General features: G+C 72.4%; 107 protein-coding genes and 4 pseudogenes (1 of these 111 running past the window's edge). 54 read left to right on the top strand and 57 right to left on the bottom strand.

Annotated features, from left to right (window positions below):
- Positions 1-15: 15 nt before the first annotated feature.
- Positions 16-2,106, bottom strand: a complete 2,091-nt coding sequence (locus AC3CH1_RS11425) for a HelD family protein (RefSeq protein ID WP_488462792.1) — start codon at positions 2,104-2,106, stop codon at positions 16-18.
- Between the two features lie 375 nt (positions 2,107-2,481).
- Between AC3CH1_RS11425 and AC3CH1_RS11420 the strand changes: the two genes are divergently transcribed.
- Positions 2,482-2,673: a hypothetical protein gene (locus tag AC3CH1_RS11420; RefSeq protein ID WP_488462791.1), complete on the top strand. Its 192-nt coding sequence runs from the start codon at positions 2,482-2,484 to the stop codon at positions 2,671-2,673.
- Between the two features lie 21 nt (positions 2,674-2,694).
- Here AC3CH1_RS11420 and AC3CH1_RS11415 read toward each other — a convergent pair whose 3' ends face one another.
- The 4 genes from AC3CH1_RS11415 to AC3CH1_RS11400 all read right to left on the bottom strand — a co-directional run bounded on the left by AC3CH1_RS11415 (position 2,695) and on the right by AC3CH1_RS11400 (position 8,201).
- Positions 2,695-4,338: a DNA repair helicase XPB gene (locus AC3CH1_RS11415; RefSeq protein WP_488462790.1), complete on the bottom strand. Its 1,644-nt coding sequence runs from the start codon at positions 4,336-4,338 to the stop codon at positions 2,695-2,697.
- 90 nt (positions 4,339-4,428) lie between these two features.
- Positions 4,429-5,202, bottom strand: coding sequence for a YqjF family protein (locus AC3CH1_RS11410; RefSeq protein WP_488462789.1), 774 nt, complete (start codon positions 5,200-5,202; stop codon positions 4,429-4,431).
- A 74-nt stretch (positions 5,203-5,276) separates the two neighbouring features.
- Complete coding sequence (locus AC3CH1_RS11405; RefSeq protein WP_488462788.1) at positions 5,277-5,405, bottom strand: hypothetical protein; 129 nt, start codon at positions 5,403-5,405, stop codon at positions 5,277-5,279.
- A 321-nt stretch (positions 5,406-5,726) separates the two neighbouring features.
- The gene (locus AC3CH1_RS11400) at positions 5,727-8,201 is read right to left on the bottom strand and encodes a helicase-associated domain-containing protein (protein WP_488462787.1); all 2,475 of its coding nucleotides are present in this window, start codon (positions 8,199-8,201) and stop codon (positions 5,727-5,729) included.
- A 54-nt stretch (positions 8,202-8,255) separates the two neighbouring features.
- Here AC3CH1_RS11400 and AC3CH1_RS11395 point away from each other — a divergent pair, with 54 nt between their 5' ends.
- Positions 8,256-9,647: a hypothetical protein gene (locus AC3CH1_RS11395; RefSeq protein ID WP_488462786.1), complete on the top strand. Its 1,392-nt coding sequence runs from the start codon at positions 8,256-8,258 to the stop codon at positions 9,645-9,647.
- 127 nt (positions 9,648-9,774) lie between these two features.
- On the opposite strand, the gene AC3CH1_RS11390 is transcribed toward AC3CH1_RS11395, so the two are convergent.
- From AC3CH1_RS11390 to AC3CH1_RS11375, 4 genes are read right to left on the bottom strand one after another with little or no spacing between them, the layout of a single operon-like run.
- Positions 9,775-10,755: an ABC transporter substrate-binding protein gene (locus AC3CH1_RS11390; RefSeq protein ID WP_488462785.1), complete on the bottom strand. Its 981-nt coding sequence runs from the start codon at positions 10,753-10,755 to the stop codon at positions 9,775-9,777.
- A 1-nt stretch (position 10,756) separates the two neighbouring features.
- Positions 10,757-11,629: an ABC transporter ATP-binding protein gene (locus tag AC3CH1_RS11385; protein ID WP_488462784.1), complete on the bottom strand. Its 873-nt coding sequence runs from the start codon at positions 11,627-11,629 to the stop codon at positions 10,757-10,759.
- Positions 11,626-12,723: a FecCD family ABC transporter permease gene (locus AC3CH1_RS11380; RefSeq protein WP_488462783.1), complete on the bottom strand. Its 1,098-nt coding sequence runs from the start codon at positions 12,721-12,723 to the stop codon at positions 11,626-11,628. Before AC3CH1_RS11380 ends, AC3CH1_RS11385 begins: the two co-directional genes overlap by 4 nt.
- Entirely contained in the window at positions 12,720-13,760 is a 1,041-nt protein-coding gene (locus AC3CH1_RS11375) for a FecCD family ABC transporter permease (protein WP_488462782.1), read from the bottom strand. The genes AC3CH1_RS11380 and AC3CH1_RS11375 overlap by 4 nt, the downstream gene beginning before the upstream one ends.
- Before the next feature lie 166 nt (positions 13,761-13,926).
- Here AC3CH1_RS11375 and AC3CH1_RS11370 point away from each other — a divergent pair, with 166 nt between their 5' ends.
- Positions 13,927-14,610 carry an HAD family hydrolase gene (locus AC3CH1_RS11370; RefSeq protein ID WP_488462781.1) on the top strand — a complete coding sequence of 228 codons (684 nt, stop codon included), beginning with the start codon at positions 13,927-13,929 and terminating at the stop codon, positions 14,608-14,610.
- Positions 14,611-14,641: 31 nt separating this feature from the next.
- On the opposite strand, the gene AC3CH1_RS11365 is transcribed toward AC3CH1_RS11370, so the two are convergent.
- On the bottom strand, positions 14,642-14,881 hold the full coding sequence (locus AC3CH1_RS11365) for a hypothetical protein (protein ID WP_215107772.1): 240 nt from the start codon (positions 14,879-14,881) through the stop codon (positions 14,642-14,644).
- 176 nt (positions 14,882-15,057) lie between these two features.
- On the opposite strand from AC3CH1_RS11365, the gene AC3CH1_RS11360 reads away from it, so the two are divergent.
- Positions 15,058-15,441, top strand: coding sequence for a cold-shock protein (locus AC3CH1_RS11360; RefSeq protein WP_361875710.1), 384 nt, complete (start codon positions 15,058-15,060; stop codon positions 15,439-15,441).
- A gap of 46 nt (positions 15,442-15,487) precedes the next feature.
- On the opposite strand, the gene AC3CH1_RS11355 is transcribed toward AC3CH1_RS11360, so the two are convergent.
- Genes AC3CH1_RS11355 through AC3CH1_RS11335 form a run of 5 tightly spaced genes read right to left on the bottom strand, consistent with a single transcriptional unit; the run spans position 15,488 to position 19,691 of the window.
- Positions 15,488-16,111, bottom strand: a complete 624-nt coding sequence (locus AC3CH1_RS11355; RefSeq protein ID WP_488462780.1) for a hypothetical protein — start codon at positions 16,109-16,111, stop codon at positions 15,488-15,490.
- Positions 16,112-16,138: 27 nt separating this feature from the next.
- Positions 16,139-16,999: a 1,4-dihydroxy-6-naphtoate synthase gene (locus tag AC3CH1_RS11350; protein WP_488462779.1), complete on the bottom strand. Its 861-nt coding sequence runs from the start codon at positions 16,997-16,999 to the stop codon at positions 16,139-16,141.
- Positions 16,989-17,696: a futalosine hydrolase gene (locus tag AC3CH1_RS11345; RefSeq protein ID WP_488462778.1), complete on the bottom strand. Its 708-nt coding sequence runs from the start codon at positions 17,694-17,696 to the stop codon at positions 16,989-16,991. The genes AC3CH1_RS11350 and AC3CH1_RS11345 overlap by 11 nt, the downstream gene beginning before the upstream one ends.
- Before the next feature lie 54 nt (positions 17,697-17,750).
- Positions 17,751-18,227 carry a DUF2771 domain-containing protein gene (locus AC3CH1_RS11340; RefSeq protein WP_488462777.1) on the bottom strand — a complete coding sequence of 159 codons (477 nt, stop codon included), beginning with the start codon at positions 18,225-18,227 and terminating at the stop codon, positions 17,751-17,753.
- A gap of 27 nt (positions 18,228-18,254) precedes the next feature.
- Positions 18,255-19,691 carry an MFS transporter gene (locus AC3CH1_RS11335; protein WP_488462776.1) on the bottom strand — a complete coding sequence of 479 codons (1,437 nt, stop codon included), beginning with the start codon at positions 19,689-19,691 and terminating at the stop codon, positions 18,255-18,257.
- Between the two features lie 416 nt (positions 19,692-20,107).
- Between AC3CH1_RS11335 and AC3CH1_RS11330 the strand changes: the two genes are divergently transcribed.
- From AC3CH1_RS11330 to AC3CH1_RS11320, 3 genes are all read left to right on the top strand, one after another.
- Entirely contained in the window at positions 20,108-21,040 is a 933-nt protein-coding gene (locus AC3CH1_RS11330) for a DUF3027 domain-containing protein (RefSeq protein WP_488462775.1), read from the top strand.
- Positions 21,041-21,531: 491 nt separating this feature from the next.
- Positions 21,532-24,738, top strand: a complete 3,207-nt coding sequence (locus tag AC3CH1_RS11325; RefSeq protein ID WP_488463476.1) for a sacsin N-terminal ATP-binding-like domain-containing protein — start codon at positions 21,532-21,534, stop codon at positions 24,736-24,738.
- A gap of 258 nt (positions 24,739-24,996) precedes the next feature.
- A complete protein-coding gene (locus AC3CH1_RS11320; RefSeq protein WP_488462774.1) occupies positions 24,997-25,875 on the top strand; it encodes a calcium-binding protein in 879 nt (292 codons plus the stop codon).
- Positions 25,876-25,962: 87 nt separating this feature from the next.
- On the opposite strand, the gene AC3CH1_RS11315 is transcribed toward AC3CH1_RS11320, so the two are convergent.
- A complete protein-coding gene (locus tag AC3CH1_RS11315) occupies positions 25,963-28,554 on the bottom strand; it encodes an HAD-IC family P-type ATPase (RefSeq protein WP_488462773.1) in 2,592 nt (863 codons plus the stop codon).
- Positions 28,555-28,743: 189 nt separating this feature from the next.
- Positions 28,744-29,082, bottom strand: a complete 339-nt coding sequence (locus AC3CH1_RS11310) for a DUF2530 domain-containing protein (protein WP_488462772.1) — start codon at positions 29,080-29,082, stop codon at positions 28,744-28,746.
- Between the two features lie 214 nt (positions 29,083-29,296).
- Between AC3CH1_RS11310 and AC3CH1_RS11305 the strand changes: the two genes are divergently transcribed.
- Positions 29,297-30,751: an NCS2 family permease gene (locus AC3CH1_RS11305; RefSeq protein ID WP_488462771.1), complete on the top strand. Its 1,455-nt coding sequence runs from the start codon at positions 29,297-29,299 to the stop codon at positions 30,749-30,751.
- An 84-nt stretch (positions 30,752-30,835) separates the two neighbouring features.
- Here AC3CH1_RS11305 and AC3CH1_RS11300 read toward each other — a convergent pair whose 3' ends face one another.
- Positions 30,836-31,054 carry a hypothetical protein gene (locus AC3CH1_RS11300; protein WP_488462770.1) on the bottom strand — a complete coding sequence of 73 codons (219 nt, stop codon included), beginning with the start codon at positions 31,052-31,054 and terminating at the stop codon, positions 30,836-30,838.
- 134 nt (positions 31,055-31,188) lie between these two features.
- Between AC3CH1_RS11300 and AC3CH1_RS11295 the strand changes: the two genes are divergently transcribed.
- Both AC3CH1_RS11295 and AC3CH1_RS11290 read left to right on the top strand, forming a co-directional pair.
- Complete coding sequence (locus tag AC3CH1_RS11295; RefSeq protein WP_007452526.1) at positions 31,189-31,629, top strand: MarR family winged helix-turn-helix transcriptional regulator; 441 nt, start codon at positions 31,189-31,191, stop codon at positions 31,627-31,629.
- A gap of 135 nt (positions 31,630-31,764) precedes the next feature.
- Positions 31,765-33,099, top strand: coding sequence for an MFS transporter (locus AC3CH1_RS11290; protein ID WP_488462769.1), 1,335 nt, complete (start codon positions 31,765-31,767; stop codon positions 33,097-33,099).
- Positions 33,100-33,173: 74 nt separating this feature from the next.
- Here AC3CH1_RS11290 and AC3CH1_RS11285 read toward each other — a convergent pair whose 3' ends face one another.
- Positions 33,174-33,758 carry a Uma2 family endonuclease gene (locus tag AC3CH1_RS11285; protein ID WP_488462768.1) on the bottom strand — a complete coding sequence of 195 codons (585 nt, stop codon included), beginning with the start codon at positions 33,756-33,758 and terminating at the stop codon, positions 33,174-33,176.
- Positions 33,759-33,859: 101 nt separating this feature from the next.
- Here AC3CH1_RS11285 and thpR point away from each other — a divergent pair, with 101 nt between their 5' ends.
- Positions 33,860-34,456: an RNA 2',3'-cyclic phosphodiesterase gene (thpR, locus tag AC3CH1_RS11280; protein ID WP_488462767.1), complete on the top strand. Its 597-nt coding sequence runs from the start codon at positions 33,860-33,862 to the stop codon at positions 34,454-34,456.
- Between the two features lie 203 nt (positions 34,457-34,659).
- A complete protein-coding gene (locus AC3CH1_RS11275; protein ID WP_488462766.1) occupies positions 34,660-35,649 on the top strand; it encodes an aldo/keto reductase in 990 nt (329 codons plus the stop codon).
- 91 nt (positions 35,650-35,740) lie between these two features.
- Here the strand turns inward: AC3CH1_RS11275 and AC3CH1_RS11270 are convergent, their stop codons facing one another.
- Positions 35,741-35,983: a DUF6411 family protein gene (locus AC3CH1_RS11270; RefSeq protein WP_488462765.1), complete on the bottom strand. Its 243-nt coding sequence runs from the start codon at positions 35,981-35,983 to the stop codon at positions 35,741-35,743.
- 265 nt (positions 35,984-36,248) lie between these two features.
- Here AC3CH1_RS11270 and AC3CH1_RS11265 point away from each other — a divergent pair, with 265 nt between their 5' ends.
- Positions 36,249-36,755, top strand: a complete 507-nt coding sequence (locus tag AC3CH1_RS11265) for a hypothetical protein (RefSeq protein WP_488462764.1) — start codon at positions 36,249-36,251, stop codon at positions 36,753-36,755.
- Here the strand turns inward: AC3CH1_RS11265 and AC3CH1_RS11260 are convergent.
- The 3 genes from AC3CH1_RS11260 to AC3CH1_RS11250 are packed head-to-tail and all read right to left on the bottom strand — an operon-like array spanning position 36,749 to position 40,330.
- Complete coding sequence (locus AC3CH1_RS11260; protein WP_488462763.1) at positions 36,749-37,585, bottom strand: phosphatase PAP2 family protein; 837 nt, start codon at positions 37,583-37,585, stop codon at positions 36,749-36,751. The two genes, AC3CH1_RS11265 and AC3CH1_RS11260, sit on opposite strands and share 7 nt — an antisense overlap.
- A 1-nt stretch (position 37,586) precedes the next feature.
- Entirely contained in the window at positions 37,587-38,540 is a 954-nt protein-coding gene (locus AC3CH1_RS11255; RefSeq protein ID WP_488462762.1) for a YihY/virulence factor BrkB family protein, read from the bottom strand.
- Positions 38,540-40,330 carry a bifunctional phosphatase PAP2/diacylglycerol kinase family protein gene (locus AC3CH1_RS11250; protein ID WP_488463475.1) on the bottom strand — a complete coding sequence of 597 codons (1,791 nt, stop codon included), beginning with the start codon at positions 40,328-40,330 and terminating at the stop codon, positions 38,540-38,542. The genes AC3CH1_RS11255 and AC3CH1_RS11250 overlap by 1 nt, the downstream gene beginning before the upstream one ends.
- A 204-nt stretch (positions 40,331-40,534) precedes the next feature.
- Between AC3CH1_RS11250 and AC3CH1_RS11245 the strand changes: the two genes are divergently transcribed.
- Positions 40,535-40,708 (top strand): CsbD family protein, encoded by a 174-nt coding sequence (locus AC3CH1_RS11245; protein ID WP_488462761.1) that lies wholly within the window; start codon positions 40,535-40,537, stop codon positions 40,706-40,708.
- 116 nt (positions 40,709-40,824) lie between these two features.
- Here AC3CH1_RS11245 and pip read toward each other — a convergent pair whose 3' ends face one another.
- Positions 40,825-41,799 (bottom strand): prolyl aminopeptidase, encoded by a 975-nt coding sequence (pip, locus tag AC3CH1_RS11240; protein WP_488463474.1) that lies wholly within the window; start codon positions 41,797-41,799, stop codon positions 40,825-40,827.
- Between the two features lie 100 nt (positions 41,800-41,899).
- On the opposite strand from pip, the gene AC3CH1_RS11235 reads away from it, so the two are divergent.
- The gene (locus tag AC3CH1_RS11235) at positions 41,900-42,355 is read left to right on the top strand and encodes a VOC family protein (RefSeq protein ID WP_488462760.1); all 456 of its coding nucleotides are present in this window, start codon (positions 41,900-41,902) and stop codon (positions 42,353-42,355) included.
- Positions 42,356-42,365: 10 nt separating this feature from the next.
- Positions 42,366-42,857, top strand: coding sequence for a hypothetical protein (locus tag AC3CH1_RS11230; RefSeq protein WP_488462759.1), 492 nt, complete (start codon positions 42,366-42,368; stop codon positions 42,855-42,857).
- A gap of 52 nt (positions 42,858-42,909) precedes the next feature.
- Here AC3CH1_RS11230 and AC3CH1_RS11225 read toward each other — a convergent pair whose 3' ends face one another.
- The 3 genes from AC3CH1_RS11225 to AC3CH1_RS11215 all read right to left on the bottom strand — a co-directional run bounded on the left by AC3CH1_RS11225 (position 42,910) and on the right by AC3CH1_RS11215 (position 46,711).
- Positions 42,910-45,012: a serine/threonine-protein kinase gene (locus AC3CH1_RS11225; RefSeq protein ID WP_488462758.1), complete on the bottom strand. Its 2,103-nt coding sequence runs from the start codon at positions 45,010-45,012 to the stop codon at positions 42,910-42,912.
- 113 nt (positions 45,013-45,125) lie between these two features.
- A complete protein-coding gene (locus AC3CH1_RS11220) occupies positions 45,126-45,938 on the bottom strand; it encodes an SDR family oxidoreductase (RefSeq protein WP_488462757.1) in 813 nt (270 codons plus the stop codon).
- 155 nt (positions 45,939-46,093) lie between these two features.
- Positions 46,094-46,711: a TetR/AcrR family transcriptional regulator gene (locus AC3CH1_RS11215; RefSeq protein ID WP_488462756.1), complete on the bottom strand. Its 618-nt coding sequence runs from the start codon at positions 46,709-46,711 to the stop codon at positions 46,094-46,096.
- A 36-nt stretch (positions 46,712-46,747) separates the two neighbouring features.
- Here AC3CH1_RS11215 and AC3CH1_RS11210 point away from each other — a divergent pair, with 36 nt between their 5' ends.
- The gene (locus AC3CH1_RS11210) at positions 46,748-47,569 is read left to right on the top strand and encodes an alpha/beta fold hydrolase (protein WP_488462755.1); all 822 of its coding nucleotides are present in this window, start codon (positions 46,748-46,750) and stop codon (positions 47,567-47,569) included.
- A gap of 198 nt (positions 47,570-47,767) precedes the next feature.
- On the opposite strand, the gene AC3CH1_RS11205 is transcribed toward AC3CH1_RS11210, so the two are convergent.
- The 3 genes from AC3CH1_RS11205 to AC3CH1_RS11195 all read right to left on the bottom strand — a co-directional run bounded on the left by AC3CH1_RS11205 (position 47,768) and on the right by AC3CH1_RS11195 (position 51,108).
- Entirely contained in the window at positions 47,768-49,369 is a 1,602-nt protein-coding gene (locus tag AC3CH1_RS11205; RefSeq protein WP_488462754.1) for a helix-turn-helix domain-containing protein, read from the bottom strand.
- A 73-nt stretch (positions 49,370-49,442) separates the two neighbouring features.
- On the bottom strand, positions 49,443-50,264 hold the full coding sequence (locus tag AC3CH1_RS11200) for an SAM-dependent methyltransferase (protein WP_228922935.1): 822 nt from the start codon (positions 50,262-50,264) through the stop codon (positions 49,443-49,445).
- A complete protein-coding gene (locus AC3CH1_RS11195) occupies positions 50,239-51,108 on the bottom strand; it encodes a helix-turn-helix domain-containing protein (RefSeq protein ID WP_488462753.1) in 870 nt (289 codons plus the stop codon). Before AC3CH1_RS11195 ends, AC3CH1_RS11200 begins: the two co-directional genes overlap by 26 nt.
- 438 nt (positions 51,109-51,546) lie before the next feature.
- Between AC3CH1_RS11195 and AC3CH1_RS11190 the strand changes: the two genes are divergently transcribed.
- From AC3CH1_RS11190 to AC3CH1_RS11170, 5 genes are all read left to right on the top strand, one after another.
- A complete protein-coding gene (locus AC3CH1_RS11190) occupies positions 51,547-51,966 on the top strand; it encodes a hypothetical protein (RefSeq protein ID WP_488462752.1) in 420 nt (139 codons plus the stop codon).
- Between the two features lie 331 nt (positions 51,967-52,297).
- Positions 52,298-52,729 (top strand): hypothetical protein, encoded by a 432-nt coding sequence (locus AC3CH1_RS11185; RefSeq protein ID WP_397919384.1) that lies wholly within the window; start codon positions 52,298-52,300, stop codon positions 52,727-52,729.
- Positions 52,726-54,546 (top strand): alpha/beta hydrolase, encoded by a 1,821-nt coding sequence (locus AC3CH1_RS11180; protein ID WP_488462751.1) that lies wholly within the window; start codon positions 52,726-52,728, stop codon positions 54,544-54,546. The genes AC3CH1_RS11185 and AC3CH1_RS11180 overlap by 4 nt, the downstream gene beginning before the upstream one ends.
- Positions 54,543-55,133 carry a hypothetical protein gene (locus tag AC3CH1_RS11175; protein ID WP_488462750.1) on the top strand — a complete coding sequence of 197 codons (591 nt, stop codon included), beginning with the start codon at positions 54,543-54,545 and terminating at the stop codon, positions 55,131-55,133. Before AC3CH1_RS11180 ends, AC3CH1_RS11175 begins: the two co-directional genes overlap by 4 nt.
- 178 nt (positions 55,134-55,311) lie before the next feature.
- The gene (locus tag AC3CH1_RS11170) at positions 55,312-55,932 is read left to right on the top strand and encodes a DUF1707 SHOCT-like domain-containing protein (protein WP_488462749.1); all 621 of its coding nucleotides are present in this window, start codon (positions 55,312-55,314) and stop codon (positions 55,930-55,932) included.
- Between the two features lie 39 nt (positions 55,933-55,971).
- Here the strand turns inward: AC3CH1_RS11170 and AC3CH1_RS11165 are convergent, their stop codons facing one another.
- From AC3CH1_RS11165 to AC3CH1_RS11155, 3 genes are read right to left on the bottom strand one after another with little or no spacing between them, the layout of a single operon-like run.
- On the bottom strand, positions 55,972-56,199 hold the full coding sequence (locus AC3CH1_RS11165; protein WP_488462748.1) for a hypothetical protein: 228 nt from the start codon (positions 56,197-56,199) through the stop codon (positions 55,972-55,974).
- Between the two features lie 37 nt (positions 56,200-56,236).
- Entirely contained in the window at positions 56,237-56,416 is a 180-nt protein-coding gene (locus AC3CH1_RS11160; protein WP_488462747.1) for a DUF397 domain-containing protein, read from the bottom strand.
- On the bottom strand, positions 56,413-57,219 hold the full coding sequence (locus AC3CH1_RS11155) for a helix-turn-helix domain-containing protein (protein WP_488462746.1): 807 nt from the start codon (positions 57,217-57,219) through the stop codon (positions 56,413-56,415). The genes AC3CH1_RS11160 and AC3CH1_RS11155 overlap by 4 nt, the downstream gene beginning before the upstream one ends.
- A gap of 81 nt (positions 57,220-57,300) precedes the next feature.
- Here AC3CH1_RS11155 and AC3CH1_RS11150 point away from each other — a divergent pair, with 81 nt between their 5' ends.
- Positions 57,301-57,726 (top strand): hypothetical protein, encoded by a 426-nt coding sequence (locus tag AC3CH1_RS11150; protein ID WP_360726386.1) that lies wholly within the window; start codon positions 57,301-57,303, stop codon positions 57,724-57,726.
- A gap of 29 nt (positions 57,727-57,755) precedes the next feature.
- Here AC3CH1_RS11150 and AC3CH1_RS11145 read toward each other — a convergent pair whose 3' ends face one another.
- The 5 genes from AC3CH1_RS11145 to AC3CH1_RS11125 all read right to left on the bottom strand — a co-directional run bounded on the left by AC3CH1_RS11145 (position 57,756) and on the right by AC3CH1_RS11125 (position 63,482).
- Positions 57,756-58,439 carry a GmrSD restriction endonuclease domain-containing protein gene (locus tag AC3CH1_RS11145; RefSeq protein ID WP_488463473.1) on the bottom strand — a complete coding sequence of 228 codons (684 nt, stop codon included), beginning with the start codon at positions 58,437-58,439 and terminating at the stop codon, positions 57,756-57,758.
- A 194-nt stretch (positions 58,440-58,633) separates the two neighbouring features.
- A complete protein-coding gene (locus AC3CH1_RS11140) occupies positions 58,634-61,234 on the bottom strand; it encodes a hypothetical protein (protein WP_488462745.1) in 2,601 nt (866 codons plus the stop codon).
- Positions 61,234-61,968 carry an ABC transporter ATP-binding protein gene (locus AC3CH1_RS11135; protein WP_488462744.1) on the bottom strand — a complete coding sequence of 245 codons (735 nt, stop codon included), beginning with the start codon at positions 61,966-61,968 and terminating at the stop codon, positions 61,234-61,236. Before AC3CH1_RS11135 ends, AC3CH1_RS11140 begins: the two co-directional genes overlap by 1 nt.
- Positions 61,969-62,239: 271 nt before the next feature.
- The gene (locus AC3CH1_RS11130) at positions 62,240-63,028 is read right to left on the bottom strand and encodes a hypothetical protein (protein WP_488462743.1); all 789 of its coding nucleotides are present in this window, start codon (positions 63,026-63,028) and stop codon (positions 62,240-62,242) included.
- Positions 63,029-63,308: 280 nt separating this feature from the next.
- Positions 63,309-63,482 (bottom strand): type II toxin-antitoxin system Phd/YefM family antitoxin, encoded by a 174-nt coding sequence (locus AC3CH1_RS11125; RefSeq protein WP_488462742.1) that lies wholly within the window; start codon positions 63,480-63,482, stop codon positions 63,309-63,311.
- A gap of 195 nt (positions 63,483-63,677) precedes the next feature.
- Here AC3CH1_RS11125 and AC3CH1_RS11120 point away from each other — a divergent pair, with 195 nt between their 5' ends.
- Positions 63,678-64,847, top strand: coding sequence for a hypothetical protein (locus AC3CH1_RS11120; RefSeq protein WP_488462741.1), 1,170 nt, complete (start codon positions 63,678-63,680; stop codon positions 64,845-64,847).
- Here the strand turns inward: AC3CH1_RS11120 and AC3CH1_RS11115 are convergent.
- Positions 64,820-65,605, bottom strand: a complete 786-nt coding sequence (locus AC3CH1_RS11115) for an SAM-dependent methyltransferase (RefSeq protein ID WP_488462740.1) — start codon at positions 65,603-65,605, stop codon at positions 64,820-64,822. The genes AC3CH1_RS11120 and AC3CH1_RS11115 overlap by 28 nt on opposite strands.
- A gap of 359 nt (positions 65,606-65,964) precedes the next feature.
- Here AC3CH1_RS11115 and AC3CH1_RS11110 point away from each other — a divergent pair, with 359 nt between their 5' ends.
- Complete coding sequence (locus AC3CH1_RS11110) at positions 65,965-66,867, top strand: CPBP family intramembrane glutamic endopeptidase (protein ID WP_488463472.1); 903 nt, start codon at positions 65,965-65,967, stop codon at positions 66,865-66,867.
- 31 nt (positions 66,868-66,898) lie between these two features.
- On the opposite strand, the pseudogene AC3CH1_RS11105 reads toward AC3CH1_RS11110, so the two are convergent.
- Positions 66,899-67,069, bottom strand: a pseudogene (locus AC3CH1_RS11105) (ABC transporter permease); the annotation flags it as partial.
- Positions 67,070-67,128: 59 nt separating this feature from the next.
- Here AC3CH1_RS11105 and AC3CH1_RS11100 point away from each other — a divergent pair.
- Entirely contained in the window at positions 67,129-67,344 is a 216-nt protein-coding gene (locus AC3CH1_RS11100) for a hypothetical protein (RefSeq protein ID WP_488462739.1), read from the top strand.
- A 174-nt stretch (positions 67,345-67,518) separates the two neighbouring features.
- On the opposite strand, the gene AC3CH1_RS11095 is transcribed toward AC3CH1_RS11100, so the two are convergent.
- The gene (locus AC3CH1_RS11095) at positions 67,519-68,118 is read right to left on the bottom strand and encodes a TetR/AcrR family transcriptional regulator (RefSeq protein WP_488462738.1); all 600 of its coding nucleotides are present in this window, start codon (positions 68,116-68,118) and stop codon (positions 67,519-67,521) included.
- Between the two features lie 414 nt (positions 68,119-68,532).
- Here AC3CH1_RS11095 and AC3CH1_RS11090 point away from each other — a divergent pair, with 414 nt between their 5' ends.
- Positions 68,533-70,830 (top strand): exo-beta-d-1,3/1,6-glucosidase, encoded by a 2,298-nt coding sequence (locus AC3CH1_RS11090; protein WP_488463471.1) that lies wholly within the window; start codon positions 68,533-68,535, stop codon positions 70,828-70,830.
- 70 nt (positions 70,831-70,900) lie between these two features.
- On the opposite strand, the gene AC3CH1_RS11085 is transcribed toward AC3CH1_RS11090, so the two are convergent.
- On the bottom strand, positions 70,901-71,785 hold the full coding sequence (locus tag AC3CH1_RS11085; protein WP_488462737.1) for a hypothetical protein: 885 nt from the start codon (positions 71,783-71,785) through the stop codon (positions 70,901-70,903).
- 364 nt (positions 71,786-72,149) lie between these two features.
- On the opposite strand from AC3CH1_RS11085, the gene AC3CH1_RS11080 reads away from it, so the two are divergent.
- On the top strand, positions 72,150-72,803 hold the full coding sequence (locus AC3CH1_RS11080) for a TetR/AcrR family transcriptional regulator (RefSeq protein WP_488462736.1): 654 nt from the start codon (positions 72,150-72,152) through the stop codon (positions 72,801-72,803).
- Between the two features lie 119 nt (positions 72,804-72,922).
- Here the strand turns inward: AC3CH1_RS11080 and AC3CH1_RS11075 are convergent, their stop codons facing one another.
- Positions 72,923-73,693, bottom strand: coding sequence for a GDSL-type esterase/lipase family protein (locus tag AC3CH1_RS11075; RefSeq protein WP_488462735.1), 771 nt, complete (start codon positions 73,691-73,693; stop codon positions 72,923-72,925).
- Here AC3CH1_RS11075 and AC3CH1_RS11070 point away from each other — a divergent pair.
- Positions 73,692-74,747 carry a YncE family protein gene (locus AC3CH1_RS11070; protein ID WP_488462734.1) on the top strand — a complete coding sequence of 352 codons (1,056 nt, stop codon included), beginning with the start codon at positions 73,692-73,694 and terminating at the stop codon, positions 74,745-74,747. The genes AC3CH1_RS11075 and AC3CH1_RS11070 overlap by 2 nt on opposite strands.
- Before the next feature lie 181 nt (positions 74,748-74,928).
- On the opposite strand, the gene AC3CH1_RS11065 is transcribed toward AC3CH1_RS11070, so the two are convergent.
- Both AC3CH1_RS11065 and AC3CH1_RS11060 read right to left on the bottom strand, forming a co-directional pair.
- Positions 74,929-75,333, bottom strand: a complete 405-nt coding sequence (locus AC3CH1_RS11065) for a PPOX class F420-dependent oxidoreductase (RefSeq protein ID WP_488462733.1) — start codon at positions 75,331-75,333, stop codon at positions 74,929-74,931.
- 31 nt (positions 75,334-75,364) lie between these two features.
- Positions 75,365-76,258, bottom strand: a complete 894-nt coding sequence (locus AC3CH1_RS11060; RefSeq protein WP_488462732.1) for a TetR/AcrR family transcriptional regulator C-terminal domain-containing protein — start codon at positions 76,256-76,258, stop codon at positions 75,365-75,367.
- Positions 76,259-76,385: 127 nt separating this feature from the next.
- Here AC3CH1_RS11060 and AC3CH1_RS11055 point away from each other — a divergent pair, with 127 nt between their 5' ends.
- Genes AC3CH1_RS11055 through AC3CH1_RS11045 form a run of 3 tightly spaced genes read left to right on the top strand, consistent with a single transcriptional unit; the run spans position 76,386 to position 78,865 of the window.
- Positions 76,386-77,444, top strand: coding sequence for an ATP-binding cassette domain-containing protein (locus tag AC3CH1_RS11055; RefSeq protein ID WP_488462731.1), 1,059 nt, complete (start codon positions 76,386-76,388; stop codon positions 77,442-77,444).
- The gene (locus AC3CH1_RS11050; RefSeq protein WP_488462730.1) at positions 77,441-78,283 is read left to right on the top strand and encodes an ABC transporter permease; all 843 of its coding nucleotides are present in this window, start codon (positions 77,441-77,443) and stop codon (positions 78,281-78,283) included. The genes AC3CH1_RS11055 and AC3CH1_RS11050 overlap by 4 nt, the downstream gene beginning before the upstream one ends.
- Positions 78,284-78,340: 57 nt before the next feature.
- On the top strand, positions 78,341-78,865 hold the full coding sequence (locus tag AC3CH1_RS11045) for a GNAT family N-acetyltransferase (protein ID WP_488462729.1): 525 nt from the start codon (positions 78,341-78,343) through the stop codon (positions 78,863-78,865).
- 62 nt (positions 78,866-78,927) lie between these two features.
- Here AC3CH1_RS11045 and AC3CH1_RS11040 read toward each other — a convergent pair.
- Positions 78,928-79,137 (bottom strand): annotated as a pseudogene (locus AC3CH1_RS11040) (methyltransferase domain-containing protein); the annotation flags it as partial.
- A 290-nt stretch (positions 79,138-79,427) separates the two neighbouring features.
- Between AC3CH1_RS11040 and AC3CH1_RS11035 the strand changes: the two are divergent.
- Together AC3CH1_RS11035 and AC3CH1_RS11030 are read left to right on the top strand one after the other, a co-directional pair.
- Positions 79,428-80,006: an HD domain-containing protein gene (locus AC3CH1_RS11035; protein WP_488462728.1), complete on the top strand. Its 579-nt coding sequence runs from the start codon at positions 79,428-79,430 to the stop codon at positions 80,004-80,006.
- Positions 80,007-80,362: 356 nt separating this feature from the next.
- Complete coding sequence (locus tag AC3CH1_RS11030) at positions 80,363-81,463, top strand: MarR family transcriptional regulator (RefSeq protein WP_488462727.1); 1,101 nt, start codon at positions 80,363-80,365, stop codon at positions 81,461-81,463.
- A 69-nt stretch (positions 81,464-81,532) separates the two neighbouring features.
- Here the strand turns inward: AC3CH1_RS11030 and AC3CH1_RS11025 are convergent, their stop codons facing one another.
- On the bottom strand, positions 81,533-82,414 hold the full coding sequence (locus AC3CH1_RS11025) for an NAD(P)-dependent oxidoreductase (protein ID WP_488462726.1): 882 nt from the start codon (positions 82,412-82,414) through the stop codon (positions 81,533-81,535).
- A gap of 360 nt (positions 82,415-82,774) precedes the next feature.
- Here AC3CH1_RS11025 and AC3CH1_RS11020 point away from each other — a divergent pair, with 360 nt between their 5' ends.
- The 13 genes from AC3CH1_RS11020 to AC3CH1_RS10960 all read left to right on the top strand — a co-directional run bounded on the left by AC3CH1_RS11020 (position 82,775) and on the right by AC3CH1_RS10960 (position 91,572).
- On the top strand, positions 82,775-84,163 hold the full coding sequence (locus tag AC3CH1_RS11020; RefSeq protein ID WP_488462725.1) for an eCIS core domain-containing protein: 1,389 nt from the start codon (positions 82,775-82,777) through the stop codon (positions 84,161-84,163).
- A gap of 62 nt (positions 84,164-84,225) precedes the next feature.
- Positions 84,226-84,903, top strand: coding sequence for a class I SAM-dependent methyltransferase (locus AC3CH1_RS11015; protein WP_488462724.1), 678 nt, complete (start codon positions 84,226-84,228; stop codon positions 84,901-84,903).
- 238 nt (positions 84,904-85,141) lie between these two features.
- Positions 85,142-85,465, top strand: a complete 324-nt coding sequence (locus AC3CH1_RS11010) for a gas vesicle protein GvpO (protein ID WP_488462723.1) — start codon at positions 85,142-85,144, stop codon at positions 85,463-85,465.
- 34 nt (positions 85,466-85,499) lie between these two features.
- Positions 85,500-85,988 carry a gas vesicle protein GvpJ gene (gene gvpJ / locus AC3CH1_RS11005; RefSeq protein ID WP_488462722.1) on the top strand — a complete coding sequence of 163 codons (489 nt, stop codon included), beginning with the start codon at positions 85,500-85,502 and terminating at the stop codon, positions 85,986-85,988.
- A 1-nt stretch (position 85,989) separates the two neighbouring features.
- On the top strand, positions 85,990-86,775 hold the full coding sequence (locus AC3CH1_RS11000; RefSeq protein ID WP_488462721.1) for a GvpL/GvpF family gas vesicle protein: 786 nt from the start codon (positions 85,990-85,992) through the stop codon (positions 86,773-86,775).
- 2 nt (positions 86,776-86,777) lie between these two features.
- A complete protein-coding gene (locus tag AC3CH1_RS10995; protein WP_488462720.1) occupies positions 86,778-87,044 on the top strand; it encodes a gas vesicle protein GvpG in 267 nt (88 codons plus the stop codon).
- Entirely contained in the window at positions 87,037-88,044 is a 1,008-nt protein-coding gene (locus AC3CH1_RS10990; RefSeq protein WP_488462719.1) for a histone protein, read from the top strand. The genes AC3CH1_RS10995 and AC3CH1_RS10990 overlap by 8 nt, the downstream gene beginning before the upstream one ends.
- Positions 88,045-88,050: 6 nt before the next feature.
- Positions 88,051-89,250, top strand: a complete 1,200-nt coding sequence (locus tag AC3CH1_RS10985) for an SRPBCC family protein (protein ID WP_488462718.1) — start codon at positions 88,051-88,053, stop codon at positions 89,248-89,250.
- Positions 89,247-89,648, top strand: coding sequence for a gas vesicle protein (locus AC3CH1_RS10980; protein WP_488462717.1), 402 nt, complete (start codon positions 89,247-89,249; stop codon positions 89,646-89,648). The genes AC3CH1_RS10985 and AC3CH1_RS10980 overlap by 4 nt, the downstream gene beginning before the upstream one ends.
- On the top strand, positions 89,645-90,466 hold the full coding sequence (locus AC3CH1_RS10975; RefSeq protein ID WP_488462716.1) for a GvpL/GvpF family gas vesicle protein: 822 nt from the start codon (positions 89,645-89,647) through the stop codon (positions 90,464-90,466). The genes AC3CH1_RS10980 and AC3CH1_RS10975 overlap by 4 nt, the downstream gene beginning before the upstream one ends.
- A gap of 2 nt (positions 90,467-90,468) precedes the next feature.
- Positions 90,469-90,705 (top strand): gas vesicle protein, encoded by a 237-nt coding sequence (locus AC3CH1_RS10970; protein WP_361875487.1) that lies wholly within the window; start codon positions 90,469-90,471, stop codon positions 90,703-90,705.
- On the top strand, positions 90,702-90,998 hold the full coding sequence (locus AC3CH1_RS10965; RefSeq protein WP_488462715.1) for a gas vesicle protein K: 297 nt from the start codon (positions 90,702-90,704) through the stop codon (positions 90,996-90,998). The genes AC3CH1_RS10970 and AC3CH1_RS10965 overlap by 4 nt, the downstream gene beginning before the upstream one ends.
- Positions 90,999-91,104: 106 nt before the next feature.
- The gene (locus AC3CH1_RS10960; RefSeq protein ID WP_488463470.1) at positions 91,105-91,572 is read left to right on the top strand and encodes an Asp23/Gls24 family envelope stress response protein; all 468 of its coding nucleotides are present in this window, start codon (positions 91,105-91,107) and stop codon (positions 91,570-91,572) included.
- 23 nt (positions 91,573-91,595) lie between these two features.
- Here the strand turns inward: AC3CH1_RS10960 and AC3CH1_RS10955 are convergent.
- The 8 genes and pseudogenes from AC3CH1_RS10955 to AC3CH1_RS10920 all read right to left on the bottom strand — a co-directional run bounded on the left by AC3CH1_RS10955 (position 91,596) and on the right by AC3CH1_RS10920 (position 99,047).
- A pseudogene (locus tag AC3CH1_RS10955) lies at positions 91,596-92,207 on the bottom strand (Uma2 family endonuclease).
- Positions 92,208-92,310: 103 nt separating this feature from the next.
- Positions 92,311-93,429, bottom strand: a complete 1,119-nt coding sequence (gene serC / locus AC3CH1_RS10950; RefSeq protein WP_397919468.1) for a phosphoserine transaminase — start codon at positions 93,427-93,429, stop codon at positions 92,311-92,313.
- A 164-nt stretch (positions 93,430-93,593) separates the two neighbouring features.
- The gene (locus AC3CH1_RS10945; protein ID WP_488462714.1) at positions 93,594-94,823 is read right to left on the bottom strand and encodes a cytochrome P450 family protein; all 1,230 of its coding nucleotides are present in this window, start codon (positions 94,821-94,823) and stop codon (positions 93,594-93,596) included.
- A complete protein-coding gene (locus tag AC3CH1_RS10940; protein ID WP_488462713.1) occupies positions 94,820-96,082 on the bottom strand; it encodes a cytochrome P450 in 1,263 nt (420 codons plus the stop codon). The genes AC3CH1_RS10945 and AC3CH1_RS10940 overlap by 4 nt, the downstream gene beginning before the upstream one ends.
- On the bottom strand, positions 96,079-96,723 hold the full coding sequence (locus tag AC3CH1_RS10935; protein ID WP_371625116.1) for a GTP-binding protein: 645 nt from the start codon (positions 96,721-96,723) through the stop codon (positions 96,079-96,081). Before AC3CH1_RS10935 ends, AC3CH1_RS10940 begins: the two co-directional genes overlap by 4 nt.
- Positions 96,704-97,075: a DUF742 domain-containing protein gene (locus AC3CH1_RS10930; protein WP_003967208.1), complete on the bottom strand. Its 372-nt coding sequence runs from the start codon at positions 97,073-97,075 to the stop codon at positions 96,704-96,706. The genes AC3CH1_RS10935 and AC3CH1_RS10930 overlap by 20 nt, the downstream gene beginning before the upstream one ends.
- Positions 97,072-97,491, bottom strand: a complete 420-nt coding sequence (locus tag AC3CH1_RS10925) for a roadblock/LC7 domain-containing protein (RefSeq protein WP_030117604.1) — start codon at positions 97,489-97,491, stop codon at positions 97,072-97,074. Before AC3CH1_RS10925 ends, AC3CH1_RS10930 begins: the two co-directional genes overlap by 4 nt.
- On the bottom strand, positions 97,488-99,047 hold the full coding sequence (locus tag AC3CH1_RS10920; protein ID WP_488462712.1) for a sensor histidine kinase: 1,560 nt from the start codon (positions 99,045-99,047) through the stop codon (positions 97,488-97,490). The genes AC3CH1_RS10925 and AC3CH1_RS10920 overlap by 4 nt, the downstream gene beginning before the upstream one ends.
- Before the next feature lie 293 nt (positions 99,048-99,340).
- Between AC3CH1_RS10920 and AC3CH1_RS10915 the strand changes: the two genes are divergently transcribed.
- Positions 99,341-102,223 carry an FAD-binding and (Fe-S)-binding domain-containing protein gene (locus AC3CH1_RS10915; protein WP_488462711.1) on the top strand — a complete coding sequence of 961 codons (2,883 nt, stop codon included), beginning with the start codon at positions 99,341-99,343 and terminating at the stop codon, positions 102,221-102,223.
- A gap of 15 nt (positions 102,224-102,238) precedes the next feature.
- On the opposite strand, the gene AC3CH1_RS10910 is transcribed toward AC3CH1_RS10915, so the two are convergent.
- Complete coding sequence (locus tag AC3CH1_RS10910) at positions 102,239-103,129, bottom strand: LysR family transcriptional regulator (protein ID WP_488462710.1); 891 nt, start codon at positions 103,127-103,129, stop codon at positions 102,239-102,241.
- Between the two features lie 258 nt (positions 103,130-103,387).
- Here AC3CH1_RS10910 and AC3CH1_RS10905 point away from each other — a divergent pair, with 258 nt between their 5' ends.
- Complete coding sequence (locus AC3CH1_RS10905; protein WP_488462709.1) at positions 103,388-104,347, top strand: EamA family transporter; 960 nt, start codon at positions 103,388-103,390, stop codon at positions 104,345-104,347.
- A gap of 160 nt (positions 104,348-104,507) precedes the next feature.
- Here AC3CH1_RS10905 and AC3CH1_RS10900 read toward each other — a convergent pair.
- Positions 104,508-104,711, bottom strand: a pseudogene (locus AC3CH1_RS10900) (CopG family transcriptional regulator).
- 308 nt (positions 104,712-105,019) lie between these two features.
- On the opposite strand from AC3CH1_RS10900, the gene AC3CH1_RS10895 reads away from it, so the two are divergent.
- The 5 genes from AC3CH1_RS10895 to AC3CH1_RS10875 all read left to right on the top strand — a co-directional run.
- Complete coding sequence (locus AC3CH1_RS10895) at positions 105,020-105,574, top strand: DinB family protein (RefSeq protein ID WP_488462708.1); 555 nt, start codon at positions 105,020-105,022, stop codon at positions 105,572-105,574.
- A 329-nt stretch (positions 105,575-105,903) separates the two neighbouring features.
- Positions 105,904-106,710, top strand: a complete 807-nt coding sequence (locus AC3CH1_RS10890) for a TIGR03084 family metal-binding protein (protein ID WP_488462707.1) — start codon at positions 105,904-105,906, stop codon at positions 106,708-106,710.
- Positions 106,707-108,449: an acyclic terpene utilization AtuA family protein gene (locus AC3CH1_RS10885; protein ID WP_488462706.1), complete on the top strand. Its 1,743-nt coding sequence runs from the start codon at positions 106,707-106,709 to the stop codon at positions 108,447-108,449. The genes AC3CH1_RS10890 and AC3CH1_RS10885 overlap by 4 nt, the downstream gene beginning before the upstream one ends.
- Entirely contained in the window at positions 108,446-110,044 is a 1,599-nt protein-coding gene (locus AC3CH1_RS10880; protein ID WP_488462705.1) for an acyl-CoA carboxylase subunit beta, read from the top strand. Before AC3CH1_RS10885 ends, AC3CH1_RS10880 begins: the two co-directional genes overlap by 4 nt.
- A gap of 7 nt (positions 110,045-110,051) precedes the next feature.
- Positions 110,052-110,905 carry the 5' end (the start) of an acetyl/propionyl/methylcrotonyl-CoA carboxylase subunit alpha gene (locus AC3CH1_RS10875; RefSeq protein WP_488462704.1) on the top strand. The gene runs 1,165 nt beyond the window's last position, so 854 of the gene's 2,019 nt are visible here — the first part of the coding sequence; its start codon is at positions 110,052-110,054; its stop codon lies off the right edge, out of view.

Genomic DNA, 110,905 nt, shown 5'->3' with positions numbered 1-110,905 from the left:
CCCCACCGCAGGTCCTCAGGCCAGCGCCTGCGGCAACGGCGCCGCGTGCAGCACCGTGAGCCCGGAGACCGCACGGGTCAGCGCCACGTACAGCCGCCGCAGCCCGGTCCGCTCGTCCGGCTCGCCGTCGACCACGGCCGCCGGCTCGTCGAGCACCACGTAGTCGTACTCCAGGCCCTTCGCGAGCGACGCGGGCACCAGCGTCAGCCGGGACGCGGCGGTCGTCTCCTCACCCGGGGCGAGATACGCGTGGCCCGCCGCCGTCAGGGCCGCGCCCAGCGCCGTAATCCGGGCGTCGGCGGCGATCAGCCCGATCGACCCCAGGTGGCGCAACGACTCCTCGCAGGCGGCGACGGTGGCCGCGTCCAACCCCTTCGCCGAAGCCACCTCCCGCACGACCAGCGAACCGGGCGACTCACGCACCGACTCCACCGCCGCGAGCCCCGGCGAGATCACGGGCAGCAGCCGGGAGGCGTACGCGATGACCTCGCGCGGCACGCGGAAACCGGCGGTCAGCTCCTCCACCACCGCGTCCGCCTTGCCCAGGTGGAACAGCGCCTCGCTCCAGCTCTCCGTGGACCACGGGGTCGTCCCCTGGGCCAGGTCCCCGAGGACGGTCGCCGAACCGGTCGAGCACCGCCGCCCCACCGCCCGGTACTGCATGGGGGAGAGGTCCTGCGCCTCGTCGAGCACGACATGGCCGAGCGAGTGCGTACGGGCGATGAGGTCGCCCGCCTCGTCGATCAGCACGGCGTCGGCCGCCGACCACTTCGCGGACTTCACACCGCGGGCGGGCTTCACCCACAGCAGCCGCTTCTGCTCGTCCTCGGTCAGCAGGCCCTCCGCGTGGGCGGCCAGGAACTCCGCGTCCGAGAGCAGCCGCAGCACCAGCTTCGCCGGATCCACGGCGGGCCAGACCGCCTTGACGGCCGCCTTCACCGCGGGATTGCGGGCCACGGTGTTCTGCACCCGGTCGTCGGGGGACTCCCCGGCCTCCTCCATCCGTACGAGCACGGCGTGCGCGATCCGCTGCGGCAGCGCCTCGTGCGCCGCCCCGTACCGCATGTCGCGGGCCAGCAGCTCGTCGACCATCTCCTGGACCTCGTACGCGGGCACGCGCCAGCGCCGGGACCCGCGCACCACGACGACGGGCTCGACGGGGGCGGTCACATGGGAGCGGAGGGCCCGCCGCAGCACCTCGGCCATGCGGGCGTCGCCCTTGACGACGGCGGTGGCCGCCTCGTCCTCGCCCCGGACCTCGACGCCGGTGCGCACCAGGTCGTCGACGGTGGCCTGCTTCACCTCCAGCTCGCCCAGGGCGGGGAGGACCTGCTCGATGTAGTGCAGGAACGAACGGTTCGGCCCGATGACGAGGGTGCCGGTGCGGGCGAGCCGCTCGCGGTGCGCGTACAGCAGGTACGCCACCCGGTGCAGGCCCACGGCGGTCTTCCCGGTGCCGGGCCCGCCCTGCACGCAGACGGTCCCGCCGAGGCCGCCGCGGACGATCTCGTCCTGCTCGGGCTGGATGGTGGCGACGATGTCGCGCATCGGGCCGACGCGCGGCCGCTCGATCTCCGCCTGGAGGAGCCGGCTGGTGTGCTCGGCCTCGGCGGGGTCGGTGAGGTGCTCGTCCTCGTACGCGGTCAGCTCGCCCGCGGTGTAGCCGAAGCGGCGGCGGAGCTCCACGTCCCGAGGGTTCGTGCGGGACGCCTGGTAGTAGGGCTGGGAGACCGGCGCACGCCAGTCGATGACCATGGGGTCCCCGACGGCGTCGTGGACGTGCCGGCGCCCGATGTAGAACCGCTCGCCCTCCGCGCCCTCGGCCGGCTCGCCGCCGACGGCGTGGAGGTAGTCGAGGCGGCCGAAGAACAGCGGGGTGTGCGAGAGGTCGGCGAGCGCCTTGACGCGGTCGTCGATCTGGGACTGGAGCACGGCGGCGTTGACCCAGTTCGCGGTGACGTCGCGGATGTCGAGGGCCTGCACGTCCTCGCGCATCCCGCGCAGGGCGGCGCGGGACGCGGCGAGATGGGCGCGTTCGTGTGCCAAGGGGTCGGTGGCGCCGGTGGGATCGGGGGTGGAATCGCTCTCTGCTACGTGCGCGGGCACGGTGTTGCCTCCGGCTCTTCAACGCAGGACGGCGGACCGCGCGCCGATGCCGGCCGGAGCCGGGAGCAGGGCGGTCCGCTCGGAAGGTTGGTTCGCTTGGGTGCCGACCGGTTTCCGTCCGGTCGGCGGCGCTCCCCCGGCTGCCGGCAGCGAGAGGCCGGTACCACGGTGCGGGAGGCGGGCAGACCGGTGATTGTAGTCACGGGGCGGGGCGCGGTCGAAACGGAATACCGGCTTCGCCGGAAGGGCGCGGTACCGGGGGTACCCGTAGGGGACGCCGGGCCCCGGCATGGCACCGCAGGGCTACCCGCGGGGCCCCGGGGTTCCGTCTGCGGACCGACGCGCCCGAACGGGTGACGGGAGCACCATGGATACATGAGCACAGCCACTGTGAACCCACGCAGGACCGGCCCCGCGCACGGCGCGACCGCGGTCACCGGTCACCACCGACCCCACCGCGTCGGCGACGCGGTGCGCGCCGTGAAGGTGTTCGTGACGGCGGCGTTCGGCGTCGTCGTCCTGGGGGAGTACGCGGAGGAGGCGGGCGTCGCCGGCCGGGACCGCTGACCGCCCGCCCTCCCGGGGGCCTCAGTCGTCGGCGAGCAGCTCGTCCGCGTCGACGATGCGGTACGCGTACCCCTGCTCGGCCAGGAACCGCTGGCGGTGCGCAGCGAAGTCCTGGTCGATGGTGTCGCGGGCGACGACCGAGTAGAACCGGGCCTCGTGCCCGTCGGCCTTCGGCCGCAGGACCCGCCCCAGCCGCTGGGCCTCCTCCTGCCGCGACCCGAAGGTCCCGGAGACCTGGATGGCGACGGTTGCCTCGGGCAGGTCGATGGAGAAGTTGGCGACCTTGGACACGACGAGGACGCTGATCTCGCCCTGGCGGAACGCCTCGAAGAGCTTCTCGCGCTGGGCGTTGCTGGTCTCGCCCTTGATCACGGGGGCGTCCAGGTGCTCGCCCAGCTCGTCGAGCTGGTCGATGTACTGGCCGATGACGAGGGTCTGCTCGCCCTGGTGCTTGCGCACCAGCGCCTCGGTCACCTTCCGCTTGGTCGCGGTGGTGGCGCAGAACCGGTACTTCTCCTCCGTCTCGGCGGTCGCGTACGCGAGCCGCTCGGCGTCGGTGAGATTGACCCGGACCTCCACGCAGTCGGCGGGCGCGATGTAGCCCTGCGCCTCGATCTCCTTCCACGGGGCGTCGAACCGCTTCGGCCCGATGAGCGAGAACACGTCGGACTCCCGCCCGTCCTCCCGTACCAGCGTCGCCGTGAGACCCAGCCGCCGCCGGGCCTGGAGGTCGGCGGTGAACTTGAAGACGGGCGCGGGCAGCAGGTGGACCTCGTCGTAGACGACCAGGCCCCAGTCGCGGGAGTCGAACAGCTCCAGGTGCGGGTAGACGCCCTTCCGCCGGGTGGTCAGCACCTGGTAGGTGGCGATGGTGACCGGCCGGATCTCCTTCCGCGTCCCGCTGTACTCGCCGATCTCGTCCTCGGTCAGCGAGGTCCGCTTCACCAGCTCGTGCTTCCACTGCCGGGCGGAGACGGTGTTGGTGACGAGGATCAGGGTGGTGGCCTTGGCCTCCGCCATGGCGCCGGCGCCCACCAGGGTCTTCCCGGCACCGCAAGGCAGCACCACCACGCCCGACCCGCCGTGCCAGAACCCCTCGACGGCCTGCTTCTGGTACGGCCGCAGCGACCAGCCGTTCTCGGCCAGCTCGATCGGATGGGCCTCGCCGTCGACGTACCCCGCGAGGTCCTCGGCGGGCCATCCCAGCTTGAGCAGGGTCTGCTTGACCTGCCCCCGCTCGGAGGGGTGCACGGCCACGGTGTCCGGGTCGATGCGGGCCCCGACCAGCGGCTGAACCTTCTTGGACCGGAGGATCTCCTCCAGCACGGGCCGGTCGGTGCTGGTGAGCACCAGCCCGTGCACCGGGTGCTTGGACAGGGTGAGCCGCCCGTACCGCGCCATCGTCTCGGCGATGTCGACCAGGAGCGCGTGCGGCACGGGGTAGCGGGAGTACTCGACCAGGGCGTCGACGACCTGCTCGGCGTCGTGCCCGGCGGCGCGGGCGTTCCACAGCCCGAGCGGGGTGACCCGGTACGTGTGGATGTGCTCGGGCGCACGCTCCAGCTCCGCGAACGGCGCGATGGCACGACGGCAGGCGTCCGCCCGGTCGTGGTCGACTTCGAGGAGCAGCGTCTTGTCGCTCTGGACGATGAGGGGTCCGGTCACGCGCTTCGGCCCTTTCTGCGGGGTGCGGCCACGGCTGCGGCCAAACGTCCAGTGTGCCGCATCGGGGCGCGGGGCGGGGTGGGCGTGCGGTCAGCCTTCGGCGCGCGGCCTGCGCTGCGGCCCGAAGCGCACCGGGACGCCCGGGGAGTACAGCACGCTCACCGGCTCCCCGGCCGGCGCGGGCAGGCCGCCCGCCGCCACCAGCTCCTCGTCGCACTCCAGGAGCTCCGCCCGGTGCAGCGGCCACCGGGGGTGGGCGTTGGGCAGATGGGCGGCCCGCCCGAGGAACGAGCTGTGCAGGGCCCACCGGGCGGTGAGGAAGTGCTCCAGCGGCGTCGGCTCGTCGATCGCCTCCCCCGCCCGCAGCACGATCCTGCTCCGCGCACCACGAGGACCGGGCCAACGCCGGGTGCTGGTGTACGTGAGGGTGTCGCCGGAGCGCTCGACGCCCATCCGGGACCACACGTACGGCAACCGGAACGCGGCCCGCGCCACGAGCACCGGGATGAGCCGCGAGGCGTCCAACGAGCGGAAGACGACCCCGCGCCGGCCGTGCTCGTCCACGGAGTACAGCCGGACGTTGGTTTCGGGAAACGTCCCCAGGTAGGGGATGCCCGGCAGTCCGAGCCCACCCACCCGATGCATCCGGAACGCCACGAGCCCCACGTAGGTCGCCCCGTCGAACGTGTCCGGCACCGTCCCCGGCGGCAGCAGCGGCGCCACATCCGCCGGATCGACCGCCCAGTGCAGGAACGCCAGGTCCAGCCAGGACTGGGTGAGCAGCGGGGGCATCGGCGCGGGGGGTGGGTCGGGCGACACGGACTCCGGCGGCACCGGCTCAGGGGCGGGGCGGGCTGTGGCCATGCCCGCAGCATCGCAGACCGCGTCATCAGGGACGGCACGGCCGTGCAACCGACGAACCTGTCCGGCGGCGGAGGTTACTCGGTCTCGCCCGGCTGCCGGGTGCGCTTGGCCCGCTGGATGCCGAGTACGGCGAGACCGAGGACGGCGGCCACCGCCACGATCGCCATCACGACCTGCTCGCCGACGGTCAGGGTTGCGATCATCTTCGTCTCCTGGGCAGATCGACTGGCGTGCACGGTGAACATGTCATGCGGGGCGACCCGCGACAAGCCTCGACGTGATCTTCAGAGCTTCCCTTGAGCGCCCGAGCACCGGGCGGCCCGCACGGCTTGCCGCTCAGCCGGGACAGGGCCGGTCGCGGTCCTCCGCGAAGTGGCGCAGCCGGAGGCGCTGGGTGTGGTGCGTGGGCAGGGCGTCCAGCTCGCCCGGTGTCACGAACCGGACCTTCGTGCTCTCCTCGGAGACGGTCAGGGGGCCGCCGGTCGACCCGGGCGGTGAAGCAGACGTCGAACTGCCGCCGGACCTCAGGGCTTCCCGTCCTCCGCCAGCTCCGCCACCCCCGTGATCCGGTGCAGCGGGTACGTGCGGACCTCGTCGGCCGTGTGGTCGTACGCCGTGACGAAGCCGCCCTCCACGCGGACCGGGGCGATCACGCGCTGGCTGGCCGCGCCGTCCGCGTTGACGTAGCCGATCCAGACCGCGGAGCCCGTCATCGCGGCCGCCTGGACGGTGGCCAGGGTCTCGGCGGAGGTGGTGCGGGGGAGGGAGCCGGAAGGCGTGGGGTGCGACGGGTCCTCGGACGTGTCCTTGCGGATCACCGTGGCGGCCGTGTCGCCCGCGCGGATGGCGCGTACCGCCGCACCGAGCAGGGTGTCGTCCGGGACCGGAGGGCCTTCGGGGACCGGGATCGGAGGGGTGCGGGGCGGGGTGCGGCGGGCGCCGGCGCGGGTGATCAGGACGTCGCCCTCGGCGGATTCGGCGGCCGGCGCGTACCCCATGTCGCGCAGGGCCTCCAGGAGGGAGCCGGGGTCGGCCTGGGAGGCCAGGACCGTGGGGGCCAGGCGGCGGAGGCGCAGCCCGGTGGAGCGGCGGTCGGCCAGGATCTCGTTGAGGACCGCCTCGTCGTCGCAGCGTACGTACGCGGACGCCGACCCGATCCGCAGATGGCCGTGGCGGCGGGCCACGTCGTCGATCAGATAGCTCAGCGGCTGCGGAACCGGCGTACGGCTGTGCGCCGCCAGGAAAGCGTGCAGGTCGGTCGCCGCCTGCCCGGCGTCCAGGGCGCGGCGCACCGAACCGGGCGTGAAGCGGTACACCGTCGCCCCGCCCTTGGACTCCACGTCGGCCAGGACCGACAGCGTCTCCGCCAGGGGGCGTTCCAGCGGTCCCGGCGCCACCGCCGTGAGGTCGGCCTGGAGCAGGACGTGGTCCAGGGGCTCGGGGACGAGCGGCGCGAGGAGGGCCGCCGCCGCGTCCGGGCCCTCGTCCAGCAGCGCGCGGGCCTGTGCGGAGAGCGCGCCCCGGCCCGTGATGCCCAGCAGCTCCGCCTCGTTGAGCGTCCACAGGGCGAGGCGGGAGCGGAGGTCCGTCCCCTCCGTCGAGGCCGCGGAAGGGGCCGCGCCGCCGCGCAACGGGCGTTCCCAGCGCAGCCTTCGCAGCAGCGTCTCGGCGTCCGGCGCGGTGCCCGGCGGGAGTTCGGCGAACAGGGCCAGGACCCGGCGGCGTACGTCGGGGGCGGCCGAGCGGTCCAGCTCCGGTCCGAGTGCGGACAGCGCCCGGCCCTTGGCGTCCTGGCCGCCGACCAGGCCCGGGGTCCGGGTGGCGGCGAGCCAGGCGGTGGCGAGGTGCGTCCAGCGGTCCTCGGCGGGCAGGTCGAGCCACTCGTCGGAAGCCGGCGTCGGCGCGTACCGCTCCTCGGGTGCCCCGTCGGAGGCCAACAGGCCTGCCGCGTAGGCAAGTTCGACCCAGAACGCGGCGATCGGCTCGGTCACGTCGAGGGAGTTCGCGGCGCGCTTCAGCTCCCGTACGCTCAGCCCGCCCGCGCGCAGGATCGCGGGGCCGCCGCCGTTCCAGAGCTTCAGCAGCTCCTCGACCGTGGACAGCGCCGTGAACGCCTGCCCGGCCGCCGCCCTGTCCACAGCCTGTGGATCGCGTTCGGCGGCCGCCGCGACGGCCGGGGGGACCGGTTCCGGTACGCGGTGCGCGCGCCCGGCGCGCAGATGCAGGGCCGCCTCGCGCGGCAGGACCACCGTGCGGGTCGAGACCGGCAGCAGCAGGCCCCGGTCGCGCAGCCACTTCACGGGGGGAGTGGGGTTGGGCGTGACCTCCCCGTACGGCGGGCCCCACACCAGCCGGTCCAGGACCGACAGCGCCTCCACCGGGGCCGTGTCCAGCAGTTCCGCCATCCGCGTCCGGTCCGTGAACAGGGCGGCGAGCGCGGCCACCGCGGACACCGGGTCGTGCGTGGCGGGCAGACCGGTCGTCGCCAGGATCTCCTGGAGCCGGCCCGGTGACATCCCGGCCGTCGCCTCGGCGACCGTGGGGCCCAGGCCCGTGGGCGAGGGGTGCTGCGGGGACGGGGCGAGCAGTTCCCGGGCGGTGCGCACCAGCCGCAGCCGGTCGTCCTCGCCCCAGACCAGGGCCTGTTCGCGCAACGTCGAGAGCGCGCCCGGCAGCGCGGCGGTGATCGCCGCCCCCGCATCGTCGCGCTGGTCGCCGTCGTCCAGCCCGTCGCCCGTGAGCAGGGAGAGCAGTGTGTCGTACGGGGCCGGGTCCGGGGCCACCGCCAGTGCCTCGGCGGTCTGGAGTGCGAACCGGTCCAGGTGTTCCAGCGCTCGGACGACGGACGCCCGCGTGCCGGCCCGTGTGGCGAGCTGGGTGATGTCGTTCGGCACCGGGTTGAGGAGGTCGGGGCGGGCACGCAGCAGCCCGGCCAGCGATTCGTCGCCCCGGGCGCGCAGGGCTTCGGCGAGCGTGCGCGGTGGTGTGGTCGTCCCCATCCGTCCCACGGTAGCCGCTGGAACGCTACCGTCGGGGCAGGGCCGGTAGAGGGGATGCACCGCGTGGGGATCGAGAGCGACCAGCTCGTCTACGACTACTTGAGCCGGGTCGGCGACCTGGCCCAGCAGCAACAGCTGTCGTCGGGCGCCCGGATGCGCCTGGTTTCGACACTCCGGGGCGAGATCGACCGGCAGCGCGGCGTGGAGGGTGCGGACTCCCCGGCGACCGTGCGGCGCATCATCGGCAGGCTGGGCAGCCCGGACGAACTGGTCTCCGCGGCGGCGGAGTCGGCCGACGGCACGGTCACGCTGCCCACCGCCGGGACGGGGACGGGGGGCGGCGAGCAGCGGCGGCGGGCCTCGCTTCCCCGGCCCCGGAGCGGACTGCTCCGCAAGGAGCCGAGGGAGCCCAAGGAGCCGAGGAAGCCGAAGGAGCCCGCTCCGGGGGCGGGGGACGGCCGGGCGGAGAAGGCCCTCCGGAAGCCGAAAGCCGGTTTCGGGTGGGGCGCGTCGCGCCGTGATCCCGAGAGCGGCGGCGGTGCTCCGGGCGGTGTTTCCGGCAGCGCGCCCGGCGGTGCCTCCGACCGGGCTTCAGGCGGCCTTTCCGACGGTGCCTCCGACTGGGCTCCCGGCGGTGCTTCCGACCGTGCTTTCGGCGGCGCGTCCGGTGCGCGGTCCGCAGCCGTGCCCCGCCCGGCCGCCGCCCCCGACGACCAGGTAGCAGACGACGAAGGCGTCCCTGCCCCCGCCTGGCCCGACCCCTCCGCCCCGCACATGCTCGGCCAGGACCAGCAGGGGGACGCGGACGCGACCGACTGGTGGCGCCTGGAGCCGGGCCCCTTCGACGAGGGAACCGCCATCCCCGGGTTCTTCGGCGGCATCGAGGCCCCGGAGCTGCTCGGGAGGGGGCCGCGGCCCGCCGAGAAGGACGGGCAGGACGAGAAGGGCGCGGCGGGCGGGGCCGACGAGGTGGACGGGAAGGCCGGGGCGGCAGGCGGGGCCGGGACCACCGCCCGCCGCCGCGCCCTGCGGCTCCTGAAGCTCCGCCGCCGCAAGCCCCCAGTGGTCGCCGCGCCCGAGGCCGCCGCCGTCTCCGGCCTCCGCGGCGGATTCGCCCACCCGCTGCTGCTCCTGGCCGCCGTGCTGCTCGTCGCCGGTGTGGTCACCGGTTCCTGGCTGCCGCTGGCGGGCGGCTGGCTGATCGCGTACAGCTCGCGCACCCTCTCCCGTACGGAGGCGAAGTGGGCGGCGCTCGGCCTGCCGGGCGTGGTGGCGGCCGGGGCCCTCGCATGGGTCTGGGGGCGGATGGAGGGGCGCTGGGGCGAGCCGATCCGGGAGGGCGCGATGCGGGACGTCCTGCTGGACACCTGGCCGGTGGTCGTCCGCCTCGCCGCCCTCGCCTCCGCGCTCTACCTGGTGTGGCGGGCGCGGAGGCGGGCCGGCTGAGCCGGCAGCCCAGGCATGCTCCCGGCGCCGGGCGGGTCCGAGGACCCGCGCGCCGGGCGCGTCCGGGAGGCGGCGTACTTCTGGGAGGGCGGGCCCGGCCCGCCCCGGCGAAGCGCCGGACGAGGGGCTACTTCGTCATGCTGGTCTCGAACTCCTCCAGGATCTTGCCGGCGGCGGTGTAGCCGATGCCCGCGATCCACAGGCGGTCGTCGACCTTGAAGACCTTGTCGTTCTTGGCGGCCTTCAGCCCCTTCCACAGGCCGCTGTTCATCGTCTTCGTCGTCCCGGCCTTGCCCGGGTCGCCGTACGTCGACGTGAAGATGACGTCCGCGTCCGCGAGGTCGATCTTCTCGGGCGACACGTCGTACGAGAACCCGTCCTTCGCCTTGTCGGTGATCGCGGGGCGGCCGGTGCCGATGTCGGCGAGGATCGAGCCGATGTAGTTCTGCTTGCCGTAGATGCGGATCTCGGCGCCCTCGACGAAGCGGACGAAGTTGACGTCCGTCGCGGCGGCCTTCTCCTTGCCGCCGAGCGCCTCCGTCACCTTCGCCACCTGGGTGTCGTACGTGGCGAGGACCTTCTTCGCCTCGGCCTGCTTGCCGAGCGCCTCCGCGTGCACCTGGAAGTTCTCCTTCCAGGCGCTGCCGGTCGCCTCCGTCATCACGGTCGGGGCGATCTTGCTGAGCTCCTCGTAGCGTTCCCCGTCCCGGACCTTGCTGGTGAGGATCAGGTCCGGCTCGAGGGCAGCGACGGACTCCAGGTTCGCGTTGGCGATCTCGCCGACCGGGGTGATGTCCTTCGTCTCGCTCGCGGGGAGGTAGGAGGGGAAGGCGTCCTCGGACGCCGAGTGCGTCGCGCCGACCGGCCGGACGCCGAGGGTGATCGCGGAGTCCAGCTCGCCGGAGTCCAGGACGACGACCCGCTTCGGCGACGCGGGGACGTCGACGTCCCCGTTCGCGGTGGAGACGGTGCGCGTCTTCGCCGGGGAGTCGGAGGAGGAGTCCGCTGCCGGGTCGGAGGAGCCGCACCCGGCGAGGGTGAGCGCGGCGGTCACGGCGAGGGAGCCGGCGACGAGGGTGCGGCGGCGGTCGCGGAGGAGGGGAGTCATGTCACAGACCTTTCTGGGAGGGGGAAACCAGCGGGGACGGGGTCCAGGGGGCACTCGGGACGACGAGCGGCGAACCCGTCACCGGGTCCGGGACGATCACCGCCTCCAGGCCGAAGACCTCGGCGACGAGCTCGGCGGTGACGACGTCCCCGGGCCGGCCCTCGGCGACGATCCGCCCCTCCTTCATGGCGACCAGGCGGTCCGCGTACCGGGCGGCCTGGTTGAGGTCGTGGAGGACGGTGACGACCGTGCGGCCCCGGGTGCCGTCGGCGGCAGGGGACGCCAACTGGCGTACCAGGTCGAGGACCTCCACCTGGTGCGCGATGTCGAGGTACGTCGTCGGCTCGTCGAGCAGCAGCAGGTCCGTCTCCTGGGCCAGCGCCATCGCGATCCACACCCGCTGGCGCTGCCCGCCCGACAGCTCGTCCACCGACCGGTCGGCCAGCGCCGTCACGTCGGTACGGGCCATCGCGTCGGTCACCGCCCGCTCGTCCTCGTCCGACCACTGCTGCCACCAGCTCTGGTGCGGCTGACGGCCCCGCGCGACCAGGTCCGAGACGCTGATCGCCTCGGGCGCGACCGGGGTCTGCGGGAGCAGCCCGATGGACCGGGCGATCTGCTTCGTGGGGAGCCGCGCCAGCTCCGTACCGTCCAGCAGGACCGCCCCGCCGCGCGGCTTCAGCAGTCGGCCGAGCGCCCGCAAGGTGGTCGACTTGCCGCAGGCGTTCGGGCCGACGATGACGGTGACCTGCCCGTCCGGCACGGTGAGGTCCAGCTCGTGGACCACGGTGCGGTCCTCGTACGCGAGGGTCAGGGAGCGTGCGGCGAGCCTGCCGGTCCGCTGCGCCGTGTCGGTCTTCGGGCTCGGGCTCATGCGGTGCCTCCACTGCGGCCGCGGTGACCGCGGATGATCAGCCAGATCAGGTACGGGGCGCCGACCGCCGCCGTGAGGACGCCCACGGGCAGTTCGGTGGGCGAGAACAGCTTGCGGGCGAGCAGGTCGCCGAGGACGACGATCACCGCGCCCAGCAGTGCCGAGGACAGCAGCGGGATCTGCGCGGTCCGGGTCAGCCGGCGGGCGACCTGCGGGGCGAGCAGCGCCACGAAGTCCACCGGGCCCGCCGTGCCCGTCGCCACGGACGCCAGGACCACCCCGAGCGCGACGAGTCCCAGCCGTACGCGCCCCAGGCGCACGCCCAGCGCGATGGCGGTGTCGTCGTCCATCGCGACGGTGCGCTGCGCGCGGGCCGCCCAGGCGATGGCGGGCAGCAGGATCAGCAGCGTCCAGCCGATCGGGGCGGCCTCCGACCAGCCGCGCCCGTTCAGCGAACCGGTCATCCAGATCTGCGCCTGCTGGGCGACCAGGTAGTCGCCCTTGGTCAGGAACAGCTGGGTCACCGACCGCAGCGCGATGGCGAAGCCGATGCCGATGAGCACGAAGCGGGTGGCGTGCAGGCCGCCGCGCCACGCGAAGACGTACACGAGGGCCGCCGCCGCGATGCCGCCGACGATGGAGAGGTAGGGCAGGACGGTGTACGAGGTGATGCCGAAGGTCATCGCACCGACCGTGAGCGCGCTGGCGCCCTGGCTGATGCCGATGATGTCGGGGCTGGCCAGCGGATTGCGGGCCACGGTCTGGATCAGCGCCCCGGCGATCCCGAACGCGGCCCCCACCAGCAGCCCGACGACCATGCGCGGCAACCGCAGCGTGCCCACGACCAGCTCGGCCGACGACGGCTGTCCGAGGATCACCTTCACGACCTCGCCGGGTGCGACGAAGCTCTCGCCGACGCAGAGGTAGACGACGCAGACGGCGGCCAGGAGTACGACGAGGGCGGTCGCGACGACGGACGCCCGCCGGTGCAGCAGGAACCGGCCGCGCGGACCGGCCTTCACGACGGAGTAGCCGGCGGGCCGGACCCGTACGGCCTTCACGGGCGCGGTCACGGCCGTCGAGGTCTCGCTCATGCGGGCACCGCCTTCCGGCGTACGAGGGCGACCAGGAACGGCACCCCGATCAGGGCCGTCATCACACCCGCCGGGACCTCGCTCGGCGGGAACACGATCCGGCCGACGACGTCCGAGACCAGCAGCATCACGGGCCCGATCAGCGCCGCCATGGGCAGCACCCAGCGGTGGTCGTTGCCGACGACCGCGCGGGCGATGTGCGGGACGGCGAGACCGATGAACGCGATCGGCCCGGCGGCGGCGACCCCGACCCCGGTCAGCACGGTCGCCCCGACACCGCCGACGATCCGGACCGCGGCGACGTTCTGCCCGAGTCCCTTCGCCACGTCCTCGCCGAGCGCGAGCGCGTCCAGGCCGCGGGCGACGGAGAGCACGAGGACCGCCCCGACGAGGAGGAACGGCCACACCTGCTGGACGACGTCCGCCTCCCGTCCCGCGATCGAGCCGACCTGCCAGAAGCGGAACTCGTCCAGCGCGGCGGCGTTCGTCGTGAGGATGCCCACCGTCACCGACACCAGCAGCGCGTTGATCGCCGCACCGCCGAGCGCGAGCTTCACCGGGGTCGCGCCGCCGCGTCCGCTGGAGGCGATGGCGTAAACGGCGACCGAGGCGAGCGCCGCGCCCGCGAAGGCGAACCACACGTACCCGGTGAGCGTGTGGACCCCCGCGAACGCGATGGCCGTCACCACCGCGACCGAAGCGCCCTGGCTGATGCCGAGGATGCCGGGGTCGGCGATGGGGTTACGGGTGATGCCCTGGAGCACCGTGCCCGCGAGGGCCAGCGCCGCGCCGACCATCAGCCCGATGAGCGTGCGGGGCACCCGCATCGTGCGGATCACCTCGGCGGCGTCGGAGTGCCCGCCGTGCAGCAGGACGTCGAACACCTCGCCCGGAGGAATGGACCGCGCCCCGACGGCGAGGCTCAGCAGGACCGCCAGCAGCAGGGCGAGCACGGCCCCGGCGGTCGAGGCGGCGCGTCGGGAGAGGCGGGGTGCACGGGGTGGCGCGGCGGTCCGCACGGGCGCTGACGCTGACATTTCACCCAATCGGGACGGACGCGGACGTGATGGAACGGAGGGAACGTCGGGGCGCGGGGCCAGGACGGTAAGGCTTGGCTAAGTGCGCGTCTCAGTCTAAGCGGCCGGATTCCGGCGCCGACGGGGGCTTCGGAACAGCCTCCGGCGGGTCGGCACAATGGCAGGCATGACTTCCACGGATCAGAACGCTCCCCAGCACCCGCTCGAGCACTCCCCCGCGATCTCCCCCCGGCGCCCTCTGACGGTCGGCTTCGACCTCGACCTGACGCTTGTCGACTCCCGGCCGGGTATCGCCGCTGCCTTCCGGGCCCTCTCCGCGGAGACGGGGGTGGAGATCGACGTCGACCGGGTGGTGAGCCGGATCGGCCCGCCGCTGGAGACGGAGATGGCGCACTGGTTCCCGGCCGCCGAGGTGGTCGCCGCCGCCGACCGCTACCGGGCTATCTACCCGGACCACGGGATAGCCCCGAGCACGGCCCTCGCCGGGGCGCGGGAGTCGGTGGCGGCGGTCCGGGCGCTCGGTGGCCGGGCGATCGTCGTCACGGCGAAGTACGAGCCGAACGCGAAGCTGCACCTGGCCCACCTCGGCATCGAGCCGGACACGGTGGTCGGCTCCCTGTGGGCGGAGGCCAAGGGCGAGGCGCTGCGCGAGCACGGCGCGCAGGTGTACGTCGGCGACCACACCGGCGACGTACGGGGGGCCCGGGTCGCCGGAGCGCTGTCGGTCGCGGTGACGACGGGCCCGTGTGACGCGGCGGAGCTGCGGACGGCGGGGGCGGACGTGGTGCTGGAGGACCTGACGGGCTTCCCGGCCTGGCTGGCCGCCTTCGAGGCGGCCCGGGTGGGGTGACGCGGACCGGGCCGTGTTGGGCGGAGGGGCGTCAGGCGCGGTTCGCGGCCCGTTTCGGGGAGTTGGACCAGGCCGAGCGCACGACGCCCGCCCCGGCGATCAGGAACCCGACGCCCATCAGCATGCAGACCGCGTACGCGACCGGAGGGAACGGGTCCGTGCCCAGGAACAAGGGGGCCACGGTGACCAGAGTGGCCAGTGCGCCGACGAAGAAGACGATCGCGCCGACCTGAACGAGCCGGTCACCTGCGCCTGAAGGAGTAGTACTCACGCGACCAGGGTAGTTCCCAGCCCGGAGGAACTCTCCGGCGACGTCTTGTCACCGGCCCGAGGCCCATTAGCCTGGGACCGGGCGGGTCACGGTGACCCGCTGTACTGCTATCCGGAGCCGTTTTCCCCGGGGACCGGCTCTTCCGCACACCGACGAGTACGAGGACGAGGACAGACGTGCCCACCGGCAAGGTCAAGTGGTTCAACCCCGAGAAGGGCTTCGGCTTTCTCTCCCGCGACGACGGCGGCGACGTCTTCGTCCACTCGTCGGTTCTCCCTGCCGGAGTCGACGCCCTCAAGCCCGGCCAGCGCGTGGAGTTCGGCGTGGTCGCGGGCCAGCGCGGCGACCAGGCCCTTTCCGTGGTGGTCCTCGACCCCACCCCGTCCGTCGCGGCCGCGCAGCGCCGCAAGCCGGACGAGCTGGCGTCGATCGTGCAGGACCTGACGACGGTCCTGGAGAACATCACGCCGCAGCTGGAGCGGGGCCGCTACCCCGACAAGGCCTCCGGCGCGAAGATCGCGGGCCTGCTGAGGGCGGTCGCCGACCAGCTCGACGTGTAGCGGACGCCCGCCGCCCAGGCGCTGTCGTAGCGCGGCCCCCGCCGGGTCAGGCCTGGCTCTCCGCGAAGAGCCGGGTGGACCTGCCCAGGGCCGCGCGCACAGCGCCCGAGCGGGTCAGCGGCGCGCGGTCGACACCGGCGAAGAGCGTGACGAGCACGATGTCCGCGGCCACCGCCCGGCCCGCCGCCCGCACCACCAGCCTCTTGCCGCCGCCGTGCCCGGACAGCTTCGCCGTGAGGGACACGCCGGGGTCCTCGTCATCGGCCCGGCGGGTCAGGACGAACTGCTTCCGGTTCACCGCCCGCAGCCGGTAGTGGTCGCCGCCGTACCGGAAGTGCAGGGCGCGGGCCCGGCGGGTCAGACCGAAGCGGTTGCGCCGCAGGTGGACCATGGCGTCGCCGACGCGGAGGACCGAGCGGTTGAGCGTCGGCAGGTCGGCGGCCTCGGTGTGGATGCCGCGTGTCTCGAACACCGCCGTGGGGACCGACGGGCCGCGCACCTCGGAGACCACGCTGCCCGGGGTGTGTTTCCGGGGCAGCGGCGCGGTGAGGACGATCTCGCCGAACTCCGCCGCCGTGCCCCGGTAGCCCGCCCGCCGCTCGTGGGTGCGGCCGTCCTTCCAGAACGCCAGGGTGAACGGGGCGGTCGACGCGGTCGCCGTGTTGTGCACCGTGGAGTGTCCTTCCGGTCCGCTCGGTCAGGGAAACGCGAGTGCGTCCGGGCCCAGCGGCGGTACGAGTCCCTCGGCCGCCGCGCGGGTCAGCAGCCCGCGGATCGCGGCGTAGCCGTCCTCGCCGAGGTCGGCGGTGAACTCGTTCACGTACAGCCCGATGTGCTGGTCCGCCACGGCCGGGTCCATCTCCTGGGCGTGCTCCAGGACGTACGGCCGGGAGACCTCCGGGTGGTCCCAGGCGAGGCGGACCGAGCTGCGGATCGTGTCGGCCAGGCGGCGCAGGGTCTCCTCGCCGAGGGAGCGCTTGGCGATGATCGCGCCCAGGGGGATCGGGAGGCCCGTGGTGTCCTCCCAGTGGCGGCCCATGTCGGCGAGGTTGTGCAGACCGAAGTTCCGGTACGTGAAGCGGGCCTCGTGGATGACCAGGCCGGCGTCGACCTTGCCGTCCCGCACGGCGGGCATGATCTCGTCGAACGGCATCACGACGACCTCGCCGACGCCCCCCGGCACCATCTCCGCCGCCCAGAGCCGGAACAGCAGGTACGCCGTCGAGCGCTCGCTCGGCACGGCGACGGTCCGGCCGGTCAGGTCGAGGCCCAGCTCCTTGGTGAGGACCAGCGGACCGCAGCCCCGCCCCAGCGCCCCGCCGCACGGCAGCAGCGCGTAGTCGTCGAGCACCCACGGCAGCACCGCGTAGGAGACCTTCAGGACGTCCAGCTCACCGCGCTCGGCCATGCCGTTGGTGATGTCGATGTCGGCGAAGGTCACGGCCGGCACGGGCGCGCCGGGGACCCTGCCGTGCGCCCAGGCGTCGAAGACGAAGGTGTCGTTGGGGCAGGGCGAGAAGGCGATCTCGATCGCGTCCGGGTTCGCTTCAGTGGTCATGCCGGTGCCAACCTTCCAGTACGGGTGCGATCTTCCCGAACACGTCCCGGAGCGCCGCCAGCGCGTCGCCGATGCGCCAGGCGTCCCGGTCGCGGGGGCCCACGGCGTTCGACACCGCCCGCAGCTCCAGCACCGGCACATCGGCCCGGGCGGCGGCCTCCGCGACCCCGAAGCCCTCCATCGCCTCGGCCAGCGCCCCCGGGTGCGCGGCGAGCAGATCCCCGGCGCGCTCGGCGGTGCCGGTCACGGTGGAGACGGTGAGGACGGGTCCCGCGGCGGCTCCCGTGGCGGCCGCCACCTCCCGTACGAGCGTGGGCGGGGCGGTGAAGCGGTCCCGGCCGAAGCCGAGCGCGGTGACCGGCAGGAAGCCGTCGGGGGTGTCGGCGCCCAGGTCGGCGGCGACGATGTCGCTCGCCACGACCAGGGAGCCGAGCGGCGTCAGCGGGGTGAACGCCCCGCCGATCCCGGCCGAGACGACGAGTCCGTACGGTGTGGATGTCGGTGTGGACGCCGACGCCAGGGCGAAGGCGGTGGCCGCGGCGGCGGCGGCCGGGCCGGCACCGCCCGCCAGGACGTCGAACGCGCCGCCGCGGTGCAGCTCGCCCCCCGGCAGCGCCACAATCTCCGGCGTGCCCCCGAACGCACGCGTGACCGCGTCCCGTTCCACCGGGACAGCGGTCACGACCAGCACACGCACGGATACAGCCTCAGGGTCGAGGACGGGGGGAAGGGCGCTCGTGGTTGGGGCGGGTCAGCCCTTCTTGAGCTCGAACTGCCAGATGCCCGTGAGCTTCTTGCCCTTGGTCTCCACGATGGAGATGTTCGTCTTGTCGGACGGCTGGCCCGTCTGGCTGGCGAAGAAGGCGCTGCCGGGGATCGTCCGGTAGGTCTTGTCGTACGGCTCCTGCTCGGCCTGCTGGCCGTTGATGAAGAGCGTCCAGCCGTTCTCGGCGATCTCGGGGTCGACGCCGAAGCGGACCTTGTCGTCCATGGAGACCGTGAGGGACTTCTCGGCCTTCTTGTTCAGGCAGCCCTGGATCAGGGACTCCTTGATCGCCTCGCCGTCGTTGTAGCAGGCGGCCTCGGTGTTCACCGAGTCGCTGCCGACCGTCACGGTGGCGAGCGGCGTCGGCTTGTCGCAGGCGGACAGGACAAGGAGTCCCGCGGACACGGCACCAAGAGCGACGCCGATTCGACGGCCCTTACCGGAGAAGAACGCAACGGTCATGGGCCGAAGGCTATCGGTCGCCTCCGCTCATGCCACGCGGGGGTGCGGCGTGCCGCGCCGCGCCGCACCCAGGAGGCCCCGTACGGACGTGGCCGCGCCGAGCGCGAGAAGACCCGCGGCGACCGACATGCCGAGCACCGCGTTGAGCGGCAGGACGATGCCGATGGCGCCGCCGACCACCCACGCCATCTGGAGCAACGTCTCGGACCGGGCGAACGCGGAGGTGCGGACCTCCTCGGGCACGTCCCGCTGGATCATCGCGTCGAGCGACAGCTTGGACAGGGCCTGGGTGAAGCCGGCCACCGCGCCGAGCGCGGCGACCAGCACGGTGGAGAAGAAGACCGCGGCCAGGACCGCCGCGCTCAGCGCGAGCCCCAGCACCGTCGCGATGATCACCTCGGGGCCCCGGGCCCGCAGCCAGGAGCCCACCGCCGTACCGCAGGCGTTGCCGACGCCCGCCGCCACGCCGACGATGCCGAGCGAGATTGCCGCGCTCTGCCCGGCCAGCGGGTGCTCGCGCAGCAGGAACGCCAGGAAGAAGATGAGGAAGCCGGAGAGGGCCCGGTGCGCGGCGTTGGCCTGGAGCCCGTGCAGAACGGACCCGCCGACGGACCGCAGGCCCGGCGGCCGCTCCTTGGCCGGCCTCTCCCCGTTGCCGCGCCCGCGGAGGCCCGCCCGGGTGCCGCCCCTGCCGGGGGCGGGACGCGGAGGGGCTTCCTCGTGGTGCGGGACGATCAGCCGCGCCCGGCGCTCGCCCTTCGCGGAGTCGACCTTGGGCGGCAGGGTGAAGGCGAGGAACGTGCCCGCGACGAAGATCGCGCAGGCGCCGTAGAGCGGCCACGGTGAGCCGATGGTCTGGAGGCCCGCCCCGATCGGGGCCGCCACCCCCGTGGCCAGCAGCCCCGCCAGAGTCACCCGGGAATTGGCCTTCACCAGGGAGAACTTCGGTGGCAGCAGCCGTGGCACGACCGCGCTGCGCACCACGCCGTACGCCTTCGACGCAACCAGGACGCCCAGCGCGGCCGGATACAGCTCCAGACCCCCCGTGGCGACCGCGCCCGACATGGTGATCGCCAGCAGCGCCCGGGCCAGCATCGCGCCCGCCATCGCGGCGCGCCGTCCGTGGGGCAGCCGGTCCAGGAGCGGGCCGATCACCGGGGCGAGGAGAGTGAAGGGGGCCATGGTGATGGCGAGGTAGAGGGCCACCCGGCCCCGGGCCTCGTCCGTGGGCACCGAGAAGAAGACGGTGGAGGCGAGCGCGACCGTGATCATGACGTCGCCCGCGCCGTTCACCGCGTGCAGTTCGATCAGTTTTCCGAGGCCGGACTCCCCCGCGCCGTGGGCGTGCGTCGCCTTGCGGATTCCGCGCGCCGTGCCGGTGAACGGGGCGCGCAGGACATGGCCCGTCGCCCGTCCCGCCCTGCGGAGCGGGCCGGGACCGTCGTGCGACCTGGCGGCAGTCACCCCGTCATAGTGCCCCAACCCTGGCCGGTATGAACGGCGATCGGCCGCGGACGCGCGCGTGACGTCCTGTCGGACGAGCGCGCCGGGACCGACCGGGGCCCTGCGGCCACCCGCGTCCGAACGGCATCGGCGGGCAGCCGACGGGAACGGATACGGCACGTTTGGGACGGGCAGGTGGGCGCAGCGCGGCGGAGAGGGTAGCGTGCGTAACGCGCCACCGGCGGTTGTTCTTGGCCGCGCGCCTCTCGGCGATCCCGCAGAATGGGTGGCAGAAGGCGCGCCCGAGGCAGGCACAACGGGTGTGGACGTCGACGCGGCCCCCAGGTCCGCTCCGCCCGCACTTGTCTGGCCGAAACGGCAATCGTGCGGCAGCCGGCGCGCTCGTGAGACTGGCGTATGGAGAGAAGCGAAGACCTGTGAGTGCTGCGACGACGACGCGAAGCCGTACGGCCCGGACCCCCGTTCCCGACCGCCTGTGCGCCGAGGCGGTGGACCTCGCGCGCGCGGCCGCGGAGGAGGCCGCCGCGCCCGGTGTGGTCGGTGAGCACATCGGCGTGGTCTCCGAGGGGGACCGGGTCGTCACCCACTACTTCGAGGCCAAGGAGCCCGGGTACCGGGGCTGGCGCTGGGCGGTGACGGTGGCGCGGGCCTCCCGCGCGAAGAACGTCACCCTGGACGAAACGGTGCTGCTGCCGGGGGACGACGCCCTCCTGGCGCCGGAGTGGGTGCCGTGGAGCGAGCGGCTGCGCCCCGGCGACATGGGCCCCGGCGACCTGCTGCCCACCGAGGCGGAGGACCTGCGCCTGGAGCCGGGCTGGACCGGTGAGGACGAGCCGCCGCCGAACTCCGTGGTCTCCCGTGAGCTGGCGGAGCTGGTCGACTCGGAGGACGCCGAGCTGACGGACCGGCCGGTGGCCGCCACCAGCCGCGGGTCCATCGCCGCGGTCGCGGACGAGCTCGGTACGCGCCGGGCGCGGGTGCTGTCCCGGTACGGGCTGTACGCGGCGGCCGACCGCTGGGACGAGGCGTTCGGCCCGAAGACGCCGATGGCCCAGGCGGCCCCGGCGACGTGCGTCAGCTGCGCGTTCCTGATCCCGATGGCGGGCTCCCTGAAGCAGGCCTTCGGGGTGTGCGCGAACGAGTTCGGCCCGGCGGACGGGCATGTGGTGTCGCTGGCGTACGGCTGCGGCGGGCACTCGGAGGCCGCGGTGATGCCGACGCCGCCGAAGCCGGCGCCGCACGCGCTGGACACGATGCGGGTGGACGCGTACTCGCTGCGGCCGGAGCGCGGCGGGGGCTCCGTGCCGGCCGAGACGGACGGGGCGTCGGAGGACCTGGGCCACTCCTGACGCTCCTGCCCGCTGTGGGGACCGGGCTTGCGGTGCCCGGGAATCGCGGTGTCCCTCCAGCCCGACCGGCACCTTTGCAGCCTGTCCGGCACCTTTGCAGCCCGTCCGGCGTTTGAGGACGGAACCGGTGTCGTGGGGCGCGGTGCCGCTCCGAGGGGCTTGTGCCCCAGGGGCCATTTCTGGTGAGCGCTCACCAGAGCCAGGGTTCCGTCCTCAAACGCCGGACGGGCTGGGAATGCCGGGCGTACCGGTCACCGAGGTGCCGGACGGGCTGGAATGGCCGGCCTCGGGAGGGGCGCCAAGGGCGCCGGACGGGCTGGGAATGCCGGGCGTGCCGGTCACCGAGGTGCCGGACGGGCTGGACTGGCCGGCCCCGGGCCGGCCGGGCTCGCTGGTACGGCGGAGGCGGCGCGCGCGGTACCTTCGGGCGCACACTGGGCCGCACAGGCATACGCGGTCCCCACCCAGCGGACGGAGTCGAGAGCGTGAGCATGAAGGCGACCGAGGGGGCCGATCCGTTCGGGACGGCACGGCTGCGGCGCGGCGTGCTCGACGCCTGGGGGGCCGGGCCCGCCCGGTTCCGGGAGGACGCCAACGCCGAGGAGGACCTCGCGCTCGGCGGCTACCGCGACCGCCTCGTCGTCGAGCTGGCCCAGAACGCCGCCGACGCCGCCGCCCGCGCCCGCGTCCCCGGCCGGCTCCGTCTCACCCTGCACCCCGCCGCCCCCGGCGACCCGGACGACCGCTGCGTGCTGGCCGCCGCGAACACCGGCGCGCCGCTCGACGCCACCGGTGTGGAGTCCCTGAGCACCCTGCGGGCCTCCGCCAAGCGCGAGGGCCACGAGTCGTCCGTCGGCCGCTTCGGCGTCGGGTTCGCCGCCGTCCTCGCGGTCAGCGACGAGCCCGCCGTGCTCGGCCGGCACGGCGGCGTGCGCTGGTCCCTGGCGGAGGCGCGCGAGCTGGCCCGGGGGGCGGCCGTCGGCAGCCCCGGCCTCGGCGACGAGCTGCGCCGCCGCGACGGACACGTACCGCTGCTGCGCCTGCCGCTGCCCGCCGAGGGCTCCGCGCCCGACGGGTACGACACCGTCGTCGTGCTGCCGCTGCGCGACGGCACCGCCGAGGACCTGGTGGCCCGGCTGCTGGCCGCCGTGGACGACGCGCTGCTGCTCACCCTGCCGGGCCTGGACGAGGTCGTCATCGAGACCCCGGACGGGACGCGGACCCTGAGCCGTTCGGCCCACGGCCCGTACACGCACGTCGACGACTCCGCGCGCGGTCTGGGCCGCTGGCGCACCGTGCTCCACCACGGGCCCATCGAGCCCGCCCTGCTCGCCGACCGCCCGGTCGAGGAGCGGCTGCGCCCGCACTGGTCGGTGACCTGGGCGGTCCCGGTCGACGAAGAGGGCGCCCCGCTCCACCCCCGTACCGCACCCGTCGTGCACGCCCCGACGCCCACCGACGAGCCGCTCGGCATCCCCGCCCTGCTCATCGCCTCCCTCCCGCTGGACACCGCCCGCAGGCACCCCGCGCCGGGGCCGCTGACCGACTTCCTGGTGGAGCGGGCGGCCGACGCGTACGCGGAGCTGCTGGGCTCCTGGCGGCCCGTGTCGACCGGGACCATCGACCTGGTGCCGGGGCCGCTGGGCAAGGGCGGCCTGGACGGGGCCCTGCGCGGTGCGATCCTGGCCCGGCTGCCCCGGGTCGCGTTCCTGGAGCCCGCCGCGCCCCGGGACCCCGAGGCCGAGCGGAGCTGGGCGGACGACTGGGACCGGGACGGTACGGAGAGCGCCGCCGACACCTCCGCCCTCCGCCCCGTCGAGGCCGAGGTCGTCGAAGGAGTCGGGGCCGAGACCGTACGGGTGCTCGCCGAGGTGCTGCCCTGTCTGCTGCCCGCGGGCCTGGAGCGGCGCACCGAGCTGCGCGCCCTGGGCGTCGCCCGCGTCCCCCTGACCGAGGCCATCGACCGCCTCGCCGGTCTGGAGCGCGACCCCGCCTGGTGGCACCGGCTCTACGACAGCCTCGCGGGCACCGACCCCGACCGGCTCACCGGCCTCCCCGTCCCTCTCGCGGGCGACCCGGACGACGAGCGGGCGGGCCGTCCGCCGCGCACCACGATCGGACCGCGGCAGATCCTGCTGCCGCTTCTGGACGCGCTCACCGGTCCCGTCCTCGCCCGGCTCTCCCGGCTCGGGCTGAAGGTCGCCCACCCGGACGCCGCGCACCCGCTGCTGGAGAAGCTCGGGGCCCTGCCCGCCACACCGCGCGCCGTGCTGAGGACCCCTCAGGTGCGGGCGGCCGTCGCCGGTTCGCTGGACGCGGGGGAGATCTGGGACGAGGACGCGCTCGACGGCGAGGAGCTGGCCGAGACCGTGCTCACCCTGGTCCGGGACGCCGAGCTGGCCCCCGGCGACGAGCCCTGGCTCGGCGCGCTCGCCCTCCCCGACGAAGACGGCGAGCTGTCCCCGGCGGGTGAACTCGTCCTCCCCGGGAGCCCGTTCGCGCAGGTCATGCGCGAGGGTGAACTCGCCCTCGCCGACCAGGAGCTGGCCGACCGCTGGGGGGAGGGCCCGCTCACCGCCTGCGGGGTGCTCGCCACCTTCGCCCTCGTGCGGGCCACCGATGTCGTCCTGGACCCGGACGAACTGGAGCCCCGCGACAGCGACTTCGCCGAACCCGACGACGCCGGGCTGCTGGACGCCGTCGACGTGTGGTGCGAGGACCTCCTCGACCAGCTGCCCGAGACGCCGGTGCCGCCCGTCGCCACCGAGATCGTCGCCGTGCGGGATCTGGACCTGGTCGACGACGACGCCTGGCCGCAGGCGCTCGCGATGCTGGCGAAGCCGCCGCTGCGCGACGCGCTGACCCAGCCGGTGCGGGTGCTGCTCCCGGACGGCACGACGCAGTCGGTGCGCCCGTACACCGCGTGGTGGCTGCGGGACCACCCCGTGCTGGACGGCCGCCGCCCGGCAGGACTGCGCGCGGCGGGCGGCGACCCCCGGCTGGCCGGGCTCTACGACGCGGTGGACGCGACCGGCTTCGACGACGCCCAGGTGCTGCGGGCCCTCGGGGTGCGCACCTCGGTCGCAGCCCTGCTGGACGAGCCGGGAGGCGCGGCGGAGCTGCTGGGCCGGCTCGCCGACGAGGACCGTCCCGTCACCCCCGTACAACTGCACGCGCTCTACACGGCGCTCGCCGAGCTGGACCCGGACCAGGTGACGTTGCCGGACGAGCTGCGCGCGGTGGTGGACGGGGACGTGACCGTGGTCGACGCGGCGGACGCCGTGATCGCGGACGCCCCCGACGTGCTGCCGCTGACGGAGGGCCTGCCGCTGCTCCCCGTAAGCCCCTCCCGGGCCGCCGAGTTGGCCGAGCTGCTCCAGGTGCGGCGGCTCGGCGAGACGATCGAGGCGGGCGTGACGAGCGAGGGCGAGGAGCACCGCGTACCGGAGCCGGTCCGCGTCCTGCTCGGACCGGCGACGCCGGACACGTACGTCGAACACCCCGAACTCCGCGCGGGCGGCGTCGAACTGGACTGGCGCCGCACCCCGGACGGGATCGTCCACGCCGCGACGCTGGAGGGTGTGGCGGCCGGCCTGGCCTGGGCGGCCGGCCAGTGGCCCCGCCGCTTCGAGGTCGCGGCCCTGCTGGAGGACCCGTCCCGGACGGAGGAGCTGGCCCGGGACCGCTGGTTCGACTGAGGCGGTCACGGGGCTCACCGTGAACGCCTCCGGTGACTAGCTCGACGTCACGTAGCGACCGGCGCGGGGCGCTCCCGGAGCGCAGGGCCCAGGGAGTGCTTCGCCTCGACCTGTTTCACAGAAAAGTCACAGATCCGCACAACCGTTCACCTCGTTCGCCTGTCTGTTCCTGTGAGCCAAGAGGCTCATGGATCAGATGGGCCCCGCCGGGCAGACGACGCAAGCGCGCCCCGGGGCCCCTTCTCCACTTGGGGACACATGCGTATTCGTGCCACCGTGGCCGCCGTTTCCGGCGCCCTGGCCCTTTCCGCTCTCGCAGTACCGGCCGTCCAGGCCGACGAGAAGCCCGAGGCGGGCTTCAGCGTGCCGTCCGGCGCTGACGTCTTCGCCGCCGAGCCCGGCGCGCCCGCCGCCGCCGCCCGCGCCGCCCGCGCAGTCGAGACGCCCGTCATCAAGAAGGTCGTCGTCAACGGCGGCAAGGACATCGTGGTGGGCACGAAGTCCAAGCAGAAGTTCACCGCCGCGATCACGGCCTCGTCGCCGTCCGGCATCGCCGACGCGTTCGCCTACCTGTGGCACGGTCACATCGACGAGGTCGACGGGATTCTCCTTCCCACGGAGCCGGTCGGCAAGTGCAAGGTCTCGGCCGACCCGACCACCTCCACCTGCACCGTCTCGTTCACGGTCGACCCGCGGTCCGACGACCTCTACACGAACAGCCTCGCCGGCACCTGGAAGGTCGGCGCCGGAGCGCTCGCGGCCACCGGCAGCGACGAGGACTTCATCTGGGACGACACCCAGACGAAGAGCCGCGTCCAGCGCTTCTCCAAGCTGACCGTCAACGCCTCCCCGGAGCCCGTGAAGAAGGGCAAGACCATCACGGTCACCGGCAAGCTGACCCGTGCCAACTGGGAGACCGGCACGTACAAGGGCTACACCGCGCAGCCCGTGAAGCTCCAGTTCAAGAAGAAGGGCGCCAAGAGCTACACGACGGTCAAGACCGTCAAGACGAGCTCCACCGGCACCCTGAAGACCACCGTCAAGGCCTCGGCCGACGGCACCTGGCGCTACAGCTTCGCCGGTACGTCCACCACCCCGGCCGTCTCGGCCAAGGGCGACTTCCTCGACGTGAAGTAGGACCGACAGGCGAAAGCCCCCGGGAGGACCACCGTCCTCCCGGGGGCTTTCCCGTGCCCACGCCTCCCGGGGGATGCCCGGGGCCCCCTACATCCCGAAGCGCCGCCCCACCCAGCGCCAGACGGACTCCAGCAGCGCGGCCGCCGCCACCGCGATGCCGACCGCCGTCCACGGCATGGTCGTGCCGACCAGCTTCAGCGCGAAGAAGTCCTGGAGCCACGGCACCACGAGCACGATCAGGAAGCCGAGCCCCATCGCCGCCACCAGGCCGACGCGCCACCAGGTGTACGGGCGGGCGATGATCGCCAGGACCCACATCGAGACCAGGAACAGCGTCAGCGTCGCCGCGCTCGTCTCGGCCGCCAGCGCGCCCTCGCCCCTGTAGTGGTTCCGCGCCACGAGGTACGTCGTGAAGGTGGCCGTCGCCGCGATGACGCCCGAGGGGATCGCGTACCGCATGACCCGGCGTACGAAGTGGGGCTGGGCCCGCTCCTTGTTGGGCGCGAGCGCCAGGAAGAAGGCCGGTACGCCGATGGTCAGCGTGGAGAGCAGGGTCAGGTGCCTCGGCAGGAACGGGTACTCCACCTGGGTGCAGACCACCAGGATCGCCAGCAGCACCGAGTAGACCGTCTTGGTGAGGAAGAGCGTCGCGACGCGGGTGATGTTGCCGATCACCCGGCGGCCCTCGGCGACCACCGAGGGCAGCGTCGCGAAGCTGTTGTTCAGCAGCACGATCTGCGCCACCGCCCGCGTCGCCTCCGAGCCCGAGCCCATCGAGACGCCGATGTCGGCGTCCTTGAGGGCGAGGACGTCGTTCACCCCGTCACCCGTCATCGCGACCGTGTGGCCGCGCGACTGGAGGGCGGCCACCATGTCCCGCTTCTGCTGCGGGGTGACCCGGCCGAAGACCGCGTTCTGTTCCATGGCCGTGGCCATCTCGTCCGGATCGGAGGGCAGCCTGCGGGCGTCCAGCGTGTTCTCCGCGCCCGCGAGGCCCAGCTTCCCGGCGACCGCGCCGACCGAGACCGCGTTGTCGCCGGAGATGACCTTGGTGGCCACGTTCTGGTCGGCGAAGTAGGCGAGCGTGTCGCCCGCGTCCGGCCGCAGCCGCTGCTCCAGGACGACCAGGGCGGTGGGGACGGCTCCGGCCGCCGCGCCGGGCGCGTTCAGCTCGCCCTCGGCGCGGGCCAGCAGCAGCACCCGCAGGCCCTGCTCGTTGAGGTGCTCGATCTCCGTGAGGGTCGCGTCGTCCTCGGAGAGCAGCACGTCGGGGGCGCCGAGCAGCCACGCGGAGGCCGTTCCGTCGGCCTCGGCGAACGCCGCGCCGCTGTACTTGCGCGCGGAGGAGAACGGCATCGCGTCGGTGACCGTCCAGGTCTCGGCGTCGCCGCCGGCGGCCGGGGGCGTGTTGCCTCCGGCCGAAGGGAGCGTGTTGCCTCCGGGGGCCGGAGGCGGGTCGCCGTCGGCCGTCGGGCGCGTGTCGCCGTCGGCCGAAGGGGGCGCGTCTCCGCCGCCCGCCGGGTACGCGTCGATGATGGCCTGGAGGCTGGCGTTGGGCCGCGGGTCCGAGGAGCCGAACGCCCGCAGCACCCGCGTCACGTACGCCTCGTCGCTCCCGTCGAGCGGCCGGACCTCCGTGACGTCCATGCCGCCCTCGGTGAGGGTCCCCGTCTTGTCCAGGCAGACCACGTCCACCCGGGCGAGGCCCTCGATCGCGGGCAGCTCCTGCACCAGGCACTGCTTGCGGCCCAGCCGTACGACGCCGATGGCGAAGGCGACGGAGGTGAGGAGGACCAGGCCCTCGGGGATCATCGGGACGATGCCGCCGACGGTCCGTGCGACGGAGTCCTTGAAGTTGTTGTCCTTCACGACCAGCTGGCTGATGATCAGCCCGATCGCGGTCGGCACCATCATCCAGGTGACGTACTTCAGGATCGTGCTGATGCCGCTGCGCAGCTCCGAGTGGACGAGCGTGAAGCGCGACGCCTCCTCGGCGAGCTGTGCGGCGTACGCCTCGCGGCCCACCTTCGTCGCGGTGAACGCGCCGCCGCCCGCGACGACGAAGCTGCCGGACATCACCGGGTCGCCGGCCTGCTTGACCACCGGATCGGCCTCCCCGGTGAGGAGCGACTCGTCGATCTCCAGGCTGTCGGCCTCGGCGACCGTGCCGTCCACGACCACCTTGTCCCCGGGGCCGAGCTCGATCAGGTCGCCGAGGACGATCTCGGAGGTGGAGATCTCGGCGGCGACCCCGTCGCGCCGCACGGTCGGCTTCGCCTCGCCGATCACCGCGAGGCTGTCCAGGGTCTTCTTGGCCCGCCACTCCTGGATGATGCCGATGCCGGTGTTGGCGACGATCACGAAGCCGAAGAGGCTGTCCTGGATCGGCGCGACGAACAGCATGATCACCCAGAGCACGCCGATGATCAGGTTGAACCGGGTGAGGACGTTGGCCCGGACGATCTCGGTGACCGAGCGCGAGGAACGTACGGGTACGTCGTTGACCTCGCCGCGCGCGACCCGTTCGGCGACCTCGGCGGTGCTCAGCCCGTCCGGTCGACGGGCGGGCGGTGGCTCCATGGGGTGCACGGGGTCGAGTTCCGCCCCCGCGTCGATCATGGCCGGCCGGGAGGTTCCGGGGGGCTGCTCCCCGGAGGAATCGAGTGCCCGCTGCGTCATGGCTTCGACGGTACGGGCGTGCGCGCCGGATCACCCACCGGAGGGTCGAAGATCCGACCGGGGGAGGACGAAGACGGTCCCGTGGTCGTACGGGGGTGGGCCGAGTGGATCAGGCGACCCGGACACGCGGTTCCGGTCAGGCGACCCGGTCACGTGGTTCCGGTCAGGCGACCCGGCACGCGGTTCCGGTCAGGCGGTTCCCGTCCGGTCGGCGCGGCCCGCCGGGGTGCCGCCCAGCGCGCTGTCCGTGGCCGCGGCCCCCGCGGCGTCCTTGGCCTCGACCTTGGCGGCGTGGCGCTTGAGGGCGGCTTCGCGCCCCCGGACGTACCAGATGCCGATCAGGCCGAGTCCGGCCCCGGCCAGCGGGGTCCACACCCACCAGGTGTGGCCCCGGTCGGCGAACCAGCCGTAGAAGGGGAGCTGGGCGAGGAAGAGGACGAGCCAGAGGATCGTGCCGCCGACGACGGTGGCGACGACGGGGCCCTCCAGGGGCTCGGGCGCCTCGTGCTTCGGTGTCCACTTCTCCATGAGTTCAGTGTATGGGGCCACCCGATCGGGGGGTGTACGGCCCGGGCCGGCCCAAGGGGCCACGCGGGTCTACGCGCGGAGATAGCGATCTTCGCTTGATGTATTCATACTGAATCTGCTTTGGGTTGGCTCGATTTGTTCGTCTGAACATCCAACTTCGATCACCTTGCCCGCCCCATCGCATCCACCCCTCTACGTACGACTGAGGTCACCCATGCCCCCCTCGGCCACCGCTCCGGTCGACTCCCCGCCCCCCGCGACGCCGCAGTCCCAGGGCAGCCTGGACCGGTTCTTCAAGATCTCCGAGCGGGGGTCGACCGTCGCGCGCGAGTTCCGCGGCGGGTTCGCCACGTTCTTCGCGATGGCGTACATCATCGTGCTCAACCCGATCATCCTGGGCAGCGCGAAGGACATGTACGGCAACCAGCTCGACAACGGACAGCTGGTCACCGCCACCGTGCTGTCCGCCGCGTTCTCCACCCTGCTGATGGGCGTCATCGGCAACGTGCCGATCGCGCTCGCCGCCGGTCTCGGCGTCAACACGGTCGTCGCGCTCCAGCTCGCTCCCCGGATGAGCTGGCCGGACGCGATGGGCATGGTCGTCCTCGCGGGCATCGTCGTGATGCTGCTGGTCGCCACCGGGCTGCGGGAACGCGTGATGAACGCCGTGCCGAAGTCGCTGCGCAAGGGCATCGCGATCGGTATCGGCCTCTTCATCCTGCTGATCGGCCTCGTCGACTCGGGCTTCGTCTCGCGCATGCCGGACGCCGCGCACACCACCGTGCCGCTCCAGCTCGGCGGCAGCGGCCACCTCGACGGCTGGCCGGTGCTCGTCTTCGTCCTCGGCGCGCTGCTCACGCTCGCGCTGATCGTCCGCAAGGTGCCCGGCGCGATCCTGATCTCGATCGTCGCCATGACGATCGTCGCCGTGGTCATCGACGCGGTGGCCGGAATGCCCGACGGGGCGTGGGGCCTGACGACGCCCGCGTGGCCGGGCAACCCGGTCTCGGCGCCGGACTTCGGGCTGCTCGGCGAGGTCAGTCTGTTCGGCGGCTTCGAGAAGGTCGGCGTCCTGACCGGCGTCCTGTTCGTCTTCACCGTGCTGCTGTCCTGCTTCTTCGACGCGATGGGCACCATTCTGGGCGTCGGCGACGAGGCGAAGCTGATGGACCAGGAAGGCAACTTCCCCGGCATCAACAAGGTGCTGTTCGTGGACGGCATCGCGGTCGCCGCGGGCGGCGGCAGCTCCTCCTCCGCCACCACGTGCTTCGTGGAGTCCACGGCGGGCGTCGGCGAAGGCGCCCGCACCGGACTGGCGAGCGTGGTGACCGGTCTGCTCTTCTCGGTGGCGCTGTTCCTCACACCGCTGGCGACCATGGTCCCGTCGCAGGCGGCCACTCCCGCCCTGCTGGCGGTCGGCTTTTTGATCATCGCGGGCTCGGTGCGGGACATCGACTGGAGCGACTACACGCTCGCGGTCCCGGCGTTCCTCGCGATGGTGATGATGCCGTTCACGTACTCGATCACCAACGGCATCGGCATCGGCTTCGTCGCCTTCTCCGTGCTGCGTCTGGCGGCCGGGCGCGGCCGTGAGGTGCCGGTGGCCATGTACGTGGTCTCGGCGGTGTTCGTCTTCTACTACGCGATGCCGGCGCTCGGCCTCACGTGATCGGGTTCTCCGTGACGCCGTCGGCCGGTGGCACGTGATCGGTTCTCCGTGACGCCGCCCGCCGGCCTCACGTGAGCGGTGGCGTCACGCTCCTGGAGTCGATCGGTGGCGTCGCGCTCCCCCGGGGTCGCCGTAGAACTTCTCCGTCTCCTCGACGGCCGTATGGAAGCGTTCGTCGAAGTCGTCGCGAATGAGCGTCCGGACCACATAGTCCTGGACGCTCATTCCGCGTTTCGCGGCGTGCTGCCGGAGCCGGTCGAGCAGCTCACCGTCTATCCGCAGGCTGAGCACTGTCGATCCCATGTCCAGCAGGGTCGCCGCCCCGGAGCGCTCCTTGCGTCACTTTCCGCTTCTCACTCACTCGTTCGGGTGATCGGTTTCTCGCGCGTGTACCACCAGGTGGTATTTAGATTGGGTAATGAGTTACGCTAACAAACATGCCTGACCTGATCCACGACGGCGACAGTGCCGCCGCCGTGAGCTCCCTTCGCTCCGCCGTGATGCTGCTGGGCCGTCGACTGAAGCACCAGCGTGTCGACGAGTCGCTGAGCCCCACCGAGATGTCGGTGCTCGGCACCCTTGCCCGTTGCGGCTCGGCCACCCCCGGTGAGCTGGCCCGCAAGGAGCACGTGCAGCCGCCGTCGATGACCCGCATCGTCGCGCTGCTGGAGGCGAAGGGTCTGGTCAGGCTGGAACCGCACCCCGATGACCGTCGGCAGAAGAGGGTCAGCCAGACCGAGCAGGCCGAGGCCATGCTCGCGGAGAGCCGCACCAAGCGGAACGCCTGGCTGTCCCACCTCGCCGAGGGCCTGGACGAGGACGAGTGGGAGACGCTTCGGGCCGCCGCGCCCGTGTTGGAGAAGCTCGCCCACCTGTGACCCCGCGGGCGCGCCGACGGTGATCCGCCGCCGGACCGGAAGCATGAACCGGTCCGGTCCGGATCACCGCCGGAGCGCCCGTCGTCACGTCCTCGTCGGACCGAACGCCGCAGACGCCCGAGGAGGCGAACCCTTTTGAGTACGGGATCCGGAGCAGACTCCGCCCCCGCACCGACTTCCACCCACGAGAGCAAGACCGGCGGGACCTTCTCGTCGCTGAAGATCCGTAACTACCGCCTGTTCGCCACGGGCGCCGTGATCTCCAACACCGGTACCTGGATGTCCCGCATCACGCAGGACTGGCTCGTGCTGAGCCTGACGGGTTCCGCGACGGCCGTGGGCATCACCACGGCCCTCCAGTTCCTTCCCATGCTCCTCTTCGGCCTGTACGGCGGCGTCATAGCCGACCGCCTGCCGAAGCGGCAGATACTGCTCGTCAGCCAGGCCCTGCTCGGCCTGTGCGGCATCGCGCTGGCCGTCCTGACCCTGTCCGGTGTCGTGGAGGTCTGGCACGTCTATCTGGTCGCCTTCCTCCTCGGCATGGTGACCGTCGTCGACAACCCGGCCCGTCAGTCGTTCGTCTCCGAGATGGTCGGCCCCGCGCAACTGCGCAACGCGGTCAGCCTGAACTCGGCGAACTTCCAGTCCGCCCGGCTCATCGGCCCCGCCGTCGCGGGCGTCCTGATCACCACGGTCGGCAGCGGCTGGGCCTTCCTGCTCAACGGCCTCTCCTTCCTGGCCCCGCTCGTCGGCCTGCTGATGATGCGCACCGACGAGATGCACGCGTCGGTGACCGTCCCCCGCGCCAAGGGCCAGCTCCGCGAGGGCCTGCGCTACGTGAAGGGACGCCCCGAGCTGATCTGGCCGATCGTCCTGGTCGGCTTCGTCGGCACGTTCGGCTTCAACTTCCCGATCTGGCTGACCGCCTACGCCGACGAGATCTTCGACGGCGGCGCGGGCCTGTACTCGTTCTTCAACATCCTGATGGCGGCCGGTTCGCTGGTCGGCGCGCTGCTCTCGGCCCGCCGCCGCTCCACGCGGCTGCGGATGCTGGTGATCGCGGGCACGGCGTTCGGGCTGCTGGAGATCGCCGCCTCGCTGTCCCCGTCGGTCTGGCTGTTCTCGATCCTGCTGGTCCCGATCGGCATGCTCGGCCTGACCACGAACATCACCGCGAACACGAGCGTCCAGATGGCCGCCGACCCGGAGATGCGGGGCCGGGTGATGAGCCTGTACATGATGGTCTTCGCCGGGGGTACGCCGGTGGGCGCCCCGATCGTCGGCTGGATCAGCGACACGTACGGCGCTCGCACCGGCTTCGCGGCAGGTGGCGCGATCTCGGTGATCGCCGCCCTGGGCGTCGGCTTCGCCCTCGCCCGCGTCGGCGGCCTCCGCCTGAAGGTCGACCTCCGCCCGGGCCGCCCGCACGTCCGCTTCGTCCCGCGCGAGCAGCTGGCGACGGCGGCGTGACCCGCACGGAACCGCCCTCCTCCCGGACCGGGAGGAGGGCGGTTCCGTATGCCCGGACGGGGTCGGTCGCGGGTTCAGTCGCGGGGGAAGGCGTCGGTCGCGAGGACGAGGCCGACGACGGTCGAGGTGAGGTCGACAGGGGTGCCGAAGTCCAGACTCAGGACACTGCGGTACTCGTCCTCCTTCGGGAGGGTGTGCAGGTGCCAGGTGCCGGTGTACGGATCGACGATGAGATAGATGGGGACACCGGCGAGCGCGTAGGTGGCCTTCTTGGAGCCGTAGTCGTTGGCGGCGGTGCTCCTGGAGATCACCTCGGCGACGAACTCGACGTCCTGGTAGCGCCAGCGGCCGTCGGCGGTCTTGGCGGCGTCCTGCGTGACAGCCGCGACATCGGGGGCGAAGCCGTTGAGAAGGCCGGGGAAGTCGATGCGCACGTCGGTCTTCAGCTGCCGGCGTCCGTAAGTGGTGCGCAACTGCTCCAGGATGTCGAAGGTGATCTCCCAGTGTGTGTCCCGCTGCGGCGACATGTGAACGGTCCCCTCGACGATCTCGACCTTGAATCCCTCGGGGACGGGCTCAAGCCACTCGAACATCATGTCCAGGGTGCGCTCGTCGCTGATGTCGGCCATGTCGATCCTGTCGGTGTCTACGACGGTCATCGTGCCGCTCCTCCCCGCTGCCGCACGGGCGTGCGGGCAGCCGCGTAGGACAACGATAGGCCCGGCGCCCCGGACCGCCCGGACCTGCGAGACTCGCGCGCATGAGCAGCCACCGCTCCGGCACTCCGCCCACCCAGCGCCTCTTCGCCGCCCTCCTGCCGCCCGCCGGGGCCGTCGCCGGACTCCGGGCCGCGCTCGCCCCGTTGCACGCACTGCCCGGCGCGGGGGACCTGCGGTGGACGGGACCCGAGTACTGGCACTACACCCTGGCGTTCTACGGCGAGGTCCCCGAGGACGTCCTGCCGGAGCTGTACGCGCGCCTGGAGCGGGCCGCCCACCGCACCGAGCCCTTTCCGCTCCGCGTGCACGGGGCGGGGCACTTCGGCGGGCGGGCCCTGTGGGCCGGGGCGGCGGGCGGGCTCGACACGCTGCGGCTGCTCGCCGAGCGCGCCGGCGCCGCCGCCCGGCGGGCCGGGCTGCCGATGGAGGAGCACCGCCGCTACGCCCCGCACCTCACGCTGGCCCGGAGCCGGGGCGAGGCGGACCTGAGGCCCTTCACCGCGGCGCTGGCGGGGTTCGAGGGGGAACGCTGGGAGGCGGGTGAGCTGAGTCTCGTACGGAGTGATCCGCCGGTGTCCGGGGTGCCGGGGGAGCGGCCGCGCTACGAGACGGTGCGGGCCTGGGCGCTCGGCGGGTGAGCGGTGCCGTTACGCTCGAAGGGTGGACCCGAAGACCAGAAACCGCATCATGGCGGCCGTGCTCGTGCTGATGTTCGTCGTCGTCGCCGTGGGGGCCGCCCTGGGCGGCTGACACCGGCGGACCGCCGGGAGGCCGTGCCCGTCCGGCGTGTCCGGGGCACAGGCTTGCCTGGAGTGGACTCGAAGGAGTTGGCTGGGGCGTCATGAAGTACACACAGCTCGGACGCACGGGACTCAAGGTCAGCCGGCTCGTCCTCGGGACGATGAACTTCGGCCCGCAGACCAACGAGTCGGACAGTCACGCCATCATGGACTCCGCGCTCGGCGCGGGCCTGAACTTCTTCGACACGGCCAACGTCTACGGCTGGGGCGAGAACAAGGGCCGTACCGAGGAGATCATCGGCACCTGGTTCGCGCAGGGCGGCGGCCGGCGCGACAAGGTGGTCCTGGCCACCAAGATGTACGGGAACATGGCCGCCGGCGGCGACGCCTGGCCGAACCACGACAAGCTCTCCGCCGTGAACATCCGGCGCGCGGTCGACGCCTCGCTCAAGCGCCTCCAGACCGACCACATCGACCTGTACCAGTTCCACCACGTCGACCGCGACACGCCCTTCGACGAGATCTGGCAGGCGATCGACGTCCTGGTCCAGCAGGGCAAGATCCTGTACGCCGGTTCCTCGAACTTCCCCGGCTACAAGATCGCCCAGGCCAACGAGCAGGCCGCCCGACGGGGTTCGCTCGGCCTGGTCAGCGAGCAGTGCATCTACAACCTCGCCGAGCGCCGCGCCGAGATGGAGGTCATCCCCGCCGCGCAGGACTACGGCCTCGGTGTCATCCCGTGGTCGCCGCTCCACGGCGGCCTGCTGGGCGGCGTCATCAGGAAGACGACCGAGGGCGGCCGCCGCGCCTCGGGCCGCGCCGCCGACGCCCTGGCCGACCCCGCCACCCGGTCCCAGCTCCAGGCGTACGAGGACCTGCTCGACAAGCACGGCCTGGAACCCGGCGAAGCGGCCCTGGCCTGGCTGCTGACCCGCCCCGGCATCACGGGCCCGATCGTCGGCCCCCGCACCGCCGACCAGCTGGACAGCGCCCTGCGCGCCCTGGAACTGGACCTCCCGGAGGCCGTGCTCACGGGCCTGGACGAAATCTTCCCGGGCCCGGGGCCTTCGCCGGAGGCCTTCGCCTGGTAGGGGCGTGAACGGGGAGAAGGGGGTCTCCCGGCACAGTGCCGGGTGACCCCCGCTTCTTCCGTCGGCGGCCGGACTCGTTCGCCGGCGTCTCTCAGAACGGCATGTGGCCGCGGGTGCGTCGGCCGGCCGAGCCGCTCCGGCTCACGGCCTTGGAGCTGCTGCGGAACGGCTTGCTGAAGATGCGGCCCAGGACACCGGGCGCCTTGCTGCCCGCGCGAGAGCCCAGGCCGAGCGTGCGCTGCGTACCGCGCTCCGGACGGCGGGAGAGCCGCGGAACGAAGAAGGCGAGTACGGCGAGAACGACACAGACTGCGACAATCCCTACGACGATCATGGCAACTCCTTTTCACGTGCTGTTGTTCGCGGGTGGTGTCTGCGCCGTATGCCCCGCCGGCGGGGTTCGAACCCGGCGCCACGTCGACCGGCGCCCTCGGGCGGTGCCGGTCGCGTCCTTCCCCGCGAGGCCGCAGAACGGTCTGACGAGGAGATACCCGGGCAGGAGAAGCGGGGCCGCCGGGGGAGCCGGGCTTCTGCCCGGGGGCCGACCAGCGCCGAGGCCGTGACAACGGCCCGGCGGAAGCCGACGAAAGGACGCACCGATGTCTCCGGTGACCGACCAGTGGGACGAAGTTCTCCGCACGCATCTGGCTCTCGGCGAGGAGAGATCACCGGTCCTGGCCGCCGCGGCGTTCTCGGCCGGGGCGGGGTTCTTCGCCGTCGCGGGGCGCGCCGGTGCGGACGGGTGGCCGTACTTCCGGTCGATGGCGCATGGCGCGGGGGCCGGCGGCACGGGTCCGGAGCGCGGGGCGCCGGACGACGTCGAGGCCCTGTGCACGGTGTGCGAGGAGGCCGTCCACCCCCGTGGCCTGTGGATCGCGGGCGTGCCCTGGCAGCGCGAGAGCCGGGAGCTGGTCTCCGACGCCGTCACCGGGCGTGACCTGGAGCTCGCGCTGCTGCGCGAGGGCGACCGCGCCATGTGGGTCGTCCGGACGGAGCAGGGCGTCTGCGCGTTCGTGCTGGTCGACGGGGACAGCGAGGCGCACCTCTCCGAGGCCCGGTCACTGACGCTGGAATTCGACTCCTTCATGGTCGGTCAGGGTTACTGATCCCGCGCGCCGTGCCGGGTGCCGTACGCCTCCGGCTCCGGGTGCTCGTCCACCAGCTCGGGTTCGAGGCCTTCCGACGCGTCCGTGCGACGGCGGCCGGCGTCGATCCGCCAGGCATCGAAGGCCCAGCCGGTCAGGACGACGACCGCGCCTCCCAACAGCCATCCGCCGATGACGTCGCTGAACCAGTGCACGCCGAGCGCGATCCGGGTGAAGCCGACGCCCAGGACGGAGATCCCCGCCGCTCCCCAGCACAGCCCCCGCCACCTGCGTGGCACCAGCGGCAGCAGCACCAGCAGGAGTACGGCGCACGAGGTGGCGGCCGTCATCGCGTGGCCCGAGGGGAACGAGTAGCCGGGCGCGCGGGCCACCGGGTCCTGGAGCGAGGGCCTGGCCCGCTCCACCACGACCTTGGCGAGCACCCCGATCAGCGCGCCGCCGATCGCGGTGGTCGCGGCCCACGCCGCCAGCCGCCACGCCCGCCGGTACAGCAGCCACACCGTGAGCAGGGCGACGGCCGTGCGCAGCGTGGCGGGGTCCCAGACCCAGTCCGACAGGATGCGCAGCGTGGCCGTCCACCCCGGGTGGTCCAGGGCCACCTCGTGCAGTCGGCGGGCCGCACCGGCGTCCAGGCGCTGAAGGGGAGGCCACGTTCCCTCGACGAGGATCACGAGCAGCGCGAACGGCACCGCCGCGACCGCGCCCGCCCCGACCGCCGCCAGCAGGCGTACACCGAGGCGGCGGTCCGCACGGCGGGTCCGGTCCTGCTCGGCCCGGGGCCCCGCGCCGTGCGGCTCCGGAGCGGGGGGTCGGGAAAGAGATCGTGGCACGTCATGCTCCGGGGTCGGCGGTGACCGGTCCGGGCCTGCGGGCCCGGACGGCCTCCAGCTGGGCGGCGAAGGACAGCCCGACGAAGAGGGCTATGGAGGTGAGATAGGCCCACAGGAGCAGCGACATGAACGCGCTGAGGGGCCCGTAGACGGTGTCGAAGGAGCCGCTGATGCCGAGGTAGAGGCTCAGGAGCCAGGTCAGCGCCGTCCAGAGGGCGAGGTAGACGGCGGCCCCGAACGCCAGCCAGGTGTAACCGGGCTGGCGACGGCGCGGTGAGCGGCGGAAGATCGCGCTCGCCGAGATCAGCGCGAGCAGGAAACCCAGCGGCCAACGCAGCAGGGTCAACGTCTCCCGGGATGTCTCGCCCAGGCCGTACACGGAGGCCGCGGCGGCGACGAGCTCTCCGCCGGCCACCATCATGACGGACCCGATACCGAGGGGGATGCCGGCGCTCAGGGCCATCACCAGCCCGCGCAGGTACTTGTGGTGGAAGACGCGGTCCCGCTCCACCCCGTAGATCCGGTTGGCCCCCCGCTCGATCTGGCACATGGCGGTGGTGACGTTGGCGAGGGAGAAGGCCAGCCCCAGCCAGAGGGCGACCTCGGGTCCGTCGCCGTCGCTCCGCCGGTGGCGGTTGAGGGCGTCGTCCACCACCTGGGCGCTCGGGCCCTCGCTGATGCCGCGGATCGTGAGCTCGGCGAGCCTGCCCACGCTCTCGGTGTGCAGCTCGGCCGACAGGCCGACGAAGGCGATCACCAGCGGGACGATCGCCAGGATCGTCTGCAGGGCCAGCGCGCGGGCGTGGCTGAAGCCGTCGGCGTAGCGGAAGCGTACGAAGGCGTCGCGCACCAGCGGCCAGCGGCCGTACCGGCGCAGGGCCGCGAGCGCCTCGTCGCCGGACAGCTCGTCCCCGCTCATGTCGCGGGTCACCGGGACCCGGGTCGCCGTCCCCATCACCGCTCCCGGGCGGGAAGCAGGACGGTGAGGGCGCCGGGCCTGACCTCGGCGGCGAGGCGCAGGCCGGGTCCCACCGGGTCCCCGTCGACCTCGCGCGGCTGTGGCCGGGTGAAGCGCAGTTCGGCGCGGCGGAAGGTGTGGAACTCGACGGCGCCCCGGGCGGAGTCTGCGGCGCGGGAGGTCCCGGCCGTCCGCCGACCGCCCGCCCTCGGGTCCGTACCGTTCGCGCCGGGCTCCTTCGCGTCCCGGCCCCCTCCGCTGCCGCGCAGCAGCACCCCGGCCGTGCGCAGCCAGCCGCCCGCGCCCCGGGGGTCGAAGACCGCGAGGTCCAGCGTGCCGTCGTCGGGCCTGGCGGCGGGCACCGGTGCCGCACCCCCCTGGACCGTCCCGATGTTGGCGATGAGGACCATACGGGCGGTGCGGTGCAGCTCCGGGCCGCCGTCCAGGCGGACGGTCAGCCGCATCCGGGGAGCGCGCAGCCCCTTGACCCCGGCCAGCACGTACGCGGGCCAGCCCAGGGCCGACTTGGCGCGGTCGGAGGTCTCCTCCAGCATGGCCGCGTCCAGTCCGGCCCCGGCCATCGCCGTGAAGTGGACGGCAGGGAACCCGTCCCCCTCGATCCGGCCGAGATCCAGGGCGCGGGGCTCGCCGGTCAGACCGGCCGCCAGCGCGTCGGCGGGGCGCAGCGGCAGTCCGAGGTTGCGGGCCAGCAGATTGCCGGTGCCGCACGGTACGAGGACCAGCGGGACGCCGGTGCCGGCGAGCGCGTCCGCGACCGCGCGGACCGTGCCGTCGCCACCGCAGACGACGATCAACTCGGCCCCCGCGCGCAGGGCCCCGGCCGTCTGGCCGCCGCCGGGGTCCAGCGCGGTGGTGTCGATGAACGGGGTGTCGTGGTACCCGTGCTGGGCCAGCACCAGCCGGAGCCGGTCACGGGTCGCGGCGTCGGTCACCGTCGGGTTGACGATGACGGCGGCGTGCTTCCGCACGGGGGCGGGCCGGCGTTCGGCGGCGGCCACGGCGATGTCCATCGCGTCGGCCGGGGGCCGCGCCGTCCAGGAGTGCCCGGCGAGCGCGGCCCGGCCCACGACGAGCAGCGACAGCGAGCCGTTCATCAGCCCCGCGACCACGTCGGTCGGGTGGTGCATGCCGCGGTAGAGCCGTGCCAGCCCCACGAGGAGCGGAACGAGCATCAGGAGAGCGGCCAGGGGCGCCCGCCACGGGGAGCGGACCCGGGACAGGACCAGGACGGCGAGGCCGGCGTAGAGGGCGGTGGCGGCCCCGGTGTGCCCCGAGGTGTAGCTGGAGGTCGGCGGTGAGTCGTCCAGGCGCTCCACGTCCGGGCGCGTCCGGTCCACGGATGCGGTGATCAGCAGGAAGACCGCCGACTGGAGGGAGACCGCGGCGGCGAGGAAGACCGCCTCGCGCCACAGGGGCAGCCGCGGCACCAGGATCAGGGCGGCGCACGCCAGCAAGGTGAGGCCGATCACCGTGCCGGTGTCCCCCAGGGCGGAGACGATCGTGGAGGCCGTGGTGAGCGTGGCGGTGCGTGCGCCTACGAGGGCCTCGGCGACGGTGTCCTCCGCGGTCATCGGCCACAGCTCACGGGCCGGTCCGGTGATCAGCAGGCCGACCCCTGCAACGAGGGCCGCCTGGCAGACCGCGAAGGCGGCGACCCGGGCCGCGGCCCGGGCGGTGCCGCTGGAGAGGGCGGGGGAGCGGCCGGGGCGCCGAGGGGCGGGTGCCCGTCGGCCGCCGGTCTCTCTCGCCGGAACGGTGGTCTCCATCTGGTCCCCCACGTCTGCTCCGCCGTGCGGCGGTTGTGCCGGAGCCGTTTCTCCGGGCGCTACGCCGTATGCCCTGCCGTGGGCGGGTCAGGCCTGCGGCCCCGCGGCCGTCGTGGGTCAGGTGCCGGTCGGCAGGTTTGAAGGGGGCTGCGGGGGTCAGGTGGTGGGAGACCGCAACGCCGAGCCCAGCGAGAGGTGAGTGACATGGCCGCCGACGAGAAGAGCCGGGCCAAGACCGAGCAGGCCAAGGGCAAGATGAAGGAAGTCGCCGGGCGCACCGTCGGCAACGAGCGCCTCACGGCCGAGGGCAGGGCCGAGCAGGCCAAGGGTGACGGCCGCCAGGCCAAGGAGAAGATCAAGGACACCTTCAAGGACTGACGGCGTCACCGTGTGACGACACCGGGCCCCGCGGAGTCTCTCCTCCAGCGGGGCCCTGTCATGTCGTGCCGCGGCCGGCCGCTCCGGCTGCTCCGGGCGAGGACGGGCGGCGGTTGTCAGCCCTTCCCCGCGAACCCGTCCAGCGCCCCCAGCACCGCCCGCCGGGTCTCCGTGCCGCCCGTGTGCCCCGCGTTCTCGATGATCGTCAGCTCGGCGTCCGGCCAGGCGCGGGCGAGTTCCCAGGCGGTGGTCAGGGGGCTCACCAGGTCGAAGCGGCCGTGGATCAGGGCGGCCGGGATGCCGGTCAGGCGGTGGGCGTGGGCGAGGAGTCGGCCTTCCTCCAGCCAGGCTCCGTGGGCGAAGTAGTGGGCGCAGATCCGGACGAACGCCTGCTGGGCGCGGCCCGGGCGGCTGCTGTACGGGGGCGGGCCCTGGGTCGCCTCCATCGAGACGACCGCGTCCTCCCAGGCGCACCAGTCGGCCGCGGCCCTCTCCCGTACGGCGGCGTCCTGGCTCTCCATGCGGCGGGCGTACGCCGCGACCAGGCCGCCCGGGTCGCTCGTCCCGGGGACGCCCGCGCGGAAGGCGTCCCAGGCCTCGGGGAAGATCCGGCCGACGCCCCGGTAGAGCCACTCGATCTCGCTGCGGCGGGTCGTCGTCACCGCGGGGATCACCGCCTCCGTGACCCGCCCCGGGTGCTCCTCGGCGTACGCCAGGATCAGGGTGGAACCCCAGGAGCCGCCGTACAGCAGCCACTTGTCGATGCCCAGGTGTTCCCGCAGGCGTTCCATGTCGGTGATGAGGTGGGCCGTCGTGTTGTGCGACATGTCCGTCGCCGGGTCGCTCGCGTGCGGAGTGGAGCGGCCGCAGCCCCGCTGGTCGAAGAGGACCACCCGGTAGCGGTCCGGGTCGAAGTACCGGCGGGCGCGGGGTGTGCAGCCGGAGCCGGGGCCGCCGTGCACCACGAGGGCCGGCTTGCCGTCCGGGTTGCCGCACACCTCCCAGTACACATGGTTGCCGTCGCCGACGTCCAGCATGCCGCTCCCGTACGGTTCGATCGGGGGGTAGGGGTCGTTCGGTTCGCGGTGCACGGCGTTGTTCCCCTCGGTGCGGCGGGTGCGCGGCGGGCGGTCGGCGGTGGGCCACGTTACGCGGATGCGAGCGCCCGGGGCGTCCCGTACGGTCCTGCCCATGACGACAGCGCGTATCGATCTGACCCTGGACTGTACGGACGCCCAACTCCTCGCCGTCTTCTGGAAGTCGGCCCTGGGCTATGTGGACCTGCCCCCGCCGCCCCCGTACGCGACCCGGGAGGAGTGGCTCGCCCAGTTCGAGCTGCCGGAGGGCGAGACGGTGGACGACGGGGCGTGGCTGTGCGACCCGGACGGCGTCGGCCCCCGGCTCGCCATCCTCAGGGTTCCCGAACCGAAGACCGCGAAGAACCGGCTGCACATAGACGTGCGGATCGCTGGCCACGGCACCCCCGCCGAGCGGTGGGACCGCGTCCGGGCGGAGGCCGCCCGGCTGGTCGCGGCCGGCGGGGCCGTGCTGGCGGAGGTCGACGGACACCATGTGGTGATGGCCGACCCGGAGGGGAACGAATTCTGCGTGGCGGCGGCCGGCGCGCCCGACCCGGCAGCCGCGTAGCCTGGACGCCGTGAACGCCGCTCCCCGCCTTCTCGCCGTCCTCGATCAACTGCTCGCCTCCGCCGCACCCGGCGAACGCGGTGCGCTGTGGCATCTGGCCGAGCAGGGACGGGAGTTGGACGCCAATCTGGTGCGCCTGTCGGCGGGCGCCGAGGTCGGTGAGCATCAGGAGGACGTGCTCGATGTGCTCCTCGTCGTGCTGGAGGGCCGAGGGAGCGTCAGGACGGCGGAGGGCGGACCGGCCCTGGAGCTGGGGCCCAGCACCGTCCTCTGGCTGCCCCGCACGTCACGGCGCGCGCTGGTCGCCGGGCCCGACGGGCTGGTGTATCTCACCGTCCACCGCCGGCGCCCCGGCCTCGCGATCAAGCCGCCGGCCGGGGCGTACGAGGGCGGCGAGGGTCCCTGCATGCTGGACCGGGTCTGCCCGGAGTGCGGGCGGCTGTCCCAGGACCCCGCACCGGTCTTCTGCAGCCGGTGCGGGGAGCGGTTCCCCGAGCGCTGAGCCGGGGGCGGCGCGGACCGGGGCCTGGCGGCACGGCCGGCGCCGCTACCCCTCAGAACCCCTCGCACTCCGTCATATCCGGGCGGCCCGGCGGGTTCTCCCTGCCCACCAGGTCGGCCAGGTTCTCCTTGTACATGTCCTCCCAGATCCGGCCGGCCAGGATCGTCCGGAGCGCCGAGCACACCTCGCCCTTCAGGAGCGGGCTCTTCGGCCGCATCGCCACGCCGTAGCCCTCCGCGCCCTCGATGGGCTCCAGCTGCCGCACCTTGCCCGGATTGGCCTTCACGTATCCGGCGAGGATGATGTCGTCCGAGGCCACCGCGTAGACGTCGGACTTGGGGTCCAGCAGTTTGTCCAGGCAGTCCTGGTAGGTGTTGGGCTGCGACTTCGCCATGGTGAAGCCCCGCTTCGGCAGCTCCTTCTCGTACGTCGACTCCCGCGCCGTGCACACCTCGACGCGCAGGTCCACCAGGTCGCTGGAGTCGTTGAGCGTGTACTTGCGCGACTTCTCGCGGACCAGGAAGCTCCGGCTCGCGTCGTAGTACGGGCCCGCGAAGTCGACGCTGTAGCCGCCGGGGGAGGCGGTCTTGCGGTCGGGGGTGATGCTGTACGACGCGATGACCAGGTCCACCTGCTTGGTCTTCAGCGCGGTGCTCCGGTAGTCGGTGGCGACCGTGGTGAAGGAGACCTCGCCCTTGCCGTAGCCCATGCTCTCGGCGATCGCGTACGCCAGGTCGACGTCGTACCCCCGGTACGTACGCGTCTTCTCGTCGAACTTGCTCAGGCCGGGCTGGTCGTCCTTGACGCCGATCTTCAGGGTGGGGTGGGTGTCCTTCCACCGCTCCTCGCTGCCGCTTCCGGCGGCACCCTCGGCGTCGCCCTGGCCCTGCACCGAGCCCGCCCGGTCGTCGCCGCCCCCGCCCTTCTCGCCGATGCCCTGGGAGGCCATCCAGCCGGCCCCGGCCAGCAGTGCCACGCACACCACGGCCGCGGCCGCCTTCCAGCCCCGGTACCGGCCGGACGGCCCGCCCGCCGCCGCGGGGGCGGGCGGGGGTGCGGGGGTCGCCGGTGCCGGTGCGCGCGGAGGGGTGGCGGGGCCGGGTGCAGGGGTGGGAGCCGAGGGGTTCGGTGGGGAGACGGCCGTCGGCGGGTGCGTCGCCTCGGCGGCGGCCCGGGCCGCGTTCGGCGCGGCGGGGTCCGCGAGCACCTCGCGGAGCATCGCCTCGGACGTGGCCGCGTCCAGGCGCTGCCGCGGGTCCGTGGTCAACAGCCCCTGGATGACCGGGGCGAGAGGCCCCGCGTAGCGGAGGGCCGGGTCGGGGGAGTGCCGGATGTTCTCCTGGACCTCCCAGACCTCGTGCCCGGCGAAGGGCACGCGGCCCTCGACCATCTCGTACAGCGTGATCCCCAGCGCCCACAGGTCGGAGGCGGGGGTGGGGCCCGGGGAGGCGGGGGCGAAGAGCTCGGGTGCCAGGTAGGAGGAGGTGCCGATGACGCTTCCGGACCGGGTCACCCGGTCCGCGCCCTCGAAGGTGGCGATGCCGAAGTCCACCAGGATCGCGAGGCCGTCGTCGCGTACGAGGACGTTGCCCGGTTTCACGTCGCGGTGGACGACCGATGCCGCGTGGACCGCTTGCAGGCCCTGGAGGATCTGGAGGCCGATGTTCGCGGCCCTCGGCACGGCGAGGACCCCGTCGCCGCCCAACAGGTCTCCCAGGGACCTCGCTTCGAGCAGCTTCATCACGATCCAGACCTGGTTGTCGGTCTCGACCTGGTCGTGGACCGTCACCACGTTCTGGTGCTCGATCTTGGCGATGGCCTCGGCCTCGCGCCGCGCCCGTTGCAGCGCCGCCGTCTGCGTGGCGGCGGTCATCGAGTTCCGGTCGAGCAGGCCCTTCACGGCGACGAACCGGCGCAGCCGCCGGTCGTGGGCCTTCCAGACCTCGCCCATCCCGCCGCTGCCGATCGGCTCCAGCAGCTCGTAGCGGCCGTCGATCACGGTCCGGGGGGAGGGCGGAGCGTCGTGCGGCGGAGGCTGCGTGCTCGGCCACTCCTGCGCCACGGCGTCCGGCTGTCGGGGGTCGTCGTTCGACCGGCGGTCCTCGGGGCCGCTGGCCCCGTCGCCCGCTCTGCCGGCCTTGTCTTCGTTGTGCATACGACCCCCTGTGCACTACATGGACCACGCCAGATTAGACGCTACGTCCTGCTCGGACGCGTCGGCGTGCGGTGCCGGTTCGCGCCCCGGCGAACGGCGGTACGGACGGGAGCCTAGGACGCCGCGCCGCCGTTGCTCTTCAGCAACTGGCCGTTGACCCACTGGCCTTCGGGGGAGCACAGGAATCCCACCAGGTGGGCGGTGTCCAGCGGGGTGCCGAGACGGCCGAGCGGGGTGCCCCGCGCCAGGGTCTCGCGCAGCTCGTCGTTCATCCAGCCGGTGTCCACCGGGCCGGGGTTGACGACGTTCGCGGTCACCCCGAGGTGGCCCAGCTCGTGCGCGGCGGCCAGCGTGATGCGGTCCAGGGCCCCCTTGCTCGCCCCGTAGGGGAGGTTGCCCACGGTGTGGTCGCTGGTGAGCGCGACGATCCTGCCTGTCGGGGTGCCGGGCACGGAGCCGGGCGCGCCGCGGAAGCGGAGCCCGTACTCGCGGATCAGCAGCCAACTGGCCCGGGAGTTCACCGCGAAGTGCCGGTCGAACGCCTCCACGGTGGTGTCCAGCAGCCCCGAGTCCACCGACTCCGCGTGCGAGAGGACGAGTGCGGTCACCGGCCCGCCGAGGCGCTGTTCCGCCTCGTCGAAGATGCGCGTCGGCGCGTCGGGGTCGGTCAGGTCCGCCTCGATCGCCGCCGTACGGGCCCCCGCCTCCGCCAGCTCCTTCTCGATGGACGCGGCGGCCCCCGGCTCGGCGCCCCAGTCCATGCGGCGGTCGTAGGGCGTCCAGTAGGTGAAGGCGACGTCCCAGCCGGTGGACGCCAGTCGGCGCGCGATGCCCGCGCCGATGCCGATGCTGCGGCCGACGCCGGTGATCAGGGCGATGGGGCGGACCGGTCCGGAGGCGGGCGGGGGCTGTTCGGTGTTCGTCACGCGGTGATCCTTCGTGACCCGTACGCGTACGTCAATGGCCTTTCAGGACAGGCGGGCGACGCTCTTGCGCCTGCGCTGACCTGCGGGCGGACCGTTCACCCGGGGGCGTCGCGGTGTGGCGCGACCTGCGGGGCCGGGGCCGCTCGCCGCGCGGGTCACGCGGCCGGCCCCCGGCGTCCGCAGATCAGCTCGTGGGCGAGCCGTGCCGTCGCGAGCAGACTCTCGCGGTCCGTACCGAGATTGGCCCGCGCCGACAGCCCGTGCCAGAGGGACTGGATGAGCCCTGTCAGGGCCTCCGCGTCCGTGTCGGCGGGCAGATCCCCTTCCTGGACGGCGCGTTCGACGCGGGCGCGGAGAGCCCGCTCGTTGGAGTCCTGGAGTTCGGCGAAGTAGGCGCTGGTGTCGAGTGTGCCGGTGCTGTCGGCCATGGCGGCGCTGCTGAGCAGGCAGCCGGGGTGTTCGTCGTCGGGCCGGGTGAACTCGTGGACGGAGTCGACGAGGACGCGTTCGACGGCGGACCGGAACTCCGGTGTCGCGAGGGCCTGTTGGTAGATCTCGCGGTAGCGCTCCGCGTAGGTCCGCACCGCTTCCTCGAACAGGCCGGCCTTGCTGCCGAAGGTGCCGTAGAGGCTGGAGGTGGAGAGCCCGAGCAGTGCGGTCAGGTCGCGGGTCGAGGTTCCGGAGTATCCGCGTCGCCAGAAGAGGCGGGCGGCGTCGAGGAGGGCGCGGTCACGGTCGAAGGCTCGTGGGCGTCCACGTTTCGGCTGGGGCACCCTTGAATTATAGAGCGATCGCGCCATAATGGCTTTATGGAGCAATCGATTCGGAAAAGGCTCTCGGTGGGCGACGGCAGCTGGATCACGGTCGACGTGTACGGGGAGCCGGACGTGCCGGGCCTCGTCATCGTCCCCGGGGCCATGAGCGACGCCCTCGGCTGGCGTACGGTCGCGTCCGCCGTGGACGCCTGGCCGTCGGTGGCGGTCGTCAACCGCCGGGGGCGCGCGCCCTCGGGACCGATGACCAGCGCGTACTCCCTGCGGACCGAGGTGGCCGACCTCGGCGTGGTGCTGGACGAAGTGGGCGGCGTCCAGGCGCTCTTCGGCTGGAGTTACGGCGGGCTGATCGCCCTGCTGGCCGCCGACGAACGGCCCCTGCGCCAGGTGATCGCGTACGAGCCCGTGATGCGCCCGTTCGGCCTGGACGTGCTACCGGGACTGAAGGCCGCGCAGGAGGCGGCGGACCGGGACGCGGCGGTGGAGATCGTGCACCGGCGGCTCGCCGGTCTCGACGCGGCGGCCGTCGACGCCCTGCGCGCCGACCCCGAGGTGTGGGGGGCCCTGTGCCGGCTGGCCGGGCCGCTGTACGCCGAGCTGGCCGCGCTGTACGGGGAGCCCGCGCCGGAGGCCCTCGCCCGGCGGGCGGGCCGCGTCGACCTGATCGTCGGCGGGGCCAGCCGCGGAAGGGCCCCCTACGGCACGTCGTTCGACGACATCGCGCGGCGCGTCCCCCACGCCGAGGTCCACGAGCTGCCCGGCCAGGGGCACATGGCCCACCTCCAGGCGCCGGCGGAGCTGGGCCGCCTGATCGGTGGCCTGGCCGCCGCCCGCCGGCCCCTTCGAAACACGCCTTAGGCCCTGTCGTCAAACTCCCGTCGTCGCCCGGAGGGCGGCCCTGCGGGGTCAGGTGCGTGCTCTCGGCGTGCCGGGCTCACGTCCTCGTACTGGGCGTACTCGGGCGTGGGCCCGGTGCGGCGAGAGTGCGTGCATGGCGCCGCGGGGCAGACGGGAGTTCGACGACAGGGCCTAGGTGTACGGGGCCCTGCTGGGGCGTCACAGGCGGCGGTAGGTGCGGCCACCGCGCCGGGGAAGGGCCGTCGGGTCGTCGGGGCCGTTCCGGGTGGCCTTCAGCGCGAGGTGGACCTCGGCGCGCACGGTGGCGTCGGCGAGGTTGCGCGCGAGGTGTTCGGCGCACTGGGTGAGCCAGCCGGCCAGGGTGGTGCGGTGGACGTGCAGTTCGGCCGCGGCGGGGGCGGTTCGGGCGTGGTGGCGCAGCCAGCAGGCCAGGGCGATCCGCAGGTGCGGCTCCAGCCCGCCGACTAGGCCGACGGCCCAGCTCCGGGCCGCCTCGGTGTCCAGGAGATCGTCCGGCAGCGCCTCCAGCCGGGCGGGACCGGCCGGACAGCCGCTGCTGGTGCTGGTGCTGCTGCTGCGGCTGAGGTCGGCGTCGGAGTCGGCCCCGGCGTCGTCCAGGTCGGGGTCGGGGACGTGCAGGTCGGCGTCATCGGCGTCCGGGTCGGCGTCGGCGTCGGAGTCGGCCCCGGCGTCGTCGACGTCCAGGTTGGGGTCGGGCTCGGGAGCGGGGGCGCGGAGGGCGAGTAGCAGATGCGCCTGCACGGTGGCGTCCTCCAGGTCCGCGCCGAGCAGCCTGGACAGGTCACGTATCCGGGCCCGGACCGTGCCGGCGGACAGGCCGAGCGCGGCGGCGGCGCGGGGCTTGCTGCCGGTGCGGAGCCAGACCAGGAGCAGGTGCTGGTGGGCCGGGGACAGCGGGCGCAGCACGGATGCCGCCCACCGGGCGTACCGGGCGGCGGGCAGGAGGGGGGCGAGCCGGGAGGTGCCCACGGCGTCGGCGGGGACGATGCGGCAGTCAGGGGTGGCGCTGTGCCGGGCGGCGGCGGCGTCGCTGTGGGCGGTGGACATCTCGGCCAGGGGCAGGGGCCCGGCCATGCCCGCGAGCAGGTGGTGCCGCTCGCTCAGCCGGGAGACCAGGCGCAGGATCCGCCCGTCGTCGCCGCCGTGGTGGAGCTCGGCGACGACCAGTTCCCCGTCCGGCCGGCCGATCAGGGTGCAGGCGTCGGCGTGCGGGGCGATGGAGGGGCGGGCGGCCCGCCAGAGCACCTCGTGGGCGGCGGGCAGGTCGGGGCCGGAGAGCCGGTAGACCGTGACATGCGTGAGCCTGTTCCCGGCCAAGGTCTCGGTGACGGCGTCGGTGTGGCCCGCCAGCAGCAGCCGGATGAGGGTGGTGTGCAGCCGCATCTGTTCGCCCCGCAGCTCCGCCGCCCGCCGGCCGCGCACCTCCAGGAGGGCCGCGGTGGTCGTGGCGACGTGGCAGGCGTGCCCCGGGGGCACGGTGGGCGCCGGGGCCAGGACGAGGACGGCTCCGGCCGCCGGGAGCTGCGTGCAGTGCGGGTGCTCCGACGGCGCGGCGGCCGCGTGTACGCCGTCGGCGGCCGCGGCCGCGGGGGAGCTGTAGACGGCCCCGGCGATGGGGTCGGCCAGCACCGCCCACCCCTGGACCAGGGACGCGGCCTCGGCGATCAGGTGCGCACCGGACCGGGTCGCCGCCCGCAGCAGCCGGTCCGCCGCGTCCCGCTCGTGCCGGGCGCCCCGCGGGCCCGTGGCCCCGTGGCCGGTCGTGCCTGTGCTGCTCATGGGCGAGCCTCTGCGGCCGTGCGTACCGCGCGCGCAGAAGTCCCGCGCGCGGCACGCCAGTTGCGGACGTGGGTCAGGGAATGCGGGCGACCGCGCCCCACCCGGCCCGGGCCGTGGTGGTGCCGGTGTTCGCGTCGGGCCGCCAGTTCGGCCAGGACACCATGCCCGGCTCCACCATCTCCAGCCCTTCGAAGAACGCGATCGTGGTCTCCGGCTCCCGGAAGATGTACGGGATCGCGCCGCTCGCGTTGTACTCGTCCTGGACGGCGCGGTGGGCGTCGTCGGATGCGGTGGAGTGGCTGAGCGAGAGGTAGCTGCCCGAGGGCAGCCGGTCCACCAGCCGCCGCACCAGGGACAGGGCGTCGTCCCAGTCCACGATGTGCCCGAGGACGTCACTGATCACGAGGGCGACGGGCTGCGTCAGGTCCAGGGTCTTGGCCGCCCCGGTGAGCACGGTCTCGGTGTCGCGCATGTCCGCCTCGACGTAGGCGGTGGCGCCCTCGGGGGTGCTGGTCAGCAGCGCGTGGACGTGCAGGAGCACCAGGGGGTCGTGGTCGACGTAGACGATCCGGGAGTCCGGGGCTATCCGCTGGGCCACCTCGTGGGTGTTGTTCGCGGTGGGCAACCCGGCGCCCACGTCGAGGAACTGGCGGATTCCGGCGTCCCGGGCGAGGTGGGTGACCGTACGGCGGAGGAAGTCCCGCGACTCCTTCGCGAACGTCTCGATCAGCGGGTACTTCTCACGGTAGGCGTCGCCCGCCGCCCGGTCCGCCGGGAAGTTGTCCTTGCCGCCGAGCCAGTAGTTCCAGACCCGGGCGGAGTGCGCGACGCTCGTATCGATCTGCGCGGGCAGTTCGGGCCCGTTTCCCTCAGGCCCATTTCCGGTCGTACTCATCCTGTAACACCTCTCCTGTTCGGGCCGGCCGCATCGCCATCACGCACGACACGTCCAGCATTCCCTGATACGTCTGCACGGGGTGGGGGCTGTCCCACACCTCCGCCGTGCCGGGGAGCCCGCCCTCCCGCACCACATGGTCGGCGATCTCCCGGATCTCCACCCGGTAGAGGGTCAACGCCGGAACACCGGTCAGCGGGTGCGGCGGGGCGTACTCCGGGTGCAGCTGCACCGTCACATCACCCCGCTCCGCCAGCTGCTGCATGCTCCTGAGCTGTTCACGCATCACCTCGGCGCCGCCCACCCGGACGCGCAGCGCGGTGACGGGCAGCACGGCCCAGAGCCGGGTCTGCTGTTCCTGGAGCCGTTTCTGACGCTCCAGCAGAAAGTCCGCCCGGCGTCGCCGCCCGGCCGCGTCCCCGTCGGGGCACCTGATCTCGTCCACGGCCATCGCGTAGGCCGGGGTCCGCAGCAGTAACGGAACCAGCGCCGGGTCCCAGGTGCGTACGACGCCGGCCGCCGACTCCACGCTCATCAGGTCCATCAGCCACGGTGCCATCGCATCGCGCCACGGATGCCACCAGCCGGGCATGTTGGCCGCGTTGAGCCGCCCCATGATGTCGTCGGCCTCCGCCGCGCCCGCCCCGTAGACGGCGAGCAGGGCGGACACCTGCCCCACGTCGAGGGAGGTCTGCGCCTGTTCCAGCCGCCGCAGCGTCGTGGGGTGCCACCCCAGCTGGGTGGCGGCCTGAGGGACGGAAAGGCCGGCGCCTTCCCGCAGTCGCCGCAGGCGGGCCACGAGGACCAGATGCCGCGCCGTCCGCCCCGACCTCTCGCGCGCCACGGCTTCCCCCCTCCCGTTCCGGCCCCGTTCCGACGCCGCCTGGGTCCTGCTCCGGTCCCGATCGGGCGCCGCATGGGTCCCGCTCCGGTCCCGATCCGGTCCCACATCGGTCCCGCTCCGGTCCCGTTTCGGCTCGATCTATCCGACATTCCGCGCAGTCTGCGCACAGTGCACACAGCGCACCTTGCGACGGTCGCACGGCGCTCTCAAGGTAAGCATGTCCGACTCGACCACACGCCAACTCGGTGAGACCGGACCGATCTTGCCCCCAACGCCAAAACCGTGCGCGACCAGCCCCCCACCCCTTGGCCCCGGCCCCGCCCCAGCAGCTCCGACCCGGCCCCGTCCCTGCCCTGCCCCATCCCCCGCCCCAGCCGTTCCGCGCACCGTCGTTCCGCGCACCGTCGTTCCGGCGGCCCGTTCTCTGGAGCCCACCGCATGAACAACCTGACCGACCTGGCCGACGTGGCCCACCTGAACCGCCCGTCCCACCCGAAGCTCCGGTCCGTCGTCGCGATCCCGAGGCCCACCCCGGCCCGCCCGCTCGACCTGCGCGTCCGCGCCCAGCGGATCCAGATCGACGAGCTCGTCGTCGACGACCCCCGCCAGGTCCTCGCCCACGCGGGCCAGGCCGCCCTCGACGACCCGGACACGGCGGCCCTGCTCGGGCACAATCCGGCCATCCCGCTGTCGCTGCCCGCCGCGGCGGCGCTCCTGTGCGCGCTCTACGACACGGACGCCCTCACGGCCATGGGCCTGCGCCTCACCCGCCACACCACCCGTGTCTCCGCCTCCGACCAGCAGACGGAGCCCGTCTCCCTGGTACGGTCCACCGCCCCGGACCGGCAAGATCAGTAGCTTTGCTCCGTGCCGACGACAGGGCGAAGGGCGCGAGGACTGAAGGAGCGCGAGGCCGAGCAGCGCCGGCCCGGGCCCCGTCAGCAGGTCGGGCCCCGGCGCGTCAGTGGATCGGCGTCCAGTGCGGGAGGGCCTCGTCCAGCACAGTGCACCCAGCGGTCCACTTCTCTAACCGCTTTCCAGCCAGTGCGTATGCAAGCACGAACGCCTGACCGACACTGTTGTCCAGCCATTTCCTTGTCTGGAACCCGTTCCCGATCGCGTACACGCACATAGCCTGCGCTAGCCTCTCCGGGCGCAGAAATGGAACGCGGACAGACGGGGGAGTGTCGTGTTTGATGCGGAGCGCTGGCAGGAGCTGTTCGGACCGACCGACGGTGGGCCGGCGTTGAGGCTTGCCTCGGCGTCCAGCGACGCCGGGGCCGGTTCGGGCGGAACCGGGAAACTCAAGTACACCAAGGGCCCTTGGACCAGTGCTTCCGGCACCGCCGGCGACTTACGGACCAGGGCGGAGACGAGCAGGTCGGTTCTCGGGCGCGGTCATGAGGGCGTCGCGGCGGGATTAGCCGGCCTCAGTTCCGTCGCGGCCCTCAAGAGCGTGCTGACGTCCTGGGAAGAACGCCTTCAGGCGGTACGGGACGAGTGCGAGCAACTCAAGGGAAACCTGCTGACGGTCGCCAAGGAGATGGGGGAGTCGGAGACCGGGGTCAAGTCGTCCTTCGCGGGGGTCCAGGTCCCCGGCAAGGCGGATGAGAAGCGATGACAGGGCCCCTCACTTGGCAGCTGCTGCGCGACCTCAAGACCTCCGAGCTCACGCAGGCGGGCGACAAGTGGCACGAGGTATCCGGTCGTTCGGCCTCCGACCGGGCACAGGTCGACCGCGCGATGTCCGCGAAGCTCCGCGAGACCCAGGAGAGCGACTCGGCCGAGGCTGCCCTCGGCAGGCTGCGGCGACTCAGCCGCAACTTCCAGTACGTGCAGACCGAGTGTGGGTTGGTCCGTACAGCGCTCAACGGGCTTGCCGGCGATCTGGCCGAGCCCCAGAACCTGCTGAAGCAGGCACTGGAGGACGCGGCCTCCCTGAACTTCACGGTCCACGACGATGGCTCCGTCAGCTACCCGGCCGCGAAGGTCGACGACCTGACCGGGGCGAAGCAGGAGGCGCCGGGAGGTAGCTCGCGGGGCAGCTCCCGCCTCCCGCTGGACCCGCCGGGCCTCGGCTTGCCGGGGCAGCAGTCGCTGTACCCCGGCTACTCAGGCTTCAGGCCGGTCAACCCGAACGCGGAGAAGGCCCAGGACGTGGCCGACCGCATCGCCCGAGCTGTGCGGTCCGCGCGGGAGATCGACGCCCGGTACGCGAAGACCCTCAACGGCCTGAAGGCGGAGAAGGGACTCGATGTCACCGCGGCCACGCTGAAGGACGTGTTCAGGGACACGGCCGACGTCCGCTCCACCGCCGGCATGCACCTCGCCGAAGGGATCCCGCAGGACAAGGACCCTGCGGAGCGCAAGAAGTGGTGGGACGCGTTGACCGACGAACAGCGGCAGGAGTACGTGAACGTCGCACCGGACCTGATCGGCGGTCTGGACGGCATCCCGGCGGTCGTCCGCGACGAGGCGAACCGCAACTACCTGCCGGTCCTCATCGACGAGTTGGCGCGTCAGGGCAGCGACGACGCCAGGACCAAACTCGACGCCCTCCGCATGATTCAGGACAAACTCGGTGAGTCGAGTCACCCGCCCATGTTCCTTCTCGGCATCGGGGACGAGGGCAACGGACGCGCGGTCGTCTCGTACGGGAACCCCGATACGTCCAGGCACGTCGCGGCGTACGTTCCTGGCCTCGGCACCAAGCTCGACGGCGACTTCGTCACGGACACGATGAAGCGGGCACAGGACACGGCCATCGGTACCCAGGATGTTGACCCGTCCAGTGCCTCGATCGTCTGGCTGGGTTACGACGCCCCGCAGAGTGCGGACGTAATGACGAAGGGCGATGCGCAGCGGGGGGCCCCGGCGTACAACGAGTTCATGGCAGGTCTTTCGGCGACGAACGGGAACGAGGACCCGCATGTGACGGCGATCGGGCATTCCTACGGCTCGCTCACCGTGGGCACGGCCGCCAAGGAGTCCGGCGGGATTCCGGGCGTCGATGATGTGATCCTGCTCGGCAGCCCCGGCGTGGACGCCCAGAAGGCGACGGAACTCGGCGTGGGCAAGGACCATGTGTTCGTGGGCGCCGCCGACAACGACCCGGTCACCCACGTGCCCACGAAGGGAGAGTCGGCGCTCGCTGCGGGGCCCGCCTGGGTGCTGGGTGGTCCGGAGGCGGTCAGAAGGGCTAATGATCTTCTCGATGTCGGCAACGACGACCTGTACTTCGGCAAGGACCCGGCGAGTGAAGCCTTCGGGGCACAGCGCTTCGAGGTCGACGATGGGCCCAGGATGGTTCTCGAAGCCGGAATGTTCGACGCCCACTCCCAGTACTTCACTCCCACGAAGGATCAGGAATCGGCGCGCAATATCGCAAGCATTGTCGGCGGACGTCCTGAGGACATCGTGAGGGAGAAGCATCGATGAGGCGCATTATGCGAACTGTTCGCCTGGCCTGTGCGCTGGGCGTGACCGGCGCGTTGCTCGTCGGCTGCGGGCTGCTGAGTAGTGCCAAGAACGGGAATGGGGCAGTAGCAGGCATGGACATGCAGGGGGCGGCGGAGCGCGCCGACGGGATGTTCTACGCGACGGTCGGAGAGATCAAGCCGGACATCGAATGGGTCCACTACACGACGACGACCGGTAGCTGCGACGTAACGCGCTACTGGACCGTGATGACAGTCGTTTCTGAGCAGCGTCGGGGCAACTTTCTGGGAGTGGTCGAGCGTTTCTGGAAGGCGAGCGACTTTCGGATCAAGACGGTGAATCCGAGCAAGGAAATGCCTTCGATCATCGCCGTATCCAAGGACGGCTTCGGCATCGTGGTCAAGTTCGGCTACAAAGGGCAGGCATTCTTCGAGGTAACCAGCCCCTGCGTCGACGAGTCGAAGGTGGCCGTGCCCACAAAGGTGGCGACCGGCCGCACGTACGACGGTAGGCCCCCCACCCCCAACGTCCGCTCCGACTTCTGGTCCGCCGAGACCCCGGTCCCGGGCCCCGCCCCCTCGTCCTGACCGTGCGTTGGACGGACAGCTCGATGGTTGCAGAGCATCGGCAGTCCGCCGCCCCAGCGCTGCTCCGGAGGTGGCGGACCCCATGAGGGCGTCCGCCGTTTCAGGGGGCCCGGCGAGCGTGTGGACGGTGAGGGCTGTCGATAGGCAGTCGCTGCGCCGACTGCCTATCCTTGCGGCTATGACAGCCCAGTTTCCGGAGCCCTCTCCGCGCCCCGTTTCGCCAGGGGGAATTCGTGCCTCTCACGACGACCGGGAAGCCGTAGTTGAGCGGCTGCGTGATGCGGCGGCCGAGGGGCGCATCGATTTCGATGAGCTGGATTCCCGCCTGGAGCTGGCACTGACGGCCAAGACCCACGGCGAACTGGACTGTCTCACCGCCGACTTGCCGGTGCCGCACTCTGCCTCGGCCTCCGCAGCGGAGAACCGGCCGCCACTGGTGCTGAGGGGCGGCATGTTCGGTGCCTCCCTGGGGCCCGGGCGCTGGGACGTTCCGGGACGCGTGATCGCTCACGGAGGCGTGGGGGGCGTGACGCTGGACTTCACCCGGGTCGAGTGCCGTCTCGCGGAGGTCGTCGTGGAGGCGTACGCGGAGACATCCGGTGTCACGGTCGTCATCCCCGACGGCTGGGTCGCGGACACCAGCGGCATCGATCCCGGCATCGGCGGCCTCACGGACAAGACCACCTCCGACCGGCTCCCGGGAACTCCGCTGATCCGGCTCACCGGGTCCGGCGCCATGGGCGGAGTGGTCGTCCGTCACCCCAACAAGCGGGAACGGCGCAAGCTGGACGCCTCCTAGGCACCGCTCGCGGTCGGCCAGGGTGCAGGGCGGCGGGTCCTACACGGTGGTGGCGGTCGTCCTGGAGGCCTTCACGGTCGGCTTGAGGGCACCCGAGCCGTTCGCCGGCACCTTCTTCGCCGTGGTGTAGGAGGCGGCGCCGGACGGCTTGAACCGCAGGCTCACCGAGCAGCCCCCGTAGGAGGCGTACTTCCTGGTCTCCCAGAAGGATGCGGGCGCGCGGACCTCCTTCGACGTGCCGATCACGATCGGCTTGCCGCCGTTCATCTGGACACGGGTGAACGAGACCCCGCCCCCGCGTCGCTCAGGAGGCGGCGAACTCCACGAAGAACGTCCAGGAGGCGGGGGAGACGGCGAGGGTGGGGGCGGTGAGGTCCTTGGAGTCGCGGATGTGGACGGTGTGGGGGCAGGTGGCTACCTCGATGCAGTTGCCGCTGTTCTCTCCGCTATAGCTGCTCTTGAACCAGTTGAGTTCAGTGCTCATTTAGCCAGTTTCTCGATCTCTACGCAGGTTTCCTCGGGATTGAGAGCCTGCGCCCGCATGTTGCCATACTTGCCGAACAGGGCACCCACGGTGGGCTCTTGATCAGTGAGGAGCCTGTGGTCCTGGACTTCAAGGTAGGCGAGTCGGCGCTGTTCCTTCGTTTCCAGCAGGACGAAAGGACCACTCAGGCCACTGTGAGTCTCGCGGTGGGGGGACATCACCTGAAGTGTCACATGGCGCAACTGCGCCACGTTGAGAACATGGGCGATCTGCTCCTGGTGTACGGCCCGGCCGCCGATCGGGCGAGCCAGCGCACTTAGTTCGAGTACGAAACTGAGGGCGGCCGGGTCCTTGCGCGTGATGAGGGACTGGCGGGCCAGCCGGTCCGCGACTCGGCCTTCGACCACGTCGTCCCCCACCGGCGGGTAGCCACCTTGGAGAACGGTGCGAGCGTATGCCTCCGTCTGGAGCAGGCCGGGTACCACGTGCGTCTCGTACTCATGCCGTGCTGCCGCCCTTCTCTCCAGGTTGGCGAAGTCCTCGAACCAATCGGCCAAGTAGCTCCCCGTAACGTCCTCTCCGGCCGCCATGAGTGCGCCTTGTGCACCCACCGCGTCGTCTGCGCGCTCCACGAATCCGCCCCTCGGCGGCCGGTTTCCGCGCTCGACCATGGCCACTTGGGACTTGGAGAACCTGATCCTCCTGCCCAGGGCTTCCTGCGACAGTCCGGCGCGCTCCCGGAAGTGGCGCAGCAGTCGGCCGAACATGACGGCGTTACCGCTCGTCTCATTTCCCAGGTGCACGGCGCCCCCTACAAGTGCACAGCGGTGCACGGAGTCCTCAGATTCCTGGTCACGGTACGTGTTCGCCGCAAAGCTGAGCGCATGGAACTGAAGAATTCACCGGATCCGGTGCCCTCCTGGATCCCCGCCGCCGGCCACGCCCTCCGTCACGTGGGCATCCACTTCGACGCCGTCCGTGCAGTCGGCCTGCTCGGCGAGGAAATCGCCTACGAGGTCATGCAGTTCACCGACTTCCACGCCGGGCCCATCGTCCGCTCCGGTATCGGCGAGCGCAGCATGTACTTCCTGCTCGCGCCAGGCACCGCCGCCGGGCACCGGTGGCCCCCCGGCGTGGAGGCGATGAGCAGGAACGCGCGCGGGGACGCGTTCGTCGGGGTTCCGGCGCTGGACGGGGGGACCTGGCCGCTGGACTGGCGGTCGCGGCCCACCGCCCAGGATCCCTTCGTGGACGGTGGGTTGCTGCATGAGATGGCCTGGCTGCGGGCGGGGTGCGCCGTGAGGGAGTGAGCGAGGCCGGCGTGTCGTTCCCGGGTGGCTCAGACCGCCGGTGTGTAGCGGACGATGGTGTCCTCGCAGGGCCCCTCGGCGTACACCTTCAGCGCTTCGAGCTCGCGGTCGTCCGCGGTGAGCTGCCAGCGGAGCTTGGTCGCCACCCATTCCCCCGCATACCGGCACTGGACCTCCGGGGACGGCGGCATCCAGTCCGCCGGGTCCTTGTCCGCCTTCCGGCGGTTGGTGCGCGACGTGACCGCGACCAGGGAGACGTCCGACCCCTGGTCGTTCGCGTAGGCCTCCCGCTGCTCGGCGGTCCAGGCGGAGGCGCCGGAATCCCAGGCCTCGGCGGGCGCGACGAGGTGGGCGACGTCCAGGGACCCGGCGGTGGTGACCTCCTGGCCGTCGAAGTAGGACGTCCACCTGCCGCCGGTCAGCTTGCAGCCGGACCCCACGGTCGGTGCGACGACCGCTTCGGCGAGGAGGACCTCGGCTCGGGTGTCGCACCCGTCCGTCGGGTCCTCGCCCGCGTTCCAGTGTCGGAAGGACGAAGAGGTGTAGCCGGTGCGGTTCTCCTCGGTCACCTTGAGCAGACCGACCGCGTCGGCCAGGGTCGTTACCTCCGCCACCGGAGCGGCCTGCGCGGCTGGAGTGGCGGAAGACGGGAGGAGGGGGACGAGGGCGAGGGTGAGCGCGCCGATACCGCGCGCGAGGTTCTTGATCACCAGCGCGTTCTACCGGCCGCGTCCCGCCTTCGCGCAGCCTGCGCGTCCGCAATCACCCGCACGGGTCAGCGAGTTCACCGGAGGAACGCTTCCGCAGCCCGCGCTCAGTGCGACCGAGTAGTCCGTCCTTACCGGTCCGCCGGGCTGGTGGTCGCTTCGCTCTTCCTGGAAACATCAAGGGTGGAGGGCGCGGCCCCCTACCGGCGTAGAGCGAGCGTCGATCGGGTTGCGGCGAGTACGGAGGCCAGGCCGAGAGTGGCGAGGAGCAGGCTCATCTGTCCCCAGGGAATGCTGAGCTGGAAGTCGGGGATCTGGGTGGCCAGAGCCACGGTCGGGACGATGGCGATGAAGAGCCCGAGGAGAGTGGCGGTTCCCAGGAGCACGGCGTACTGCCAGAGGATGATGTGGCGGCCCCAGGATGGCGGGATGCCGAGCGCGATGAGGCTGTCGATGTAGGTCTTGAGTGCTCGGGTCTGGCCCCGGAGCGCGGTGAGGACGGTGGCGAGCGCAAGCAGGGCCAAGGCCGCGGCGGAGACGTAGAGCGCGGTATCCGGGACCGGTGGTTCTGGCTCGACATAGATGTAGGCGGCGCGCGCGTCGATCGCGTGGTCCTGGAGGACCTGTTGAGCGCGCGCGTCCTGGCCGTCGTCGGCGTTGGCGACCATGATCGGGCCCCGCACGGCGATGGGGAGTTCAAGGCGGCGGGCGGTGTCGAGGAGAAGGATCCCGTCCGTGCCGGCGCGCCAGCCCGTGCGTGCCAGTTCCAGGGTCTTGGAGGGCAGGGGAGGGGTTTCGGTGAGGATACGGTCGCCCTCAGCCACCACCAGTCGGGTCGGCTGTCCTTCGGGGGGCGGGGCGTTGTCCCGGTCCGCCCAGACCAGGAGGCCGCCGCGGTTGAGCAGCGCACGCTGGTCGGCGGTCAGGGGGCGGCCGGTCAGGACGGGGACGTCGTCGGGTGAGTCGACGGCCAGGATGCCGCCGTTGTTGCCTTGGCGAGTTGTGCTGGGGACGGGGCCGGTTTCGTCCACGGACTCCTTCGAGAGGCGGTGGAGTTCCGCCTGGGGAAGGCCTTCGAGAACTTGGCTCTCCTTGAGCACGGTGAGCATCCGCTCCGGTGGTGCGAAGGCGCTGCTGGCCCGGTGCGCCAGCAGTACCTGGCCGGGCAGGACGTCCGGTTGCACGGTGTTCTCGCTGCTGCGGATCAGGGTGTCGAGAAGGGCGAGCATGCCCAGGCTGGCGCCGATGATCACGGTAAGGACGGCGAGGGCGGCCTGTGCCCGCCGCCGGTCGGCCTGCAGTTGACGGCGGGCCAGCCTGCGGCGGGCGTCACGCTCCGTGAGCAGACGGGTCGCGAGTCCGAAGAACTCCGGCAACGTCAGCACCACCGCGGCCGTGATCAGGGCGGTCAGGAACATGCCCTCGGACGGGGTGTCGAGGCGTGTCGCCGTGTAGACCACGCAGACGCACCAGACGCCCAACGCGGCCAGTTGGCGGACGTCTCGGACAACCGTGGCAGCGCTCTTCTTGCGGAGGTTCTTCGCCTGCGGCTGGTGTGCCGGTGACGTGGTGGTGGGGTGAGGCTGCTCGCCGCGGGTCCGGCGGGCCAGGAGCAGCCCCGCGCCGGTCAGCACTCCGGTTGCCGCGACCAGAGCGAGGAGCTGCGTAGCAGCGTCTGTGATTCCTTCGACATCTCCCACCGGCCGGTCTTGCAGGTACGCCAGGAGAGGTCGTAGGGCCCAGCCGGTGGCAACTCCGGCAGCGGCACCGGCGGTAGCTGCCGCCAGGCACCATGCCACGCAGGCGAAGCTCACGGCCGCTACCGTGGTGGCGGGTCGCAACCCCAAGGAGACCATGGTCTCCGTGGTGCGCCGCAGGCGTCGGTCGACGAGCCCGAACATCAGCAGCACGGCGCCGATGGGGACCAGAACGGCGGGGATGGCGTATCCGGCGGGGGACTTCTCGATCCAGTAGTCGGCTGCTTTGGTCTCCATCTGTGCCCGAAGGGTCGGCGGGCCGGGCAGAAGTTCCGGTCCGCCCTCGCCCTCCCGTGGGCCGGAGCCATCGCTGTACGACGTGAGCGTCTTCGTCACCGCGTCCATGACGGCTTGCTCTGGCCCCCCGGTCCACAGCAGGTACGGCTGCGCGGCCAGGGAGGGGTAGCCCTCAGCGACTTTCGGGTCCAGACTGCTCCAGGTGCCTGGCGCGGCGAGCAGGGCCGAGGTGTTCGCGTAGTGGTTGTCCGCGACGCCCACCACGCGCAGCCGAACGTCACCGAGCACGGTGAGCGTCTGACCGGCAGCGGCCTTGACGTCCCCTGGGTCGGTCACAACGATCTCGCCCGGCTGTTGCGGCCAGCGCCCGGCCGTCAACTCGTAAACATCTGGGTACGGGTTGGGGTTCCACTGCCCCTCCAGCAGGGTCACGTTCCGTGCCGGAGTGACGGCGAGCTGCACGTCGAGCGCGGTGAGGAAGGCGGCAGACTCGTTCGCACCGGCCTGCTGCGCGGCCCCGGCCATGGCCGGGGCCGGCGTCCTACTTCCGGGGGCGAGCGTCATCTCAGCGCTCGCGAGAGCGTCGAAACGGCCCAAGTCCCGATCGGCCTCCTGAGCACCTGAGAGTGACAACGTCGACAACGCGATGAACATGGCCATCGTGAACAGACCCGCCACGAACACCGTCGAAGAGGCGCCGATCCATTGACCCTGGCGCCGGCCCAGCCGCCATGCCAGCCGTGCCGCGAGTCGTGGCTGCGGCAGGACCGATGTGCCCTTGTCGGCCTGTTTCGGCTGCCGCGCCATCAGCGGTGTTCCAGGCGGCCGTCGACGACCTCATAAACCGAGTCGGCGAACTCCCGGCAGCGGGTGTCATGGGAGCAGACCACTGCCAGCACCCCCTCGTCGCACAACTTACGCAGCAGTGTGAACATCTCCCTCGTAGCGGCCGAATCCAGCGCTCCTGTCGGCTCGTCCGCCAGGAGCACGGCACGGTCACCGGCCAGCGCGCGGGCGATACCCACCCGCTGCCGCTGGCCGCCGGACAACTGACCTGGAAATCGGTCCTCGAGCCCGGCCAGGCCCACGCGGGCCAATTGAACGACAGCCTCTGCACGGGCAGCAGAGGACGTGTCCCCGCGCGCCTCCAGCGGCAACGCGACGTTCTCGGCGGCGGTGAACTCCTCCACCAACTGGTGGTGCTGAAAGACCACTCCGACGGCGTCCAACCGCAGCCGCGCGCGCTGGGCCTCATCCGCCGCACTGACGTCGACACCGGCGACCTGGATGTCACCGGTATCGGCGACATCCAGGCCGGCCAGCAGGTTCAACAGGGTCGACTTCCCGGAGCCGCTCGCCCCATATACGCAGACGAACTCGCCCGCGCCGGCCGCGAAGTTCACCTCCCGTGCAGCCCACACCGTTTCCACTGCCGATCGGTAGGCTTTACACAGGGCGCGCGTCTGGATCAGCGGGGTTCCGGTCATGTCGTCAGCCCTTCTGCTCTCTGAGCGGTTCAGCAGCCGTACCTGGTTCGCCACGAGCTGACCTCGTCGCTGTTCAGCGGCGAGACGTTGTTGCCCCACATGCGCGTTTTGTCGTTGCTCCCGCTGCCGCTCTCCCGCTCTCCCGTTGAGTGGCCCTTCACCGCGGAGCCGGGCTGCGGGGCAAACTCCCGGTCTTCCTCGCCGCACCTGCCCGGAGCAGGGCCGCGGACCGGTTCGGTCCCAGAAAGGCAGCTGGTCCTCACCATTCGGTGAAGACCACTCCGGACGTCCAGCAGCCAGTCCGCCTGGTTGCCGCCGACCGCGCCTACCGAATGGCGACCCGGTCCCCGGACGACGAGCTCGCGCCGGACGTCGTGTTGCCGTAGTACGTCCACCGCCACGTCCCCGCGCCGGTGGCCTTCACCGAGGTCTTGAGGGCTCCGGTCTTGCTCGACGTCGCCTTCTTGACCGTCTTGTACGAGGAGGAGCCCGCCGCCTTGAACTGGAGGCTCACCGAGCGGCCGCCGTACCCCTGGTACGTGTGGGTGTCCCAGTTCGCCCGGCTGACCTTTCCGGTCACGGTGAGCGTCTTCCCCTTCACGACCGGCTCCGGCGAGGCGTTGACCGTGACCCGGGTCGCACGCTTCACCTGCAACGGGAGCTTCTCGTCGTCGATGTCCTCGGCGCCCTTGGGGAGGTACAGCTGCGCGGCCGTCTTCCAGGCGCCGGCGTCCTCGTTCCCGAAGTCGTAGTGCCGCGGGTCGATGGTCAGCCACTCCTCGAAGTCGCAGATCCCTTTCGCCTTGCTCACGACCACGCAGTCGTTGACAAGGATGGTATTCCACAGCGTTTCGCTGGAGCCGAGCTTGCCCCGGTAGGGGAACACCGTCGGGTGGGACTTGTGCTTGAGTTTGGTCGTCACCCGGAAGGTCACGTACAGCTCGACCTCCTTCTTGACCCCGATCACGATCGGCTTCCCGCCGTTCACCGTGACCCGGGAGAAAGCGACCCCGCCCTCCGCCGCCCCGGCCGGCACCGCCGCCACCCCGGTCAACACGGCCGCGGCCGCGCCGGCCACCACCGCTCTCCGCGTCGTTCTCTTCACGCTCTTCACGTCGAACCCGTCCTCTCCCCAGCCGCCCGGGGCCGCGCGCGCGGGCGCGCCTGCCCGAGGTTTTCCTCGCGGCTGACCAGGAGACCAGGGAGGGGGGTGCGCGGTTGTGCGCGGGGCAGCAACGATTTGATCACCACGGCCCGGTAGTCACCTATTCGGGGACGCCATCGTGCCTCGTGGCCCATGGGTCAGTTGGCCGACCGGAGAGTGCGGCCAACTCTTCGAGGGATACCGAACCATCGGTTCCTTCGGCCTCGGCCTCGTCCGCGAGCCGGTTGAGCTACCTCTCGGCGGCCTCGCGCACGTGTCGGTATGCGTCGACGTCCACGATGGCCGCTTCGCTCTTGCCTCGGCGGGTGATGATCGTGGGCGTCCCGTCACGGCGGGCGCGGTCGATGACGTCCGCGAGATGCTTGTGTACCTCTGCCGTGCAGGCGGTCACGGGCTCGCTCATGAGATCAATGTGCCGGATGCGCGGTCGGCGCACGCCGCAGACGGAGCGTGACGTGGGGGTCACCTTCTGCGGTACGGTGATCGTGACATCACGCTCCGTGCGCTCAGGTCTTCGCAGCGCATGGGGCGGCCCCCGGGGGTGTTAGCGCACTTACCCGAGGGCCTTCACCACCAGTGGATCAGGAGTCCACCCGCGATGCTTTCGCATGTTATCCCGCCCCCTCGGGGCTATACGAAGGCCCCCAACTGTCTGGTGCGCCACCCGCGTCTCGGCAGTGACGCCAAGGTTCTGGTCCTCTACGTCCAGGGGCTGCCCGAAGAGGACCGCGACAAGGCTCTGGGCGAGCACGCCCGCGCTCTCCGTATGACTGGTCGTGCCTACCAAAAGGCCAAGTCCGACCTCGTGACTCACGGGTATGTTCATGAGAAGCGGGAGAGCCTCGCCGGAGGGCGCTGGCGCACCGTACAGGTGTTCAGCAACCAGCCGCTGACTAATGATCAGGCTGCCCGTCTCCGCGCCGGTGTTCCCGCCGACGGGTACGAGAACGTGGGCGTTTCTGCTGCCCTGGACGTGTGGCCCGCTCCGAGTACGCACTCTCCGACGGTCGGTGAGCCGACCGGTCGGACGGCCGGTGGTCAATTACCCGCAGACGAAGAACAGGGCGAAGACTCTTCCCACCCACCCACCGAAGCGGCCGTGGAAGCGGAAAGCGAGTTGCAGGAGCAGGAGCAGGAGCAGGAGCAGGACCCGGAGCAGGGTGGGGTCCGGGACCCGGACCTGGACCAGGGTCAGGACCCGGGCCAGGCCCCGGCCCCGTCCCCCGACCAAGCTGAAGTTCTCCTCGCTGAGCGTGTGTTGCTCTCGCTGCGGCACCAGACGCGTGAGCTCTCGCTCGGCGTGCGCGAGGCCCGCAAGCTCGGCGCGCTCGCCGCCGAGTGGCTGCGGCGGGGCGTCAGCGCCGGAGACCTGCGGCTGGCGCTGTGCAGCGCGCTGCCGGAGGGCGGGGTGCGTTCGGCCTTCGGGTTCCTGGCGCACCGGCTGGTGGAGAAGCTGCCGCCGCATCCGGAGGCAACGGCAGGCCTGTTGGTGGCGGCACAGCCCCCGCCGCCGCCACAACCGCCCCTGATCGCCTGCGACGGGCCCGGCCAGGAGCACATGTTCCGGCCGCACGCGTCGTGGGTCACCACGTGCGGCCCCTGCCACCGTGAGCAGCAACGCGCCGACTGGGCGGACGCGTTGGCCCGTGCCGAGGCCGACCCCGAGCCTCCGCGGCCGGCCTGGCGGGAGCTCGTCGCCGCCGAGGCCCGGGCGGGCGGGTGCGTCGAGGGGCCTCCCGGTTACGGGACCCGGGCCACGGCCACGTAGATACCGCTGAACTCCTGGGTGGGCGCGGGCGTGCCGTTGAACCACTCCGGGGCCCTCACCAGGCCGGGGGCGACGATCTCCAGGCCCTCGAAGAACCGCGAGAACTCCTCGCGGCTCCGCAGAGCCAGCTGGATGCCGCCCTTCTTGTACTCGTCCTCGCTCTGCTGCCCGACCTCCTCGTTCACGTCGGACGCGCCGTGGGACAGCACGACGTAGCTGCCGGGGGCCATGGTGCTCGTGAACGTACGGATGATGCCGATCGGGTCCTCGGCGTCGGGGAGGAAGTGGAGCAGGCCGAGGAGCGACAGGGCTATCGGGCGGTCGAAGTCCAGGGTCTCGCGGGCCGCGTCGAGGATGATCGCGGGCTCGCGGACGTCGGCGTGCACGTAGTCCGTCACGCCCTCCGGACGGCTGACCAGCAGCGCTTCCGCGTGGCGCAGAACGATGGGGTCGTTGTCGCAGTAGACGACCCGGGCGGAGGGGCGGATCTCCTGGGCCGTCTGGTGCAGGTTCGGCTCGGTGGGGATGCCCGTCCCGATGTCCAGGAACTGCGTCACGCCCTCGCCCGCCAGCCAGGCCGTCGCGCGGTTCATGAAGGAGCGCTGATGCCGGGCGCCGACCTTCGCCTCGACGGGCAGGAGCTCCGCCACCTGCTGGTCCACGGGATAGTTGTCCTTGCCGCCGAGCAGCGCGTCGTAGACCCGGGCCGAGTGGGGCTTGCTGGTGTCGATCGGGGGGTGGGGCGTCGCGCTTGTCATGCCGGACTCCTGATACACGTGGTGTGGACCAATAGGTCGACGCAGTCTGCCACAGCAATACCGGTGCCCCGGAAGGGTGTTCGGGTCTCGGTGCGCCCTCCCGCGCCCGCCCTGCGGTTACGCCCGGCCGCACGCGGGATCGTCCCGCCGGGCATCCGCGTTGACCTCGTACGCCGTGCGCGCCGAAGATCGCTGGTGTGAACCCGCCTGCTGACGTGCCCCAGCCGCCCGACTCGGCTCCCTCGCCTCCCTCGTCTCCCTGGACCCCGCCGTCCTCCGCCGAACCGCCCCGCCCGCCCGACTCCACCTGGCAGGGCTGGGACCGGCCCCCGGAGTGGAGCCGTCCGCCGACCGGGCCGGTGCGTGCGCCCTCGGGCTCCCGCTACGACGAGCAGGGGCGCAACGGGCAGGGTGGGCGGTTCGGCTGGCTGGGCGAACTGCCGTTGGCTGTCGTGCTGGTCGTGCTGGGCATGGTGGCGGTCGGCGTGGTCGGCGCGACCATCGCGGACGTTCTGGACGCGGGGCCCGCCTCGGCGGACAGCGATCTCTTCTTCGAGGACCCGGTCGCCGAACTGGCCATCTCGCTCGTCGGCATCGCGATCGGCATACCCATCGTCCTGGGGGTGGCCCGCGGTCTCGGCCGACGGCCGGCCGGGACCGTGTCCTCCGTCGTCGGGCGGCTGCGCTGGGGCTGGCTCGGACGCTGCGCCGCCGTGGGCTTCCCGCTCATGGCCGTCCAGATCGGGCTGCTGATCGCCTGGACCTGGGACGCGGAACCGCTCACGGAGTCCGGTACGGGCTTCCCGGGCTGGCCCTACTTTCTGCTGAGCCTGGCCGTGGTGCTGGCGCTCGTACCGTTCCAGGCCGCCGCCGAGGAGTACGTCTTCCGGGGCTGGCTGGTCCAGGTGATCGGCAGGGCCGTGCGCTCGCCCTGGCCCGCGATCGTGCTGGCGTCCCTCCTGTTCGCCCTGGCCCACGGGTTCGGCGAGCTCTCCGGCTTCCTCCTGCTGCTCTACTCGGCGCTGTGGTGGGGCTGGCTGGTGATCCGTACCGGCGGTCTCGAAGCGGTGATCGTCCTGCACGTCGCCAACAACGTGCTGGCCTTCGGCCTGGCGGCGGGCTTCGGGGAACTCGACGACACCAGCACCGCCGCCGACGCCCCCTGGCAGGCCCTGGTCCTGGAACTGGTCTTCGCCCCGCTGTACTGCCTGACCATGGCGAAGATCGCCGAGCGACGTGGCATCGAGCGGGTCAGCCCCTGACGCCCGTCCCGTCCTTCTCGCGCCTGCCTCCTCAGGTCGCGTTCAGCGCCACCGTCGGGTGCAGGCGCGAGACGCGGATCGCCGGGTAGAGGCCCGCGAGCACGCCGATCGCCAGGGTCGCGGCCAGGCCGCTCGCCAGGGACCAGGGCGGGACCACCGGCGTCCACCCCTGCGCCCGCGCGAACCCGTACGTGGCCGCCGAGCGGCGCGAAGGGCTGACGACCCTGCTCCACCCTGCTCCACCCTCGTAGCGGCTACACCGTGACCGGGGACGGGACCCGCGTCACCGTGGAGCTGGAGGGCTCGTACGGGGCGGAGGCGAGGGAACAGGTGACGGGGCAGCTGGTCTGCACGCTCGCCGGCTTCCAGTCCGTGCGCGAGGCCGGGGTCCGGGCGGACGACGTGGAGGTGACGATCCGCCCGGGGGAGGGGCCGGTGCTGGGGCCGCTGCGGTGCGCGGGGTATCTGGGCGGCTGAGGGGCGCGGCGGGCGGCCCGGCCGTGGGGCGGGGCGGATGCCCGGCCGCTGGGCGGGGCCTGCTGCGCGGGCCATGGGGCGGAGTGCCAGGCCGCGGGGCGGGGCCTGGTGCATGGCCGGGAGGAGCGCCGCGGGGCGGGGCCTGCTGCCCGGCCGGGAGGAGCGGCAGGTCCGTCAGAACCGTACGGTCACCTGCGTCTGGACGTGGGCCCGCAGCACGCCCGCCATGTCCGTCGCGCAGTCGCTGATCAGCCACTGGATCTGGAGGCCGTCCATCAGCGCGATGAGCTGCTGCGCGGCGGCCGACGGGTCGACGTCCTCGCGGAGTTCGCCCGCCTCCCGGGTCTGGCGGTAGGCCAGTTCGGTGTTGGCGAGCGAGGTGCGGTACCGGGCCTCGAAGTACGCGTGCGCCGGGTGGTCGGGGGAGGTGGCCTCAGCCGCGACCACCGAGAACAGCTCGACGATCCCGCGCCGCTTCGCGTTCAGCTCCGCGAGGTCGGTCAGCCGACGCAGATGGTCGACGCCCCGGGTCACGCCCAGCGCCAGCCACGCGTCGTCCACGTCGTCGCGATGCTGGAGCACGGCGAGGAGCAGGGCCTCCTTCGTCGGGAAGTGGTGGAGGAGACCCGGGTGGGAGATGCCGCAGCGGGTGGCGATCACCCGGAGCGACGCGCCCCGGTAGCCGGCCTCGCCGAACAGGGCCATCGCCTGGTCGAGGATCTCGGTCCGTTTGGCCCGGCCCTTGGCGTAGCCGCGCGGCGTCCCGGAGGTCACGCGCGATCACCCGCCGAACCCGCGAGGCCCGCTGGGCCCGTGGAACCCGTAGAACCCGTGGAACCCGCCAGGTCCGCCAGGCCGACTGGACCTGTGGAACCCATCGAACCCGCCAGGTCCGCCAGGCCGACTGGACCTGTGGAACCCATCGAACCCGCCAGGTCCGCCAGGCCGACTGGCCCCGTGCAACCCGCCGAACCCGCCGAACCCGCCGAACCCGCCAAACCGGCTGGACCCGTGGAACTCGCAGAACCCGTACGCGCCGTCATCGGAATCGGACACCTTTCTCGCACCGCCGCTCCCTCCGCTTCGGCCCAGATTCTCACAGGAGCCAATCCCGGTTCCCCCAATACTTACCAAGCGGTCGGGATTGAGCGTACGGTACGGCGGAGTGCTTTCGTGAAAGGAACCCCTGTGGGCCTCAAGCCGCCGTACCTCGACCCCGCACTGCCCGTCGCGGAGCGGGTCGCCGACCTCCTGGGGCGCATGACGCTGCCCGAGAAGGTCGGCCAGATGCTCCAGCTCAACGCCAAGGAGGGCGTGCGGCACCTCGTGGAGGACCTGCACGCGGGATCGATCCTGCACGCCTCGCCGGAGCGGGTGAGCGAGGCCGCCGTGCTCACCGGGAAGACCCGGCTGCGCATCCCGCTGCTCGTCGCCGAGGACTGCATCCACGGGCACTCCTTCTGGGAGGGGGCCACGATCTACCCGACGCAGCTCGGGATGGCCGCCACCTGGGACCCGGAGCTGGTGGAGCGGATCGCCCGGGCGACGGCCGTCGAGGTCGCGGCGACCGGGGTGCACTGGACGTTCTCGCCGGTGCTCTGCATCACCCGGGACCTGCGGTGGGGCCGGGTGAGCGAGACGTTCGGCGAGGACCCGTTCCTCATCGGCGAGCTGGCCTCCGCGATGGTGCGCGGCTACCAGGGCGACGGCCTCGACGACCCGACCGCGATCCTGGCCTGCGCCAAGCACTTCGCCGGGTACTCGGAGACCCAGGGCGGCCGGGACGCCAGCGAGGCCGACATCTCGCGGCGCAAGCTGCGCTCCTGGTTCCTGCCGCCGTTCGAGCGGGTCGCCAAGGAGGGCTGCCGTACGTTCATGCTCGGCTACCAGTCGATGGACGGCGTGCCGATCACCGTGAACAACTGGCTGCTCAACGAGGTGCTGCGCGGTGAGTGGGGCTACACCGGGACCCTGGTCACCGACTGGGACAACGTCGGCCGCATGGTGTGGGAGCAGAAGGTCTACGCCGACTACGCGCAGGCGTCGGCGGCGGCGGTCCGCGCCGGCAACGACATGGTGATGACCACGTCGAACTTCTTCGCCGGAGCCCAGGAGGCCGTGGCGCAGGGCGCGTTGACGGAGACCGAGATCGACGCCGCCGTACGCCGGATCCTGACGCTCAAGTTCGAGCTGGGGCTCTTCGAGGACCCGCGCCACCCCGACGCGGCCCGGCAGGCCGAGGTCATCGGCAGCGGGGCGCACGCCGTGCTGAACCTGGAGGCGGCCCGCCGCTCGCTGGTGCTGCTGACCAATGACGGCACGCTGCCGTTCGCGGGCGGCCTGGCGGCGGACGAGTCGGGCCGGGGCCGGCCCCTTGCCTCCGGCAGCCCTCGTCCCCGTACGGTGGCGGTCATCGGCCCCAACGCGGACGACCCGCAGACCCAGCTGGGCGACTGGGCGGGCTCATCGGGCCAGGCCGACTGGCTGCCGGAGGGCCAGCCGCGCACCATGATCCGTACCGTCCTCGACGGCTTCCGCGACCACGTGCCCGCCGACTGGACGGTCGCGTACGCGCCCGGGGCCCGGATCCTCGACGTGGGCCCCGACCCGGAGGGCGCGTTCTTCCCGGACGGCCAGCCCCGCCCGGAGGTGGTCGTCCCGGCCGCCCCGGACGCCTCGCTGATCGCGGAGGCGGTCGCCGCCGCCGAGGCCGCCGACCACGTGGTGGCCGTCGTGGGCGACCGGATCGAGCTGATCGGCGAGGGCAAGTCCACCGCCACGCTCGAACTCGTCGGCGACCAGGTGGCGTTGCTCGACGCCCTGGCGGCGACGGGCAAGCCGCTGGTGGTCGTGGTGATCAGCTCCAAGCCGCTGGTGCTGCCGCCGTCCGCGCTCGGCGCGGCGGCGATCGTGTACGCGGCCAACCCGGGGATGCTCGGCGGCCGGGCGGTCGCGGAGCTGCTGCTCGGCCTGATCGAGCCGACCGGCCGGCTGCCGCTGTCCTTCGCCCGGCACGCGGGCCAGCAGCCGACGTACTACAACCAGGTGCGCGGCCAGCACGGCTCGCGCTACGCGGACCTCACCCAGCGCCCGGCGTTCGCGTTCGGCGAGGGGCTGAGCTACACGACGGTCGACTACGCGGACCTGGAGGTGCTGACGTCGGTGGTCGACGCGTCGGAGACCGTACGGGCCCGGGTCACGGTGACCAACACGGGGACGCGGCCCGCGCTGGAGACCGTGCAGGTGTACGTGAGCGACACGGTGACCTCGGTGACCTGGGCGGAGAAGGAGCTGAAGGCCTACCGCCAGGTGGCGCTGGTCCCCGGGGAGTCGCAGGAGGTCCTCTTCGAACTTCCGGCGGCCGACTGCACCCTCGTGGACGCGGAGGGCCTCCGTGTCGTGGAGCCGGGCCGCTTCGAGCTGCTGGTGGGCCCGTCGTCCCGCGACGACGCGCTGTTGCGCGGGGAGTTCACGGTCAAGGGCTGAACCGGGGTGCCGTGGTCGGCGGGGCTGCTTCCGGCTCCCCGTCGGCCCCGGCCCCCTCCCGGCACGCAGGTCACGAGCCGCCGGAGGTCCTCGTCAGCCGGTACAGGTCCCCGGAGTCCGGGTCTTCGATGTACTGGTAGAGGGAGGGCCGGCCCTCCCTGCCGCCGACGTTCCAGTAGCCGAACACGCACGGGTCGACGGTGACGTCCACCTCCTGCGACCACGTGCTCTCGCCGGGCTCGTACGCCCAGGCGCCCTGCCCCGAGCACGATTCGAGTTCGCCGTCCCTGTCCCCGTCCCCGTCGCCGTTGCCGTCGTCGACGACGCCGATATCGACCGCGGTGACCCGGCCGTCCGCCGTGAACGTGAGCGTTCCGCCGCGCCCGTCGGACCAGCGTCCGACGAGGTCCGCCGAGGTGAGCGCCGGCGGACGGTATTCGGGGAACAACCCCGTCGCCAGCCCGACGCCGCCGAGGACGGCGGTGAGGACCACGGCGACCAGACCCCAGAGCGTCACCGGCCCGAAGATCCGCTCCCGGCGCGACCGCCAGAGCAGCGCCGGAACGGTGAGCACGGCCGTCGTCAGCAGCCAGGCCACCGCGATACCGGCAGGCTCCGTACCGCCGGACAGGACGACGGCGGGCGCGAGGGAGACGACCGCCGCCACCGCCGGAACCCACCACCACGCCTCCCGCCCGCCGAACCGGCGTCCCAGCACGCCGCCCAGCCAGGCGGTCGGGAAGACGAGGACCACGGACAGCACGCCCGCGGCCGCGACCCCGAACACGGCGAACACGGGCAGAAGGACGATGAACAACGCCGAACCGCCGCTTGTGTTCGGCGACTCCTGCGTGAAGCCGTACACGACGGCCACGATGAGCGCGATGACCGCTTCGATGAGCAGGGTCAGGATCGAGAGGAGCAGCGACAGGCCGTACAGACGCTTCTTCTTCACTGTTCAGTCCCCCTTGCGCACGGTGATGCACGCGGCACGCCCCCATCGGGGCGGCAGCTACGACCATCGTGTCAGAGCTGTTTGAACGCGTTCAAGGCGGGGCTCGCGGTGTTCTGGCGGTGCTCTGGCGGCGCTCTGCCGAGGCTCTCGCGGGGCGAGTGCCGGACGAGTGCGGAGTGAATTCGGGGCGCAGGCGGGGCGGCGCGCCCGGGGCGCGGAAAGAAGAAGCGTTTCCGCGTGCGGGTATTCCCCCATATGGGTGTGGCGTGGCGGTCCGGACGGCGGTGGGGCGAGCACAATGGGGCGGCGGTTCGTGCAGAGGCGCGCAGGCCCCTCTCCCGCACCTTGCGCTCAAGGAGGACCGGTGGCGGAGAGCTGGACGGTTCAACGGTCCGGGCCCGGGGATGCCGCGCGCACGCAGGCGCGCGAACAACTTCTGGAAGCAGCCAGGGAGTTGTACGGCATAAACGGATACCGGGCCACCGCCGAGCACGATGTGTGCGCGGCGGCCGGTGTGCCGGTCGAGGTGCTGCGTCAGGAGTACGGCTCCCGGGAGGGACTGCTCATCGCCCTCCACAACCGGGTCACGACGACCGGGCTGCGGGCGGCGGAGAACGCACTTCAGGCCGATGGCATCGAGAATCGCTCGATCGTGGAGCGGGTCCAACTGCTCTTCGACGCGTACGTGGAGGCCGTCACCAGGGACCCGCGCGAGGCCCGGGTGACGTTCGTCGAGGTGCTGGGTGTGAGCGCAGTGGTGGACGAGCACTGCAAGCTCTGGCGGGCCCTGTGGACGGAGTTCCTGACCGGGGAGACCGAACGGGCGGTGGAGCGCGGCGAGGCGGAGGACCGGGACCACCGGGTCGACGTGATGGTGATGGTCGGCACGGTCCACGAGCTGATGGCCCACCACACCCGCCGCAGCCGCCGGGCCCGCCCCGGGGAGGTCTCGGGGGAGCTGACCCAGCTGGCGCTGTCGATGCTGGGATCGCGGTCGGTGGGTGAGCCGACGGGGTGAGCAGGGGGGTGGTCGGGGCTCGGGGCCCCGGCCGTACGCACCTGGGAGCGCGAGCCCGGGGGGCCGAGGCGCCCCTTGGCCGGCGGGAACGTCAGCGGCGCGCCTCGGGCAGGCGCAGATCAGACCGGCAAGGGCAGCGCCGGAACCGGCCGGCCCGCGTACGGGCCGCCCAGCTCCCATGCCTGGTGCATCGCGTCGGCGAAGGCGGCGGCGAGTCTGTGCTCGCCCGTCGGGCCGGGGTGGGTGCCGTCGTAGGTGTCCGTGCGGATGTCGTACGCCGTGGGGCGTGAGGCCAGCAGGAGCGGTGAGGACGGTTCGTCGAGGTCGGCCACGGCCTTGGCGAGGAGGTCGTTGAAGCGGGCGCAGGAGGCGGCGAAGGGGGCGTCCGTCACGGCCCGGATGTTCGGTATCACCGGGAGCAGCACCATGCGCAGGCGCGGGTTGGCCGTGCGGGCCGCCGTGATGAAGCGCCGGGCGTTGGCCGCCGTCTGCTCGGCGTCCGTGTAGAACCCGAGGTCTATCAGGCCGAGCGAGACCAGCAGGACGTCCGCCTCCGCCTCGCGCACCGCGTCCGCGATGACCGGGGCCATGTGCAGCCAGCCCTCGCCCCAGCCGGCCAGGTGCCGGCGGGCGGCGGGCGGGAAGGACGGGTCGGCGTACGCGTGGGAGACCGGGGCGTCCGCCTCGATGTCGTGCAGCGTCGTGCGCGGGCCGACGATCTCGTACCGGAGGCCGGGGAACGCCTCGAAGTGCTGCCACATCCGGTAGCGCCAGGTGAAGTCGCCGGTGGCGCCGATGGTCATGGAATCGCCGACCGGGAGAAAACGCATGGCGTCATCATGGCCGATCACGGCTCCGGCCTGCGACGTGACGATGGACACTTGGGCCATGCGCTCGTATCCGACCGGCCCGGCGGGCCGCGCCGCCGCCGCCTTCGCCGTCGCTCTCGCCGTCGCCCTTCCGCTGTTCGCCGGGGCCGGTCCGGCCGTGGCCGACGACGGACGGCCCGACCGTGACTTCACGATCCAGGACCCCGGTATCACCGAGTCCAGCGGCCTCGCCGCCAGCCGCGCGCACCCCGGCGTCTACTGGACGCACAACGACAGCGACGACGGCCCCTACGTCTACGCCGTCGACTCCCGCACCGGGAAGACGCTGGCGACCATCACGATGCGGGGCGTGGGGGAGCCGAGGGACGTCGAGGGCATCTCGATCGGGCCGGACGGCGACCTCTACGTCGGTGACATCGGCGACAACCTCGACGGCACCTGGGACCACGTCTGGATCTACCGCTTTCCCGAGCCGAAGACCCTGCGCGACGCCACGGTCACGGCCGTGCAGTACGACGTGACGTACGCCGACGGGGCCCGCAACGCCGAGGCGCTGATGGTCCACCCGAAGACCGGCCGCGTCTACGTCGCCTCCAAGAACGAGGACGGCGGCGGCCTCTACGAAGGCCCCGCGAAGCTCACCGCCGACTCCTCGAACGTGTTCCGGCGGGTCGGCGAGGTGCCGTGGGTCACCGACGGGGCCTTCTCGCCCGACGGGACCCGGCTGGTGCTGCGCTCCTACTTCAGCGCCCGCGCGTACGCCTTCGAGAAGGGCCGCCTGGGTGAGGACCGGTCGGTCGCCGCCCCGTTCCAGCGGCAGGCCGAGTCGGTGACGTACACGGCGGACGGCTCGGCCCTGATGTTCGGCTCGGAGGGGGCCGGCAGCGAGGTCGTCCGTGTGGAGACGGAGGGCGGGCCGGGGAGCGGTTCGGGTTCCGGGTCCGGCGAAGGGTCCGGGTCCGACGAGGGTTCCGGGTCCCCCTCGAAGGGCGGCGCCCCGGGGGGAGCGGGCGACTCGGATGAGGGCGGCAGCGGCAACGCGACCCTCGGGGCAGCCGTCCTCGTCGGGGCGGTGGCCGTCTGGTTCGCGTTGAAGCGGCGGCGGCGCGGATAGGCGGACGGACGGCGGGACAGGGGGCTTCAGCCGCCGCGACCGCCGGTGCTTCCGCCGCCGCGACCGCGCCGTTCCTTCAGCCGCCGCGACCGCCGGTGCTTCCGCCGCCGCGACCGCTGTTCCTTCCGCCGCCGCGACCACCGTCGGCGGGTGCTCGCGCTCGCTCGGGCTCAGGTGCGGCTCAGGTGTCGTCGTCCGTCACCGGCCACACCTCGTAGTGCAGGGTCCGGTCCCGCTTCAGCCGGTGCGCGAACGGGACGAGCACGCCCTGCACGACCGGGTACTTGCGCGACAGCATCCGCGCCGCGTGCGTGTTCTCCTTCGTGCCCGGCCGCAGGAGCCGTGCGTGCGCCCTGATCTGCGGTCCGGTGGGGCTGCCCCGGACCGTGCAGGGGGCGATCTCCACCTGCGGGTGGTTGCGCATCCGCTCCACCTTCCAGGCGGAGGAGAACGTGCGGATGAACGCGTGATCGCCCTCGACGGCGATGTTGACCGGTGTGCCGACGGGGGTCCCGTCCTGCCGGTGGGTGCTCAGCAGGACGGCGTACTGCTTGACGAAAGGAGCGAGCTCCCGGCTGGCATCCATACATCTATTGGGGCACGGGCCGGGGGCGCTGTCATTTCCGGGCCGCTGTCCGCTCCGTGGCCTGGCCCGTGGCCTGGCCCGTGGCCCGGTCCGCCGTCCCGTCGACCGTCCGCTCGGCGACCAGGGCCTCGAAGCCGGCGATCAGCCGTCGCAGCCCGAACTCGAAGTGGTCGAACTCGGCGCTGAACGTGTCCTCCGCCATGTTCGCCATCATCGGGTACGCGCCGCTGAGCATGGCCCGTTCCAGGTAGGGGCGCTGGTTGTCCCAGAATTCCTCGTCACTCAGCCCGGTCTGCCGTACCGCGTCCGCCGCGTCGGCCCGGGTGCGGGCGAGGCCCTCCACGAAGCTGTTGACGGTGATGATCACGCCGATCAGCTCGGGGTCGCGCAGGCCCATGGACCGCAGGGCGGTGAGGGAGAGTTCCAGGCCGCGCAGGGCGCTGGGGCCGAGCACCGTACGCGCCTGGTTGATCTTCAGCAGCCAGGGGTGGGCGCGCAGGTTGTCCAGGTAGGTGCGGGCCATGGCGTCGATGGACGCCCGCCAGTCGACGGGGGGCGCTTCGACAGCAGGCTCGCTGTCGGTGGGGGGCGCTTCGACAGGAGGCTCGCTGTCGTTTGGCAGGGGCTCGCCCAGCACCCGGTCGAGCATCAGGTCCAGCAGTTCGGCCTTGCCGGGGACGTACCGGTAGAGCGACATGGTCCCCGTGCCGAGCTCGGTGGAGAGCCGGCGCATGGAGACGGCGGCCAGCCCCTCCGCGTCCGCGACGGCGACGGCGGCGGTGACGATCCGGTCCAGCGAGAGCCCCGGTTTGGGGCCGCGGCTGGGGCGGTCCCCGGTGCCCCACAGGAGTTCCAGACTGCGCGCGATGTCGCCGCTCCCGGTGGCCGTGCCGTCCGTCGCCGCTGTCGATCCGTCTTTCGCCATGGGGTCAGCGTAGTGCTCCGCAACGAATGTGGGTACGCCGTACCCGTATCGGAGTACGCTGTACCCAATCAAGGGTACGGTGTACTCAGTTAGCTTCCGGGCGGTTCGAGAAACAGGAGGTTGCGGCATGCTCATGCCTAAATCCGGGTCGGGGTCCGCGTCCGGGTACGCGGTGCTCGCCGAAGGCGTCGTGAAGCGGTACCGGGGACGGGGCAGGGGCGGGACGGAGAAGCGGGCGCTCGACGGGTTCGACCTCGCCGTGCGCCCCGGCACCGTCCACGGCCTGCTCGGCCCGAACGGGGCGGGAAAGACCACCGCCGTGCGGATCCTCGCCACGCTCCTGCGGTACGACGCGGGCCGGGCGGAGGTCGCCGGGCTCGACGTGGCGCGCGAACCCCGCCGCGTACGGAGCCGGATCGGGCTCACCGGCCAGTACGCGGCCGTCGACGAAGGCCTCACCGGGCGGCAGAACCTGGAGATGTTCGGGCGGCTCTTCCACCTCGGCAACCGCCGGGCCCGGCACCGCGCCGGGGAACTCCTGGACCGGTTCGACCTGACCGAGGCCGCAGACAAGGGCGCCAAGGAGTACAGCGGAGGCATGCGGCGACGGCTCGACCTGGCCTCGTCGATGATCCTCCAGCCCGACGTGCTCTTCCTGGACGAGCCGACGACCGGGCTCGACCCGCGCGGCCGGGGCGAGGTCTGGGACGCGGTCCGGGCGCTGGTGGCGGGCGGCACGACCGTGCTGCTGACCACGCAGTACCTGGACGAGGCGGACCGGCTCGCCTCGCACATCACCGTCATCGACCGGGGGCGGGCCATCGCCGACGACACCCCGGACGCGCTGAAGAACCGGATCGGCGGCGACCGGATCGAGGTGGTGGCCGCCGACGCGGGAGACCTCGACGCGGTGGCGAGGACCGTCGACCGGGTGGCCGGGGGCGGGCTCGTCGTCACCGACGCCACCGCCCGCCGGGTGCACGCCCAGGTCGCCGACCGGGTGGCCGCACTCACCGAGGTGGCCCGGAGCCTCCAGGACGCGGGGATCGCGGTGGAGGACATCGGGCTGCGCCGGCCGAGCCTGGACGACGTGTTCCTGCGCCTGACGGGCCACGGTGCGGCAGCCGACGCCGCGCACCACGCCACCACCGAGAACCGCGACGCACGAGAGGTGGCGGCGGCATGACCACCCTCGATAGGAACCCCGCTGACACGACGGTCCCGGTCCGCGACCGCGCCTCCGTCCTCTGGGCGATCTCCGACTGCTGGAACATCACCCGCCGCACCCTCACCCACTACCAGCGCCACCCCTCCGCCGTCGTCTGGCAGCTCGGCTTCCCGATCCTCTCCGTCCTGCTGTACGGATACGTCTTCGGCAGCGCGATGAAGGTGCCCGGGGGCGGGGACTACCGGGAGTTCCTGATGCCCGGCATGTTCGCCATGACCATGGCCATGGGCTTCATGAACACCGCCGTGGCCGTCGTCACCGACGCCGCCAAGGGGGTCGTCGACCGCTTCCGGTCCATGCCGATGGCCCCCTCCGCCTTCGCCTCCGGACGCGGGGCGGCCGACCTGGTGGTGGCCGCCGCCGAACTGACCATCCTGGCCGTCACCGCGCTGCTGATCGGCTGGCGCGCGGACGGCGGGGCGCCGGCCGCCCTCGGGGCGTTCGGGCTGCTCCTGCTGTTGCGGTTCAGCCTGATCTGGGTGGGCGTCTGGCTCGGCATGCTGGTGCCCACCCCGGAGGCGGCGGGTGGGCTGTACGCGGTGGCCTTCCCCGTCACGATGATCTCCAGCACCTTCGTGGCCCCGTCCCTGATGCCGGGCTGGCTGGGCACGATCGCCGCCTGGAACCCCATCTCCTCGACGGCGACGGCCACCCGCGAACTGTTCGGCAACCCCGTGGCGGGCGGCGGTACCTGGGTGGAGGAGCACGCCCTGTTGATGGCCCTGGTGTGGCCGCTGGTGATCACGCTGGTGTTCCTGCCGCTGGCGGTGCGCCGCTTCCAGCGCCTGAGCCGGTGAGGGGCTGAGAGGAGCGGGGCGCGGCGGGGTGGGGCGGGGCACGTAGGGTCGGGCACCGTGCCGACGACCATCACGCCCTCGCCCTTCACCACTGCCCGCCTCGACGCGCTCCCCCTCGAACCGGCGTACGCCGAGGAGATGGCGGCCGTCCTCGCGGACCCGGCGCTGTACGTGTTCACCGGCGGCGGCCCCCCGGACCCGGCCGCGCTGCGGTCCCGCTACGAGCGGCAGAGCGCCGGTTCGCCGGACCCGGGGGAGCTGTGGTGGAACTGGGTGCTCAAGGTCCGCGCGGACGGGACCCTCGCCGGGTACGTCCAGGCGACGGTACGGGGCCCCCGGGCGGAGATCGCCTGGGTGGTCGGGACGCAGTGGCAGGGCCGGGGCTACGCGAGCGAGGCCGCGAAGGGCCTGGCTGCGCACCTGGTCGCGGCCGGGGGCGTCCGGGAGCTCGTCGCCCACGTCCACCCCGACCACGCCGCGTCCGAGGCGGTGGCCACGGCGGCGGGCCTCCGCCCGACCGGGGAGTGGGAGGACGGCGAGCGGCGATGGGCGGGCAACCCGCCCTTGCCGACGGTCCGTTAGGGCCGGTTCCGATGCGGCCCGTCGCGATACCCCGGCCAACTCGGAACGGGCCCTGACGTGGGTTACGCCCTGCTGGGCCGGATGACTTCGGCGGGTTCGCGCAGCCATACCTGCTGTCCCCGGCCGGTCACGGTCAGCCCGAACTGCTCGGCGTCGGGTCGCCCCGCCACCTCGTACTCCCACCAGACCTGCTCGATCTCCTCCCACAGAAACCCGGGCCCGTACTGCCATACCTCCTCGCCGGTAGCGGTCGTGGCGGCACCTCCGTCCTGACTTCATCGCTACCACGAACCCAGGCCCGTGGCCCGGCGACAAACTCATGCGCCACCTGGTTCGTGGCCCTACCCCTGACCATGGCTTCTTCGACTTGAACGTTCACACCCTGTGGGCCCTGCTCGCCGCACGTCCCAACCTGCTGCGGCCCGAAAGCGCGATCAGGAACGAACTACGCGCATCCCTCCCTGTGATGTTGGATAGTCGAGAGCTTTCGGCACGGACGCGCCGGGAGCTGGAGGGCATCCGGTATGCAATCCGCCTCGCCGAGGCGTGAGAGGAGATGGTCGTGGCTGATGACCTGTCCGCGGTGGGACGCTTCCTGTACGAGGCGGGCACGCTCAAGCAGACGCGGCGCACCGGGTGGTGGATGGCCGGGGTCCGTGATCCGGAGAGCGTTGCCGAGCACTCGTGGCGTACGGCTTTGATCGCCACGATCATCGCGAAGCTGGAGGGCGCGGATCCCGCGCGCGCCGCCTACCTCGCCGTGTGGCACGACACGCAGGAGACCCGGACCGGGGACGTGAACCACCTCGGGAAGAGGTACGCGCCCGCCGGCGACCCGCAGGAAGTCACCGCCGACCAGACGGCGGGTATGCCCGAGGTGCTGGCCTCGGCGGTCCGCGAACTGGTCGCGGAGTACGAGGCGAAGGAGTCGCCGGAGGCGGTCTGCGCCCGGGACGCGGACAAGCTGGAGTGCATGCTCCAGGGCATCGAGTACAAGGTCCAGGGTTACGAGAACGCCCAGCGCTGGATCGACAACAGCCGCAGCCGACTTGTCACCGGGACCGCCAACCTCCTGGCCGACGAACTTCTGGCGCAAGGAAGCCTCGACTGGCTGCGCGCAGCCCTGGGGGGCGAGAAGTAGCCCTTCCCCCCCAGCTCGGGTCCCGAGTCCCGAGCTTCGGGCTTCGGGGTGGTCGGGTCACTCTTCTGGGGGTACGTGGATGAGGCTCCGGCCCGAAGCTCGGGTGCCGGGACTCGGGCGTCGGGATGCGGGACCCGGGGTTCGAGCGCCTTCTTTTAACCGGTAGGCAGAAGATAGGGGGTGGGGAAACCCCCCTACCTCCCTACCCCGTAACGGTCAGCAAGTATGACTAATCGTGACGGCTTGCGGCGCAGCGTCACGACTGCTTACGGTGCGAGAACCAAACGACCCCGACCGGTGTTGCCACACCGGGCCGGGGTCTCACCGCAAGACCGATCTCCCAGAAAGCCGATCCCTTGGCTACTCAGCACACTAGCTCCGCCCTGCCCGCTCCCGCACACTCCGCCGCGTACCCGATGGCCAAGCCCGGCTACGGCAAACGCTCCGCGCCCGACCAACAGGCCCGTACGCCGTACGACTTCGCGCTCCTCCCGATCCGCGAGCGGTACGTCGCCGGATTCGTCGACCACCTCCCCGAAGGTGCCGCGATGAGCGTGAAGCAACTCGCCAAGCAGCTCCCGCTCTACGGCCAGCAGGCCATCTCCACCTCCTTGACCGCCCTGTCCGTCGCCGGGCATCTGCGGCGCGTCCGGTGCCCGGTCGGCGTGGGCGACGAGACCCGCTGGGTCTTCCGCACCTTCTGGTCCCGCACCGCGCGCGACAACGAGTGGTGGAACACCTACCTCGCCACCGAACAGGCCGCCCTGGCCATCGCCCCCGCACCGGAGACGCCTGCCTTCAACACGGCACCGCCGCCACCGTGGGTCCCGGCCGAGGAGCCGCCGCCTCCGCCCGCTCCGGAGTGCTCCGGTACCGATCCGGCCGCCGAACCCAGCGCCGTACCGCACCAGCGCACCCCCGACCAAGCCCCGGACGCCGAGGCCGCGCCGCCCCATCCGACCGCCCCGGGCGCGGTGCCCGCGACGCCCCACGGAGCCGATCGGTCTCCCGCCTACCTCGCCCTGGCCCGTCTCGGCCGTGACGATCACCGCCTCGCCCTCTCCGCCGACGACTGCGCCGCCCTGGAAGCACAGGCAGCGGAGTGGCTCGCCAGAGGAGTGAGTGTCGACTACCTGACCAGTGCCCTGACCGCAGGGCTTCCCGCCCAGGTCGACAGCCCCCTCGGCTTCGTCCGCCGCCGCCTCACCGACAAGATGCCGCCCCGGCTGCCCACTGCCGGAAGCCCCTCGCCCGGCACCCCTGCCCCCGGCCGCCGCCTTCTCGTGGAATGCACCGACTGCGGACGCCCCGGACGGCCGGAAGCCCTTCCCGACGGCCTCTGCCGCTCCTGCCGCACCGCCCACTCGGCGGACGGAGGGAACGCGATCCGCCCAGCCGAGATCGCCGACGTCAAAGCGCGCATGAGCAACCTCCGCGACCTGCTCAAACCCGTCTGACCGTGCCTCGGCGACAGGATCGGGCCCGCAGTCCTGGCGCACGGCAGCCATCGTGCGGCAAGTGGTAGGTCAGCGCACCAGCAGGTCGACCACGCCCGACAGGTCCTCCTCGCCACTGCCCTCGGCCAGGCGGCGCCGCATCAGCTCGAAGTAGGGGCTGATCAGCTCGGGGCTGACCCCCTGCTGTGCGGCGGTGTCCAGGAAGGTCGGCGTGCCCGCCACCTGCATGCCGAGGTTGGAGACGACGCCCTTGGTGTAGTCACCGCTCCGCAGCTGGTCGGCGGTCTGGTGGACCGACGGGGCCATCGCGACGAGCCAGTCGGCGAGCAGCGGGGCGAGCGCCGCCGGGTCGATGTCCTCCTTGCGGATCAGGGCGAAGGCATGCGCCGCCCCGGCGAACATCCCGTACATGGCGCTGAGCAGGGCCACGTCGTGCAGGGCCGCGAATCCCGCGTCCTCGCCGACGTAAGTGGTGCCGACCGGGACGCCCAAAGTCTGCCGGTGTCGCTCGAACAGCTCCGGCGAGCCGCTGTAGAAGACGTAGCCGCCGGCCTCCGGGACGCCGATCATGGGCGGGACGGCCATGATCCCGCCGTCCAGGTAGCGGGCGCCGCGCTCGCGGGCCCACTCGGCGCGGGCGCGGGCCTGGGCAGGGGTGCTGGTGGTCAGGTTGACCAGGTCCTTGCCGGTCAGGTCGGCGTCCGCCAGCGCCTCGCCGACCGAGGCGTCGTCCAACAGGCAGACGACGACGAGGGTGTTCGCCGCGACCGCTTCAGTGACGGCGTCCGCGACCTCTGCCCCCTCGGCGGCGAGCGCCTTGGCGCGGGCCGGGGAACGGTTCCAGACGGTGAGCGGGTGACCGGCCGCAAGCCAGGTACGGGCCAGTGCGGTGCCCATCGCGCCGAGGCCCAGCAGGGTGACGGGGGTCTTCTCAACAATGTTCTTTGCCATGCGAATCATGCTGGTCGGAGGGCCGGGGGCGATCAAGTACGCACTAGTTAGTGGGTGGTTACCCCGAGGTGAGCAAGCACGTCGGAGCCCTGCGGCAGGACTCCCCTCCGGTCGGGGCCCCCGTCCACGGGAAGAATCGCCCAGGTGGCAGTGGGACGAGAGCCTGAAGGGTGCCGTTCACGGTGGCCGTCGGCAGAAACAGCGGGATGGAACGCGCTCCTACGCGCGGGGGCGACCGCTCGGGGCACCAAGGCCGCCCCGACAGCCGCCCGATTGTGCGCGAACGTACCTTCACCGCACTGCCCCACCCGCGATACGCAGGGGCTGACACGTGATCCATTCTCAGAGAGGCCTACCCGCATGCGTACGCACGGATCCGGCAAGTCGCCCAACGGGGGGCAGGCTGACCGTCCGGCACGCCCGGTCAGCACGGCCCCGGCTACGCCCGTCGCGGCGCCGCAGTCCGACATGTCGCCCCTCGCCCTGCAGCGCAGCGTAGGCAACGCCGCGGTCGTCCAGATGTTGCGCCAGGCCGGACACCTCGCGGCGCAGCATCAGCATGGTGACGGCTGCGGTCACCAGCAACCCGAGCAGGCCCCGGTGCAGCGCTCCGCCGTCCACGACGTGCTACGCGGCAGGGGCAGCCCCCTGGACGCACCGGTCCGCCAGGAGATGGAAGCCCGCATGGGCGCCGACTTCTCCGACGTCCGCCTCCACACCGGCACCACCGCCCAGCGCTCCGCCGCCGAACTCGGCGCCCGTGCCTACACCTCCGGCAACCACGTCGTCATCGGGGAGGGCGGCGGCGACCACCACACCCTCGCGCACGAGTTGACACACGTCGTTCAGCAGCGGCAGGGCGCGGTCGCCGGTACGGACAACGGCTCCGGGCTCCGGGTGAGCGATCCGGGCGACAGGTTCGAGCGCGAGGCCGAGGCGAACGCGACACAGGTGATGAGCGGACCGGCACCCGAACGCGGCGAAGGTGCCGACCGCCGGGGGGACATGAGGACGGCCGCCCGGAGCGGTGAGGCCGTGCAGCGCTACACCAACGTCGAGGAAGAGGGGCGACCCCCCCTTCGCGTGTCCGAGAACGAGCTCTTCCTGACGTACCCCGACACCCCCCACATCTGGGTCCGGGAGGACGCGCCGGCGGGCAGTATCGCCCCCGCCCTGCGGCGAGCGGGTGATGACTCGATCCCGTGGAACGGGAGGACGTACTTCAGGTACTCGCTGGGCGCCGACATCCAGCAGGACTGCCTGCACGCCGCCGAGGAGATCATCAACAACCGTGTCGGCAGCCTTGAATGGGGCGAGGACGAGTACAGCACGATCGAGACCGCCACCGGCAACAACCCCCCTCGGGTCGAGAACTTCGGTCAGAGGGACGCGACCAATCGTCGTCAGGCCCGCCAGTTCGCCGGCCCACGCAACGAGATGGCCGACCCTCGGCCGGGAGAGGCGTTCGTCATCGTGGTCACCACCCCCAACCCGACGTTGGAGATGAGCCAGTTCCACGCCGGTGCGGTAGTGGCCCGCGACGGAAACGACTGCGTTGTCCTGGAAGCCTGGTCGGACGGGAACAGCCCGCCCAACCTGGCTGCGGCCGACTCCGAGATCTACACGGTGGGAGACTTCCAGCGGTCGTTCCATTCGTCCTACGGCAGCGGACCGGACACCTACTTCGGCATGGTCGGCACCACGACAGTCGTCATCAGGTCACACCCCGACGTGGTCAACGCATCCTGAACGCCGAGTAGCCGGGCCGGACATGCGGTCGCGGTATCCGGCCTGTCGTAGGGTGCCGGTCCATGACCGCCGAACCTGACTTCCTGAACGCCACCCGGTCCTCGTACGACGCCATGGCCCCCGGCTACGTCGGTTTCGCCCGAGGCGAGTTGGCGGCCAAGCCTCTGGAACGTGCGCTGTTGAGCGCGTTCGCCGAACTCGCGGCGGCCGGCGGCGGCGGCCTCCCGGTGGCCGATGTCGGCTGCGGGACGGGCCGGGTGACCGCGCACCTCCACGGACTGGGCCTGGGGCTGGACGTGTTCGGGATCGACCTCTCCCCGGGGATGGTCGCCGTGGCGCGGGAGGAGCACCCGGACCTGCGCTTCGAGGAAGGTTCCATGCTCGACCTCCGGCTGCCGGACGCCTCACTGGGCGGGCTGCTCGCCTGGTACTCGACGATCCACGTGCCGGACGAGGAGTTGCCGCGCGCCTTCGCGGAGTTCCACCGCGTCCTGGCCCCGGGGGCCCACGTACAGCTGGGCTTCCAGGCCGGGGACGAGCTGCTGCGGTTTACGGAGGCCTGGGGCCTGGAGATCTCGCTCGACTTCCACCGGCGGCAGCCCGAGCGGATCGCCGAGCTGCTGCGGGACGCGGGCCTGGAGGTGGTGTCCCGGGTGTGGCGGGAGCGGGAGACGGACGGGCCGTTCCCGGAGCGGGCGCCGCAGGGGTTCGTGCTGGCGCGGAGGCCGCCTGCGGCGTGACCCTGGCTGTCGTCCGGTCTCGCCTGCCTTCTGCCTTACCGGTACCGGTCTCTGATTGCGGCTGTCGTCCGGTCTCGCCTGCCTTCTGCCTTGGCGGTCTCTGATCCCGGCTGTCGTCCGACCTCGCCCGCCTCCTGCCCTGCTCGGCTCTGCCTGGTGACCGGCCCGGACGGGCGGGGTGTCGCACCACCGGCCCACTCAGGATGCGAAGTGCCCCGCGGTGACCAGACTGGTCACCATGGCAGACCAACGTTCAGCGCGCGCCGAACGCTCCTCCCCGGGGACCCGGAAGAAGTCCTCGCCCAGGAAGGGGCCCGAGCACGCGGCCCGCGCCGCCTGTCAGAGCCTGGAAGCACTGATCAGCCACCCGGCCGAGGGCGTCTCCGCGATCCGACGATCCGACGACGACGGCTGGTGCGTCGTCGTGGACGTCCTCGAAGTGCCCCGCATCCCGGACACGACCAGTCTCCTCGCCTCGTACGAGGTGCGGCTCGACGGCGCCTGCGAACTCGTGGAGTACACCCGGGTCCGCCGCTATCGGCGCGGTGCCGCCGACGAGTGACCCCACTCCGTCCGACAGCTGGAAGGACCCCCCCATGACCACCACGACCTACGTCGACGGCGCCGCTCCGTGCCCGCCCCGCGCAGGCACGCTCTACGACGTGCTGGAGCTCATTCTCGACCGGGGCATGGTGATCGACGTATTCATACGCGTCTCCCTGGTCGGCATCGAGATCCTCAAGATCGACGCGCGCATAGTCGTGGCGAGTGTCGACACCTACCTGCGCTTCGCCGAGGCGTGCAACCGTCTCGACCTCGAACGTGACTCGGGCAGCACCACCGTCCCCGAGCTGCTCGGCGGCTCCGCCGCCCGCTCCATCGGCAAGCGGAAGGTGCGCAAGGCCGCGGAGTCCGTCGGCGACACCGTACGCAAGGCGGTCGGGGCCGGAGGCAACGACGATGACGACGAGTACGACGAGGAAGAGGCGGAGGAACGACCGGCGCGCCCGAAGAAGCGTCGCGCCCCCGCCCGCAGCAGCGGCAGCGGTGGCACGACGAGCCGTCGCCGCAGGGCAGAGGCCTGACGTGCGCGCCGACGGCCCGGGGACGGGCCAGGCCGCCGGAACGGGGCTGTACGTGTACGCGGTCGTCCGGGCCGGAACGCCGCTGCCCGGGAAGTCCGCGGGTGTCGGCAGCCCGCCCGCCCCGCTGCGGACGGTCGCAGTGGGGCCGGTGGCCGCCGTCGTCAGCGCCGCCCCCGCGCAGTTGCGGGCCCGGCGTCGTGATCTGCTGGCTCACCAGGAACTCCTGACGCGTCTGGCGGACAGCGGGCCGGTCCTGCCGATGCGCTTCGGCATGGTCGCATCGGACGAGGACACGCTGCGCGCCCAGCTGGCCGGGGCGGAGGCGGGCCACCTCACCGCCCTGGACCGGGTCGCCGGGCACATCGAGATGAACGTCAAGGCCCTGCCGGCCCATGACGCCCTCGCCGCACTGGTGGCGGGGGACACGACCGTACGGCGGCTGCGCGAGGAAACCCGCCGGCGGCCCGGGTACGAGGCGAATGTGCGCCTGGGCGCGGCCGTCGCGTCCGCCCTGGCGCGCCGGGCGGGCGAGGCGGGACGGCGGGCGCTGCGCGATCTGGCCCCGATGGCCCGGGCGACGGCCGGGGGCCCCGAGGTTCCCGGCTGCGCGCTCAACGTGTCCTTCCTCGTGGCGCGGGCGGACAGCGACCGGTTCCGCGCGACGGCCGATCGTTTCGCGGCGGCCCACCGCGACCACGTCGAGCTCCGCCTCGCGGGGCCGCTGCCCTGCTACAGCTTCGTCGACGCCGGGGCCACGAGGCCGCCCGCGCCGGTCGGTGGAGGCTGACGATGGGGCTGATCTCCGGACTGCTGATGCTCCCCCTCGCACCCGCCCTGGGCGTGGTGTGGGTCGCGGAGCGGTTGCAGGACGCCGCCGAGCGCGAACTCTACGACCCGGGGGTGATCCGCGCGCAGCTGGCGGCCCTCAACCAGGAGCTCGACGAGGGGCACATCGGGCTGGAGGAGTTCGAGGCGCAGGAAGAGAGGCTGCTCGACCGGCTGTACGCGGGACAGGTCGACCGGACACCGACGACAGAAGGTGACAGACATGGATGACCAGGCAAAAGTGGCGCTCGCAGCCGCCGTAGTGGGCGGATACGTGCTGGGCCGGACGAAGAAGGGCCGGGTCGCACTGAGCGTCGCGACCTATCTGGCAGGGCGCCGGTTCGGACTCGAACCCCGCCAGCTGGCGGCCGAAGGCATGCGCAGGCTCGGCGAGGTGCCGCAAGTCGCGGAGTTGCAGGAGCAGTTGCGAGGCGAGGTCCTCGACGCGGGACGCCAGGCCGTGACGGCCGCCGCCAATCGCTCCATGGCCTCCCTGGCGGACGCCATCGGCGACCGGACGGCCCGGCTCACGGGGGCGGCGCCGGACAAGGACGAGGACGAGGACGAGGACGAGGAAGAGGGCGAGGGCGAGGGCGAGAACGAGGCCGGGGAAGAGGCCGAGGAAGAGCCGGAAGACGAGTACGAGGAAGAGGACGAGGAGCCCGAGGAGGACGAAGAGCCCGAGGAACCCGAAGAGGAGGAGGGGGACGAGGAACCCGAGGAAGACGACGAAGACGAAGACGAAGACGAAGACGAGGAGGAAGACGAAGACGGAGAGGACGAGGAAGAGGACGAGGACGAAGAGGACGAGGACGAGCCCGAAGAGGAAGAGGCGGCCCCGTCGCGGCCTTCCAGGGCGCGGAAGTCCTCCGGCGGGAGGGCGGCCCCGGCCAGGAAGCGGGCGGAGAAGAAGGCCGCTCCGGACAGGAGGACAGCAGCGAAGAAGGCTGCTCCCGCGAAGAAGGCTCCGGCGAAGAGCGCCGCTCCGGCCAAGAAGGCCAAGGAAGCCGCTCCCGCGAAGAAGGCTCCCGCGAAGAAGGCCGCAGCCAAGAAGGCCACTCCGGCCAAGAAGGCTGCTCCGGCCAAGAAGACGGCAGCGAAGAAGACGGCGAAGAAGGCCGCTCCGGCCAAGAAGTCTGCCGCCAAGAAGTCCGCCCCTCAGAAGTCTGCCGCGAAGAAGACAGCGACGTCGAAGCGGTCAGCATCCAAGCGCGCCGATCGCCGGAGGTAGTCAGCCATGGCAACGACGGACAAGGACGAATCCGAGGCTCCGGCGGAGTCGGGTGTCGGCCGCATCAAGGAAGAGCTGTCGAAATTCGCCGGCGCTCAGCTCCAGCAGCTCGCCGAGAAGGCGGGCGACAAACTCTCCGGTCTCACGGGCCAGTTGACCGACGCAGCCGAGAACGGCGGCTCACTGCCCGCCATCGGTTCTCGCGTGCTCCAGGGCGAATCCCCGGTGAAGGCGTTCGTCTCGGAGAAGGCCAAGGGCGCGAAGGACGCGGTGGTGGACAAGGCGAAGAGCGCGTTCGGCGGCGGCGGCGGTGGCAAGGGCAACCGCAAGGCCGGCGGCGGCAAGTTCATGAACATCATCGAAGTGATCGACGTCGGTGTGCCGCTGCGTACCGCCTACGACGCCTGGACGCAGTACGAAGAGTTCAGCGGCTTCATGAAGGGCGTCCAGAGCGTCTCCAAGGGCGAGGACGAGGAAAGTGACTGGAAGGTCAAGGTCGGCCCCTCCACCCGCAGCTTCAAGGCCACGGTGCAGGAACAGGTGCCGGACGACCGGATCATCTGGACCTCCGAGGGCGCCAAGGGCAGCACGCGCGGAGCCATCAGCTTCCATGAGCTGGCCCCGAACCTGACCCGCATCGTGCTGGTCATGGAGTACTACCCGTCCGGGTTCTTCGAGAAGACGGGCAACCTCTGGCGCGCCCAGGGCCGTCGCGTACGACTGGACTTCAAGCACTTCCAGCGCTACGTGAGCCTCACCGAGGATGAGCCCGAGGGGTGGCGCGGCGAGATCCGCGACGGCGAGGTCGTGGTCAGCCACGAGGAGGCCGTCGAGCGCGAGGAGGAGGAAGAGGCCGAGGACGGGGAGGCCGAGGACGAGGACGGCGAGGAGGAGCCCGAGGAAGGCGAGGAGGAAGGCGAGGAGGAAGACGAGGAAGAGGACGACGACGAGGAGCCGGACGACGAAGAGGACGAGGAGCCGGACGACGACGAGGAGGACGAGGACGAGGACGAGGAGGAGTCGGAGGAGGACGAACCTGAGGAGGACGACGAAGAGGACGACGAAGAGGAGGAGCCCGAGGAGCCCGAGGAGCCCGAGGAGCCCGAAGAAGACGAGGAAGACGAGGAAGAGGGCGAGGACGAGCCTGAGGAGCCGCCCGCCAAGAAGCGCGCGAGCCGCAGGCGCCGGTCCGGGGCCTCGCGGTGACCGACCTCGACTTCCGGCAGGGAGGGCCGCCGGCCAACGGCCCTCAGACCACCAACCTCGCCGACATCCTCGAACGCGTCCTGGACAAGGGCATCGTCATCGCCGGGGACATCAAGATCGACCTTCTCGACATCGAACTCCTCACCATCCGGCTCCGCCTCTTCGTGGCATCCGTCGACACCGCGAAGAAGGCGGGCATCGACTGGTGGGAGAACGATCCCGCCCTCAGCTCCCGAGCCTCGCGCAACGCCCTGGAGGACGAGAACCGCCGGCTGCGGGAACGCCTCCAGGCACTCGAACCGGGAACGGACGCGGACGAGGACGCGGACGAGGACCCCGGCCCGCGCCCGAACCGGAGCGCCGACCGAAACGACAGCAAGGAGACCGGGCAGAGATGACGCATCACGCCCATCGGGACCGGGCTCCGGGCACCGGTGTCACGTACGTGTTCGCCGTCTGCCGGGGCGCCCGTGCCACGCACACGGCCGATGTCACCGGTCTGGTCGGCATGCCCGGCGGTGCGGCCGTCCGGCTGCTGCCCTCCGGACCGCTGACCGCTGTGGTCCAGACCGTCCCGGCCGCCGACTTCACGGACGAGGTCTGGCAGTCGCGACTCTCCGACCCGCGTGAGATCGAGCGGTACGCCCGGGCCCACCACGAGGTCGTGTCCGCCGCGGCCGCGCACGGGCCCGCCGTACCGCTGCCCCTCGCCACGCTCTACCACGACGACGACCGGGCCCGCCGTGCTCTCGACGACGAGGCACCCCGCTTCCACCGGGTGCTGAAGCACATCGCGCACCACGCCGAGTGGGGCGTGAAGGTGTACGAGCCCGCGACGGCGCCCGAGGAAACGGAACCCGTCACCGTCGGAGGAGGCGGGCGCGAGGCCCCCGCCGCCGGTGCCGGGCTCGCCTACCTGAACCGCAGACGCGGGGTCCAGGAGCGACGCGAGCGGCGCCGGGAACAAGCCCTGTCCGTCGCGGAATCCGTGGACGCCGAACTCCGTGAGCTGGCTACCGCATCGCGCCGACTCCGTACGCACGGAGCCGTGCCGGGGGGTGACGACCGGGTGCACGTGCTCAATGCCACGTATCTCGTGGCCGAGTACCGGTCGGAGGAACTGGGCGCTCTGGTACGGGGCTTGGGCGAGCGGACCGGGGCGCGGATCGAGCTGACCGGCCCCTGGGTGCCGTACTCCTTCGTCGGGGAGGTGTAGCCGTGGCAGCGTCCGAGCGCGCGGTGGTCCCCTGGGACAGCCCGGAGCCCCTGAGCGGTCCCATCGGGGTGCCGCTGGTGGACCTGCTGGACCGTGTTCTGGCGACCGGCGTCGTCGTCAGCGGGGACCTGGTGATCGCCATCGCCGACGTACCTCTGGTACGGGTGTCCCTGCACGCCCTGCTGTCGTCGGTCAGCGAGCGGGTTCCGGCGCCCTGGGCCGACGGGGGGCCGTTGTGACGGGCGCGGGCCGGGCCCCGGGCTCCCGGGTCGATCTGGACTCCGAGCAGATGGGGCGGGACCTGGTGGCCCTGGTCCTCACCGTGGTGGAGCTTCTCCGGCAGCTGATGGAGCGGCAGGCGATCCGCCGGGTCGAACAGGGCGACCTCGGTGACGAGCAGGTCGAGGAGATCGGGACCACGCTCATGCTGCTCGACCAGCGGATGAAGGAGCTCTGCGACCAGCACGGGGTGCGCCCCGAGGATCTCAACCTGGACCTCGGACCGCTGGGGACGCTGCTGCCCCGCGACTGAGTCCCGGTCCCTCGAATGGCGGATGGCCATGGGCGGGCGGAGAGTGAGTGAGGGGGCCGCACGGGCGGGAGGAGCGCCCGTGGCAATCACTCTCTGTGAGGCGGACATGGTCGACATCGAATCTCGGAGCGGAAACCCGGCGGCGAGCGGCGGGGACCAGGGAAGCGGCGTGCGCGGCAGGACCACCATCGCCGACGGCGTCGTGGCCACCATCGCGGAGATCGCCATCCGCGAGACCGAAGGCGTTCATTCGGTGGGCAAGGGCGCGTCGAAGGCGCTGGGCGCGGTGACGGGCAGGGTGTCCGGGTCCTCGGGCAGGGGCCGGACCGTGAAGGTCGAGGTGGGCGAGGAACAGACGGCGATCGACGTCGACGTCGAGGTGGACTACGGCATTCCGATCCATGAGCTGGCCGACCGGATCCGCTCGCACGTCGTCGACGCCGTGGAGACGATGACCGGTCTGGAGGTCGTCGAGGTCAATATCAACGTCTTCGACGTGCATGTCCCGGGCGAGGACGACGAGGACGGCTCGGACGACGCCGGTTCCGGAAGGGGCGGTTCCCGCGTGCGGTGAGCCCGGTCCGGGGACCCGCGTCCTCAGCGTTTCGAGCGGCCCGCGCGCACGATCCCGTCGACGTCCAGGGAGACTTCGGCGCCGATCGAGGCGGGGAGCGGGGCCTGCTGGCCGGGGGCGTAGACCTCGTGGCGGTCGTAGCCGCCGGGGAGCGGTTCGGTCAGGACGTGGACGCGGCCGTGCTTGCGGTCGACGATCACGTAGACCGGGATCTTGGCCTGGGCTTAGGCGGTGACCTTGTGGCGCAGGTCGGTCCGGTAGTTCTCGGAGGTGACCTCCAGGACCAGACGGAAGCAGGCGGGGTCGTAGCAGTTGTTCTCGATCAGGTGCTCGTCGAGGTTGGCGTCGACGATCGCCAGATCAGGGATCACGTAGTCCTCGGGGCCGCTGGGCAACCAGAGGCCGACGGCCTGAAGGACATCGGTCTCGCCGTCGTGGAGCCGGGCGGCAAAGAGGGTGGCCGTGACCGTGGTCAACGTGTTGGCGTGGGGACCGTCCCGGAGCGGTGCCACGGTGATCATGCCGTCGATGATCTCGACGCGACACCCGGGAAGCCGGTCCATGAGCCGATTCGCGGCTTCGATCAGCCCTTCCGGCTCATCGTCGCGGAGGCGGTCGATTGCTGCTGCGGACATCGCGGGTCTCCTGTGCGGGGGGTCGGCGCCGAAAACGGCCCGGCACACCGCGTGGGTGCCGGGCCGTCTCCGTACAGCCGTGGTGGAGCCGAGAACCGAGGTGTTACAGCTTCTCGATCACGTAGTCGACGCACGCCGTCAGCGCCTGGACGTCCGCCGGGTCGATCGCCGGGAACATCGCCACGCGCAGCTGGTTGCGGCCCAGCTTGCGGTACGGCTCGGTGTCCACGATGCCGTTGGCGCGCAGCACCTTGGCGACGGCCGCCGCGTCGATCTCGTCCGCGAAGTCGATCGTGCCGATGACCTGCGAGCGCTTCGCCGGGTCCGTGACGAACGGGGTGGCGTACTTCGACTCGTCGGCCCAGCCGTAGAGGTGGCCCGACGAAGCCGCCGTGCGGCCCGTCGTGAAGTCCAGGCCGCCCTGGGTGTTCATCCACTTCAGCTGCTCGTTCAGCAGGAAGAGGGTGGAGAGCGCCGGGGTGTTGTACGTCTGGTTCTTGAGGGAGTTGTCGATCGCCGTGGGCAGCGAGAAGAACTCCGGGATGTGCCGGCCCGAGGCGTGGATCCGGGCGGCGCGCTCCAGGGCGGCCGGGGAGAACACGGCGATCCACAGGCCGCCGTCGGAGGCGAAGGACTTCTGCGGGGCGAAGTAGTAGACGTCGGACTCGGTGATGTCGACCGGCAGGCCGCCCGCACCGGAGGTGGCGTCCACCAGGACGAGGGCGCCCTCGTCGGCGCCCGCGACGCGCTTGACCGGGGCCGCGACACCGGTGGAGGTCTCGTTGTGGGTGAAGGCGTAGACGTCGACGCCCGCCTCGGCCTTCGGGTCCGGGTGGGTGCCCGGGTCGGAGGCGATGACGGTGGGGTCGGACAGCCAGGGCGCGAGCTTCGCGGCCTTGGCGAACTTGGACGAGAACTCGCCGAAGTTCAGGTGCTGGGACTTCGACTCGATCAGTCCGTGCGTCGCGACGTCCCAGAAGGCGGTGGAGCCGCCGTTGCCGAGGACGACCTCGTAACCCTCGGGGAGGGAGAAGAGGCTGCGCACACCGTCCCGTACCTCGCCGACCAGGTTCTTGACCGGGGCCTGGCGGTGGGACGTACCGAGGAGAGAGGTGCCGGTGGCGGCCAGCGCGTCGAGCGCCTCCGTCCGCACCTTGGAAGGACCGGCGCCGAAGCGTCCGTCGGCGGGCTTGATGTCAGCGGGAATCTGGATGTCGGCCACGGGACGGAGCGTAGTCCCTCGGTGGCACGGCTCGGCAACCGTGTCCGTCGGATGAGACGCGCGCTCCGGCCCGTGGACGACCGGGGGAAAGGCCTGTGGACGCCCGGGGAAAGACCTGTGGACGCCCGGGGAAAGGCCCCTGGACGCCCGGGGAAAGCGAAGGACTAGGCGTCGTGGCCGAACGGGCAGCCCAGCTTCACCGGCAGTTCGTGCAGGTCGTTCTGGGTCACGATCGGCTTGTTGCGCAGCTCGGACGCCGGGACCGCCAGGTCCAGTTCGGGGAACCTCTCGTACAGCGCGGGGAGCGCGATGCCCGCCTCCAGGCGGGAGAGCGCCGCACCCGGGCAGATGTGCGGGCCGTGGCCGAAGGCGATGTGGCGGTTCGGGGTGCGGGTGGCGTCGAACTCGCCGGCCGTCGGGCCGTGACTCTCCTCGTCGCGGCCCAGCGCGCCGAAGGAGACGATCAGGCCCTCGCCCTTCGGCAGGACCCTGTCGCCGACCTCGACGTCCTCCGTCGCGAAGCGGATCAGGACGTGCGAGGTCGGGGTGTTCCAGCGCAACGTCTCCTCGATCACGCCGTCCCAACCGATCTCCCCGCTCAGCACCTTCTCGCGCTGCTCGGGGTGGGTGGCCAGCGCCTCGACGACGTTGACGATCAGGCTGATCGTGGTCTCGTGCCCGGCGGCGATGATCAGTTGCAGCGTGTTGACGATCTCCTCGTCGGAGAGGTGGTCGCCGTCCTCGGAGGCCGCGATCAGGGCGCTGGTCAGGTCGTCGCCCGGGTTCGCCCGCTTGGAGTCGACGATCTTCGTGAAGAGGGCCCCGAGGTCCGCCATCATCTGCGGGACCTCCTCCGGTGGCGTCTGCGTCGAGAAGAACTTCTCGAACAGCTCCTTCAGCCGGGGGTGGTCCGCCGCGTCCACGCCCATCAGCTCGCTGATCACGTTCATGGGGAGCGGATAGGCGAACTCGGCCTTCAGATCCACCGGCTGCCCGGCGGGGAGGGCCGCCAGCCGCTCCAGGCTCGCGTTCGTCAGCGCCTCGATCCCGGCACGCAGCCGCTCCACCCGCTTCACCGTGAGCGCCTGCGCCACCAGCGTACGGAGACGGCGGTGGTCCGCCCCGTCGACCGTCAGCATCGAGCGGCCCGGGTTGGCCAGGCCGATCAGCGGCCAGTCCATGGGTATCTCGCCGCGCTGCCAGGCGTTCCAGACGTTGATGTCCTTGACCAGGCGGCTGTCGGTGAGCAGCGCGCGGGCCTCCGCGTGGCGGGTGACCGCGTACACGTGTACACCGCCGGGCAGTTCCACCTCGGCCAGCGGGCCGGCGGCCCGCAGCGCGGCGCTCTCGCCGTCGAGGTCTCTGACGAAGGGGTCGAGCGCGATGCGGGTCATGCGGGGCCTCCGAAGTTTCCGGGTCTTCCGATGGCGGGGGTGGGTGTGAAGAGCACCGGCAGGTCGGTCAGCCCGCGCAGCCACGGCGACGGGCGGCGGGTGAGCTGCTCGGCGGGGACGGCGAGGTCCACGTCGGGCAGCCGGTCGAGGAGGACCTCGATGCCGGTACGGGCGATGACCTCGGCGGTCTCCTGGGCCGGGAACGGGCAGCGGTGCTCGCCGTGGCCGAAGGAGAGGAAGGCGTTGTTGCCGCCGGTCAGCGTCGAGCCGTCGGTGCGCACCTGCGGGTCGCCGTTGGCGGCGGCGAGGCCGAGGAGCAGCAGGTCGCCGGCGCGGATGTGGCGGCCGCCGAGGTGGGTGTCGCGGGCGGCCCAGCGGCCGGCCACGTTCTGGGTGGGGGTGTCCTCCCAGAGGACCTCGTTCATCGCCTCGGCGACGCTGTGCCGGCCGCCCGAGAGGGAGGCGGCGAACCGGTCGTCGGTGAGCATGAGGCGCAGCGAGTTGCCCATCCAGTCGGCGGTCGGCTGGTGGCCGGCCGCCATCATCACCATGAGGTCCTGGGCGACCTCCTCGTCGGTGAAGCCGCCGGGGTCGGCGAGCATCCGGCTGGCGACGTCGTCGCCGGGCTCGGCGTGCTTGTCGGCCAGCAGCTGGAACATCGACGTGCCGAGGTGCTGCTGTCCGGCGAGCGCCCGCTCCCGGCCGTCGATCATGTCGTTGATCGCGCCGACCAGCGGGTGGGCCTTCTCGTCGGAGAAGCCGTAGATCCTGGCCAGTACGAGGGCGGGCAGCAGCTTGGCGTACTCCGCGATGATGTCGACCGAGCCCTTGGTGCAGAACCGGTCGATCAGCTCGTCGGCGAACTCCTCCGCGTACCGCTTCAGGGAGAACGGGTCGACGCCCTCCAGCGCGTTGCTGATCATCATGGCGCGGACGCTGTGGCGCTCGCCGACCGTGTAGAGGATCGAGGGCTGCCTGCGCCCGATCATCGGCAGCAGCGGCCAGTCGTCGGGGATGCGGTCCCACTGGTTCCACAGGTCGGAGTCCCGGCTGAAGAGGGCCGGGTCGCCGGTGACCTGGTGCAGTTCGCGGTAGCCGAGGACGAGCCAGGCGGGCACGTCGCCGTCGAGGACGACCGGGGCGATGGCCCCGTGGTCGCGCCGCATGTCCCGGTAGAGCTGGACGGGGTCGCTCTGGAAGCGGGGCCCGGACAGGGGGACGGACCCGTGGGTGACGGGGCAGCCGGAGACAGGGGTCACGGGGCGGGCTCCGGGGTCGGGCCGGCCGCCGCCAGGGCCGCCTCGGGGGCGCGGAGGCGGGCGGCGGAGAGCGCGGCGAGGTGTTCGACGAGCGTGATGAGCACGTACTTGCTGGACGAGCGGTCGCGCGCGTCGCACTCCACCAGCGGCACGTCCTCCGAGAGGTCCAGGGCCTCGCGGATCTGCTGCTCGCTGTGGAGCGGCCCGCCGAAGTCGTTGCACGCCACGATGAACGGGGTGCCGTGGTGCTCCAGGCGGTCGATGGCGTACCAGGAGTCGGCGAGCCGCCGGGTGTCGACGAGGACGACCGCGCCGAGCGTGCCGGAGAACAGCCGGTCCCACAGGAACCAGAAGCGCTCCTGTCCGGGTGCGCCGAAGAGGTACAGCACGGAGCGTTCGTCGAGCGTGATCCGGCCGAAGTCGAACGCCACGGTGGTGGACGACTTGGCCTGGATGCCGTCGAGGTGGTCGACGGCCTCGCCCGCGCGGGTCATGGTCTCCTCCGTGTTGAGCGGACGGATCTCGCTCACGGATCGGACCATGGTGGTCTTGCCGACCCCGAAGCCGCCGACGACAACGATCTTCAGTCCGTTGTCGGCCGTCGCGCTCAGGGCGGCGCGGTCAGAGGTTGCGGAGTCCAACGAGCACCTGTTCCAGGATGTCGGGGTCGGGGAGCCGGTCCGCGACACGGGCTGTACGGGGGTGGCGGGCGCTGATCCGGCCGGTGTCGAGCAGGTCGCACAGCATGATGCGGACGATGCTGACCGGCAGGTTCAGGGTCGCGGCTATCTCGACGACGGCGGTGGGGCCCTGGCACATCCGCAGGATCGCGACGTGCTCGGACTGCATCCCGGGGGCCGGGTCGCACTCGGCGACGACGAGCGTCACCAGGTCGAACGCGGCGGAGTCGGAGCGGCTGCGGCCCCCGGTGAGGGTGTACAGCCGGTCCGGGTCCTCGTCGCGGCCCGGCCGGGGGCGGGGTGCCGTCGTCATACGGCCGGGGTCTCGGAGGGTTCGCGCGGCGGCGCGACGAGGTGTTCGCCGAGCTGCTCGACGAGCTCGCTCATGTTGTGGCCGACGAGGCCCACGTCGGAGTCCTCGTCGGCGACGACGGCCAGGTGGGCCCCGGCTCCCGCCTCGACGATGAACAGCACGCCGCCGTAGAACTCGGCCATCGCGGACCGTACGCCGCCGGTGCCGTCGCCGAATTCGATGGACGCGCCGTGCGAGAGGCTCTGGATCCCGGCGGAGATCGCGGCCAGCTGGTCGGCCTGGTCGACGGAGAGCTCGGGGGTGCGGCACAGCTTGAGGCCGTCGCGGGACAGGACGAGGGCGTGGCGGGTGCCGGGGGTGCGGTCGAGCAGCCCCTCCAGCAGCCAGTTGAGCTTCTCGTCGGTGGTCGCGGTCATCGGGTGTTGCCTTCCGGGTGCGTGGAGTTGGCCCGTACCGCCTTGCTGAAGGTGCTGAAGCGCGCGGCCTGGACCTTCGGGTCGGTGGTGCGGGCCCGGGGGGTGTCGGCCTCGCCGGGGGTGGCGTTGCCGGTACGGGCCTCGGCGGCGGCCAGCGTGCGGCCGCGGCGGCGCTTGGGCAGGCCGCTCTCGCCGAACGCGGGCACGGTGCCCGTGGACTCGGACGCCGACTCCGCCGCCGGGGTCAGGGGCGTGGAGGCGTCGTCCTCGGGAAGGGACCGGGCCGCGGGGGCGGCGCCGGCGGTGTCCGTCCCGGCGGCCGAGGCGTGCGAGGGCTCCGGCTCGGCGGGAGCGGCGGCCGGAGCGGCGGGAGCGGTGGCCGGAGCTGCCGGGGCCGCGACAGCCTGGGCCGGGACCGTCGGCGTCGGCGCGGTCGAGCGGGAGATGAGGTCCTGGGGGAGCATCATCAGCGCGCCGGTGCCGCCCCGGGCGGACGGCCGGAAGGAGACGGTCAGTCCGTGCTTGCGGGCCAGCCTGCCGACGACGGCGAGCCCGAGGCGGGTGCCGGAGAGGTTGGTGAGGTCCTGGTGGTCGGCGGAGACCGCCTTCTCGGCGCGGCGCAGCTGCACCTCGCTCATGACGAGCCCGCTGTCCTCGACGGTGATGACGATGCCCGCCGGGACCTCCTCCACGTACACGTGGACCTCGGCGGTGGGCGGCGAGAAGTTGGCAGCGTTGTCGAGGATTTCGGCGAGCGCGTGCATGACGCCCTCGGCCGCGTGACCGGCGATGGCGACATCGCTGGTGGAGTGGAGACGGACCCGCTGGTAGCTGCCGATCCGGCCCATCGCGCCGCGCAGGATCGACTCCATGACGATGGGCTTCGCCCAGCGCCGGCCGGAGCGGGCCCCGGTCAGCACGGCGATGGAGTCGGCGAGGCGGCCCGCCTGGGCGGTGCGGTGGTCCAGGTGGAGCAGGTCGCCGAGGACGGACTCGTCGGAGTGCCGGTGCTCCATCTCGCGGAGGTCGGCCAGCATGCTGGTGGCCAGGGCCTGCATCCGCCCCGCCGCGTTGGCGCAGGCGGCGACGGCGGCGGAGCGCTCGGTCTCGGCACGGGTGGCACGGGCGGTCAGCCGGTCGACGGAGACGGCCAGCCGGCCCTGCTCGGCGGCGGCGGCCGCGGCGATCCGCTCGTTCTCGGCGCGGGCGTCGGCGACGACCCTGGCGGTCTCGGCGGAGGCGGCGCCCTTGATCCGGGCGGTCTCCGCGGTGAAGCGCTGGGCATCGACGGCGGAGGCGGAGACCAGGCGCGAGGTCTCCGCGGTGAACCGCTGGGCGTCGGCGGCCCGCAGGGCGCGCAGGGTCCGCGCGGTCCCCAGGGTGTGGACGGTGACGGCCACGCAGACGCTCAGCAGCACGGCGGCCGCGCCCGCGCCCCAGGCCAGTGGGGTCCGTACCGCGTCGGGGGCCACGGCGACGCCCCACAGGGTCAGCGTGCCGGTTGCGGCTGCCGAGATCAGCAGGGCGAGTGCGGTGGGCCGGTGTGAGGGGCGCAATCGGAGTCCTCGGTGGCGGACGGTGCGGGACGGTGTGAGGCGGTGCGATGTGGTGTCAGGTGTGGTTCAAGCGGTGCGAACCGGGTGAAATCGACCAGTCGAATTCAGGACAGTTCAGCACGGTTGTAGGCGATCCAGCACAACTGGAGCTGCCAATTCCTGCGCAAGTCTTGGTCACTATAGGAGACTTGACGGTCTGTTTGGGAAGATCTTGTGGGCTTTTTTGTACTGCTTACGTGCTTTGATCCTGGCGCATCCCAAGAGTTCACCTGAGGCGACGGCATGCTGAGACCATGGCCGAACAGCATCGACCGCATACCGACATCGCCCCGGACACCGCCATGCCCCCGGCTTTCGTCGCGGCGCTCCGCTCCGCCGTACGCGGCACGAGCGACTTCGGGGCCGCCGCCCGGGCGCTGACGACGATGGACGCCTCCAACTACCGCCGCGTTCCGCTCGGTGTGCTCGCCCCGCGCGACGCCGACGACATCGCCGCCGCCCTGGCCGTCTGCCGGGAGCACGGGGTGCCGGTGGTGGCGCGCGGCGGCGGCACCTCCATCGCCGGACAGGCCACCGGCACCGGACTCGTCCTCGACCTCACCCGCCATCTGCGCACGATCCTCGACCTGGACCCCGCCGCCCGCACCGCCGTCGTCCAGCCCGGCGTGATCCTGGACGACCTGCGGGCCGCCGCCGCACCCCACGGCCTGACCTTCGGCCCCGACCCCTCCACCCACAGCCGCTGCACCCTCGGCGGGATGATCGGCAACAACTCCTGCGGCGCCCACTCGGTGGCCTGGGGCACGACCGCGGACAACGTGCGGAAGCTGTCGGTCGTCCGGTACGGGGGCGAGGCCCTGCGCCTGGAACAGGGGAGCGGCGAGGGACCCGAGGGCGTCGGAGCGCTCGTCGCCGCCCACCTCGCCCTCCTGCGCACCGGCTACCCCGGCCTCCCGCGCCGCATCTCCGGGTACGCGCTCGACGCCCTGCTCCCCGAACACCCCGGCGGCCCCGACCCGGTCCGGGCGTTCTGCGGCAGCGAGGGCACCCTCGGCGTCGTCACCGAGGCCACCGTCCGCCTGGTCGAGGCCCCGCGCGCCCGCGCCCTGGCGGTCCTCGGGTACGCCGACGAGTCCGCCGCCGCCGACGCCGCCCCGGGCCTCCTCCCGTACCGCCCGCTCACCGTCGAGGGCATGGCCGCCGACCTCGTCACCCGGTCCGCCGGGCTGCCGCGCGGGGCCGCCTGGCTGTTCGTCGAGACCGGCGGCGACACCCCGGCCGAGGCGAGGGCGCACGCCGAACGCGTCCTGCGGGGCGCCGACGCGGTGGACGGGACGGTCGTCACGGACCCGGCCGGGCAGCGGGCCCTGTGGCGGATCCGCGAGGACGCCGCCGGAACCGCGACCCGGATGCCCGACGGCACCGAGGCCTGGCCCGGGTGGGAGGACTGCGCGGTGCCGCCCGCCCGGCTCGGCGCGTACCTCCGCGACTTCCGGGCCCTCCTCGCCGAACACGGCCTGCGCGGCGCCCCGTACGGCCACTTCGGCGACGGCTGCGTCCACGTCCGCATCGACTTCGACCTGATGACCGACGCCGGGGTGGCCCGCTTCCGCCGGTTCTCCGAGGAGACGGCCTCTCTCGTCGTCGCGCACGGCGGCTCCCTCAGCGGCGAGCACGGCGACGGCCAGGCGCGCGCGGAACTGCTGCCCCGGATGTACGGGGACGAACTCGTCGCCCTCTTCCACCGGTTCAAGGACCTGTGGGACCCGGACGGCGGCCTGAACCCCGGCATCCTCGCCCGCCCCGCCCCCCTGGACGCGAACCTCCGCTTCGCCGTCCTCCCGAAACGCCCGGTGGACGTGGAGTTCGGGTACCCGCAGGACGGCGGGGACTTCGCGGGCGCGGTCCGCCGCTGCGTCGGCGTCGCCAAGTGCCGTACGACGGAGGCGAGCGGCGCGGGCGTCATGTGCCCGTCTTTCCGGGCGACCGGCGAGGAGGCCCACTCGACCCGGGGCCGGGCCCGGCTGCTCCACGAGATGCTCGCGGGCGAGGTCATCACGGACGGCTGGCGCAGCGAGGAGGTCCGGGACGCGCTCGACCTGTGCCTCTCCTGCAAGGGCTGCCGCAGCGACTGCCCGGTCGGCGTCGACATGGCCACGTACAAGGCGGAGTTCCTGCACCACCACTACCGGGGCCGGCTCCGCCCCGCCGCCCACTACGCCATGGGCCGCCTCCCGCGCTGGCTGCGCCTGGCCGCGCCCTTCGCCCGGCCGCTGAACGCGCTGGCCCGGCTGCGCCCCCTGGCCGCGCTCGTGAAACGGCTGGCCGGGATCGCGCCCGAGCGTACGATCCCGGTGCTGGCGACAGAGACGTACAGCCGGTGGCTTCACCGCCGCCGGGGGAAGGGGACCCAGCGCCTCTCCTCGGACCGGGTGGTGGCGCTCTGGGCGGACACCTTCACCGAGCACCTCTCCCCGCGGGTGGGCCGGGCGGCCGTCCGGGTCCTGGAGGAGGCGACCGGGCGCACGGTGCTGCCGCCCCCGCGCGGTCTGTGCTGCGGCCTCACGTACGTGTCGACGGGCCAGCTGGACGCGGCCCGCCGCGTGATGCGCCGCACCCTGGACCGGCTACGCCTCCCGCCGGGCCACCCGCTCGTCGTCCTCGAACCGAGCTGCGCCGCGACGCTCCGCACCGACCTGCCCGAACTCCTCCCCGACGACCCGCGCGCCGCAGAACTGGCCGCGTCGGTACGGACGTTCGCCCAGTACCTGGAGGAGTACGCCCCCGACTGGACCCCGCCCCGCCTGGACCGCCCGGCCGCCGGCCAGACGCACTGTCACCAGCACGCGGTCCTCGGCGACGCGGCGGAACGGCGGCTGCGTGAACGGATGGGCCTCACCGGCGAACTCAGCGGCGGCTGCTGCGGGCTCGCCGGGAACTTCGGCTTCGAGAAGGGCCACTGGGAGGTGTCCGTCGCCTGCGCGGAGGAGCGGCTGCTCCCCGCCGTACGGAACGCGGAACCCGGTACGGAACTCCTCGCGGACGGCTTCTCCTGCCGCACGCAGCTCGACCAGCTGGCCGGGCGGCGGGCCCGGCACCTGGCGGAGGTCGTCGCGGAGGCCATCGGGGAGGCGGCTGCGACGGCCGTCGACGAGGGGCCGGGGGGCGGCGCGTAGGGCTCAGCGCGGGGCTCAGCGCGTCGCGCCCCGGGCGACGATCTCGCGGGCCAGTGCGGCAAGCTCCGGCAGCGCCGGGTGGCCGGGGGCGTCGCGGCGGGCGAGGAGGACCGGGACGTCCGGGGCGTCGTCGAGCGGGAGGTAGGCGACCCCCGTGTGCGGGTGCAGGGTCGCGGTCGAGGCGGTCGACACCCCGCTGCCGCGGCCGGCGGCGATCGCGGTGAGCCAGTCGTCGGTGTTCCCGACGGTGACGGTGGTGGCCGGCCGGGCGTGCGGCGGCCACAGGCCGACGGTGGTGGTGCCGGAGACGGTGTTCAGGACGACGGGGCCCGCCGCGAGATCGGCGAGGGCGAGCGAGGCCCGTTCCGCGAGCGGCCCGTCCGCGGTCACCGCCGCCACCCGGACCTCGGTGAACAGCACCTCGGCGACGAGCCCCGGCGCGTCCACGGGCCCCCGCAGCAACGCCGCGTCGACCTCGCCCCGGGGCAGGCCGGCGGTGCGGTCGTCGATCCGGAGCAGCTCCAGCGGGGTCCCCGGGTGGCGCTCCTGCCAGGCCCGCAGCAACGGCGTGGTGTACGGCCCGAACGCGGACCAGGCGTGCCCGAGCCGCAGCGGCCAGGTGCGCAGCCGGCCGGGGTCGAGGGCCTCGTCGAAGGCGGCGACCGCGGCGGCGGCCTTGTCACGGAAGGCGACGCCGTCGGGGGTCAGGGCGAGGTGATGGGTGGAACGGTCGACGAGCCGGACCCCCAGGTGCCGCTCCAGCGCCGCGAGGGTGCGGGACACGGCGGGCTGGGTGAGCCGCAGGCGGGCGGCGGCACGCGTGATGTTCAACTCCTCGGCGACCGCGAGGAAGGCCCGCAGATGCCGGAGTTCCACGGGGCGGCCGGTGGGGGGCGCATCGTTCATGCGTCGGGAGCATAACGGGAGCTTGATCGGTATTTCACGGAACGCGCGGAGGTCCTTACGGTGAAGGGACGCCATCGACGGGGCAGTGCGTAGCTGATGCCCTGCCGTCGGCGGGGCGGCGCGTCCTGACGTTCTGCCGTCGGCGGGGGTAGTACGTCCTGACGTACCGCCATCGACGGAATAGTGCGTTCTGCTGTACTGTCCAGTTCATTGCAATGTACTGATCCGACTCGTCCCCGTTCCCTCGGAAGGTCCCCCGTGAACGACCAGCGCAGCGCCGCCGAACAGGCCGCCGCAGCCGTCGCCGTACCCGAAGCGATGCCGGCACTCGAAGGCGCCGCGCCCGCCGGGCGGACCGGGGCCGAGCGCCGGGCGGCGCTGACGCCGATCGTGCTGGTGGTCGCCGGCGGCCTGTCCGTCCAGTTCGGCTCGGCCGTCGCGGCGCTCCTGATGCCGAAGGCGGGCGCGCTGGGCGTCGTCACCCTGAGGCTGGCGGCCGCCGCGCTGATCCTGCTGGTGATCTGCCGCCCGAAGCTGCGCGGCCACTCGCGTGCCGACTGGGGCACGGTGCTCGCCTTCGGCGTCGCCATGGGCGGCATGAACACGCTCTTCTACCAGGCGCTGGACCGGATCCCGCTCGGCATCGCCGTCACCCTGGAGGTGCTCGGCCCGCTGGCCCTCTCGGTGTTCGCCTCCCGCCGCCTGATCAACCTCGTGTGGGCGGGCCTCGCCCTCGCCGGCGTCGTCCTGCTGGGCGGCGGCGGCTTCGACCGCCTCGACCCGGTCGGCGCGGCGTACGCCCTGGGGGCCGGGGCGATGTGGGCGGCGTACATCGTGTTCAGCGCCCGCACCGGCCGCCGCTTCCCGCAGGCGGACGGGCTGGCGCTGGCGATGGTCGTCGCCGCGGTCCTCTCGCTGCCCCTGGGCATCATCGAGTCCGGGGCGAAGCTCACGGTCCCGTCCACCGTGGCGCTCGGTGCGGCGGTGGCCCTCCTCAGCTCGGTCCTCCCGTACACCCTGGAGCTGATGGCGCTGCGCCGGCTGCCCGCGCCCACGTTCGCCGTGATGATGAGCCTGGAGCCGGCCATCGCCGCCGGCGCGGGCTTCCTGATCCTCGACCAGGCCCTCTCCACCACGGACGCCCTCGCCATCGCCCTGGTCATCGGGGCCAGCGTCGGCGCGGTCCGCAGCCGGACGGGCCCGCGCCGCGAGGGGTGAGCCACGGCGGGGCGACGCGGCCGGGTGGCGTGGCCGGACCCGGCCCTCAGCCGTCGGCGGGCAGGATGCGGAAGGCGTTCATCCCGCCTGCGCGTGCCCCGCTGCTCTGCCTGCGCGGTGTCCAAAGCGGCGGGGAGAGCCGAGGTGTCGGCGACGATGATCAACGACGTGCGGTCCGTTGCTCGAGGTGCTCGTACGCCGAGTCGTCCATCTCGTCAGGCGTGCGGGAGAGTCAGCTGTCGAAGACGGGCAGTTCCCGGGTGCGCTTCGGCCGCTCCGCGCTGTCCAGCAACAAGGCGATGCTCCGCCGGATGAGCTCGGCCTCGCCGACGCCGGTCGCGGAGGACTCGCCATCCAGTCGCACTTCCCGCCCTTTCGGAAGGTACACGGTCGTCTTTTTCATGCCGCCGATTGTGCCTCCCTGCCCCACGTGAGGCAGGGAGTCGCTGCGAGTCCTGGGGTACCGGGGGAGCCCCGGCCCCGTCACTCGGCCGCCGAGAAGGGAAAACGGGCGTCGGTCAGCCGCTCCGATACCGCGCGCCCTTCGGCAGTCATCGACGGAGGCTGACGCGGACCGCCGCGTCGCCACCGCCGGAATGCCCTCCTCCGTACGGCGGCGGAACCTACAGTCGCCGGGTCCAGTCCCGCACCGGCCCGCCAGGAGGCCCCGCCATGAAACCGACCGCACCGACCGGCACTCACCCGAGCGCCGGCGAACGCCACGACCTGCTGGCCATGGTCGCCGACCAGCGCACCAACTTCCTCTACGCCGTCGCCGGGCTCACCGACGAGCAGGCCCGCGCCCGGTCCACGGTCAGCGAGCTGACCCTCGGCGGACTCGTGAAGCACCTCGCGGCGACCCAGCGGAGCTGGCTCTCCGTGATCGACGGGACCGCGGCACCCGAGGTCGGCTGGGCCGACCTCGACCCGGACGGCAACCGGATGACCGAGGACGAGAGCCTCGCCGCCCATCTCGACGCGTTCCACGCCGCGGCGGAGGCGTTCGACCGCGCCGTCCGCGAGGAGCCCGATCTCGACCGGGAAGTCACGCTGCCGCGATACCCCTGGTCACCGCCGCAGCCCCTCGTCTGGACCGTACGGCACGTCCTGCTGCACGTGTTCCGTGAGATCGCCCATCACAGCGGTCACGCCGACATCGTGCGGGAGTCGCTCGACGGGGCCAGCACCACCGAACAGATGGCGAAGGCGGCCATGGGCGGCGAGTGACGGGCGGGCGGCGGCCGGGGTGACGCGCTGCGCGTCACCCCGCACACCCGGCGCACCCGCACCCGGCGCACCCGCACCCGGCGCACCCGCACCCGGCGCACAAGCACCCCGCACACCCGGCGCACCCGCACCCCCCCGCACCCGCACACCGGCGCACAAGCACCCCGCACACCCGGCGCACCCGCACGCCGGCGCACAAGCGCCCCCCACGCCCGGCGCACCCGGGCACCTCGGTCACCCCGGACAGAAAACCATGCAAGCATGCTTGATTGTTTCCTGGTGCGCTGCCATGCTCCTGGGCACCACACCCGGTCCCGAGGGGAGCGCACGTGTCCGCTGTCGTAGCCGTGATCGACGATCTGCGCGAAGAGAGCGACGAACTCGACGCCCTGGTGGGGGGGTTGGGCGCGCCCGACATGCGCCGGCCGACCCCCGCCGAGCGGTGGACCGTGGCCCACCAGATCGCCCACCTCAGCTGGACCGACGAGGTCGCGCTGCTGGCGGCCACCGAGCCGGACCGGTTCGGGGACGAGGTGGCCAAGGCCCTCGCCGCGCCCGAGACCTTCGTCGACGAGGCGGCCGAAGCCCTGGTCGCCGCCCATCCCCCGGACGCCCTGCTCACCCGGTGGCGGGAGGGGCGGCAGCGGCTCGACAAGGTCCTGAGGGACGCCCCGGCCGGCACCCGGATCCCCTGGTACGGGCCGCCGATGAGCATCGCGTCCATGGCGACCGCCCGGCTCATGGAGACCTGGGCGCACGGCCAGGACATCGTCGACGCCCTCGGGGCGACCCGGGCCCCCACCGCCCGGCTCCGGCACGTGGCGCGGATCGGCGTCCGGGCCCGGAACTACGCCTACGGGGTACGCGGAATCGCCGCGCCCGAGGAGGAGTTCCGCGTCGAACTCCGCACCCAGGACGGCGAGATGATCGCCTACGGACCGGAGGACGCCGCCCAGCGGATCACCGGCCCGCTCCTCGACTTCTGCCTTCTGGTCACCCAGCGCGCCCACCGGTCCGACCTCGCCGTCACCGCCGAGGGGCGCGAAGCCGACCAGTGGCTCTCCATCGCCCAGGCCTTCGCCGGACCTCCCGGCCCCGGCCGCCCGCCCCGCGCGGAGCGGGACGGCCCCCGGTGAACGCAGCCCCCGTCGCCGCGCCCCTCCGGATCGGCAACGCGTCCGGCTTCTACGGCGACCGCTTCGACGCGCTGCGCGAGATGCTGACCGGCGGCCCCCTCGACGTCGTCACCGGGGACTACCTCGCCGAGCTGACCATGCTCATCCTCGGCCGGAGCCGCCTCAAGGACCCGGACAAGGGCTACGCCACCACCTTCCTGCGCCAGTTGGAGGAAGGGCTCGGCCTCGCCCACGAGCGCGGGGTGCGGATCGTCGCCAACGCGGGCGGGCTCAACCCGGCCGGACTGGCCGACGCCGTGCGGCAGTTGGCCCGGAAGGTCGGCGTTCCCGTCGCCGTCGCCCACGTCGAGGGCGACAGCCTGCCCGTCCCGGACGGGTTCCTCACCGCCAACGCCTACCTCGGCGGCTCCGGGATCGCCGCCTGTCTGCGGGCCGGGGCGGACGTCGTCGTCACCGGCCGGGTCACCGACGCGGCCCTGGTCACCGGGCCCGCCGCCGCCCACTTCGGCTGGGGCCCGGACGACCTGGACGCGCTCGCGGGAGCCGTCGTCGCCGGACACGTCCTGGAGTGCGGCACGCAGGCGACCGGCGGGAACTACGCGTTCTTCCGCGAGCACGACGCCCGCCTCCTCCGCCGCCCCGGCTTCCCGCTCGCCGAGATCCACGCCGACGGCTCCTCGGTCATCACCAAGCACGACGGCACGGGCGGGGTCGTCGACATCGGCACCGTCACCGCCCAACTCCTCTACGAGACCGGCGGAGCCCGGTACGCGGGCCCCGACGTCACCGCCCGCCTCGACACCGTGACGCTGACCCCGGACGGCCCGGACCGGGTCCGCGTCGAGGGCGTACGCGGCGAGGCCCCGCCGCCCACCCTCAAGGCGGGGCTCACCCGGCTCGGCGGCTGGCGCAACGAGGTCGTCTTCGTCCTCACCGGCCTGGACATCGAGGCCAAGGCGGAGCTGGTGAAGGCCCAGTTCGCCGACGCCCTGGCACGGAGCGGCGGGCGCCCGCCGGCCGAGGTGCGCTGGGAGCTGGCCCGCACCGACCGCGCCGACGCCGGCACCGAGGAGCGGGCCAGCGCCCTGCTCCGGCTCGTCGTCCGCGACAGGGACGCCGACGCGGTCGGCCGGACCGTCTCCGGCGCCGCCGTGGAGCTGGCCCTCGGCAGCTACCCGGGCTTCCACGTCACGGCCCCGCCCGGAAAGGGCGCGCCCTACGGGGTGTTCGAGGCCAGGCCCGTACCGGCGGCGGACGTCGAGCACACCGCCGTACTCCCGGACGGCCGCAGAGAGATACAGGAACCACCTGCCCGCACGCGGGAGTTGGCCGAACCCGCCGCGCCGCCGCTCCCCGAGCCGTATCCCGCCTCCACCCCCACCCGGCGCGCACCCCTCGGTCTGGTCGCGGGCGCCCGCAGCGGCGACAAGGGCGGCGACGCCAACGTGGGCGTCTGGGTGCGCGACGACGACGCCTGGCGCTGGCTGGCGCACGAGCTGACCGTCGAGCGGTTCAAGGAACTGCTGCCGGAGTGCGTCCACTTGACCGTCGTACGCCATGTCCTGCCCAACCTGCGCGCCCTGAACTTCACCGTCCCATGCCTCCTGGGCGAGGGCGTCGCCGCCCAGGCCCGCTTCGACCCGCAGGCCAAGGCGCTGGGGGAGTGGCTGCGGTCCCGGTCCCTCCCCGTCCCCGTACCGCTGCTGGAAGGCGTCCCCCTCCCGGAGGTGACCGCATGACCGTCCTGCCCACCGCGCTCGACACCGACGGCCCCGAGTACGCGGCCGACCGGGCCGCCATGGTGGCCAAGCTCGCCGAGCTGGAGGCCGAGCACGCCAAGGCGCTCGCGGGCGGCGGCGAGAAGTACGTCGCCCGGCACCGCAAGCGCGGCAAGCTCCCGGCCCGCGAGCGGATCGAGTTGCTCGTCGACCCCGACACCCCGTTCCTGGAGCTGTCGCCACTGGCCGCCTGGGGCAGCGATTACGCGGTCGGCGCCGCGCTCGTCACGGGGATCGGGGTGGTGGAGGGCGTCGAGTGCCTGATCACCGCCAACGACCCGACCGTACGCGGCGGGGCCTCGAACCCGTGGACGCTGAAGAAGGCCCTGCGCGCCAACGAGATCGCCTTCGCCAACCGGCTCCCCGCCATCAGCCTGGTGGAGTCGGGCGGGGCCGACCTGCCGTCCCAGAAGGAGATCTTCATCCCGGGCGGGGCCCTCTTCCGCGACCTCACCCGGCTCTCCGCCGCCGGAATCCCCACCGTGGCCATCGTGTTCGGCAACTCGACCGCCGGCGGTGCGTACGTCCCCGGCATGTCCGACCACGTGGTGATGATCAAGGAGCGGTCCAAGGTCTTCCTCGGCGGACCGCCGCTGGTGAAGATGGCGACCGGCGAGGAGAGCGACGACGAGTCCCTCGGCGGCGCCGAGATGCACGCCCGCGCCTCCGGGCTCGCCGACCACTTCGCCGTCGACGAGCACGACGCGATCCGCCAGGCCCGGCGGGTCGTCGCCCGGCTCAACTGGCGTAAGGCGCACGCCGATCCGGGCCCCGCCGAGCCGCCGAAGTACGACGAGGACGAGCTGCTCGGCATCGTGCCGGGCGATCTGAAAGCGCCCTTCGACCCGCGCGAGGTCATCGCCCGGCTCGTCGACCGCTCGGACTTTGACGCGTTCAAACCGCTGTACGGGACGAGCCTGGTCACCGGCTGGGCGCGGTTGCACGGCTACCCGGTCGGCATCCTCGCCAACGCGCAGGGGGTGCTGTTCAGCGAGGAGTCGCAGAAGGCGGCCCAGTTCATCCAGTTGGCGAACCAGCGCGACATCCCGCTGCTCTTCCTCCACAACACCACCGGCTACATGGTCGGCAAGGAGTACGAGCAGGGCGGCATCATCAAGCACGGCGCGATGATGATCAACGCGGTCGCCAACTCGAAGGTCCCGCATCTGTCGGTCCTGATGGGGGCGTCCTACGGAGCCGGCCACTACGGCATGTGCGGCCGCGCCTTCGATCCGCGCTTCCTCTTCGCCTGGCCGAGCAGCAAGTCCGCCGTCATGGGACCGCAGCAGCTCGCCGGGGTCCTGTCCATCGTCGCCCGCGCCTCCGCCGCCGCGAAGGGGCAGCCGTACGACGACGAGGCGGACGCCGGACTGCGGGCGATGGTGGAGCAGCAGATCGAGGCGGAGTCGCTGCCGGTGTTCCTGTCCGGGCGGCTGTACGACGACGGGGTCATCGATCCGCGCGACACCCGGACCGTCCTCGGCATGTGCCTGTCCGCGATCCACACCGCACCGGTCGAGGGCGCCCGTGGCGGCTTCGGCGTCTTCCGGATGTGAGGCCCAGATGACCATCGACACCCTGCTCGTCGCCAACCGGGGCGAGATCGCCTGCCGGATCTTCCGCACCTGCCGTGAGCTGGGCATCACCACGGTGGCCGTGCACTCCGACGCGGACGCCGGCGCCCTGCACGTACGGGAGGCCGACCTGGCCGTACGGCTGCCGGGCGCGGCCCCCGCCGACACGTATCTGCGCGCCGACCTCGTCGTGGCCGCCGCGCTGGCCGCCGGGGCGGACGCCGTGCACCCCGGCTACGGCTTCCTCTCGGAGAACGCCGCCTTCGCCGCCGCCGTGCGGGACGCGGGCCTGGTGTGGGTGGGGCCGCCCGTGAAGGCCATCGAGCTGATGGCGTCCAAGACCCGGGCCAAGGAGCTGATGGCCGGGGCGGGGGTGCCGTCTCTGGCCCCCGTGGACCCGGCGACGGCCGGCCCCGACGATCTGCCGCTGCTGCTGAAGGCGGCGTCCGGCGGCGGCGGACGCGGCATGCGGATCGTCCGCGAACTCGGGGCGCTTCCGGGCGAGCTGCTGGCGGCCGCCGCCGAGGCCGCGTCCGCCTTCGGGGACGGCGAGGTCTTCGCCGAGCCGTACGTGGAGCGCGGCCGGCACGTCGAGGTCCAGGTGCTGGCGGACGAGCACGGCACGGTGTGGGCGCTCGGCACCCGGGACTGCTCGCTCCAGCGCCGCCACCAGAAGGTCATCGAGGAGTCCCCCGCCCCGGGCCTGGACGACGACCTGCGCACCCGGCTCCACGAGGCGGCCGTCGCGGCGGCCCGTGCCGTGGGCTACCGGGGCGCGGGGACCGTGGAGTTCCTGGTCTCCGCCGAGGGGCGCCCGTACTTCCTGGAGATGAACACCCGCCT

The organism is Streptomyces sp. MGP-P1 (genome assembly GCF_057766565.1).
The sequence above is the reverse complement of the archived record's forward strand: the minus strand, read 5'-3'. Positions and strand labels throughout refer to the sequence as shown.

Excerpts from the sequence above, each read along its gene's own strand:
- AC3CH1_RS11160 (WP_488462747.1), bottom strand. The coding sequence starts at position 56,416 with ATGAGCACTGAACTCAACTGGTTCAAGAGCAGCTATAGCGGAGAGAAC.
- AC3CH1_RS10880 (WP_488462705.1), top strand. The coding sequence starts at position 108,446 with ATGACCGTCCTGCCCACCGCGCTCGACACCGACGGCCCCGAGTACGCG.
- AC3CH1_RS11025 (WP_488462726.1), bottom strand. The coding sequence starts at position 82,414 with ATGGCAAAGAACATTGTTGAGAAGACCCCCGTCACCCTGCTGGGCCTC.
- AC3CH1_RS10985 (WP_488462718.1), top strand. The coding sequence starts at position 88,051 with ATGGCAACGACGGACAAGGACGAATCCGAGGCTCCGGCGGAGTCGGGT.
- AC3CH1_RS11060 (WP_488462732.1), bottom strand. The coding sequence starts at position 76,258 with ATGGCGAAAGACGGATCGACAGCGGCGACGGACGGCACGGCCACCGGG.
- AC3CH1_RS11420 (WP_488462791.1), top strand. The coding sequence starts at position 2,482 with ATGAGCACAGCCACTGTGAACCCACGCAGGACCGGCCCCGCGCACGGC.
- AC3CH1_RS11380 (WP_488462783.1), bottom strand. The coding sequence starts at position 12,723 with ATGAGCGAGACCTCGACGGCCGTGACCGCGCCCGTGAAGGCCGTACGG.
- AC3CH1_RS10925 (WP_030117604.1), bottom strand. The coding sequence starts at position 97,491 with ATGACCGCGACCACCGACGAGAAGCTCAACTGGCTGCTGGAGGGGCTG.
- AC3CH1_RS11275 (WP_488462766.1), top strand. The coding sequence starts at position 34,660 with ATGAAGTACACACAGCTCGGACGCACGGGACTCAAGGTCAGCCGGCTC.
- AC3CH1_RS11395 (WP_488462786.1), top strand. The coding sequence starts at position 8,256 with ATGCACCGCGTGGGGATCGAGAGCGACCAGCTCGTCTACGACTACTTG.
- AC3CH1_RS11065 (WP_488462733.1), bottom strand. The coding sequence starts at position 75,333 with ATGGATGCCAGCCGGGAGCTCGCTCCTTTCGTCAAGCAGTACGCCGTC.
- AC3CH1_RS11170 (WP_488462749.1), top strand. The coding sequence starts at position 55,312 with ATGACAGCCCAGTTTCCGGAGCCCTCTCCGCGCCCCGTTTCGCCAGGG.
- AC3CH1_RS11140 (WP_488462745.1), bottom strand. The coding sequence starts at position 61,234 with ATGGCGCGGCAGCCGAAACAGGCCGACAAGGGCACATCGGTCCTGCCG.
- AC3CH1_RS11210 (WP_488462755.1), top strand. The coding sequence starts at position 46,748 with ATGGAGCAATCGATTCGGAAAAGGCTCTCGGTGGGCGACGGCAGCTGG.
- AC3CH1_RS10910 (WP_488462710.1), bottom strand. The coding sequence starts at position 103,129 with ATGAACGATGCGCCCCCCACCGGCCGCCCCGTGGAACTCCGGCATCTG.
- AC3CH1_RS11205 (WP_488462754.1), bottom strand. The coding sequence starts at position 49,369 with ATGAGCAGCACAGGCACGACCGGCCACGGGGCCACGGGCCCGCGGGGC.
- AC3CH1_RS11315 (WP_488462773.1), bottom strand. The coding sequence starts at position 28,554 with ATGACGCAGCGGGCACTCGATTCCTCCGGGGAGCAGCCCCCCGGAACC.
- AC3CH1_RS10930 (WP_003967208.1), bottom strand. The coding sequence starts at position 97,075 with ATGACGACGGCACCCCGCCCCCGGCCGGGCCGCGACGAGGACCCGGAC.
- AC3CH1_RS11295 (WP_007452526.1), top strand. The coding sequence starts at position 31,189 with ATGCCTGACCTGATCCACGACGGCGACAGTGCCGCCGCCGTGAGCTCC.
- AC3CH1_RS10960 (WP_488463470.1), top strand. The coding sequence starts at position 91,105 with ATGGTCGACATCGAATCTCGGAGCGGAAACCCGGCGGCGAGCGGCGGG.
- AC3CH1_RS11400 (WP_488462787.1), bottom strand. The coding sequence starts at position 8,201 with ATGGGGACGACCACACCACCGCGCACGCTCGCCGAAGCCCTGCGCGCC.
- AC3CH1_RS11165 (WP_488462748.1), bottom strand. The coding sequence starts at position 56,199 with ATGAACGGCGGCAAGCCGATCGTGATCGGCACGTCGAAGGAGGTCCGC.
- AC3CH1_RS11120 (WP_488462741.1), top strand. The coding sequence starts at position 63,678 with ATGCTTTCGCATGTTATCCCGCCCCCTCGGGGCTATACGAAGGCCCCC.
- AC3CH1_RS11115 (WP_488462740.1), bottom strand. The coding sequence starts at position 65,605 with ATGACAAGCGCGACGCCCCACCCCCCGATCGACACCAGCAAGCCCCAC.
- AC3CH1_RS11235 (WP_488462760.1), top strand. The coding sequence starts at position 41,900 with ATGACGACAGCGCGTATCGATCTGACCCTGGACTGTACGGACGCCCAA.
- AC3CH1_RS11075 (WP_488462735.1), bottom strand. The coding sequence starts at position 73,693 with ATGGCCCAAGTGTCCATCGTCACGTCGCAGGCCGGAGCCGTGATCGGC.
- AC3CH1_RS10915 (WP_488462711.1), top strand. The coding sequence starts at position 99,341 with ATGGCCGAACAGCATCGACCGCATACCGACATCGCCCCGGACACCGCC.
- AC3CH1_RS11410 (WP_488462789.1), bottom strand. The coding sequence starts at position 5,202 with ATGGCCACAGCCCGCCCCGCCCCTGAGCCGGTGCCGCCGGAGTCCGTG.
- AC3CH1_RS11385 (WP_488462784.1), bottom strand. The coding sequence starts at position 11,629 with ATGAGCCCGAGCCCGAAGACCGACACGGCGCAGCGGACCGGCAGGCTC.
- AC3CH1_RS11320 (WP_488462774.1), top strand. The coding sequence starts at position 24,997 with ATGCGTATTCGTGCCACCGTGGCCGCCGTTTCCGGCGCCCTGGCCCTT.
- AC3CH1_RS11270 (WP_488462765.1), bottom strand. The coding sequence starts at position 35,983 with ATGATCGTCGTAGGGATTGTCGCAGTCTGTGTCGTTCTCGCCGTACTC.
- AC3CH1_RS11175 (WP_488462750.1), top strand. The coding sequence starts at position 54,543 with ATGAGGCGCATTATGCGAACTGTTCGCCTGGCCTGTGCGCTGGGCGTG.
- AC3CH1_RS11285 (WP_488462768.1), bottom strand. The coding sequence starts at position 33,758 with ATGACCGTCGTAGACACCGACAGGATCGACATGGCCGACATCAGCGAC.
- AC3CH1_RS11305 (WP_488462771.1), top strand. The coding sequence starts at position 29,297 with ATGCCCCCCTCGGCCACCGCTCCGGTCGACTCCCCGCCCCCCGCGACG.
- AC3CH1_RS11350 (WP_488462779.1), bottom strand. The coding sequence starts at position 16,999 with ATGACCACTGAAGCGAACCCGGACGCGATCGAGATCGCCTTCTCGCCC.
- gvpJ (WP_488462722.1), top strand. The coding sequence starts at position 85,500 with ATGACCACCACGACCTACGTCGACGGCGCCGCTCCGTGCCCGCCCCGC.
- AC3CH1_RS11020 (WP_488462725.1), top strand. The coding sequence starts at position 82,775 with ATGCGTACGCACGGATCCGGCAAGTCGCCCAACGGGGGGCAGGCTGAC.
- AC3CH1_RS11310 (WP_488462772.1), bottom strand. The coding sequence starts at position 29,082 with ATGGAGAAGTGGACACCGAAGCACGAGGCGCCCGAGCCCCTGGAGGGC.
- AC3CH1_RS11010 (WP_488462723.1), top strand. The coding sequence starts at position 85,142 with ATGGCAGACCAACGTTCAGCGCGCGCCGAACGCTCCTCCCCGGGGACC.
- AC3CH1_RS11225 (WP_488462758.1), bottom strand. The coding sequence starts at position 45,012 with ATGCACAACGAAGACAAGGCCGGCAGAGCGGGCGACGGGGCCAGCGGC.
- AC3CH1_RS11180 (WP_488462751.1), top strand. The coding sequence starts at position 52,726 with ATGACAGGGCCCCTCACTTGGCAGCTGCTGCGCGACCTCAAGACCTCC.
- AC3CH1_RS10975 (WP_488462716.1), top strand. The coding sequence starts at position 89,645 with ATGACGCATCACGCCCATCGGGACCGGGCTCCGGGCACCGGTGTCACG.
- AC3CH1_RS11265 (WP_488462764.1), top strand. The coding sequence starts at position 36,249 with ATGTCTCCGGTGACCGACCAGTGGGACGAAGTTCTCCGCACGCATCTG.
- AC3CH1_RS11200 (WP_228922935.1), bottom strand. The coding sequence starts at position 50,264 with ATGAGTACGACCGGAAATGGGCCTGAGGGAAACGGGCCCGAACTGCCC.
- AC3CH1_RS11055 (WP_488462731.1), top strand. The coding sequence starts at position 76,386 with ATGCTCATGCCTAAATCCGGGTCGGGGTCCGCGTCCGGGTACGCGGTG.
- AC3CH1_RS11150 (WP_360726386.1), top strand. The coding sequence starts at position 57,301 with ATGGAACTGAAGAATTCACCGGATCCGGTGCCCTCCTGGATCCCCGCC.
- AC3CH1_RS11405 (WP_488462788.1), bottom strand. The coding sequence starts at position 5,405 with ATGATCGCAACCCTGACCGTCGGCGAGCAGGTCGTGATGGCGATCGTG.
- AC3CH1_RS10995 (WP_488462720.1), top strand. The coding sequence starts at position 86,778 with ATGGGGCTGATCTCCGGACTGCTGATGCTCCCCCTCGCACCCGCCCTG.
- AC3CH1_RS11390 (WP_488462785.1), bottom strand. The coding sequence starts at position 10,755 with ATGACTCCCCTCCTCCGCGACCGCCGCCGCACCCTCGTCGCCGGCTCC.
- AC3CH1_RS10990 (WP_488462719.1), top strand. The coding sequence starts at position 87,037 with ATGGATGACCAGGCAAAAGTGGCGCTCGCAGCCGCCGTAGTGGGCGGA.
- AC3CH1_RS11125 (WP_488462742.1), bottom strand. The coding sequence starts at position 63,482 with ATGAGCGAGCCCGTGACCGCCTGCACGGCAGAGGTACACAAGCATCTC.
- AC3CH1_RS11375 (WP_488462782.1), bottom strand. The coding sequence starts at position 13,760 with ATGTCAGCGTCAGCGCCCGTGCGGACCGCCGCGCCACCCCGTGCACCC.
- AC3CH1_RS11245 (WP_488462761.1), top strand. The coding sequence starts at position 40,535 with ATGGCCGCCGACGAGAAGAGCCGGGCCAAGACCGAGCAGGCCAAGGGC.
- thpR (WP_488462767.1), top strand. The coding sequence starts at position 33,860 with ATGAGCAGCCACCGCTCCGGCACTCCGCCCACCCAGCGCCTCTTCGCC.
- AC3CH1_RS11255 (WP_488462762.1), bottom strand. The coding sequence starts at position 38,540 with ATGGGGACGGCGACCCGGGTCCCGGTGACCCGCGACATGAGCGGGGAC.
- AC3CH1_RS11250 (WP_488463475.1), bottom strand. The coding sequence starts at position 40,330 with ATGGAGACCACCGTTCCGGCGAGAGAGACCGGCGGCCGACGGGCACCC.
- AC3CH1_RS11325 (WP_488463476.1), top strand. The coding sequence starts at position 21,532 with ATGAAGGCGACCGAGGGGGCCGATCCGTTCGGGACGGCACGGCTGCGG.
- AC3CH1_RS11070 (WP_488462734.1), top strand. The coding sequence starts at position 73,692 with ATGCGCTCGTATCCGACCGGCCCGGCGGGCCGCGCCGCCGCCGCCTTC.
- AC3CH1_RS11015 (WP_488462724.1), top strand. The coding sequence starts at position 84,226 with ATGACCGCCGAACCTGACTTCCTGAACGCCACCCGGTCCTCGTACGAC.
- AC3CH1_RS11050 (WP_488462730.1), top strand. The coding sequence starts at position 77,441 with ATGACCACCCTCGATAGGAACCCCGCTGACACGACGGTCCCGGTCCGC.
- AC3CH1_RS11300 (WP_488462770.1), bottom strand. The coding sequence starts at position 31,054 with ATGGGATCGACAGTGCTCAGCCTGCGGATAGACGGTGAGCTGCTCGAC.
- AC3CH1_RS11190 (WP_488462752.1), top strand. The coding sequence starts at position 51,547 with ATGAACAACCTGACCGACCTGGCCGACGTGGCCCACCTGAACCGCCCG.
- AC3CH1_RS10895 (WP_488462708.1), top strand. The coding sequence starts at position 105,020 with ATGAAACCGACCGCACCGACCGGCACTCACCCGAGCGCCGGCGAACGC.
- AC3CH1_RS11340 (WP_488462777.1), bottom strand. The coding sequence starts at position 18,227 with ATGACCGTTGCGTTCTTCTCCGGTAAGGGCCGTCGAATCGGCGTCGCT.
- AC3CH1_RS10945 (WP_488462714.1), bottom strand. The coding sequence starts at position 94,823 with ATGACCCGCATCGCGCTCGACCCCTTCGTCAGAGACCTCGACGGCGAG.
- AC3CH1_RS11370 (WP_488462781.1), top strand. The coding sequence starts at position 13,927 with ATGACTTCCACGGATCAGAACGCTCCCCAGCACCCGCTCGAGCACTCC.